We start from the raw sequence: 85,304 nt of genomic DNA, 5'->3' as shown, positions 1-85,304 counted from the left end.
GCTGCGCCGGCGAAACAGCCACGCCTGCCAAGGGCCACAAGCCAGTCGCATGGCCATGACAGCCACGCCTGCCAAGAACCACAAGCCGGTCGTATGGCGATGACTACCGATACTTTGCCGCCCCAATAAACTGCCCAAACCTCTCACACCAGATCACCACTGCCGCATACCGCCCCGGATCCACGCCAGCCGGCAACGCCACAGCGAAATTGCCAAAGGTCTTCAACTCGCTCACCTGCAGCGACCGATCCTTGATCTGAAGGAAGGCTTCCTTGTTGTCGACAAACTCCGGCGCCAGGTAAATCCGATAGTCCGGCCCCGGCGCAACGCTGCCTTCAAAGGCAAGCGCCTGCGGCGAAACATGGAGCCGGCCGCTGACCCAGTGCAGCGCGTCGCTGCCCGCCAAGTCCTTGCGGAAGGTGCCGGTGTAGCGCGACTGTTGTGACACAGCCTGCACTTGCTCGGCACTGGCACCAGCCTGTTCTGTCAGGATCGGCAAGACATAGATGCCCGCAACAAAACCCACGGCCAGCGCGGCAAGGTGGGTCAGCACAAGGATGGCGGGCTTGCGGAGCGGGTTGGCCGGCATGTTTTTCTCCCGAAGGCATGAGGATGCGGGTAAGTCGGCGCCGGGGCCGGATCCTGACAGATCTGTGGTGCCTTAGCACATTCGCAACGGTTTCACCAATCCAACACACGGAAGTGGTTATGATTTGGTAGTCGCCTTGTCGAGAAGCTGCCTATGACCCTCCACGTCACGATCCGCACCATCCGTACCGGCACGCTGCAATCCGCCCGCTATCAGGCGCGCGTCTATCTCACCACCGATGCCGAAGCCCTGCCGTTGCTTGCAACGGACTGGAGCGAGCGCGAGGCCGAGGCCTTCCGTACCGCGCAGTTCTGGGCGCAGCGCCACGCCTATGTGGTGTCTAATCCACGCGCCGGGACTTTCTACGGAGTTTCGTGCCGGCGCTGACGCCGGCCCGCGGTTGGCGCGGTGCCCCTGCGTTGTTGCTGGCGGCCATCCTGGCCCTGGCTGGCTGCACCGCCGAAAACGTCGTCGGCGTCCTGTCGGGCGGCCGCGATGGCTTGTGGCGCAACGTGCAGCAGCGCTGCCTTGGCAATACTGCGGCGGCGCATCCCGATTGCGCGCAAGTGGACCGGTCCCAGGGACTGGTGCTCTACAAGGACGCGATCGGCAAGTCGCATTACCTGGTGATCCCGGCACGGACGGTGACCGGCATTGACGACGCCAAAGCCTGGGACGGCGCAGGCGCCAATCCCTGGGCCTTCGGCTGGGCCGCGCGCGGCATCGTTGGCCGCTCGCTTGGCAAGGCCGTGCCTGACGACATGCTGGGCCTGGCGATCAATTCCCGCGCCTCGCGCAGCCAGGACCAGCTGCATATCCATCTCGATTGCATCAGCGCGGCCGCGCGCGCCGTGGTCAATGGCGCGGCCGGGCCGATCGGCACCGGCTGGACCACGCTGCGGCTCGAGGACAAGCCGGTGCGCGCGATCTTTGTGCCGGCCAGCGCGCCGGTGCTGGCGGTCGACCCTTTCCGGCTCGTGCGTGACGGCACCAAGGGGAGCGCCGCAGCGCCGCCGGACCGCGGCATCTTTGTCACCTATGTGCAGGAACGGCAGGGCGGGGCAGGCTTTGTCGTGATCGACCAGCCCGTCGACACGGCGGCTGGCAGCAACGGCCACGCCAGCGATTTCCTGGACCGGCGCTGCCGGCTGGCTGAAGGCTTGTCGAGCGCGGCGGGCTGATCGGCGGACAGCCCGCCGGGCCTCACTGCGCACGGGCGCCCGAGGCTGCAGGCGTTGCAACGGGCTTCGCGGGCGTTTCAACGGGCTTGGCGGGCGTCCCGCCGGGTGCCGCGAGCGCGTCCAGCGCCTTGGCCGCCGCCAGGTGCTGCGGGATCATCAGCCCTTCGCGCGCCGTTGCCACGGCGATCTGCGCGCCCTGGGCGCTGCCGCGGGCGACAAAGTCGCGCCCGTGGCGGTAGACCAGCCGCGTCAGCTCGGCCACTTCGGTATCGGACAGGTCCGGCCCGGTCACCAGGATCGCCGCCGTGGCGATGGTGCGCACCGGTGCGTGCAGCCCGGGATAGGTGCCCGGCGCGATGGTGGCGCGGAAATAGCCCGCCTTCTGCCCGACCATCGCGGTGATGACCCGTTCGTCCAGCGGCAGCAGCCGCAGCGGCATTTCGCCGAGCGCATCGCGGATGCTGTCGGCCGGCACGCCAATCACCTGGATCACCGCGTCGACCTGGTTCTGGCGCAGCGCCACCAGCCCGGTGCCCAGCCCCACTTCCTCGGCCTTGAAGTCCTTGTCCGTCAGGCCGTGCGCAGCCAGCACGCGCAGCGCGGTCACGCGCGAGGCTGAGCCGCGCTCGCCCACGGCGATGCGCTTGCCGCGCAGCTCTGACACCGAACGGGCGGGATCGGCGTCGCGCACCAGCACGTGCACGGGCTCGGGGTAGAGGCTGCCGATGGCGCGCAGCGAGGCTTGCGGGCCGTCGGCGGCAAACACGCCCTTGCCCTCGTAGGCTTCCAGCGCCGCATCGCCCTGCGCCAGCGCCACCGAGACCTTGCCGGCGCGCAGCAGCCGCAGGTTCTCTTCTCCGCCGTGCGTGACCAGCGGGATCGCGCGCACGCGCGCCCCATCCACCAGCGCCTTCGCAAAGCGCAGGTACTGGCCATGTTCGGCGCCGGCGGCAATGGCATAGCCCTCGTTGACCCGTGCCAGCCGCGCGCGGATGTTGGCGTGCGCGGTGGTCAGCTCCTGTTCGATCACGGCGCGCTGTGCCGGCGAGGCATCCTTCTGCACGGACTCGATCACCTTGCGCATCGCGTCCAGGATCGCCGCCGGGCCCCTTTGCGCATCTGTGGCGACGGTTGGGGCTTCAGCGGGGCGGTAGCCGGCCGGCAGCACGCCGACCCAGCGCTCGCCGTCGCGCCGGTACAGCGCCGTGCCATGCGCGCGGATGATGTCGCCGGCCTTGTTGCCGCCGCTGGTGATGCCGGTGATGCCGCGCGGGCCCGCGCCCAGCGCCGACACCAGCCCGGCCACGCCGGGCGAGTCCCACGCGCCGAAGTCGTAGTCGCGCAGCAGTTTCAGTTCCGCATCGAAATACACCACACGGCGGGTTTCGCCGGCCGGTGCCTTGGTGTCGGCCTGCGAGCCACGCCGGTCCAGACCGGCCAGTTCCACCGTGCCCGGCGGCAGCGCCTGCGCCAGCCGCTCGTTGATGCCGCTGCGGATGCCGTCGGCGGGCGGGCCGCCGCCGCAGCCTGCCAGCCAGGCGCTGGCCAGCAAGGCAAAGAGAAGGGTGAGGAGGGCGCGGCGCATGTCAGCCTCCGATCAGCGGCAACGCCAGCAGCATGGTCAGCACGAAGGCGTTCATCAGGTCGACGAAGAACGCGCCGGCCAGCGGCGTGATCAGGTAGCTGGTGGGTGCCGGCCCGTAGCGGGACGTGATGGCGCGCATATTGGCCATGGCGGTGGCGGTCGACCCCATGTTGAAGCCGATAAAGGCGGCCGAGGTGACCGCGGCCTCGTAGTCGCGCCCCATGAAGCGGAAGCAAACCAGCACCACGTAGAGAATGATGAAGACCACCTGCATCGCGATGATCAGCAGGAACGGGCCGGCGGACAGCGCCACCTCGGCCAGGTCCAGCGCCATCATCGTCATCACCAGGAACAGCGACAGGCAGATATTGGTGATCAGGTCGGTGGCGCGGTCGTCAAAGCGCACGCCGGCAAAGGGCAGCAGGTTGCGGATGGCGATGCCGAGCATCATGCACCACAGGAAGCCGGGGATGGTGATGGCGCCGGTGGGCATCTGCGCGGCAATCCAGCGCCCGCCGATCACCGCGGCCAGGATGCCGGCCAGCGAGGCCAGCGCGCCCACGGTGGTGATGGGCGAAGCGGCGGCGGCTTCTTCCTCGGTGTCGCCGGCCTCGCGCGCGGTCGAGCGCAGCTTGTAGCGCGAGATCAGGTACTGCGCCACCGGGCCGCCGATGATGCCGCCCACGATCAGGCCGATGGTGGCCACCGTCATCGACAGGTCCATCACCGCCTGCAGGTTGTTGACCTCGGCAAAGCGCTCGGCATAGGCGGCGCCGGTGCCGTGGCCGCCCACCAGCGTGATCGACCCGCTCACCAGCCCGAAGATGGGGTGCAGGTCCAGCGTCCTGGCCATGGCCACGCCCACCACGTTCTGCACCAGGATATAGGGCAGCAGGATGATCAGGAAGATCACCAGCGCCTTGCCGCCGCGCTTGAGCATGCGCAGGTCGGCGCAGAGCCCGACGCCGCCGAAGAACATCAGCAGCAGCACCGGCTTCATGCCGGGATCGATCACCACGCGGAAGTTCGCTGCCGCCGCCGCCACCGAGGCGATGATCGCGAACAGCAGCCCGCCGGTGACAGGGTCGGGAATGTTGTAGCGCGACAGCACGCCGACGCTGCGGTTGACCAGCGTGCCGATCAGCAGCACCACGACGGCAGTCAGCAGCGAGCCCAGCAGGTCGAGGTTCATCGGGGGCGTCCTGGCGGATAGGGTTGCGGGTAATGCCATCGGGCGCCGCTGGCCGTGCCGGGGGTGCACTGGCCGCCGGCGGTGCCTGACGGGGAGCATGCATCACTACGGGTTGTAGACGCGCGGGTGGAATAAGGCAAGGAAAGGATGGGGCGGGGGCCGCGACTACTGGCTCTTGAATGCCGATGCCGTGCTCCCCTCTCCCGCTTGCGGGAGAGGGGAGCAAACCGGCAGGGAAGCGACTCACTCAGCGCGCCCGCAACGCGTCCACGATATTCATCCGCGCCGCCCGCACCGCCGGCAGGAAGCCGCCTGCCAGCCCCATCACCATCGCGAACGCCAGCGTTTGCAGCGTGATGGCCGGGGTCAGAATGAAGCGGAACGAGAGGTCCGCGAAGGTCTGGAAGTTGGTGGTCGAGAACGACGCGAACTGCATCAGCGCGGCGCATGCCAGCCCCGCGATGCCGCCCACCAGCCCCAGCAGCGCGGCTTCGATCAGGAATGCGGCCAGCACGTTGACGCGCTTGAAACCGAGCGCGCGCAGCGTGCCGATCTCCGCCACGCGGTTGGCCACCGAGGCGTACATGGTGATCATGGCGCCGATCATCGCCGCGACCGAAAAGATGGTGGACAGCGTGAAGCCCAGGATATTGATAAAGCTGGACAGCGCCTTGGACTGGTCGCTGTAGAAGGTCTGCTCGCGCTTGGCTTCGTCGGCCAGCCGCGGGTCGACGTCGATATCGGCGCGAAAGCGGTCGAACTGCGCCGTATCCGCCAGCCGCACCACCATCGACGAATACGCATTGCGCCGGAACGACTGCATCAGCTGGTCCACGTCGCCCCAGATCTCGGAGTCGAAGCCGCTGCCGCCGGCGTCGAAGTGGCCGACCACGGTCCAGTCGCGCTGGGCAAAGCGCAGGTGCTCGCCGATCTGCACCCCGGCGAAGCCGCCGGCGATGCTGCTGCCGACGATGATCTCGGACGAGCCCGGCCGGAACATGCGCCCCGCCGCCAGCCGCACCTGCGGGCGCAGGTCCATGCCCGGCGGCGAGATGCCGCGGATCACCACGTTGGACGGCTGCCCGGTGCTGGTCTTGGTGAGCGAGATCAGCACCACCGCCTCGCGCGAGGCCAGCGGCCGGCCCGCGCCGCTCATGGCCACGGCCGGGTGCATCTCCATGATGCTGGCCTGGTCGCGGTTGACCGAGCTCTGGATCTCGGTCTCGGCGCCCTTGCGGATCAGCACCACGTTGTTCTGCTCGCCGGTGGTGACCAGGGTCTTCTTCAGGCCGGCGTCAAGCATCAGCATGGTGGCAAAGACGAACACCACCAGCGCCAGCCCGCCCGCGGTCAGCGCGGTGGTCAGGCGCCTGGCCCACAGGTTGCGCGCGATATAGGTCAGCGGAATCGCCACGTCAGTCTCCGTGCGCTAGCCGATGGCCCGCAGGCCCTCGACGATGCGCACGCGCGCAGCCTGCACCGCCGGCACGATGCCGGCAAAGACGCCCACCGCCAGCGCGCAGGCCGCCTGCAGCTGCATGGTCTGGGGCGACACGGTGAAGACCGGGAACACGCCGCCCACTGCCTGCTTGAAGGCACTTGCCACCGGCGGTGTCGCCAGCATGCCGAGCGTGCCGCCGGCCACGCAGATCGCCAGCGACTCGCCGAATACCAGCAGCGCCAGGAAGCCGGGGCCGAAGCCCAGCGCCTTGAGCGTGGCGTATTCCACGGTGCGCTCGCGTGCGCTCATCGCCATGGCGTTGGCCATCACCGCCATGATGATCACGATCACCACATAGGACACCACGCGGATCGCCGCGATGATCTGGTTGGACATCGCGACAAAGCCCAGCTGAAAGGCCTGCTCGGTCTCGGTCAGCGTCTCCGCCAGTGAATTGCGGAACACCGCATCGACATTGCGCGAGATCGCGGCGGTGTTGTCGGGGTTGTCCACGCCCAGCACAAAGACGCCGACCTGGTCGGCCTGGCGCGGGGTGCGCTTGCGCACGGTCTCGTTCAGGTATTCCCAGTGGAACACCATCTGGCGCGTGATGGTGCTCTCGTCGCGGCCCTCCATGATGCCGCGCACCACGAACTCCCAGGTGCCGGGGTAGATGGTGCCCTTGATCGGGACCACGTCGCCGAGCTTGAAGCCGAACTGGTCGGCCAGCTGGCGCCCGACCAAGGCGCCCTTGCGGTCGCGCTGGTAGTCGGCGCGCTGCTGGTCGGGCACGATGAATTCCGGGTAGAGGTCGAGGTAGTTGTCGGATACCGCGAACTGCGCGAAGAAGTTCTTGGGATCACGATAGACGCCGCCGAACCAGTTGGAGCGCGCCACCGAGGTCACGCCGTCGACGCCCTTGATGCGGCTTTCGTAGCTCAGCGGCAGCGGAAACACCAGCGAGATCGCATTGCGCGTGACCAGGCGCGCGCTGGATGCTGCAGACGCGCCCGCATACCAGGCGTCGATCACCGTCTGCAGCAAGCCGAACGCTAGTACCGCGATCACCAGCCCGAACACCGTCAGCGCGGTGCGCAGCTTGTGGCGCAGCGCGTTGCGGGTGATCAGCTTGAGCGCGTACATAAGGGGTCAGGCAACCTCGCCACGGATCAACTCTCCCTTTTCCAGGTGCACCAGCGATCCGGCCGCGGCCGCTGCGTGCGCATCGTGCGTGACCATGATGATGGTCTTGCCGGCATCGGCATTGAGCCGCTGCATCATCGCCAGGATCTCGGCGGCGGAGGTGCGGTCGAGGTCGCCGGTGGGCTCGTCGGCGACGATCAGCGCGGGGTCGGTGATCAGCGCGCGCGCGATCGCCACGCGCTGCTGCTGGCCGCCCGACAGCTCCGACGGGTAGTGGCTCATGCGGTCGGCCAGGTTGACCATGTCCAGCACCAGCTCCACGCGCGCGCGCCGCTCCGCGCGCGGCAGGCTGGTCAGCATCAGCGGCAGCTCCACGTTCTCGAACGCGGTCAGCACCGGCATCAGGTTGTAGAACTGGAAGATAAAGCCGACGTTGGCGGCGCGCCAGTCGGCCAGCTCGGCTTCCGGCAGGCGCGTGATGTCCAGCCCCGCCACGTGCAGCGTGCCGCTGTCGGGCCGGTCGATACCGGCGATCAGGTTCAGCAGTGTGCTCTTGCCCGAGCCGGACGGCCCCATCAGCGCGACGAAATCGCCTGCGCCGATATCGAGCGAGATATCGGTCAGCACCGGCACGGTCTGCACGCCGCGCCGGTAGGATTTGGCGACGTGGCTGATCTGCACCAGCGGTGCTGCGCTCATGCTGTCCTCTCTACGGCTTGGCCACGGTGATGCGGTCGCCGTCGCTGAGATCGTCGCCGGGCGACAGCACCAGCACGTCGCCGGGCTTGACGCCCTGCACGGCCACCAGTTCGCCCAGCTTTTCGCCGCGCTTGACCTGCACCTCATGCGCACGGCCGTCCTTCACCACATAGGCCAGCTCCCGGCCCTGGCGCGTGACCACGGCGGCGGGCTGCACCGCCACCACCGGCTGGCGGTCCTGCGCCGAGGCGGCGCGCGACAGGAAGGCGATCTTGGCGCTCATGTCCGGCAGCACGCGCGCATCGCGGTCGACAAAGCGCACCTTGACCAGCACGGTGGCCTTGGAACGGTCCACCGTCGGCACGATGCGCGACACCTGCCCCGCCAGCCGCAATCCCGGCAGCGCATCCAGCAGCAGCTCGCACGGCTGGGCGGCGCGGATCTTGCCGATATTGGCTTCGGCGACATCGGCTTCCACCTCCAGCGTCTCCATGTCGGCGATGGTCACGATCGCGCCCTTGGTGTCGGCGGCGGCCGAGAAGGGGGTGATGTTGTCGCCCACGTTGGCATGCTTGACCAGCACCACGCCATCGAAGGGCGCGCGCACCACGGTCTGCTCCACCGCGACCTCGGCCGCGCGGGCATTGGCCTGGGCCGAGGCGATCGACGCACGCGAACTGTTGACCGAGGCCCGCGCCTTGTCAAAGCGCGCCACGTCGGCGTCGTACTGGGTGCGCGAGATGGCGTTCGGCACGATCAGGATCTTCGAGCGGCGCAGGTTCACCTCGGCGTCCTTCAGCTCGGCCTGCTGCAGCGCCAGGTTGGCATGCGCCACCTGGACCTGTGCCTGGGCCTGCGCGAACGAGGCGGCGACGTCCTTGCTCTCCAGCCGCGCGATGATCTCGTCCTTCTTCACGTGCGAGCCCTCCAGCACGCCCAGCCATTCCAGCCGGCCCTGCGCCTTGGACGCGACCGCCGCCTTGCGCTGCGGCACGACATAGCCGGTGGCATTGAGCACGGTGAAATTCTGCGTGGGATAGGCGGAGGTGACGGTGGCGGTCTGCACCGCCTGCGGCCCGGCCAGCTTCATGGCGATGCCGACCAGGGCCAGCACGGCCAGCGCGATCACTGCGTAGCGCAGCCACCTGCGCCGGGGGCGGATGCTGGCGCCGGCCGCGGCGGCGCCGCGGTCGATTTTCAGCCTGGACAGGTCGTGGTCAGCCACTGCGCGCTTCCTCTCGCTGTGATGGGCGGGGCTCCCAGTATAGCGGCGAGTGAAAGGGTGTCCATTGCCCGCGAGCAAGGGTGAAAACCGCCTTGGGGGGCTAGTGACTGGTCTCCACCGCCAGCTTCAGCTTCGCCAGCGCGAAATCCCATTGCCGCCCGATCGCTTCCAGCGACCGGCGCGCGGCTTCGACCTGGCCGGGCTCGAACTGCCACAGGCGCTCGCGGCCGGCGCGGCTGTCGCGAACCAGCCCGGCCTGCGCCAGCACCTGCAGGTGCTTGGTGACCGCCTGGCGCGTCATGGCGCTGCCCGCGGTCAGCTGCGCGATCGACATCGCGCCGCCCGCGCACAGCGCTGCCACCAGCCGCAGCCGGGTTTCGTCGCCAAGCGCGGCGAAGACGGTCGCCGCATCGCGCAGTTCCAGCGCGGGGGAGGTTTCAGGCTGCGCCGCTGACATGCTTCCGGATGTTTTCCATCTGCCCGTCCCAGCCGCCGCTGTTCATGCGGAAGGCCTCCGTGCGGCGTTCGGGCGGGATCTGGTCGAAGCCGGATTCGACCACGGTCAGCCGCGTGCCGCCTTCGGCTTCCTTCAGCTCGAACACCACCAGCGTGGGCGGCTCGGCCGAATAGTCGCGGCCGCGCTCCATTGGCGCCGGATGCCAGCGCCAGGACAGCAGCCTCGGTGGTTCCATGCGCTCGACCTCTACGTCGAACTTCAGGTATTCATAGCCGGGATAGGTGATGCTGCCCACGGCCCGCTGGCCGGGCGCGAAGGTCACGCCGTCGAATTTCACGCCAAACCAGCTGCCGAAGGTGTCGGCGTCGGCCAGCGCGTGCCAGATGCGTTCGATGGGGGCGGCCAGCAGGATGCTGCGTTCGATGCGGTCGGTGGATGATGCCATGTCCGGTCTCCTTGTTCAGGCTTGAATAGGCAACGTTGTGGTTGCATGTTAGGAGGCCGGACGGGGAAACGCAACCAAAAGGTTGCGAATGATCACGGTGTGGTCAGAGATCCAGCACCAGCCGCTGGCCCTTGCAGCGCGACACGCACAGCATCATCGTCTTCTGCGCGGCCTTTTCGGCATCGGACAGGTACTGGTCGCGGTGATCGGCCTGCCCCTCCAGGATGGCGGTCTCGCAGGAGCCGCAGATGCCTTCGCGGCACATGCAGTCCACCTTGATGCCCGCCTTCTCGATGGCGCGCAGCAGCGGCTCGTCGGCGCCGACCTGCAGCGTCAGCCCGCTTTTCTGCAGCACGGCCTCGAAGGCGCCGCCGGTGGCATCGACCTCGTTGCGGAACTGCTCGAAGTGGATGCGGCCCGCGTCCCAGCCCGCGGCGCGCGCGGCGTTGACCACGGCGTCGTTCAGCGGCGCCGGGCCGCAGACATAGACGTGCGTGTCGGCAGGCTGCGCGGCGATCAGCGCGGCGATGTCGAGCATGGTGCCGCTGTCGCTCTCGTACAGGTGAAGCTGGCCGGGCTGCAGCGTGGCGGGCAGCACGTCCAGGAAGGCGGCGGACTGGGTGTTGCGGAAACAGTAGTGCAGTTCGAACGCCGCGCCGCGCGCGGCCAGCGCCTGGATATGCGTCATGAAGGGCGTGATGCCGATGCCGCCGGCGATCAGCAGGTGGCGGCCGGCGCCGTGGTCCAGGCTGAACAGGTTGCCGGGCGCGCCGATATGCAGTTCGTCGCCTTCGCTGACCTGCTCGTGCATATAGCGCGAGCCGCCGCGCGAAGCCTCTTCCAGCCGCACCGCGATCTGGTAGTGGCCGGGCTCGCCCAGCGTGCTGGTCAGCGAATAGGCGTTGCGCAGCCGGCCGCCGTCCATATGGACGACCACGTGGCTGCCGCTGTCGAAGGCGGGCAGCGCGCCGCCGTCGCAGGGTTGCAGGGTGAAGCGCTTGATGCCGGCGGCCAGCGGCTCGACGCGGCCGACGCGCACGCGGAGCGTGTCAGTCATGGCGGTACCTCGGAATTCAGGGAAAGCAGGGAAATCGGGAAGGGGGGCGGGCCGGCACCGGGCCGGCCCGCCGGAGCCGTCAGGTGATCACAGTCAGCCTGGCAGCGATCCACACCACCAGCCCGCCGACGACCAGCGCCACGTAGGGCAGCACGCCGGCGCGCGCATTGGGCAGCTCCATGTCGCGGCGCATCGACTCGGGGAAGCGGCCCTTGTCCTGGATGTAGTGGCGGTACACGAACACCGGCACGATCAGCAGCGCGGCGATCAGGCCGTTGCGCAGCGTGTGCTCGCCCTGGAAGTTGGCGCCGGCGCCGACGAAGGCCAGGTCGAAGAAGCCGAAGAACGCGCCCAGGGCCAGCAGCCAGTTCTTGCACTTGTAGGGCCGGGCCCAGTCCGGGCGGTCCATGCGGTGGATCCAGCCCGACTGCAGGTTCAGGAACACGAAGATCATGTAGCAGACGTTGCTGATCGACAGCACCGCCATGTAGTTCGACATCAGCAGCAGGAACAGGTTGAACACCAGGTCCGTCCACATCGCGCGCGTGGGCGAGCCGTGCTCGTTCACGTGCGAGAGGTAGCGCGGCAGCCAGCCGTCGAGCGAGGCCTGGTACAGCGTGCGCGACGAACCCATCATCGAGGTCATCACGATCAGCAGGATCGCCAGCACCAGCATCACCACGATCACGTTGAACACCACCGCGCCGCCGCCGACGAACCTGGCCATGGCCGCGCCCACGCCGGAGCCGTCGACGATGGCTGGTTCCAGCATGCCCGACAGGCCCAGCGAGCCCTGGAAGGCGATCGGCACCGCGATGAACATGAACAGGCACAGCACGCCGGACCAGAAGATCGCCTTGAATGTGTCCTTCTGCGGATCCTTGAACTCGCGGGTGTAGCAGACCGCAGTCTCGAAGCCGAAGGTCGACCAGCAGGCCAGGAACATCGCGCCCATGGCGGTGCTGATGCCGGCGGCGTTCCAGCCGCCCAGCACCGGGGCGCCGGCCGCGTCATGGGTCAGCGGCAGCAGCGGCAGGAAGCTGGTGGACGGCATGTCGCCGGTGAACATCGGCACCAGCGCGATCAGCACCAGCGGCGTCAGCGAGGCAATGCCCAGGATGCGCTGCGTGGTGGCCGCGGCGGAGGCGCCGCTGTGCTGCAGCTTGAAGGTGACCAGCAGGAAGGCGGTGGCCAGGATGAAGGTGGAGTTCACCCGCAGCGTCAGGCCCTTGCTGACAAAGCCCAGGTCCACCAGCGTCAGCTGCCAGGTGTTGATGACCGAATCGGGCGGGAACAGCGCGCTCAGCATATAGCCGGCGGCGAGGCTGGTGCCCAGCGCCAGCATCGGCGACCAGGCCACCCAGTTGCACCACACCGAGACCGGTGCGACGAACTTGCTGTAGCGCACCCAGCCCAGCGCGCCGTACACCGAGGCGCCGCCGGACTTGTGCGGATACAGGCCCGAGATCTCGGCATAGACGAAGCACTGCGCAAAGCCGACCAGGATGGCGAGGATCCAGATCACCCAGGCCGGGTTGCCGATGGTGGCGGACACGCCGCCGATGGTGAAGAGCACGCCCGCGGGCACGCCGCTGGTGACCCAGAAGGCATCCTTCCAGGTCAGGGTGCGCTGCAGTTCATGCGATTGGGTTTGCTGCTGCGGTTGAGCGGGGGCGAGCGGCGCCTGCGCGCCGATCGACAGCACGTCTTTCTGTGAATACACGATGTCTCCTTGCTTCCCGGGTTGCCGTTTATCTGGAGCTGCGCTCCGTCACGGTCTGCCGTCTGCGGTCTGGGTGGGTACGTTGCGGTACTGCCTGCCGGGGTTATGACGGTCGGGAATGTCTGGCGGGGATTCTGGGGGCGTTTCTCATCCTTGTCTCCTGTTGTCATCCCGGGTTGCCATGCGGCCCGTTACGGGGTCTCAGGCTTTCGGGGTTCTTATCGATTCACCGCAAGTGAATTACGTTACCAATGGTGTTTCGAGGTGAGTATAGAAACGGCTGGGTGCCAAGGCAACGGAAGATTTGTATCGCGTTGCAAAGCGTCCCGGCCGCCTCTCCGTTACTGCTGCGCAGGCTGTCCCGGGCGCGGCCCGCCCAGCGTTTCCACCACCGCATGCCCTGCCCGCCGGTTGCGCCACCAGCCCACCAGCGTCAGCCCCAGCCAGAAGCACTGGGTCAGGAACGAGGCCAGGTTGAAGGCGCCGGTCAGCGAGACCAGGATGCAGCTCGGCCCGATCACGTTGAGGACGACGGCCAGCCTGCCGGTCGGGGATTTGTGCAGGACCTGCACGGCAAAATGCGCGGCAACGTAGGCGGCAACGCCTACAAGTCCGGTCGCGTCGGTAAGACCCAGGGAGGCCATGGTGGTAGGAAGCGGTAAAACAGCGGTTGAAGATTGCCGTCAGAACGTCTTGGTCACCGAGACCAGGAACGTGCTTTTCAGCGGGTTGGAAACGGACGGGTTGCCGGACGAATCCAGCGCCCCGGTGGTGTACTTGTCGTAGACGTCGGTGCGCCCCCAGCCGCGGGTATAGGCGCCGGTCACGGTCCAGCCGCCCTCGAAGGCCTTGGACAGCGCCACGCGCACGTCGCGGAAGTTATAGGCGGCAAAGTTGCGCACGCGCTCCTGGCCGTAATGCAGCAGCAGCGTGACGCCGTGGCCCAGGTCGAAGGTGCCGTTGATGTCCAGGTAGCCCGAGCCGCGGCTGTGCAGGTCATTGCCGGCGAGCAGCGAGGCGCTGTTGTAGCCGAAGTAGTCGGGCGTATAGGTCAGCCAGTACTTGACGTTGAACCACTTGTACGTCAGCGACGCGACGGCCTCGCCGTAGTTGTACTTGGTCTGCGCGTACTGCAGTTTCGCGCCCGGGTACAGGTAGTAGTAGACCTGCCCGGCATAGGTGAAATCGCCGACGGTGCCGGTGTAGCCGGCATACAGATCCCATTCGACGGTGCCGCCCTCGATGAACTTGTCGCTGATGCTCGACATCCACGTACCCGCGGAGAAGCCGCTCGGGTGGGCGTAGTCGATGCCGCCCTGCACCGCAGGCTTGCCCCAGGTCTGGCGGAAGCCGCGCGATACATATTGCGATGTCAGCGTCAGGTTGGCGCTCAGCGGCGCGGGCGATGCGGCCTCGGCCGGCGGCACGGTCGCCGTGACCTGCGGCACCGGCGCCACGGCCAGCGTGGTTTCGGCCTCGGCACTGGTCTGCGCCTGCGCGCTCAGCGCCTGGCACAGCAGCAGGGGCACGGCGCCTTGCAGGGCGCGTTTTGAAGCAAAGCATTTGCGCAGCATGGAAGTCTCCTCCTTGCAGCCGGTCTGGGTTTGTTCTGGGTAGCCGGCTTTGTGGTGTGGGTGCGCGGCGCGCCGACCGGACGCACGCTGCCCGCCGGGGACCGAAGTCCCGGCAGCACATGCGTCGGTCAGGGGTTCTGGCGGGAAGCCCGCGCGCCGCGCCGCCTGGTCAGGCGGGCATCGGCATCGGCATTCGCGCAGTGGCTGGCGGATGCCGCACCGCGTCTGCCTGCGGCCCGCCGCGCGCGGTGGCGGCCTTGTAGTAAGGCGCCGTCGAGCGCTGCAGCGGCGCGCGGCCGCGGATCACGTCGGCCAGCTTCTCGGCCATCATGATGGTGGGCGCGTTCAGGTTGCCGGTGATGATCTTCGGCATGATCGAGGCATCGACCACGCGCAGGCCCGACAGCCCGTGCACGCGGCCCTGGTTGTCGACCACCGCCATCGGGTCGGAGGCGTCGCCCATCTTGCAGGTGCAGGACGGGTGCAGCGCGGTCTCGGCATGCTCGCGCACGAAGGCGTCGATCTCGGCATCGCTCTGGATCATCATGCCGGGCTTGATCTCGCGGCCGCGGAACTCGTCCATCGCCTGCTGGCCGATGATTTCGCGCGTCAGGCGCACCGCGGAGCGGAACTCGCGCCAGTCGACGTCATGCGCCATGTAGTTGAACAGCAGCCGCGGCTTCACGCGCGGGTCGCGGCTGGCCAGCTTGACAAAGCCGGTGCTGGGCGAGCGCATCGAGCCCACATGGCACTGGAAGCCGTGCGACTGCACCGGGTTGCTGCCGTCGTAGTTCATCGCCAGCGGGATGAAGTGGTACTGCAGGTTGGGCCAGGCAAAGTCATCGCTGCTGCGGATAAAGCCGCCCGCCTCGAAGTGGTTGGATGCCGCGGTGCCGGTGCCGCGCAGGTACCATTCGATGCCGATCGCGGGCTTGTTCCACCACTTCAGCGCCGGGTACAGCGATACGGGCTTGGTGCATTCGTATTGCAGGTACATCTCGAGGTGGTCCTGCAGGTTCTCGCCGACGCCCTTCAGGTCTGCCACCGACTCGATGCCAAGTGCGCGCAGCTCGTCCGCATTGCCCACGCCGGAGCGCAGCAGCAGTTGCGGCGAGGCGATCGCGCCATTGCTGACGATCACTTCGCGGCGTGCGCGGGCTTCGCGCACATGGTCGCCCTGCATGTACGAGACGCCGATGGCGCGCTGACCCGAGAACAGGATGCGGTCCGCCAGCGCGCGCGTATGCACGGTCAGGTTGGGCCGGTCCTTGGCCTGGTCGAGATAGGCCAGCGAGGTGCTGCAGCGGCGCCCGCGCGCGGTGGTGGTGCGGTCCATCGGGCCGAAACCTTCCTGGCGATAGCCGTTCAGGTCCTCGGTCTGGCCATAGCCGGCCTGCTCGCCGGCCTTGATGAAGGCGTCGAACAGCGGGCTGATGTTGGCCTTGGGCGTGGTCACGTGCAGCGGGCCGTTGCCGCCGTGATAGTCGTTGGCGCCCTTGTCATAGGTTTCGGCCTTGCGGAAGTAGGGCAGGCAGTCGGCGTAGCTCCAGTTCTCCAGCGACCGGTTTTCGGCCCAGCCGTCGTAGTCCATCGCGTTGCCGCGGATATAGACCATGCCGTTGATCAGCGACGAACCGCCCAGCCCCTTGCCGCGGCCCTGCGTCATGCGCCGGTTGTTCATATGCGGCTCGGGCTCGGTCACATAGGCCCAGTTATAGGTCGTGCCCTGCAGCGGATACGCCAGCGCCGCCGGCATCTGCGTGCGCCAGTCCAGGCGCCAGTCGGGGCCGCCGGCTTCCAGCAGCAGCACCGAGACATCGGCATCCTCGGTCAGCCGCGCGGCCAGCACGCAGCCGGCCGAGCCAGCGCCGACGATGATGTAGTCGTACTCATGGATTGCCTGCATGGTGCAATCTCCTTGTTTGCGTGACGCCGGGCGTGGCGGCCCGGGGGCGGGCAGCAGGATTCCACTCGGCGCACGCGATTGCGAAGTCAGCTGCGCTCAGGCGCCAAACCAGCCCATCGCCTTGGGGGCCAGGTTGATATAGCTGTGCTTGAGTTCGGTGTACTCGTCCAGGCCGACGCGGGCCAGCTCGCGGCCGATGCCGCTCGCCTTGTAGCCGCCCCACGGCGCTTCCGGGAAGTACGGGTGGTAGTCGTTGACCCACACCGTGCCGAAGCGCAGCCCGCGCGACATCCGGTTGGCCTTGTCCAGGTCGCGGGTCCAGACCGCGCCGGCCAGGCCGTACGGGGTGTCGTTGGCGGCACGCAGCACCTCTTCCTCGGATCGGAAGCGCTCGGCCGTGATCACCGGCCCGAAAATCTCCTCCTTCGCAATCTTCATGTCGGCCGTCACGTCCGCCAGCAGCGTCGGTTCCAGCCAGTAGCCCTTCTTGAAGACATCGCCAGCCGGCCGCTTGCCGCCGTGGACCAGGCGCGCACCCTCGGCGATGCCGGCCTGCACCATGCCCAGGATCTTCTCGTGCTGTTGCGCCGACTGCACCGGGCCCATCTGGGTCTCGCCGTGGAAGCCATTGCCGATCACGATGCGCGGCAGGCGCTCGGCCAGCCGGCTGATGAATGCATCATAGATGCTGTCCTCGATCATCAGGCGCGAGCCGGCGGAGCAGACCTGCCCGGCGTGGAAAAACGCGGCGTTGAGCGCGTAATCCACCGCTGCGTCCAGGTCGGCATCGGCAAAGACGATGTTCGGGTTCTTGCCGCCCAGCTCCAGGCCGATGCGCTTGAAGTTGCCGGTGGCGGCCTTCATGATGCTTTCGCCGGCATAGGCGCCGCCGGTGAACGAGACCAGGTCCACGTCCAGGCTTTCGGCCAGCTCGGCGCCGACTTCGGCGCCGCCGGTCACCAGGTTGAACACACCGGGCGGCAGGTCCAGCTCGGCCACCAGTTGCGTGAAGTGGTGCGTGGTCAGCGGCGTCAGGTTGCTGGGCTTGATCACCACGGTATTGCCGGCGCCCAGCGCGGGCGCGATCTTCCACGCGGCCTGCAGCAGCGGGTAGTTCCACGGCGTGATCAGGCCGCACACGCCGACCGGCTCGCGCAGGGTGCGGCTGATCACATGGTGCGGCGCTTCGTTGACCGCGCCCGACTCGGATGCAACCAGCCCCGCGAAGTAGCGGAAGGTGGCGGCGATATCGCCCATGTCGGTGCGGCTCTCGGTCAGCGTCTTGCCGGTGTTGAGCGACTCCAGGTGGGCGAGCTTCTCGGCATCGCGGTCGATCAGTTCGGCGATCTTGTTCAGCAGCCTGGCGCGGTCACGGATCGTCGTCTGGCGCCACGGGCCGTCGAAGGCCTTGCGCGCAGCGGCGATGGCCAGGCGCGCGTCGGCGCGGGTGGCTTCGGCGGCCTGGGCGATCACGGACTCGTCGGCCGGGCTCAGGATGGCGCGCGTGCCTTGGTCGATGGGCGACTGCCACTGGCCGTCGATATAGAGCTGGGTCTGGATCATTGCTGCGGTTCCGGTTCGGTGGTTCGTTTCAGGCGGCCAGGGCGTCGAGCACCATCTGCTGGAAGTGCTGCACGCCGTGCTCGCCAATGGCGGAGGTCTTGTCGTCGGTGACCAGCAGCGGCCCCTGCCCGTTGCGGTAGCCGCGCGACTTCAGGCCGCGCTGCACCGATTCGACGATGCTCAGGTCTTCGGGCTTGAGCACGTTCTTGTAGTACTCGATCAGCTGCTCCTGCTCGGCCGTGGGCGTGCTGTCGCGGAAGTAGAACTCGAAGTGCTGGATGGTGGTGTCGGCATCCACCGGGAACATGTAGAACACGCCGTAGTTGCCATCGCCCGGCAGCACGTTCAGCGTCACGTTGGGCCACAGCCAGTAGGCGGCGAAGTCGGTGTTGGGGGCGTCGCTGTCATAGGTGAAGGCGTCGCTGCCCGAGCGCGTCTGGCCGACCTGGCTGGTGTAGAGGCCGCGCACTTCGTGCTTGTAGGTCTCCATCTTGATCGACTCCACCAGCGCCGGGTGCGCGGTCTGGCAGTGCAGGCATTCCAGGTAGTTGTCGACCACCACCTTCCAGTTGGCCTTCATCTCGTAGCTGAGCTTGTGCGCCGGCACCAGCTTGTCGACATCCGGGCAGCGCGCGCGGATCTCGTCGTTGAGGCTGCCTGCCAGCTCGGCCAGCGGCTTCGCGTCCATGTCCAGGTTGACGAAGACCAGGCCGCAGAACTCTTCCACGCGCACCGGCGTCAGGCCCGCGTTGTCCTTGCAGAAGCCCGGCACGTTCTCGGCGTTGCGCACGTGGATCAGCTTGCCGTCCAGGCCGAACGACCAGGCGTGGTACGGGCAGGTGATCACGTTCTTGGCCTTGCCCGCGCCATCCGCAAACAGCTCGTGGGCGCGGTGCGGGCAGACGTTGTAGAACGCGCGCAGCACGCCGTCGCGGCCGCGCACCACGAACACGTTCTCGCCGGCCACCTTCACCGTGGCGTACTGGTTGTTCTCGGCCACCTGGCTCTTGTGCATCACGCACACCCAGCTGCGCGCGAAGATGGTCTTCTTCTCCTGCTCGAAGACTTCCTGCGAGGTGTAGTAGTGGGCCGGCAGCGTGTAGGCCAGCGGCGGGGTGGTGCCGCAGACGGGGGCGGTGGTCTCTTGCATGGGGTTGTCTCCTCGTTGGTCTCGGTGCTTTGTCTATTCACTAACAGTTAATTAAATTACTATTGGTGATGTGAGATGAAGTCTAGTGAGGAGCGCAGGGGTGCTGCAATTCAAAAAGTAGATTGATTTTACTAATTCGATTGGCTGTGACTATCAATTCGCGCGATTTGCGGTGATGGTGTAAGGTTCGAGTTACTCAATTCACCATCGGTTGAAAAAAAGCGGAGGGGATGCCCATGACGGAAGACACTTTTGCCACGCGCCTGAAGGGGGTGCTGGAAGGCAAAAGGATCATGCTCAAGCAGGTGGCAGAGGCGCTGTCGGTGTCGCCGTCGGCGGTGCACAAGTGGACCCGCGGCGGCGAGATCGAATACGAGCGGCTGCTCGCGCTGGCGCGCTTCCTGGGCGTCAACTGGCTGTGGCTGCGCTACGGCGAGCAGGCTATCGCCGATCTGGAGGCCAGCACTGCCTCTGACCCGCACATCAAGGAACTGCGCCAGAAGCACCTGGCGGAGATCATGGAGAGCGAGGCGCGCATGAAGTTCGCGCAGGAGGTCTCGGGCATCGTCACCTGGGAATGGAACGTGCTGACCGATGGCCTGACCTACTCGTCCAACGACGTCACGCTGTTCGGCCGCCACATCCGCAACATGGACGACTTCTGGGCCTGCGTGCATCCGGCCGACGTTGCGCGCCTGCGCGAGGTGCTGGCGCGCACGCTGGGCGCGCAGGAGATGCATGAGTGGGAGTTCCGCGTCGTGCACGGCGACACCACGCGCTGGATCTCGTCGCGGGCCACGCTGGTGCGCGACTTCGACCAGCGCCCGGTCAAGATGATCGGCGTCAGCCTGGACATCACCGAGCGGCGCCGCGCCGAGGCCGCGCTGCGCCAGAACGAGGCGCTGCTGGCCAAGGCGCAGGAGATTGCCCACCTGGGCGGCTGGTACTGGAATATCCAGACCGACGACTGCGCCTGGACCGACGAGGCCTACCGCATCTTCGGCTGGGCCCCGCAGGCGTTCAAGGTGACCATGGAGCGCTACCTGGCGTCGATCGTCGAGGAGGACCGCGCGCGCGTGCAGGCCGCCATCCGCGCGGCCATCGTCGACAAGGCGCCGTACAGTGTCAACTACCGCATCCAGCTGCCCGACGGCAGCCATCGCGACATCCATGAGGAAGGCGAGGTCACGCTGGACGAGCACGGCAACGCCCTGACCATGGTCGGCGCCTCGCAGGATGTCACCGCGCCGGCAGCTCCGCCGGCAAGCGGCGGCGGCAAGACCCCGCGCAAGCGTGCGGCGGACAAGCCACGCGCACCAGCCTGACAGCGCCACAGGGCGGCATGCATTGCCGCCCTTTTTCATTGAGGCGGGCTTTCTGCGTCACGTGAAGGAATAAAACCGTTTGTTTCAGCGTAAACCTTAGTGGAACGTTTGTTTCATGTTCCGCTATGATGGCATCTCCATGGCGTCGGACCCCGCGCGCCTGTACAAGGAGGAGATCCATCATGTCCCTGGCCAAGCCAGCCATCCCGCAGTCCCCGGGCCACGCCGCCGTGTTGCCGGACGCCGCCGCCACCGCGTTCGCCAAGGTCACGCGCCGCATCGTGCCGTTTATCGTGCTGTGCTACTTCTTCAGCTACCTGGACCGGGTCAACGTGGGCTTCGCCAAGCTGCAGATGCAGCAGGCGCTGGGGCTGAGCGACGTGGTCTATGGCCTGGGCGCGGGCATCTTCTTCTGGGGCTACATGCTGTGCCAGGTGCCCAGCAGCCTGCTGATCTACCGCCTCGGCATGCGCCGCAGCATGGCGGCCATCATGATCCTGTGGGGGCTGGTATCCGCCGCGACCATGTTCGTGACCACGCCGATGGAGTTCTACGCCGCGCGCTTCCTGCTGGGCGTGACCGAGGCCGGCTTCTTCCCGGCGGCGGTGATGTACCTGAACAAGTGGTACCCCGCCGACCGGCAGTCGCGCATCATGTCGATCCTGTTCCTGGCGATGCCGCTGGGCATGGTGCTGGGCGGCCCGATCTCCGGCGCGCTGATGTCGGCCACGCATGACCTGCATGGGCTGCAAGGCTGGCAGTGGATGTTCCTGATCGAGGCGCTGCCGGCCATCTTGCTGGGCCTGCTGCTGTTGCGCATGCTGCCCGAGTCGCCGGAGGCCGCGCCATGGCTCACGCCGGCCGAAGCGGGCGCCATCACGCGCACGCTGACCACCGAGAACGCGAAGAAGAACACCCGCTTTATCTCCGCGCTCAAGTCGCCGGTGCTGTGGATGCTGATGGCGATCTGCCTGCTGTTCAATATCGGCAATTACGGCCTGGTGTTCTGGCTGCCCACCATCATCCAGTCGACCGGGATGTCGTCGCCGCTTGAGATCGCCATGCTGACGGCGATCCCGTATGCGGTCGCCTGCGTGGCGATGAACGTCAATGCCGCGCACGCCGAGCGCACCGGCGAGCGCCGCCTGCACTCCGCGCTGCCGCTGCTGGTGGCAGCCGTCGGCATGTGGGCGAGCACGCTGTTCCCGCACAACACGGTGATGGCGATGGTGTTCCTGACCATCGGCATTTCCGGCCTGATGGCCACGCTGTCGATGTTCTGGGGCCTGCCGGGCCGCGTACTGGCCGGAACCGCCGCGGCTGGCGGCATTGCCATGATCAACAGCGCGGCCAGCCTGGCCGGCCTGATCGGCCCGGTGCTGATGGGCGGCATCAAGCAGAGCACCGGCAGCATCTCGCTGGGCGTGCTGGCGCTGGCCGGGCTGATGCTGGCCGCGGCCGTGCTGATCCTGGCGATTCCGCGCCAGCTGATGCAATCGCGGAGCTGAGGGATGGCGCAAGCAACCATGGCGCAAGCAAGCGACGACGATCCCGCCGGCCTGGTGGCGCAAGCCGCCGCGAGCCTGCAGGTGCCGGTGGCGCAGCAGGATTGCGAGCAGGCCGCCGCCCTGCTGGCCGGCATGGCGGCCATGGTGGCGGGCCTGCGCCAGGCGTTGGCGCAAGCGGAGGGGCAGCATGGCTGCTGACACGCTGACGGCCGCCGCCATGGCGGCGCAAGTGCGCAGCGGCGAGCGGCTTGCCCTCGATCTGGTGCAAGACGCCCTGCGGCGCGCCGAAGCCGCCGCGCCGCTCAATGCCTGCTCGGCGCTGCTGGCGGACAGCGCACTGGCGCAGGCCGCCGCGCTGGACCGGCTGCGTGCGCAGGGCCGGCCGCTGCCGCCGCTGGCGGGCGTGCCGTTCGTGGTGAAGAACCTGCTGGACGTGCGCGGCCACGCCACGCTGGCCGGCGCCGCGCCACGCGCGCAGGAGCCGCCGGCACTGCGCCACGCCGATACGGTCGAGGCGCTGGTCGCCGCGGGCGCGGTGCCCGTTGCGCTGGCGGCGATGGACGAATACGCGTGCGGCGCCACCGGCGAGAACGTGATCGGCGGTCCGGTGCGCAATCCGCTCGATCCGTCGCGCATCACCGGCGGCTCGTCGGCCGGCACCGCGGCGCTGGTGGCTGCCGGGGTGGTGCCGTTCGGGCTGGGATCGGATACCAATGGGTCGATCCGCGCCCCGGCTGCGTTCTGCGGCATCTGGGGGCTGCGCCCGACGACAGGGCGGTTGCCCCTGAGGGGATGCGTGCCGTATGCGCAGAGCCTGGATACGGTCGGCCCGATGGCCGGCAGCGCCGGTGACCTCGCGCTGGCTTATGCGGCCATGCTCGGCATGGACGCGCCTGCTGATCCGCAAGGCCGTGGTGTCGCGACGCTGCGCGTCGGCGTGCTCGGCCGCGGCTTCTCTGATTTTGCCGAGCCCTGGGTGCAGGCGGCAGTGCTGCGCGTGGCTTCGGCCTTTGGCGCGGTGCGCACTATCGACCTGCCCGACGCCGATTCGGCGCGCGACGCCGCCTCAGTGATCTCCGCTTACGAAGTCGGGCGCAACCACCAGGCCATGGGGTTCTCCGAGCGCCACGGCGGCCACAGCGCCTTCGTGCGCCAGCGCATCCTGGCCGGGCTCGCGATGCCGCGCGGCTGGTATGACACCGCGCGCCAGTACCAGTCGGCGTGGCGGCAGCGGCTGCTGGCGCTGTTCGATGACGTCGACCTGCTGCTGGCCCCTTCGACGCCCTATGCGGCCACGCCGATCGGTGCCGACACCGTCAACGGCGCCGGCCGCATCTACCGCCCGCGTGCCGATGCCGGGCACCTGACGCGCCCGTTGTCGCTGGCGGGCCTGCCAGTGGTGGCCGCGCCTTGTGCGGGCGAGGGCTTGCCCGCAGGCATCCAGATCGTGGCGGCGCCCTGGCTGGAGAGCCAGGCACTGGCGGCGGCGCGCTTCCTTGAGGCGCAGGGGCTGTGCCGCAGCGCGGCGCCCCGATGGCTGTAACGACTGTTTCATGGAGTTCGGGCCGTTACGGCAAGGGCTGTCGTGCCGGCGCCGCATCACGCTTGTTTCATTTTTGCTTAATAAGAAACAAATGTTGCATTGACTCGGGCCATGCCCCTATACTGCAAACGCGTAGTCGGGTCCAACCCAGGTACTGAACGGGATATCGAGATGCAAGAGCAAAGGCAGCAGCAAAAGCGACGGTTCATGGCCACCCTGTTGTGGCTGGGCGCGGCGGGCCTGGCTGGCCCGGCTATGGCCGACAGCTATCCGTCGCGCCCGATCCGCCTGGTGGTGCCGTCAGCCGCCGGCGGCAGTCCTGACGTGCTGATGCGCGCATTGGGCGCCGAAGTCGGCAAGTCGCTGGGCCAGTCGTTCGTGATCGACAACAAGCCCGGCGCCTCGGGCGTGATCGGCATCTCCGAACTGGAGCGCGCCGCGCCTGACGGCTACACGCTGGGCTATGCCAACAACGTGACGCTGTCGATCAACAAGAGCACCTTCCGCAAGCTGCCGTACCGGCCCGATGCCTTCGTGCCGGTGGTGCTGCTGTTCAAGGTGCCGAACGTGATCGCGGTCAAGCCGGAGATGCTGGTGAAGACCTTTGCCGAGCTGGTGGCCTACGTCAAGGCCAACCCGGACAAGGTCACCTATGCCTCGCCGGGGCAAGGCACGTCCGGCCACCTGACCGGCCAGCTGCTCGCGGACAAGGCGGGGCTGGCCTGGACGCACGTCGGCTACAAGGGCAGCCCGCAGGCCGCCACCGATGTGATGGGCGGCCAGGTCAATGTGCTGATCGACAACATGCCGACCATCCTGCCGCTGATCAAGGCCGGCAAGCTCAAGCCGCTGGCGGTGACCAGCCTGGCGCGCTCGCCGCTGCTGCCGGCGCTGCCCACCATCGCGGAGTCCGGCGTGCCGGGTTTCGAAGGGGTGGCCTGGGGTGGCCTGGTCGCGCCGCAAGGCACGCCCGCCGGGGTGGTGGGCAAGCTCAACGGCGCCTTCAACCGCGCGCTGGCGGATCCGGCCATCAAGGACAAGTTCGCCGCGCTGGGCGCCGAGACGGTCGGCGGCACGCCGCAGGCACTGGCCGGCTATGCCGCGCGTGAAACCGACAAATGGGCGGCCGTGGTCAGGCAGGCCGGCATCACGCCGCAGTAAGGCCCGCCAACGAGACAAGGATTGACGATGGCATCGCAACCAGCCGCGCCCAGGCGCGCCGACCTGATCTTCCGCAACGCCACGGTCGTGGACGGCACGGGCGCAGCCCGCCGCGTGGCCGATGTGGCCGTCGCGGGCGACCGCATCGTCGCCGTAGGCGACTGCGCTGACATGACCGCGGAACATACCGTGGACGCAGCCGGCCGCGTGCTGGCACCGGGCTTTATCGACGCCCACACGCACGACGACGGCTACCTGCTGGTGCATCGGGACATGACGCCCAAGGTGTCGCAGGGCATCACCACCGTAGTCACCGGCAACTGCGGCATCAGCGTGGCCCCGCTGGTCAGCAGCGCGCCGCCGCAGCCGCTGGACCTGCTGGGGCCGCCAGCGCTGTTCCGCTTCGATACCTTCGCGCAGTGGCTCGACGCGCTGCGCGCGACGCCGGCCAATGTCAACGTGGTGCCGCTGCTCGGGCATTCGACGTTGCGCGTACGCGCGATGCCGGAGCTAAACCGGGCCGCCAATGCAGAAGAAATCGCTGCGATGCGCGACGAGGTCAGGCTGGCGATGGAGGCGGGCGCCTTCGGTGTCTCGACCGGCACGTTCTATCCGCCCGCGGCAGCCGCCACCGAAGCCGAGATCATCGCCGTGTGCGAGCCGGTCCGCACCCACGGCGGCGTCTATTCCACCCACCTGCGCGACGAGACAGACGACATCGTGCCGTCGATCGAAGAAGCGCTGCGCATCGGCCGCGCGCTCGACTGCCCGGTGGTGTTCTCCCACCACAAGGTCGCGGGCAAGCGCAACCACGGGCGTTCGGTCGAAACCCTCGGGCTGCTGGCTGAAGCCGCACGCTTGCAGCCGCTGTGCCTGGACTGCCATCCCTATCCCGCGACCTCGACCATGCTGCGGCTGGACCGCGTGCGCCAGTCCACGCGCACCATGATCACCTGGTCCACCGGCTACCCGGCCGCGGGCGGCCGCGACTTCCACGAGCTGATGCAGGAGCTTGGCCTGGACGAGGACGCGCTCTTGGCAAAGCTGCGCCCCGCGGCGGCGATCTACTTCATCATGGATGAGCGCGATGTCGAGCGCATTGCGCAGTTTCCGCTGACCATCTTCGGCTCCGACGGCCTGCCGTTCGACCCGCGCCCGCATCCGCGCCAGTGGGGCACCTTCCCGCGCATCCTGGCGCGCATGGTGCGCGAAGACCAGCTGATGACGCTGGAAACCGCGATCCACAAGATGTCCGGCTTGGCTGCGCAGCAATACGGGCTGGCGGACCGCGGCCGGATCGTGCCGGGCGCGTTTGCCGACCTGGTGCTGTTCGATGCGGACCTCGTGCAGGACCGTGCCACCTTTGAAGACCCGCTGCAACTAAGCACCGGCATCCACGGCGTCTGGGTCAACGGCGCCAGGGTCTGGGAACAGTCCACGCAGGCGGACAGCGAAGGCAGCGCACTGCCCGCGTTTTCCGGCCGCGTGCTGGAGCGCCGCCCGACCGACACCAATTCCGCTCTGCGCCGCTGACGCGCGGCACCACCACCACACCATCATGACCCACGTATTCCATCGCAATCCGCGCCAGAAGCTGTCCGTTGCCGTTGCCGGGCAGGGCATCGAACTGATCGACAGCGAAGGCCGGCGCTATCTCGACGCCTCCGGCGGCGCCGCCGTGTCATGCCTGGGGCACGGCCATCCGCGCGTGATCGAGGCGATCAAATCGCAGCTCGACACCATCGCCTACGCGCATACCTCGTTCTTCACCACCGAGGTGTCGGAGACCCTGGCTGACACGCTCGTGCAAGCGGCGCCGGGCGACCTGGACCATGTCTACTTCGTCTCGGGCGGCTCCGAAGCGGTGGAGTCGGCGCTGAAGCTGGCGCGCCAGTATTTCGTGGAAGTAGGGCAGCCCAGCCGCCGCCACTTCATCGCGCGCCGCCAGAGCTACCACGGCAACACCCTGGGCGCGCTGGCCATCGGCGGCAACGCCTGGCGGCGCGAGCCCTTCCTGCCGCTGCTGGTGCCGGCGCACCACGTGTCGCCGTGCTATGCCTACCGCGACCAGCAGGCCGGCGAGACCGACGCGCAGTACGCACAGCGCCTGGCCGACGAGCTGGAAGCGAAGATCCTGGAACTCGGCCCGGACACCGTGGCCGCCTTCGTCGCCGAAACCGTGGTGGGCGCCACCGCCGGCGCGGTGCCGCCGGTGGGCGACTACCTGAAGCGCATCCGCGCCGTGTGCGACAAGTACGGCGTGCTGCTGATCCTGGATGAAGTGATGTCAGGCATGGGCCGCACCGGCTACCTGTTCGCGTGCGAAGAGGATGGCGTGGTGCCCGATATCGTCACCATCGCCAAGGGCCTGGGCGCCGGCTACCAGCCGATCGGCGCGATGCTGTCGACGCGGCGGATCTACGACGCCATCGTCGGCGGCAGCGGCTTCTTCCAGCATGGCCACACCTATATCGGCCATGCGACTGCCTGCGCCGCGGCACTGGCGGTACAGCGGACCATTGCCGAAGACAAGCTGCTGGCCAACGTGCTGGCCCGCGGCGAGCAACTGCGCGCACAGCTGCGCGAGGCGCTGGGTGACCATCCCAACCTGGGTGATGTCCGTGGACGCGGCTTGTTCGTTGGCGTGGAGTTCGTGGCCGACCGCGACAGCAAGGCCACGCTCGATCCGGCGCTGAAGACGCATGCGCGGTTGAAATCCGCCGCGATGCAGAATGGCTTGCTGGTCTATCCGATGGGGGGCACGGTCGACGGCGTGCGCGGCGACCACGTGCTGTTCGCACCGCCGTTTATTTGCACGCCGCAGGATATTGACCGCATCGTCGAGCGCTTTGCGGCGGCGGTGCAGGCGGTGCTGCCGGCTTGCGTGACGGCTTGAATTGCTGAAGGCTCCTGCCTCCCGCGGGTTTGCTCCCCTCTCCCGCTTGCGGGAGAGGGGGGCACACAAGCGGTCAGCGGGCCATGGCCGCAGCTGCAGCGCTGCCCACATCAGCCGAACGCGGCAACCTGCCTGAATGCGCCATGCCCCGGCGCTTGTGCTGACGCCGGTTCCGCATCCAGCTTGAACTCGCCCACCACGCGCTGCAGCTCAGTGGCCTGGCCCGCCAGTTCGTGCGACGCACTGGCCGCCTGCTCCACCAGCGCCGCATTCTGCTGCGTCACGGTGTCCATCTGCGCCACCGCCTCGTTGACCTGCGCAATCCCGGCACTCTGCTGTTCAGAGGCCGCAGTGATCTCGCCCAGCAGCCCGGTCACGCTGGCCACTGCCTGAACGATCTCCTGCATGGTCTCGCCGGCCTGGCCCACTAGTGCCGAGCCGCTGTCCACCTGCTGCACCGAATCGTCGATCAGCTGCTTGATCTCCCGCGCCGCCGACGCACTGCGTTGCGCCAGCGTGCGCACCTCGCCCGCCACCACGGCGAAGCCGCGGCCCTGCTCGCCCGCGCGCGCGGCTTCCACCGCGGCGTTCAGCGCCAGGATATTGGTCTGGAAGGCAATGCCTTCGATCACTTCGATGATGTCCGTGACCTTGCGCGAGCTGGCGCTGATCGCCGACATGGTCTGCACCACGTTGCCCACCACTTCGCCACCGCGCGCGGCGATGCCCGATGCGGTTGCCGCCAGCCCGTTAGCGGCGCGCGCGCGTTCGGTGTTCTGCTGCACCATCGAGGTCAGCTCGCCCATGCTCGATGCGGTCTCTTCCAGCGCCGCCGCCTGTTCTTCCGTGCGCTGCGACAGGTCGGTATTGCCCGCGGCAATCTGGTGCGAAGCGGCGGTGATCGAATCGGTGGAGGCGCGGATGCGTGTCACCAGGTCGGTGAGCATGTCTTCCATCTCGCCCAGGCCCCCCAGCAGCCGCCCAAACTCGCCGCCCCGCTCGGTGTCGAACTCCTGGCTGAGGTCGCCTGCCGCCACGGTTTCGGCAATGTAGACGGCCTCGGACAACGGCGCCTCGATGCTGCGCGCCAGCGCCCAGACCGCGCCCACCGCCAGGCATATTCCACCCACGCCCAACGCGATCAGCAGTTGCCGCGCATCGGCCGCATCCTGCATCCGCGGCAAGGCCACCGCGATCCCGATCGCCATCAGCGACCACATGGCGCCAAACGCCGCGCCCAGGCGTACGCGAATCCCCAGGTTCTGCATGTCTCTCTCCCGTTTCCACCCCAGAAGTGCAGGCACCGGCGTGCCGGCTGCCTGTCTTGCCAATGTCTTCGCTGGCCAACTCTTACTTAACGGCGGGGACGCCGCAGTCTTTAGCGGCTTGCCGGACAGGCAAACCAACACCGCCGCTGGCGGTGCCGGGCGGCAGCAATATGTCGCGGCATCGACTTACAATTGCAATTGAGTTGCGTTAATATGGCGCCGGTCGACACAGCCAGCGCCTCCGTCAATGCGTAAGCATGCGAACATCGTTCGTCTCATCTGGGCCGTGCTCCTGCTCTTGTTAGTGCAGGCGTGGGCCGCGGTGACGCACGTGCATGCGGTACCGGGAACGCGGTTGGAGGCTGTCATGGCGAACACAACCGCAGGCGCAATCCCCGAGACGGCCGCCACGCCGGACACGTCCGACACGGACCGCGTGCCTGCCGATGGCACGACGGAATGCGATTGCCTGTGGTGCTCGCCCCGGTTGCATCTCTTCATCAGCGCCGCCATCGCGGCGCAATTGCTCTGCGTCTTCCTGCGCCTGCTGTCACGGGTACGGCAGGTCGATATCGCCGCGCCGACATGGCGTATCCGCTTCCTCTCTCCCCCTGCCTTGCGCGCGCCACCGGCGCTGGCCCGCGCCGCCGGCTAACCCCCGGCCGCATCCCTTCCCTTTACATCTGATTGCGCGCCCGCTGCGTCATGCCAGGCGGGTGGCATCCTCACGTCTGAATTTTGTACGGCAAGCCCGGTGCCCGTAGCGGATACCGCCGGGCTGCCGCGAGCTTTCATGAACAAGAACGAAAACACGGGTGCCGCGCGCCCGCTGGCGTGGACACTGCTCTCGCTCTCGTCGGGCGTCTTCAGCCAAGCCGCATTTGCCGAACGCCAGCATACGGTGCTGCCGGAAGTCAGCGTGGTGGCGACGCAGGACACCAGCCTGCAAGGCAAACGCAAGCTGGTGACCACGGACAGCACCGGCCTGCCGGCCGCGGTCTCGGTCGTCACCGCCGATGAATTGGGCACCATCAATATCGGCCGGGACATCTCCAACATGTTCCGTCGCGTACCTGGGGTGGTGGCCAACAACATCGACCAGGGCGACACGGGCAACGGCTTCCGCATGCGCGGCTTCTCCACCCAGGGCACGCACGGCGCCGACACCGCCGTTTATGTGGACGGGGTGCCGCAGAACATGCCGTCCAGCCAGGCCGGTGCCGGGCATGGGCCGGCGTTCCTGGAATGGCTGACCCCGGACATGATCGGCCAGATCGACGTCATCAAGGGGCCGGTGTCCGCCTTGTATGGCGACCAGAACCGGGCGGGTGCCGTGCCGATCAGCACGCAGTCGGGCGACGTGCCCTCCAGCATCGGCATCGGCTTCGACCGGTACAACGGCAAGCGCGCAACACTGGTCCTGTCAGGCAGCCATGCGATGCGGCCCGGGTCCGAGCCGATCCGGTCGCTGTTCGTGGCCGATATCTACCGCACCCATAGCTACCGGTACGACGGCAGCACCGACCGCGACAACTTCTTCTGGAAGCTGTCGGCCAGGATCGGCGATGGCGTCTACAGCCTGCGGCTCAACCACTATCGCTCCGAATCGACAGTCGCCGGCTACCTGCTGCTGGGCGACCTGCAATCCGGCAAGGTGGACCCGCGCTCCACGCAATACGGCCTGCCAGGCTTCGGCAGCGGCAAGCGTTCGATGTTCGCGCTGAATCGCGCCCCGGCGCATGGCGAGGACGGCTGGTATGCGACGTTGTACGGGGAAGCCTTCGAGCGCGAGCGTGGCATTGCCACCAGCAGCGTGCAGCACACCGTCGGGTCGGATGACCGGAATATCTTCGGTGGCCGGCTGGCCAACAACTTCACGTTCGGAGACCGGGCCGCGCTCATGGTCGGCGCGGAAGTGCGCCGCGACCGCGGCGACGCGCAGCGCCAGATCTGGGTGCGTGGCGTTCCCACTGCGAACTATATCAACGCGCAGCAGCTCGACCTGCTCACCTACGGCGTGTTCGTGCAGGGGCAGTTCAAGCCCGTCGAAGCGGTCAAGCTGACCGCGGGCCTGCGGCGCGACTGGTTCGACTACGACATCGTCAACCGCAAGCTGTCGGCAGCGAGCACCGACTACTTCTCGGGCGTCACCACGCCCAAGCTCGGCGCGGTCTGGTCGGTGCTGCCCCGGCTCGACCTGTTCGCCAACGTCGCGCAGGGTTTCCGTTCGCCCGCCGCGGAGCAGATCAGCAGCAGCGGGGCCACGGGCCCGCTGGGCGCGCCCGGCGGCACGATCTATGACGTGTCGCCGTCGAAGGTGAAATCCTACGACGTGGGCTTTACCGCGACGCCGGCCAACAACCTGACCGTGACCGCCGTAGCCTATTACACGCTGAATGAGGACGAGATCGTGGGGCAGCCGGACGGATCATTCAAGTCGGTCGGCGACACGACGCGCAAGGGATATGAGCTGGAGGCCCGCTGGCGGCCCATCCGCCCGGTGTCGGTCTACGCCAGCTACGGGCAGATCATCCAGGCCGAAGCGAACAACCCGCTGCCCAACACGGGGGCCAGGCTGTCGGTTCCCCGGCACCAGCTCAAGCTGGGCGCCGAGTACCGCCAGCGGCTGCAGGGCGCGCAACTGACGGTCAATGCCGATGCTTACCTGACTACCGGTATTCCCTATTACATGGGAACGCCGCAGACCCAGTTGCGCTTCATGCCAGCCTACACGCGCTTTGACCTGCGTGCGGTGCTCGACTGGAAGCAATACCAGTTGTCGCTGTTCGCGGTGCTGCAGCCGCACCGGTTCTCGACCGAGGCCGCGTATGGGTCCGCAGCGGGGCTGCTGGTAGCGCCGCAGCCGAAATGGCAAGCCGGCATGGCGGCACGCTATTTCTTCTGACGTATTCGACGGAGACACGACATGCTTGAAATTCGTGACCTGGTTGTCCATCGCGACGGGCGTCGCGTTGTGGACGGCCTGAATATTACCGTGCCGAAGGGCTGCGTCTACGCCTTGCTGGGCGGCAACGGCGCGGGCAAGACCACCACCATTGATGTGACGCTGGGGTTTCTCCCGCCGGCCGGTGGCACGGTGCTGGTCGACGAACTGTCGCCCGTTGCCGATCCGGCTGCGGTCAGGCGGCGCGTCGCCTACCTGCCTGAGAACGTCGCGCTGTATCCCTACTTGTCCGGCGCGGAAAACCTGGACTACTTCTGCTCGATTGCCGGCATCGGCCTGTCGCGTGCCGGGGCCACGGCGCTGCTGGACGGCGCGGGGCTGGCCCGCGACGCGCACGGCCGGCGCGTAGCGAAATACTCGAAGGGCATGCGCCAGAAGGTGGGCCTGGCCATTGCCCAGGCCAAATCCGCGTCATTGCTGTTGCTTGACGAGCCGACTTCGGGGCTGGATCCGGCCGCGGCCGATGACATGGCACGCCGTGTCCGGCAAGCGGCCGACGCGGGCATGGCGGTGCTGATGGCCACGCATGACCTGTTCAACGCCAGGCAGCTCGCCGACCGCATCGGCATCCTGCGTGCCGGCGTGCTGGTGGCCGAGTTCGACGCGGCCACCGTCGGCCACGAGGCACTGGCCTCAACCTACCTGGCCCATGCGCGCGCGCAGGGCGTTGCGCCATGATCAGGACCGTGGTTGTGAAGGAACTCAGGGCGATGGCCAGGGAGGGGCGCTTCGCAGCACTGCTTGTGATCGGCGCCGCGGTATTGGCCGTCGCCTTCCTGGCCTCGCTGCAGCGGCATGCCGCCGTCGCCAGCGAGGTGGCGCAGGTTGCCGCCGCGACGCGGCAGCAGTGGGACGACCAGGGTGACAAGCATCCGCATCGCGGCGCGCACTTCGGCCTGTACGTGTTCCGGCCGGCCTCCGCGCTGACGGTGATCGAGCCGGGGCTGGGCGACTATTTTGGCCAAGCGCTGTGGCTGGAGCCGCACCGGCGCAATGTGGCGCGCTTCGAGCCCGCGCAGGATGCGCTGCCATCCACCCGCTTCGGCGACCTGAGCGCCGGTTTCGTGTTCGCGGTGCTGTTGCCGCTGCTGGTGATCGCCGTCACTTTCGATGCCGTCAGCGGCGAGCGGCAGCGCGGCACACTGCGCATGATGCACGGTGCCGGCGTGGCGCCGGCCAGGCTCGTGGCCGGCAAATTCCTGGCGCTGGGCGCGGGTTTTGCCGTGTTTGCGCTGGCCGTGGCGCTGGCCCCGGTCATCGCGGCCAGCGCCGGCGGCACGCTGGATGGTGCGGTCTGGTGGCGGGCAGCGGGCCTCGGTGCCGGCTATCTGCTATACGCCGCGATCCTGGTGGGACTGGGCCTGGCGGTGTCGGCCTGGGTGGCCGACGACAGGAGCGCGTTGTTCGTGCTGGTGGGCCTGTGGCTGGCCTTTGTCTTCGTGATCCCGGGCATGGGCGCGGCGGTTGCGCGGCATGCCGTCCCGCTGCCGTCGGCGCAAGCGTTCTGGGCGGCAATCCAGCGCGACTACACCGAGGGACTGCCGGGCGACGGCAACCTGGCGGCCCGCACCGAACGCCATGACGCGGCGCTGCTGGCACGCTACGGCGTCACGCGCCTGGCGGACCTGCCGGTGGGCGCGGCGCCGCTGCGGCGGCTGGAGCGCGACGCCTACGCGGACCGGGTCCATGCGCTGCATTTCGATGCGCTGTGGCAGCGCTATGCGGCGCAGGAGAACGTGATGCGCGCCGCCGCGCTGCTGAGCCCCACGCTGGCGATCCGCAACTTCGCCATGAAGATGGCGGGAACGGATCTCTCGCACCAGCGCGACTACGAGGCCGCCGCGGAGCGCTATCGGCGCAGCGTCAACACGGCCATCGATGAATGGGATGCCAGCCATACGCGCGGCATGACTTCGTTCGATGCCAGGTACGCCGGCGCTGCGCTTTGGCGCGCGATCCGGCCCTTTGCCTACGCCATGCCGCCGGCGCGCTTCGCGCTGCGGGCAGCGTTGCCGGAGATCGCGATCATGTTCTGGTGGTGCGGGCTGGCCGCGGCCGGCCTGTTCTTCTCTCTTCGCAGGATACAGCCATGAACTCCATAAGACAGACCAGGCAGGCGCTTGCCGCGCAATGCCGCCGCTTCTGCGCGGCAGGCAGTGCCCGTTGGGCGCTGCTGCTGTTCGCTGCCGCCCTGTGCGCGTGCGCGCTGGCATCGGGTCTCGTTGCGCGCGCATGGCATGAAAAGCTGCAGCAACTGGAAGCAAACGGGCAGGCGGCGTTGCGCCTTGCCCAGGCCAAGGCATTGCCGGCATCGCCGGAGCAGGCCGCCATGGCGGCATTCCGGTTCGCCAGGTCGGAAGCCCCGGTGGCGCAGCTGCGGCCAGGTGGCGGGTTGGCGCTGGCGAGCAGCGTGCTGGACCTGCTGCCGCCGTCGATTCGCGTCACTGTCGAGAGCCGCCACACCGACGCGCGCAACGAGGAGCGGCTGGCCAACCCGCTGTTGCAGCGCTACGGCACCTTCGACCTGGCGACGGCGATCGCGCTGCTGGCGCCGCTCATGCTGGTGTGCCTGTGCGCAGGCATTGTCCAGGGTGAGCGCGAACATGGCACGTGGCGGATGTCGATGGCGCAGGGTGCGGCCGGCGGGCGTGTGCTGTTCGCCGTCATCGCGGTCCGGGCGGGCGCGGTTTGGCTGATTGCAGTGCTCGCTTCCACGCTGGCATTCCTGCTGGACCCCGCAGCAACGCTGTCGGCGTATCTCGCATGGCTGTTTTGCGTGACGGCGTTCATCGCGTTCTGGAGTGCGGCCAGCGGTGCGCTCAACCTGCTGCCCGGTTCCGGCGCCACGGCGGTGCTGGCCGGGCTTGGCCTGTGGGCCATCGCCACCTTCGGCACGCCTGCGATGGTCGCGGCGCTGGCGGATTGCACGATGCCGATGCCGTCACGGCTGGCGGCAATCGTCCAGGTTCGCGCGGCGCAGCAGAGCGCCGAAGCCAGGATGTCGGACCTGGTGGACGAGTGGTATCAGGCCAATCCGCAGTGGGCCCCGGCCACGGCACGACAGCACGCATGGCCGGTCAGCTTCATGCCGCGCTACCTCGACCAGGCAGCACGTATTCGGCCGGTCGTGTCCGCGTTCGACCAGGCGCGCGCGCTGCGTTTCGAGCAGGCGGAACGATGGGGCTGGCTGTCGCCGCCACTGTCGCTGCTGCTTGCTGCCGACCGGCTGGCAGGTAGCGACGCGCCGCGCTACGCCAGCTTCATGGCACGGGTAGACCGCTTCGAAGCGCAGTGGCGCGCCTTCTTCGTCCCACGCATCATGGGCTATCGTGGTGTGGCGATGGATGAATACCGGGATGCGCCGCGGTTCGAATGGGTTGAAGGAGAGCGCGGGGCGGTGGGGATTGGCGGGCTGCAGCAACTCGGACTGGCAGCGGCAATGCTGGGCTTGCTCTTTGTGTTCCGGGCGCGGTTGGCGCGCCCTTGAACGCATGGCGCCCGAGACCCGGCGGATGAGCCCAATCAGTCGCTTTGTACTTAAAGTTCATGGGGCAACAAGGAAGACGCCACACTGGCGGCCTGCCTTGCCCCGGACGAACGCCCCGGCCGTGGTATGTTCTGCCCGTCGCGCGGCCGACGAGGCCGCATCCCGCCCACCGGACCGCATGAACCAACCCATCGACACCGCCGACGACGATTTCGTCGACAACTACACCCCGGCCCTGCTGGCCCAGGCCAGCCAGCTGATCTCGGGGGAATTCCACGTGATCGTGCAAGCCAATGGTTTCACCATCTCAGACTGGCGCGTCCTGTCCACGCTGTCCGGCGGCAAGCCGATCAGCATCGGGGAGCTGGCGCAGATCTCGGTGACCAAGCAGCCCACCGTGACGCGCCTGCTCGACCGCATGGAGGCGCAGGGTTACGTCAAACGCATCCCGCACGAGACCGACCGGCGCATCACGCTGGTGCGCATCACGGCGCGCGGGCAGAAGCTGACCTCCACCCTGATCGCACAGGCCCGGGCCCACGAGGACCATGTGCTGGCGCCGCTCGGCAAGAAGAAGGCCGACGAGCTGCGCGCCACGCTGAAGCTGCTGATCCACCTGCACCGCCCTGCCAACTGAGGGCAGGGCCGCGCCTCAGGCCGGCCGGCGCATCTGGAACAGCGTCGATTTGCTGACCTCGTAGTAGTCGGCCGGACCGCCGCCGCGCAGGATGGGGCGGGCGGCGGCGGTGTCGTAGACCCCGTCGGGCAGGAAGGCCCGGTCGATATGCACGCCGACCACCTCGCCCAGCACCATCCAGGTATCGAGCATGGCGCCGTCGGCCCGGTTCAGTTGCATGACTTTGGTTGCGCGGCACTCGAACGATACCGGGCTCTCCTGCACGCGCGGCGCCGACACCAGCCGCGACGGCACCGGCGTCAGGCCAGCCAGGCCAAACTCATCGACTTCCGACGCCACGCCCGCGCTGGTGGCGTTCATGCGCTCGGCCAGCGGGCGCGTCACCAGGTTCCAGACAAAGTCGCCGGTGTCCTCGACGTTGCGCACTGTGTCCTTGTAGCCGACGCTGGAAAACGCCACCACCGGCGGCGTGTAGTTGAAGACGTTGAAGAATGCGTAGGGCGCGAGGTTGGCGCGCCCGGCCTGGTCCACCGTCGAGATCCAGCCGATCGGGCGCGGACCGACAATGGCGGCCAGCGGATCGTGCCGCAGCCCGTGGCCGCGCGTGGGCTCGTAGAAGTGAATGTCGTTCATGTGCGTGGGCGAAACGTCGTCCCTGCACGGGCAGGGACGACCAAAGCGTGGGATGGCGCTCAGTATTTGCCGCTCAGCAGCTCACCGCAGCCGGCGACCTCGGCGCGCAGGTTCAGCTTGCGCAGCATCTGCCAGGTGGTGGCCACCGCCGCCGACACCGTCGGGATGCCCGATTCGTCCTGCACCTTCTGGATCGACGGCAGCGACTGCATCTGCACGCAGGCCGACAGCACGATGGCGTCGACGCCGGTGGTGTCGATGCGTTTGTAGATCTCCAGCAGGTTGGCCGGGTCCTGCGCGGCGACCTGCAGGTTGTCGGGGATCTCCAGCGCGGTGTAGTCCTTGACCTCGATGCCTTCGCTCTCGATGTAGTCGACCACCATCTTCGTCAGCGGCTTCATGTACGGGCACACCACCGAGACGCGCTTTGCGCCCATGGCGTGCAGGCCGTCGACCAGCGCGCCGGCGCTGGTCACCACCGGCGCGGGGTTGCCGTTGTCGACGGTGCGCTGCGTCAGGCGTGCCTCGGAGACGCGGTGATAGCCCTTGCCCATGCTCATGATGGCCACCAGGCAGGCGTAGCCCAGCACATCAACGCGCGCGTCGGACAGTTCGATGGCACAGCGGTCGCTGTCGCGGTCCATGGCCGCCAGCTCTTCCTTCACCACCTTCTTCATGCGCATGCGGCTGGAGTGGAAGGTGAAGCGCTCGGCGAAGTCCTTCTCGCGCTCGCGCAACATGGCGGGGATTTCCGTCTCCATGGTGGTATTGGAGGACGGCACGATCTGCCCGATGCGCAGCGGCTTCTGGGGCGTCAACAGGAAAGACATTTACTTGCTCTCGGAAAGGTCGAATGCGTTGAGTTCCGCTTCCTCGGCGTCGAGGTCGAAGGCCTGGCTGGCGCCGTCCAGGAACTGGGCGGGCTGCAGCGGTCGGCGGTCGACGCGCAGGTCGAAGATGTCGAAGCGGTTGTAGTGGCCGGTGATGTCGTGCATCTGGCGCGGCTGGATGCAGCGCGACAGATCGATGTCGGCGTAGACGATGCCTTCCGCGTCGATCAACGGCTCGCCGATCACGCGGCCGTCCGGCCCCAGGAAGCCGGAGAAGGCGCTGTTGCGGCGCGACAGCAGTTCGCGCGCCTTGGGGTTCAGCGGGCTCATGGCCTCGATGATTTCCTCCGACACGGTCGAGCACGACACCGCGGTGAACACCTTGCCCTCGAAGCAGTGGGCGGCGGCGCGCACCTTGATGGCCTCGGCCATGTCGTAGTCGGCCGGGGCCACCGGCAGCGCGATATAGCTGGCCACGTGCATCAGCTCGCCCTGCGACAGCAGCGAGAAGCGCGCCAGCGTGTTGGTGTTCTCGCCGCAGGCCAGCGAGCCGAGCGGGCCGACGCTGGTCTGGTGCACGCGCAGTGCCGAGGCGTCGCCATTGGCCCAGGTCAGCTTCTCGGCCCAGGTCGGCACCAGCTTGCGGTGGCGGCCCAGGATGCGGCCTTCGTCGCTGATGGTCACCAGCGTATTGAACAGGGTGCCGACGCCGGTGCGGCTGCGTTCGTTCACGCCGACGATCACGTTGATATGGTTGGCCTGCGCGGCCTGCGCGATCTTGCGGATCTCCGGGCCGGGGATCTCGATCGATGCCTTGACCAGCTTCTCGAACCAGGGGCTGGCGTCGACCGGGTTGGTCAGCCAGCTCCAGTACGGGTAGCCGGCCACGAACACTTCCGGAAAGGCGACCAGCTTCGCACCGTTGTCGGCGGCCTCCTTGATCAGGCGGCAGACCTTGTCGACCGTGGCGTCGGCATCGAGGAAGACGGGAGCCGCCTGGACGGCCGCAGCCTTGAACTTGGGCAGATTGAGCATATGTGTGCCTCGCTTGCAGCGGTCATCCCCGCTTGCGCGGGGATGACGGGATTTAGACAGCTACCACCGGGTGGCGCAGCTCGCCGATGCCTTCCGCCGTGGCTACCACGGTGTCGCCCGGCCACAGCCATTCCTGCGGGGTGCGGCCCGCGCCCACGCCGTCGGGCGTGCCGGTGGCGATGATGTCGCCGGGTTCCAGCGCCATGCCCTTGCTGATGTCCGCGATCAGCGCCGGCACCTTGAACAGCATGTGGCGGGTGTTGGAGCTCTGCTTGGTCACGCCGTTGACGGTCAGCGACAGGTCCAGCGTGTGCGGGTCGGGGATTTCGTCGGCGGTGACGATGACCGGGCCGAACGGGGCATAGGTGTCCTGGCCCTTGGAGTAGATCCACTGGCCGGCGCGGCGGCAGTCGCGCGCCGAGATGTCGATCATCACGCTGTAGCCGAACACGTAGTTGAGCGCGTCGGCTTCCTTCACGCCCTTGCCGCGCGTGCCGATGATGACGGCCAGCTCGACTTCCCAGTCCATCTGCTGGGTGATTTCCTTGTTGTGCTCGATGGCATCGCCCGGGCCGATCACGGTGGTGGGCGGCTTGGAGAAGATCACCGGCTCCTTCGGCAGCTCCTTCGAGGTGTCCAGGCTGCGGCTGGATTCGGCCACGTGCTCGACGTAGTTCAGGCCGATGCCCCAGATGTTCTTGCGCGGGCGCGGGATCGGCGCCAGCAGCTTGACGTTGGAAGCCGGCACGGCCACGCCGAACGGGAGCTTGCCGCGGTATTCGTTCAGCAGCGCGCTGGTCGAGCGGACTGCCTCGGGGCCCAGGTCGATGAACTCGAGCATGGTGGCGGGAATGCTCACGCCGACGGCGGCGCCGAAGCGGGCGAGGTCAACGACATTGCCGTCGACGATGGCGCCCAGGCGGGCGGCGGCAGCGACTTCAGCGCGATAGGTTACGAGACGCATGGTTTGATAACTCCGGGAAAGGCCGCATCCGGTGCGGCTGCAGAATATAAAAAAAGAAACGTACTGGCGGCGTTCAGAGGACCACCTGATGCCCGCCGTTCTCCGCCAGCGCCTGCTCGCGGTACAGCCCGAGCGAATGCATCACCGGCAGGTCGTTGAAGCAGAACAGCACGGCGTCATCGCTGGCCGACGCATTCGCGTGCTCATGGAAGGCCCACGACGGCACGCAGAATATGTCGCGCTCGGTCCAGTCGAAGCGCTGGCCGTTGATGACCGAGTAGCCACTGCCCTTGGCTACCTGGTAGATGAAGCTGCCGGTGTGGCGGTGGGCCCTGGTGGCTTCGCCCGGACGCAGCAGCTGCATGCTGGCGCCGATGGTCGGCATCACCGGGCCGCCGGTGACCGGATTGACGTAGTGCATCAGCACGCCATCGAACGGGCTGCCGTCGGTGACCTTGCTGTGGCGCACCAGCGCTTCGTAGGTCGGGGCCCATTCGTACTTGTAGAGCGGCGAATACGGCTTGGTCCAGTTGCCTTCGTGCGGGCGCAGGCCCTTGCCGCCCCAGATCGCCGGCATGTCGTCGACCGGGTGAGTCACAGCTTGCTGCAGGTCCGGGTGCACTGCGTAGAAGCCGGCCTCCATGGCGTTGACCAGCGGAATGTCCAGGCCATCCTGCCAGATGCAGGTGGTGCCTTCGGCCGCCACGCCATGCTCGTGCCAGGTGCCGTTGGGCGTGAGCACGAAGTCGTTGGCGTTCAGCGTCATCTTGTGGCCGTCGACAATGGTGTAGGCGCCGCTGCCTTCCATGATGAAGCGCAGCGCCGACGACGAGTGCGCGTGTGCCGAGGCGGCCTCGCCGGGATGCATCACCTGCAGGCCAGAATAGAGCCAGCCCACCGCTGCCGATACGTCCTGGCGGCCCGGGTTGTTCAGGTAGATCACGCGTCGGCCGGCCTTCTCCGGCGTCACCAGGTCGACCGAGCGCAGCACGTGATCACGCAGGTCGCGGTAGCGCCACAGCACCGGCACCGATTCTGACTTCGGCTGCCACGGCTCGATCTTGTTGGCCACGGTCCAGAGCGCACCCGTCTTGAGCGCATCGAGCTCCTTGTAGTAGGCGACCAGCTCGGGCGTGTCTTCCACGTCGGCGCGGCCGGCTACGTTCTCGCGGTAGGTGTCATACGAGGTATTCGACATCGTCTTCCTCTTTGGTCTGGTTTCTCCCTCTCCCGTGGACGAGAGAGGGGTGAGCCATCGTCAGGCCGCCGCGCGCTTGATGCTGCGCTCCAGCTGATCCTTGGCGAACAGGTACTGCTTGGGCCATTCCATGCGGCGGTAGCCCAGTTGCGCGGTCTCGCGCAGCAGCCAGGCCGGATCGGCCAGGTACGGGCGCGACAGCGCGCACAGGTCGGCGCGGCCCGAGGCGATGATCCCGTTGACGTGGTCGGCTTCGGTGATCGCGCCCACGGCGATGGTCGGCACGCCTGCCTCGTTGCGCACGCGGTCGGCGAACGGGGTCTGGAACATGCGGCCGTAGACCGGCTTCTGCGCCGGCGTGACTTCGCCGGAAGAGCAGTCGATCATGTCGGCACCGGCTTCCTTGAACAGGCGCGCCATGGCCACCGCGTCGTCGGCGCTGTTGCCGCCCTCGACCCAGTCAGTGGCGGAGATGCGCACCGACACCGGCTTGTCCTGCGGCCATGCCGCGCGCACCGCGCGCAGCACTTCCAGCGGGTAGGCCATGCGGTTTTCCAGCGAGCCGCCGTACTCGTCGCTGCGCTGGTTGGTCACGGGCGAGAGGAAGTTCGACAGCAGGTAGCCGTGGCCGGCCTGCAGCTCCAGCCAGTCAAAGCCGGCGGCGGCGGCACGCCGGGTGGCGGCGACGAAGTCATCGCGCACGCGGTCCATGTCTGCGCGGGTCATGGCGCGCGGCGTCTGCGAAACGCCAGGCAGGTACGGCAGCGCGGAAGCCGAGATCAGCGGCCAGTTGCCCTCGGCCAGCGGGTGGTCCATCTGCTCCCAGCCCAGCTGGGTCGAGCCGCGGCGGCCGGCGTGGCCGATCTGCACGCCGATGCGCGCGCTGGTGTGCTCATGCACGAAGCCGACGATGCCGGCGAATGCCGCCGCCTGCTGGTCATTCCACAGGCCCGGGCAACCCTCAGTGATGCGGCCGTCCGGCGACACCGCCGTCATTTCCACCATCACCAGGCCGGCACCGCCCAGTGCGCGGCTGCCCAGGTGCACCATGTGGAAATTGCCCGGCACGCCCATCTGGCACGAGTACATGGCGGTGGGCGACACCACCACGCGGTTCTTCAGTTCCACGCCGCGCACAGTGTACGGCGTCAGCATCGGCGGCACGGCGGCGGCATCCGTGCCGGCGCGTTCGGCCAGCCACGACTCGTAGCCTTCCAGCCAGGCCTTGTCGCGCACACGCAGGTTCTCGTGCGAAATGCGCTGCGAGCGGGTCAGCAGCGAGTAGGCGAACTGCTCGGGCTCCAGGTCTTCATAGCGCTTGACGTTCTCGAACCATTCGGTCGAATTGCGCGCGGCGTTCTGGATCTTGAGCACTTCCACCGAGCGCACGGCTTCGTAGTGCTTCAGCGCATCTTCCAGCGGGCCGTCGGTGTTGCGGAGGGTGCGCGCCAGCTCGATGGCATCTTCCAGCGCCAGCTTGGTGCCGGAGCCGATCGAGAAGTGCGCGGTGTGGGCGGCATCGCCCATCAGCACCACGGGCACCTTCTTCTCCAGGCCGCTGTCGTCGGCCAGGTTGTTCCAGTGCACCCACTTCTCGCAGATCACGCGCGGGAACTGGATCCAGATCGCCGAGCCGCGCAGGTGACCGGCGTTGCTGATCAGCGGATTGCCGTCCAGGTACGGGGCGAACAGCTTCTCGCAGTAGGCGATGCCCTCTTCCTGGCTCATCTGGTCGATGCCGGCGGCCTTCCAGGTTTCTTCCGGGGTCTCGACGATGAAGGTCGAGGTGCCGTCCTCGAAACGGTAGGCATGCGCCTGGAACCAGCCATGCTCGGTCGGCACGAAGATGAAGTTGAAGGCGTCGAACACCTTCTTCGTGCCCAGCCAGACAAAGCGGCAGTTGCGCGTGTCGATGTCGGGGCGGAAGGTGTCGGCATAGCGCTTGCGCACCACGCTGTTGAGGCCGTCGGACGCCAGCACCAGGTCGGCGTTGTACTTGCGCGCGATGGCCTGGTCGTCCTCGACGTAGTTCTCGAACACCAGTTCCACACCGACTTCCTCGCAGCGCGCCTGCAGGATGTTCAGCAGCTTCTTGCGGCCGATGCCGATAAAGCCGTGGCCGCCGCTGCGCACCGCGCGGCCCTTGAAGTGGACTTCGACATCGTCCCAGCGGTTGAACGCATCGCCGATGGTCTCGGCCGAGACCGGGTCGGCCTCGCGCAGGTTGTCCATGGTGGCGTCGGAGAACACCACGCCCCAGCCGAAGGTGTCATAGGGACGGTTGCGCTCCACCACCACGACCTTGTTGGCGGGGTCCTGGAGTTTCATCAACAGGCCGAAATACAGGCCGGCGGGGCCACCGCCGATACATACAATGCTCATGGCTGCTTCCAATCAGGTTACTACCGGAGGCTTTGGCACCCGCGCTGCGGGCACGTCGGCATTCAGGCGGTGATTTCGGGAAAAGGCCGGTCTGCGGGGGCAGGGCCGTGTTCGATGGCGGCGCGCAGGTCATCGGGCACCGGGATCGCCAGGTGCGTGTCCAGCGAAGTCATCACGATGGTCTGCGTGGCCGCCATGCGCAGATCGCCGTCTGCGCCGGTGCAGCGCCAGGCCAGCGTGATCGACTTGCCCCCCAGGCGCACCACATCCAACTCCAGCCAGACCTGGTCGCCAAAGCGGCTGATCGCCTTGAAGTCCACCTCCAGGTGCACGGTCGGCATGCCCAGCCGGCGCGCGCCGATCACGCCGTGGTAGCCGTCCGGCAACAGGGTGTCGACCCAGCGTTCGATGAGGTCGTTGAACAGCACGAAGTACTGCGGGTAGAAGACGATGCCGGCCGGATCGCATTCCGAGAAATGGATCTTGTGCTGGCGCCGGAAGGTGTGCGTAGTGCTCATGGTCTGCGGTTCCTGCTATGGGGGTGGCACGTGAAGGTCACGCCAGCGCGTGGCGGGCCAGGGCTTCCTTCAGCTTCTTGCCGTGCTCGTCGGCCAGCGCGGCTTCGCGCAACTCGCGCAGCGTGGCCGGGGCCAGGCGGGCACCCGCCCGCATCACGGCGTTCATCAGGGTCTGGTAGTTGGTCAGGCCGCGCACATGGGTGTCGCTGTAGCCTTTTACCAGCCGCTGGCACTGCACCACTTCCAGCGCCAGCGCGGGATTGAGGCGGGCGGCGGCCAGCACCTGGGCCAGCCAGCCTTCGATACGCTCGGTTTCCAGCGCATAGCGCAGCGTGCTGCGGCGGATGCCACGCAGGCGCGACACCGCCCACAGCATCAGGTAGCCGCGCAGTGAACTGGTGGTGACCACGCGGCCGGAGGTGGTGAAGCGGCGCACGAGACGGTGCACGAAATGCGGTTTCATCAGCCAGCGGCCGAGTCCGGCCGGCAGCGTCTCGCAGATCTCTTCCAGGCGCGGGTGCATGAACTCGTTGATCGCCAGCAGCTGTTTGTCGCCGGCGTGCACCTCGCCCCGCACGCGCGCGAAGCGCGAGTCGCGGGTCTTGAGGTCTGCCACGCGAATGGTGTCTTCGTACGACATCCACAGCGCCAGGTGGCGCGCGGTTTCGCGCAGCAGGGCGCTGTCGTCGTTGCCGACGGCCTGGCGCACTGCGGCCAGCCGATCCAGATACAGGCCGGCATAGGCCACGTCCTGGTAGTCGATCATGCGGCGCACGCCTTCGACCACGACTGGCCAGTTTTCGGCCGGTTGTTCGGCGCGTGCGCGCTGCAGCAACTGCGCAACCCTGGGATCCTGCGGCTTGAGTTCGCCCGGCGGCTTTGCGGCTTCCGCGGCGGGCGTCTCGGCGGCATCGGCTGTGGCGAACGCCGCGCCAAAAGCGCGCAGGCTGGGCTTCACGCCCACGCCGCCGCGCTCGATGGTGGCTTCGAACTGCGCGCGGCTGAACGGCAGTACGCCGGTGCCCGCCAGCGCGCCGAACAGCACGGCGCTGATGACGCTGCCGCTGGCTTCGGCGGCCTGTGCCATGTCAAAGCGTACAAAGCGTTTGGCGGCCTTGCCGGCATGGGCGATCAGCTCGTTGCTGTCGACCCGCCCGTCGCCCATCGCGGATTTCTCTGCGATGGAATACACGCGGTGGGTGGAAGACACCAGCGTGGTGCGCTCCGGCGTCACCAGTCCGCGCTGCACGGCGCGGCCGGCTTCCATCAGTTCGGAGGCAAGGACCACATCGACATCGCCGGGGGTGGGCATCAGCGCCAGCACCGGCTGGCGGCCGGCCTGCTCGGCCAGGTCGCGCGGGAACAGCTCGACGTAATAGATGGTGGCGCCGGTGCGCTGCGCCACGCCGGGCACCGACGTGGTCTGCGCGATATAGCCGTTGTGCTCGCCCAGATCCACGATCCAGTCGGCCAGCACGCCGCCGCCCTCGCCGCCCATGGCGAGGATGGCGACCTTGATCGGCTTGGCGCTGAGGTTATTGGGTGCGTTCACGATTGAACCTCTCGAAACTTGGTGTTCAGAATGCAAGGCGGGTGCGGCGCGCGGCATCGCGGCGCTGCAGGAAGCCGATCACGCCGTCGCGCAGGCGCTGGCGCAGCTTGTCGATGCGGGTCGGATTGGTGACGATCTGCGCGCGATAGAACGACGGGCACAGCACCGCTGCGTGCGAAACCTCGCCGCACAGGCCGCAGCCCACGCAGCTGTCCAGCACGGAGGCGACCGGATCGGTGCGCAGCGGGTCCGGGTTGGGCTTGATCGTCAGCGAAGGGCAGCCGGACAGCCGGATGCACGAGTGATCGCCGGTGCAGGTGTCCGAATCCACGCCAAAGCGCTCGCGCACCACGCGCTGGCCGTCGGCGATCGCCTTGCGGGTCTTCGGCTTCTCGCGGCGCTGCTTGTTCAGCATGCATTCGCTCTGCGCGATCAGCACCTTGGGGCCCTTGGCGCCGGTGGTCAGCGCTTCCTTGAGGGTGGCCTTCATCGCCTTGAGGTCATAGGTGCGGCGGATGGTGCGCACCCACTTGACGCCCACGCCCTTGACCGCGTCCTCGATGGCGTGGCCGGTGCTGCGGGTGTCGTTCAACGCGGTCGAGGACAGGATGTCCTGCCCGCCTGTCGCTGACGTGTAGCTGTTGTCGACCACGATGGTCAGGTTGTCGCTCTTGTTGAAGACCGCGTTGGCAATGCCGCTGGTCAGGCCGTTGTGCCAGAAGCCGCCGTCGCCCATCACGGAGATGGCGCGCTTGCCGCCGGGCGCGTTCAGCGCCGCGGCGCTGGCGCTGCCCAGGCCGTAGCCCATGGTGGTATTGCCCAGGTTGAACGGCGGCAGGATCGAGAACAGGTGGCAGCCGATGTCGGCGCTCACGTGGTGCTCGCCGATCTCGCGCTCGACCAGCTTCATCGCGGTGAAGATCGGGCGCTCCGGGCAGCCGGTGCAGAAGCCGGGCGGGCGCGCATGCACGCTTTCGTCGACCAGCTTCTGCGGTTCCAGCATCTCGGCGGCCACGGCATCCACCGTTGCGGCCGGGGCTTGCACAAGCGGGATCACCTTGCGGGCGGGCTTCGGTTCCGGCAGCGGTTCGATCTTGCCGTACTGCTCCAGGAAGGCGCGCAGGCCCTTGAGCACGGTCGCAGTGTTGTACTCGCCAGCCAGCGGCAGCAGGTCCTTGCCATGCAACGCCGCGGTGGCGCCGGCCATGCGCAGGATGTTGGCGGCGTTCTGCTCGATAAAGTTGGGCTGGCCTTCTTCCAGCACCAGCACTGCGCGCTTGCCCGCGCAGAAGCGTTCCCACTCCGAATCGATCAGCGGGTAGGCCACGTTCATCACGTACAGCGGGATCTTCGACTCGCCGAACACGTCGGCCAGGCCGAGCTGCTCCAGTGCGCGGATCAGCGTGTTGTAGCTGCCGCCCTGCACGGCGATACCGATGTCGTCCATCTCGCCCTGGAAGAACTCATTGAGCTGGCGTTCCTCGATGAACTTCACGGCGGCGGGCCAGCGCTGCTTGATCTTCTCGTGCTCGTGCACGAAGCTCGCCGGGGGCAGCACGATGCGGCTGAGGTCGCGCGTGGGGTTCTCGAGCGCGTCCTGGATGGAGAACTTCGAGCGGCGGTTGTCGGAGGCCACGAACTGGCCATGTACGTGGCACGAGCGCACGCGCAGCTGCAGCATCACCGGAGTATTTGACGCCTCGGACAAGTCGAAGCCGTCCTTCACCGCCTGTACGATGCACGGCAGGTTGGGGCGCGGATCGAGCAGCCACATCTGCGACTTCATCGCAAACGCGTGGCTGCGCTCCTGCATGATCGAGGAACCTTCGCCGTAGTCTTCGCCGACGATGATCAGCGCGCCGCCGGTGACGCCGCCCGAAGCCAGGTTGGCCAGCGCATCCGATGCCACGTTGGTGCCCACGGTAGCCTTGAACGTGACCGCGCCGCGCAGCGGGTAGTTGACCGAGGCGGCCAGCGACGCGGCCGCGGTGGCTTCGCTCGCGCTGTTCTCGAAGCGGATGCCATGCTCGGCAAGGATGTCCTGCGCATCGGCCAGCACGTCCATCAGGTGCGAGATCGGCGAGCCCTGGTAGCCGGCCACGTAGGAGACGCCGGATTCCAGCAGCGCCTTGGTGACCGCGAGGATGCCCTCGCCGCTGAATAACTCGCCGGAACCCAGGCGCAATTTCTTGACTTCTTCGGCAAAGGAACGCTCAGCCATGGCTTTTCTTCCTGACGCTCACGTTGGGGTGAGACGAATATAGTTTAGACAGCAACATTTCCATAATCATATATATGCACGGAGCTCAAGGTCACGGGGACGGCTTCCGTGGAAGCCGAAGTCCTTCCTCAGGCGATCTATGCGTTGCTTTGCTGGCCGACGCGGGCCACGACGACTGGTTGCCGTGCCGATGGCAGCAGCGCCACAGCCAGCGCAGCGGCAAGGCCGGCAATGGAGAACGTGATGAAGTTCCAGCCGAAACTCAGGCCTGAGCCGGCCACGTAACCGCCGACGAGCGGGCCGCTCATGGCGCCGATTCGCGCGAAGCTCAGGGCCCATCCTGTTGCCGCTGCCCGTGCGTGTGCCGGGTAGTAGCCGGCCAGATGGCCTGTAAGGATCAGGGATGCCGAGACGCTGCCCACGCCTGCCAGCGCGACCAGAAGGTAGTTGACGACAACGGAGTTGCGGAACATCAGCGCGCCGATGGCGAGAGCGCCGATCAGGTAAAAAACCGCGACGGTGCCACGTGCGCCTATCCTGTCGGCCGCGCTGCCCAGGAAAAGGCCGCCTACCGCGGAAGCAAGGCTGAAGATAACCAGGAAGGAAAGGCTGGAGCCGAGGTCGTAGCCATTCTTGCGCATGATGGTCGGCAACCACGTATTGAGGCCATAGACCAGCAGCAAGCCGAAGAACAGTGCGATCCAGAAGCACGCCGTCGCGCGCAGCTGCTTGCGGGCGAACATGCTCGACATCACGTCGCGCCAGGTGGCGCGGGTGGCGCCGTTGGCGGGCCGGGCCTCTGACGGCAGCCGGCCATGGCCAGTGCGATTGGCCAATGCCTGCGCTTCATCGATTCGCCCTTGCCCCACCAGGTACTCCAGCGACTCGGGGAGCAGCCACGCCATCACCGGTATCAACACCATGGGCACGGCACCCAGGCCAATCACGCCACGCCAGCCAAGGCTGGGCAACAGCCACATCGCAATGAGCGCGGCGCAAAGGATGCCCACCGAATACCCCGAGTACATCAGCCCATAGTTGAAGCTGCGGCGGTGCGGCGGCGAGTACTCGATGGTCAAGGCGGCGGCGACGGGAATGACGCCACCGAGGCCGAGCCCGCCGATGAAGCGCAAGACGCCGAAGATGGCCGGCGTCTGCGCATAGGACGCGCCCAGCATGGTCAGCGAGAACAGGGAAACACAGAGCAGCAGCATGCGGCGGCGCCCGATCATCTCGCTCAGCGTGCCGATCAGGAAGGCGCCAAAGAACATGCCGACCAGGGCATAGCTGCTGAGGGCACCGAGTTCCAGCGGCGTCAGGTTCCAGTTGCGGTCGTCGGCGAGTGCGGGCAATACCGCTCCCATGACGCCGACGTCATAGCCTTCAAAAAGAATCGCAAGGAAGCATACAAAAAGTACGGTATAGGTCGCGCGAGAATCGGGGCGCCAGGGCTGGGAGCTGCCAGCTGGGGTCATTGTCTGTCTCCTGATTGGTGGCGGATAGGGAACCGGAGAAGCCGCCAGGGAACCTGTTTCGCGCGATCGTCGCCACGCGTTCGTTGTCGTTCCACATAGTTTAGGCATAAACATATGATTGTGGAAATATTTTTTTTCGAGGCGACGAAGGTGGTCTTGCAGGCGCCTCGACGGGAGACGCCGAGGCCGCAACTAGAACTTGTGGCGCAGGCCCAGGCCGAAGGTGTTGCCCGGATTCAGGTCGGTCACCTTGTCATAGCGCCAGGCGGCGTAAAGGTCGGTGCGCTTGGAGAACGGGTAGTCGTAGGCCAGCGTGGTGGTGTCGCGGCGGGCCGAGCCCAGCGTCTCGTTGCCGCCCTGCCAGGTACGCACCCACGTTGCCATCAGCGAGCCCGGCCCCAGCGGGGCGCTCGCGCCCACCTGCATGGTGCGGTTGCGTTGCCGGCTCAGCGTGCTGAAGCTGTTGTCCGACTGCGCGTACTGGCCGAACAGCTTGACCACCTTGAAGTCGTAGGACACGCCCGCCAGGTAGGCCATCTGGTAGCTGGCGCCGCTGGCCGCGAATTCCGGCGCATTGACCCCCACGCGCTGCACCGCCAGCGTGGCGCCAAAGTTGCCGTTGAAGTAGGTGGCATTGCCGCCGTAGTTCTGCTTGCCCTGGTGTCCGGTGCTCTCGCCGGTCGAGTAGATCGCATTGAAGCGCAGCCCGCCGAAACCGGGGCTCTGGTACAGCACCGAGTTGTCCCAGGCGGTGTCGCCTGCGACCGAGTTGCCGACCGGCGAACCCGGCGGCGTGGTGTAGGCATGCAGGAACATCGGCGAGAACACGGCCGAATCCGCCAGCGGGTTGAACAGCAACATCGACACGAACCACGGCGTGGTGTTGCGGCCGAGCTTGATCGCGCCGAAACCTCCGTTCAGGCCAACATAGGCATTGCGCCCGAACATGACGTCGCCGTCGAAGCGGCCGACCTTGCCATTGTCGGTACGGAAAAAGCTCTCCAGCGTGAACTCGGCGTTCAGGCCGTTGCCCAGCGCTTCCTGCCCGCCAATGCCCCAGTAGGAGGTGGTCAGGCCGGAACTGTCGACGACCGCGGTGCTGTGGGCATCGCCACTGGCACGCACGGAGCCGGCAAAGGCGTCAATCGTGCCATAGAGCTGCACGGCGCTCTGGGCCTGCGCGGCGCCTGAGGCGAGGCTGCCGGCAGCCGCCACGGCGGCCAGCAGGATCCTGCGTTGGTGTTTCATTGTCTCCCTTCCTTTCTCATTTCTTGTGGACGTCTGCGGCTCTGTCAGGTGGCCGCGATCGCCAGTACCCGCAACGGACTGCCCGACCCGTTCTGGATCTTCAGCGGTGCCGCCACGATCAGCGTGCCGGTAGGCGGAAGCTGGTCCAGGTTCTTCAGGCATTGCAGGCCGTACTTGTTGGCGCCGTGCATCAGCGTGTGGCACGGGTAGGGCAGCGGCCAGGCGTAGGACTGGCCGGCATCGGTGTTGATGGTTTCGACGCCGAAGCCGTGGACGTTGCGTTCATGGATCAGCCACTCGACCGCTTTTTGCGTTGGCCCAGGCGTGTGAGCGCCGTCGTCGCGCAGCCCCAGGAACTCCGCCGGATCCGTCTTCTTGCTCCAATCGGTGCGCAGCAGCACCCAGGCGCCGGCGGGAATGCGGCCGTGTTCGGCTTCCCAACGCTGCAGGTGCGCAACCGTCAGAACCCAGTCGGGGTTCTCCGCCACTTCGGCGCTGGCATCGACCACTACCGCGGGGGCGATGAAGTTGGCCGGGTCGATGGTGTCCACGGTGTTGTTGGCGTGGTCCTTGCCCGAGATCCAGTGCACCGGCGCGTCGAAATGCGTGCCGGTATGCTCGCCGCAGGAGAAGTTGTTCCAGTACCAGCCCGGTCCCTTGTCGTCGTACTGGCTGATGCGTTCCATCTTGAACGCCCACACCTGCCCGAATTCGGGGGGCAGCACCAGCGCGGGGAAATCCGGCGACAGGGTCTGCGTCAGGTCGATGATCCTTGCCTTGCCGCCGGAAAGGTCCGCGGCAAGCTGTTGCACGGTGTTGCTCATGGGGTCTCCTTGTTGTGTACGCCGTATCAGGCCGACGCGTGCGCCAGCCGCGTGTACCGTCCCTGCCAGTAGAGCAGCGGCGCCGGGGCCTGTTCGGCCACGTGTACTGCCCGCACCCGGCCGATGATCAGGATGTGCCCGTGGCGCTCCAGCAGTTCCTCCGCCTCGCAATCCATGGCCACTACGGCATCGGCCAGCACCGGGGCGCCGTCGCGGGTGAGCTGGGTCCAGGCGTCGCTGCCGTAGCGCGCGGCGCCGGCCTCGCCGCCAAAGCCGGTGAAGCGCTGCGCGATCGCCTGCTGCTCCACGCGCAGCAGGTTCACGCCGAAGCGCCGCGTGCTCTGCAGCAGCCCGGCCGAAGAACTCGTCGCCTTCATCGACGCCACCACCATCGGCGGCTCGGCCGAGAACGACGACACCGAGGTTGCGGTGAAGCCGCTGCGTTCCTCGCCTTCGGCCACCGTCACCACGGTCACCGCGCCGGCGAAGCCGCGCATTGCCTGCTTGAACTGTTGCTGCAGCGCCGCCAACGGGTCGTGCTTACTGGCCGCCATTTTTCGACCCTCCGGGCTGGCGCAGGCCGCGTGCTTCCAGGATCGGCAGCACCGTGTCGCGGAAGTACGGGAACTCCTTCACGTAGTCGACGAACGACAGCGTGGTGCCCTTGAAGCCGGCTTCGGCCAGCGCGCAGATGCCATCGGCCACCTGCTCGGGCGTGCCCACCAGCGGGAAGCCGCCGTGGCCCGCCGCCATGCGGTCGCGGATCAGCGCCAGCAGGTCGTGCGGGAACGACTGCGCGTTGGCGAACTGCAGCGCCACCAGGTTGTCCACCGCGGCCCAGTCGGCGTTGTCCTGCGCAAAGTGGCGCAGGTAGTCGCGCGCTTCCTGCTCGGTCGGGCGGCACACCACGTGCGAGAAGGTCAGCACCTGCACCGGCTTGTCTGCCGCACGGGCCTTGGCTTTCAGCTCGCTCACTTCCACCTTGGAACGCGCCAGGTCGATCGCCGGCGTGAACAGGAAGTTGGCGTTCTGGATGGCGAAGTCGCGGCCTTCGCCGGAACCCGCGGCGTTCAGGATCGGCGGGCGCTCGCCGTGCCACGGCTTGGGCAGGCCGTAGATGCCCTTCAGGTGGAAGTTCTCGCCGTCATAGTTGAAGGCGCCGTCGCGCTCCCAGATCTGCTTGATGACGTCGAACCACTCCTGCGCATAGCTGTAGCGCTTGTCGTGGCCGGCGGCCAGCGGCAGGCCCAGGGCTTCGTACTCGGGGCGGTTCCAGCCCGCCACGATGTTCAGGCCCGCGCGCCCCTGGCCGATCTGGTCCAGCGTCGCGATCTGCTTGGCCACCACCGCCGGGTGGTTGGCCGCGGTGTGGATGGTGGCGAATACCGTCAGGTTCTTGGTCTGCGCCAGCAACCCGGCAGCCCACGTGATCGTTTCCAGCACCGAGCCATGGAAGTCGGTCTCGCCGCCGTAGCCGATCCAGCGCGCGATCGGCAGCATGAAGTCGATGCCGGCGTCGTCCAGCATCCGGGCCAGCTTCGCGTTGTTTTCCCACGAGTTGTCCCAGCGCTCGCCGATCTTGGTCACCGACATGCCACCCGAGCAATTGGTCGCAAACGTGCCCAGTACAAAGTCCTTCGTGTTCAGAATTTTTCTCATGCGTATCTCCCAGCCAAGTAGAATCCCTGAAGCAGGCGCCGCCTGCGGATAATGCGGCGCCCGTACTGCCCTGATAAACCCACGCACGCAACGTGCGTCGAGCTGACAATGCCCAAGACCCCGAGTAACTCCACGCCATCCGCGAAAATCGACCGCACTGCCGAGCAACATCGCTGGCACCTGGCGACGGATGATTTCAGCGTCGAGATCACCGACCTCGAATACGCCGTGATGCGGGCTTATCAGTCGTTCCTGCGGTGGCAGTCCGAATGCCTGGCGGCCGTGACCGGGATTACGCTGAGCGGGCAGGAAAATACCCTGCTGCACATCATCCGGATGCACGAGCGGCCCAAGACCATCAAGGACCTGCTGCACATGACCAATCGCCAGGACGTGCCCAACATGCAATATGAGTTGCGCAAGCTGCTCAAGGCCGAACTGGTCGACAAATACGGCAGCGCACGCACGGGCATTTACTACTTCGCCACGGACGAAGGCATAAGGGTGTGCGACGAATTTGCCCGCTTGCGGCGCGAGACACTGCTCGAGACCGCGCAAGGCGAATTCGGCCCTAAATCCGGCACCCTGAAGGCTGCCGGACAGCTGGAACAACTGGAAAAGGTCTACGAGATCGCTACGCGTGAAATCGCGACCTATCACCGCCGTCGCTAGAAGGAGTGGTTTTGGAAACTCATCGGGGGGCGCTGTCTCCTGATGGCGCGTGACGTGTCGCGCGCATCGAATAAATAATCAAATAAAAGATTTATTTGATGCAAATGTAGCGCACTGCCGCGGGCTTCGCCAAGGCTTTTTGCGTTAGGGGAAACACCAAGAGGGATGGCCCTGACGGCTCGCCGTCGTGGGGCTGTCTGGCCCGACGATTAGCCGAAGGCAGGAACTACCTGTTGAGGAAAGCTGCTGGAGGGGTCTTGTCGCAGTAATTTCGCGACCGGCGGAGCTGGAGCTGGCGGCGCTCGTTGCCCGATAGGGTGGGGGTGTGCGGGAGTGGCGGCATGCCCGCTGGCGTGCCGCCTGGTGCCCGTTTGCGCTCAGTCCACCTGCGCGCCCGATGCCTTCACGATGCGGGCCCACTTGTCCATGTCGGACGCCAGCATCTTGCCGAACTGCTGCGGCGTGCCCGTCAGGACTTCGGCGCCCTGTGCCGCCAGCTTGTCGCGCAGGGTCTTGTCCGCCAGGATTTCCTGCATGGCCTGGCCGAGCTTTTGGGTCACGTCCTTCGGCGTGCCCTTGACCGCGAACAGGCCGACCCAGAGGTCGCCGCTATAGCCGGGCACGGTTTCGCTGATCGCGGGAATGTCCGGCGCGAACGGCGAGCGCTTGGCGGAGCTGACGCCGAGCGCGCGCACCTTGCCCGCCTTGATATGGGCCAGCACCGACGGCAGGCTGGCGAAGGCCAGCGGCACCTGGTTGCCCAGCACATCGTTCAGCGCCGGCGCGACGCCCTTGTAGGGCACGTGTTCGAGCTTGATGCCGGCCATGCTGTTGAGCATCTCGCCCAGCAGGTGGTTCAGCGTGCCATTGCCGGCGGAGGCATAGCGGTAGTAGTCCGGCTTGGCCTTGGCCATCGCGATCAGCTCGGGCAGCGACTTGGCGGGGAAGGCGGGGTTGGCCACCAGCACATTCGGCACGCTCGCCACCGGGGCGATCGGCTCGAAATCCTTGACCGGGTCGAACGGGATGCTGCGGTACAGCGACGGATTGATGGCCTGCGTGCTGCTGATGGTCATCAGCAGCGTGTAGCCGTCCGGGGTGGCGCGGGCCGCTGCCTGGGTGCCGATATTGCCGCCGGCGCCCGGGCGGTTTTCCACCACCACCTGCTGGCCGAGCCGTTGCGACAGGGTCGCGGCGACCAGGCGCGCGACGATGTCATTGGTGCCGCCCGGCGCCTGCGGCACGATCATCTGGATGGGCTTGGACGGATAGGGATCGGCGGCGAGGGCCCTGGCGCTGAACAGCGGCAGGCAGGCGGCCAGGGCAGCGGCGGCTGCCAGGGCGCGGCGGGTGCGTTGCATGGTGTCTCCTGGAGTTGCGGGGCCGTGAATGCCGGCCCAGGCTGGTGGCAACTCTAGCCGACTGCCGCGCCGGCGTGAAATTCAATCGCCGACTATGGGCATAAGTTTTATTGATCGGCTGCAGGCGGCGGAATCAGCGGCTTGAGCGACCCGCCTGCCGCAATGCGCTCGGCCACCAGTTCACGCAGCACCTCCGCCACGGCCTCGGCCGCGCTGGTGCGCGGCAGCGCGCGTGGCCAGCACAGCGACAGCGTGCGGCGCAGTTCCGGCACGATCAGGCGTCGCGGCACTTCGCTGTCCGCGTCGGAAAGCGACGACGCGGGCAGGATGGTGCAGGCCAGGCCCTCGCGCGCGGTCGCCAGCAGGAAGGGCAGCGAATCCAGGTCGGCCACCACGTTCAGCGGCACGCCGGCCTGCGCGAAGGCAAGCTCGACCACTTCGCGCAGGCCCTGCGAGCCGCTTGGCAGCACGAGTGGCAGCTCGCCCAGTGCCTTGATCGCGACCGTAGCGCCTTCCGCACCGGCCTGCGCCCGAGGCTTCGCTTGCGCCTTTGCGCGCCCGCGCGTCACCGGAGGCGTCCCGACCAGGTATAGCGATTCGCTCGCCAGACGCTCCAGTTCCACCGCGCGCGACGGCACATCGCGGAACAGGATGGCGAAGTCCAGCCGGTTGTGGTCCAGCAGCTCCGAGATATAACCGCTCATGCTCTCGAACAGCTGCAGCCGGATTTGCGGATAGCGGGCGCGCACAGCGCGGATCAGCGGCATGCCGAATGCCGCTGCCGCCGTGGTGGGCAGGCCGATGGCAACCATGCCGGTAACATCCGTGCCGGCCACCCGGGCCTCGGCGCCTGCGATCTCCACCTGCCGCAGGATATTGCGGGCGTGGCGATAGAGCGTGCGGCCGGCTTCCGTGGGTTTGACGCCTTTGGCGCCGCGGTGGACCAGCGGCACGCCCAGCTCTTTTTCCAGTGCCGCCAACTGCTGGCTGAGTGCGGGCTGCGCCACGCAGACCACTTCGGCTGCCCGCGTCAGGCTGCCCTGGTCGACGATGGCGATGAAATAGCGCATGGCGCGCAGGTCCATGGCAGGCTCCGGGAGAATTCCAAAGTATTCATTTTACTTATGATCCCCCTCGGCAATCGGTATTTCCAAGGCGCGGCCCGGTCCGGTAGATTGCCGTCAGGACATTGCGCAAAACCGGATACCACCATGCCCCATCCCCTCGAAGGCATCACCGTCGTTTCCCTGGAGCAGGCGATCGCGGCCCCGTTCTGCACCCGCCAGCTGGCGGACCTGGGCGCGCGCATCATCAAGATCGAGCGGCCTGGCAGCGGCGACTTTGCCCGCGCCTACGACACGCGCGTGCGCGGCTTGTCTTCGCACTTCGTCTGGACCAACCGTTCCAAGGAGAGCCTGACGCTCGACGTCAAGCACGCAGCGGCCGGCCCCGTGCTGGCCGGACTGCTCGAACGCGCGGACGTGCTGGTGCAGAACCTCGCGCCCGGCGCGGCCACGCGCCTGGGCCTGGACTTCGACAGCCTGAGCGAAAAGTACCCGCGCCTGATCGTGTGCGATATCTCGGGCTATGGCAGCGACGGCCCGTGCCGCGACAAGAAGGCCTACGACCTGCTGGTCCAGAGCGAGTCCGGCTTTGTCTCCGTGACCGGCACGCCGGACGACGGCGTCAAGGCCGGTGCCTCGGTGGCCGATATTGCGGCCGGCATGTATGCCTATACCAATATCCTGGCCGCGCTGCTGGAACGCGGCAAGACCGGGCGCGGCAAGCGCATCGATATCTCGATGCTGGAATCGATGGTGGAGTGGATGGGCTTCCCGCTCTACTACGCCTTCGATGGCGCCGAGCCGCCGCCGCGCGCGGGCGCGGCACATGCCACCATCTATCCCTATGGCCCGTTTCCGACCGGCGATGGCAAGACCGTGATGCTGGGACTGCAGAACGAGCGCGAGTGGGTCGTGTTCTGCGAGGCGGTGCTGGGCGAACCCGATCTCGCCACGCATCCCGACTTTGCCAGCAACAGCCTGCGCAACCAGAACCGCGCGGCGCTGCGCGCGCGCATCGTCGACAGCTTCTCGGGCCTGACCGCGACGGAAGCGGTCGACCGGCTGGAGGCCGCCAGGATTGCCAATGCGCGGGTCAATACCATCGCTGACGTTTGGGACCACCCGCAACTGGCGGCGCGCCAGCGCTGGCGCCAGGTCGACACGCCGGTGGGTCCCGTGCCGGCGTTGCTGCCGCCGGGCATGACCGAGGCACGCATGGACCCGATTCCGTCGCTCGGCGCGAGCACCGATGCCATCCTGGCCGAGCTGGGCCAGACCGAGGCGCAGATTGCCGCGTTGCGCTCGGCCGGCGCAGTCTGAAAGGAGCCGCCATGCCGATCGCCAATCCGCGCAGCTACCTGTTTGTCCCGGCCTCGCGTCCGGAGCGCATCGCCAAGGCGATCGGCTCCGGTGCCGATGCCGTCATCGTCGATTTCGAGGATGCGGTCGCGCCCGCCGACAAGGGGCACGCACGCGACGGGCTTGGCGCCCCATGGGCGGGGCTTGGCGCGCAGGCAGCGGCGGCTGGCGTCGCCATGCTGGTGCGCATCAACGGCGCCGATACCGCGTACTACGAAGACGATCTCGCGTGGTGCCGCGCACAGGGTGTCGCCGACATCGTGCTGCCGAAGGCCGATCCGGCCGGCGTCCATGCGCTGGCTGCGGCATTGCCCGGTGTGCGCTGTTTCCCGCTGGTCGAGAACGCCGCCGGCTTTGCCGGTTTGCGCGAGCTGGCCCGTGCCGGCGGCGTGGTCCGGCTGCTGTTCGGCAGCATCGACCTGATGTTCGATCTCGACGTGCAGGACGACGGTGAAGCGTTGCACTACTTTCGCAGCCGGCTGGTGCTTCATTCCCGCGCGGCGGGTTTGCCCGCGCCCGTGGATGGCGTTTGCACCGCAATCGGCGATGACGCTGCACTTGCCGCGGAGACGCGCCGCGCCCGGGCCTTCGGCTTTGGCGCCAAGCTGCTGATCCACCCGGGCCAGGTCCGCGGCGTGCACGACGGCCTGGCGCCGTCGGCCGATGAACGGCACTGGGCCGGGCGCGTCATGGCCGCGGCCGCCGCTGCCGATGGCGCCGCGGTGGCGGTGGACGGCAAGATGGTGGACCGCCCAGTGCTGGAGCGCGCGCGCCAGATCTTGTCCGGCGCCTAGCCCACCTCCGTCAATCCAGCCGCTTGCCCGCAGTCTCCGGCATCATCGCCAGCCCGACCAGCGAAATCAGCCCGCAGCCGATCACATACAGCGCGGGCGCGCTGGCATTGCCGGTCAGTTCGATCAGCCAGGTGGCGATCAGCTGCGCGAAGCCGCCGAACACCAGCACGCCGATGCAATAGACCACCGACAGCCCGCTCGCGCGGATGCGGCGCGGGAACAGCTCGGTGATCAGCACCACGGACGGCACCACGTTCAGCACCAGCGGCAGGGCCAGCATCGCGACCACCGCCAGCAGCGTGCCGAGCGACGGCCGTGCGTTGAGCAGCAGGAAGGCGGGGTAGACCAGCACCAGCATCGCCACGCGCGACCACAGGATGGCGGGCTTGCGGCCGATGCGGTCGGACAGCCTGCCGGCATACGCGGACAGCGCTACCTGCACCAGTGCGGCGACGCAGCCGGCGGCCATGCTCAGCCCGAGCGGGATCTTCAGCACCGTCACCGCGTAGCTGGTCATGTAGTGCAGCACGATATAGGTGGCGGAGGTGCCGCCGATGGTCACCAGCACGCCGGCCACCACCACGCGGCCATGTCCGCGGAAGATTTCAGACAGGCCGGTGCGTTCATGGCCCGGCGCGCCGGAGGCCGGCGCTTCGGCGGTTTCTTCCAGGTGGCGGCGGATATAGAGGCCGAGCGGGATCACCAGGATGCCGATGGCGAACGGCACGCGCCAGCCCCAGCTTTGCAGGGCGTCAGGCGACAGCCCGTTGGTCAGCGACAGCCCGACCACCGCCCCCAGCAGCACGCTCACGCCCTGGCTGAACAGCTGCCAGCTGCCGTAGTAGCCGCGGGAATGGTCGTCGGCGTACTCCATCAGCAGCGCCGTGGAGGCCCCGACCTCGCCGCCCAGCGCAAAGCCCTGCAGCAGCCGCGCCAGCACGATCAGCAGCGGCGCGGCCAGGCCGGCCTGCGCATAGGTGGGCGTGACCACGAACAGCAGCGAGCCCAGCCCCATCAGCCACAGCGTCAGCGCCATGGCCGGCTTGCGCCCCACGCGGTCGGCATAGAGCCCGATCAGCAGGCCGCCAAGCGGGCGCGCGACAAAGCCCACGCCAAACGTGGCCAGCGACAGCATCAGCTGGCCGAAGCTGCCGGTCACGGGAAAGAACAGCTTGCCGATCAGCACCGCGAAGAAGCTGTAGACGGTGAAATCGTAGAACTCCAGGCCGTTGCCGATGGTGATGGCTGCGATCACGCGACGGCGCGGCGCGACGCGGCTGGCCGGGGGCGCGGCATAAGCGCCGTCCAGCGGCTGCGCGGGCAGGGAAGTGGACATTCGGTGTCTCCGTGGGTGGGGTGGCGCCGGCCTCGGGGCCGGTCATTGTCGATGGCGGGGCGTGGCTCAGCGCAGGTAGCGCTCGACCAGCTTGACCCAGTAGGTGGCCGCAAGCGGCAGGCAGGCGTCGTTGAAGTCGTAGCCCGGGTTGTGCACCATGCAGCCGCCCTCGCCATCGCCATTGCCGACGATCAGGTAGCAGCCCGGGCATGCCTCGAGCATGAAAGAGAAGTCCTCGCTGCCGGTCAGCGGCACCATGTTGCCGATCAGGCCGTCCTCGCCCAGCCATTCACGCGCGACCTCGCGCGCCATCCCGGTGGTGGCCGGGTCGTTGACCAGCACCGGGTAGCGGCGGTCGTAGTGGACCTCGGCGCTGGCGCCAAAGCTCTCGGCCTGAGCATGCGCCAGCGCGGTGATGCGCGCCTGCAGCAGGTCGCGCACCTCGGCCTTCAGTGCGCGCACCGACAGGCGCAGCTCGGCGCTCTCGGGGATCACGTTGGACGCCTTGCCGGCCTCGATCGCGCCGACGGTCACGATGGCCATGTCGAGCGGGTTCACGTTGCGTGCCACCACCGACTGCAAGGCCATCACCATCGACGCGCAGGCCACCACCGGATCGACCGCCCGGTGCGGCACCGCGCCATGGCCACCGCGCCCAGTGACGCGGATCGTGACGGTATCGGACGAGGCCATGAACGGCCCGCCCAGGAAGCCGAACTTGCCGGTCGGGTGGCCGGGCATGTTGTGCAGCGCGAACACCGCATCGCAGGGGAACAGGCGGAACAGGCCGTCCCGGATCATCTCGCGCGCGCCGCCCATGCCTTCCTCGGCCGGCTGGAAGATGACGTGCAGCGTGCCGCGGAAAGGCTTGTGTTCGGCCAGGTAGCGCGCCGCGGCCAGCAGCGTGGCGGTGTGGCCGTCATGGCCGCACGCATGCATCTTGCCGTCGATCTTGCTGGCATACGGCAGGCCCGTGGCTTCGCGGATCGGCAGCGCATCCATGTCGGCGCGCAGGCCGATGGCGCAGCCTTCGCCGTGACGCAGCGTGCCCACCACGCCGGTGCCGCCCAGGCCGCGATGCACGGCATAGCCCCAGGCCTGCAGGCACTCCGCCACCAGGTCGCTGGTGGCGAATTCCTCGAAGCCTAGCTCGGGATGGGCGTGGATGCGGTGGCGCAGGTCCACCATCTCGGCTTCGATGGCGCGGATGCCGGGCAGGACGGGATCGGGATGCATGGGGTCTCCGGAGGCTTTGTCGGGGATTGCGTGGACCGATCTTAGGCAGGGCCCGCGCGTGCCGATAGCCGCAATACTGTTATCCTGACAACCACTGGTTGTCACCATCCCGAACCGCCATGACGATGAAACTCCACCAGATCCAGGCGCTGGTCGCCGTTGCCGATGCCGGCAGCATCCGCGCCGCGGCCCGGCTGGTCGGGCTGTCGCAGGCGGCGGTCACCAAGGCGCTGCGCGAGCTGGAAAGCGAGGCGCGGCTGCCCTTGCTGTCGCGTACCGCCAGCGGCGTGGCGCTGACCGAGGCGGGGCAGCGCATGCTGGGCCACGCGCGGCTGGTGGTCGGGCAGCTCGCCCGCGCCAGTGAAGAACTGGCCACGCTGCGCGGCGAAGGGGTGGGGCGGCTGAGCATCAGCGTCACGCCCTGGGTCATGCTGACCTTCCTGCCGCGCGTGCTGCTGCGCTTTCGCGAACGCATGCCGGGCGTGCAGGTGGAGATCTTTGAAGGCCTGACCGCGGTGGCCTTGCCCCGCTTGCGCGAAGGCACGCTGGACTTCGCCGTGGGGCCGTTCACGGCGGCGATGTCCACGCAGGAATTCGAGTGCGAGCCGCTGCTTGCCTACACCTCGTGCGTGATCGCGCGGCGCGGGCACCCGTGCGCGGATGCGCGGTCGCTGCACGGACTGCTGGAGCAGGACTGGGTCGTCAACTACACCGCGGCCAGCTACGAGTCCTTTATGCGCAACCTGTTCTGGCAGCATGAAGCGCGTATCGACCCGGCGCGACTGCATTGCGCGCATTCCACCGCGCTGCTGCTGGAGCTGATCCGCAATGCAGGCATGATCAGCTATTGCCCGCGGCCGCTGCTGCTGACCGAGCCGATGCGCGGCTGGGTCCACGCCTTTGCGCTGGCCGAGCAGTTCGAGACCAGCCGGCTCGGCATCATCACGCGCCACAACGCGGTAGGCAGCCCCGCGGCGCAGTGCTTCACCGACTGCCTGCTGCAGGAAATCCGGCGCCGCGCGCGCTCGGCGGCGCAGAAGGACAGCGAGTTGTTCGACGAGCTGGAAGTCTTGTACTGACCGCCCAGGCTCGCGACTGTCTCCGGTAAAGCAAATCGGCCCCCATTGGGGCCGATCAGTCAGAGTGCGACGGGATCAGGCAGCTTCTTTCAGCTCCGCCAGCGAGCGCCGGCCGGCGACCAGTTGCTGCGCCACTTCGGCCACGCGGGCGCCCAGGTGCTCGGCGGTGCGCAGATCGGCCAGCGGCGGCGCCACCTCGGCGCTCACATCCGCATCGGACTGCGCGGCGGCGCCCAGGAAGAAGCCGTGGCGGTTCAGCGAGTCCTCGGTCGACTTGGAGTTGTTGTGGCCCGGGGGCAGGCCCAGGTTGACCCAGTGCATGCCGTGCTGCGCCGCGAAGATCGCGATCTGCTGCAGCGTGGCCAGCTTGTCGCCAGAGCGCGAGGCCGCGTTGGTGAAGCCGGCTGCGACCTTGTTGGCCCACTTGCCGCCCTTGGCAAAGACATTGCGCGAGGTGGCGTCCATAAAGCCCTTGAACTGAGCCGAGGCGCTGCCCATGTGGGTCGGCGCGCCGAAGATGATGGCGTCCACCTGCTCCAGCGTGTCCCAGTGCTGGTCGATGTCCTCGACCGGGATCAGCAGGCTTTCAGTGCCTGCGACATTGCCGGCGCCGCGCGCAACGGCCTGGGCCTGCTTGGCGGTGTGGCCGTAGCCGCTGTGGTAGACGATGGCGACGCGGGTTTGTGCGGTGGTCATGATGGCGGATCCCTTGGTAGTTGCGAAAATCTGAATACCGTTATGCTGCATCGCGTGATGGACTGGTGCGGTGCGGCGGGTGGTGAAAGCAGTGTAGGGAGCCGTAGGGTTGGTTGTGTGAGCGTCCATGCAATAAGTTGTTGAATTTTTCTGAACATCTGGAATTCGGTGCCGGCACCGTCTCCTCCGCGGGTTTTCCCCGCAGCCCTGCGCGTGGCAATAGTGCTGTGGACACGATAAAGTTGCGACACATTCACCTGTGCCCGGCGCCTCCACTCTCCGCGCCAGAACCCGCAACCGCTTCCGATCCCCATGAAACCAGGCGGCAGGCAGATTTTGGCGGTCCGGCAGCAGCGCCGTTCCGGTATCCCCCGCATCCCGTTCGCGAACCGCTCCGCGCTGGCGTTGGCCGCGCTGGTCCTGGCCAGCGCCGGCGCGCGTGCCGCCGACCCGCCCGGCACCGCAGTGGCCGCCGCCACCGCTGAAACCCTGCCCGACGTGGTGGTCAGCGCCACCCGCAGCGAACAGCGCCGCTTTGACGCACCGGCGGCGGTGGACAGCGTGCCGGTCGATCCGCTGCGCAGCGCCACGCCGCTGGTGAACCTGTCCGAGGTGCTGGCCGGCGTGCCGGGCGTGGCGGTGCGCGACCGGCAGAACTACTCGCAGGACCTGCAACTGGCGGTGCGTGGCTTTGGCACGCGCTCTACCTTCGGCGTGCGCGGCGTGCGCCTGTATGTCGACGGCATCCCGGCCACCATGCCGGACGGGCAGGGCCAGGCTTCCACTGCCGACCTTGCCAACGCCAGCCGCGTCGAGGTGCTGCGCGGCCCGTTTGCGCAGATGTATGGCAATGCGTCGGGCGGCGTGGTGCAGGTGTTCACCCCCGATCCGCCCAACGATGGCTTCAGCGGGCGCGCGTCGACGGGCTTCGGCTCGGATGGCCAGTGGCAGGCGGGCATCGCGCTGGCCGGCGGCAACGACCGGCTCGGCGGCTCGCTCGATGCCTGGACCTACCAGACCGACGGCTACCGCGACCACAGCGCGGCGCGCCGCTACCAGCTCAATGCCAAGGTGGTGGCGCAGCCGGCCAGCGGCACGCGCGTGACTGGCCAGTTCAACTATTTCAACCAGCCGCTGGCGCAGGACCCGCTGGGGCTCACGCGCGCGCAGGCCGATGCCAACCCGCGCCAGGCGGTGCCCGCCGCGACCCAGTTCGATACCGGCAAGAATGTCGAGCAGACCCAGGCCGGCGTGGTGGTGGACCACCAGCTGACCGGGACCGACAGCTTGTCGGCACGCCTGTACGGCGGCACGCGCAACCTGTACCAGCGTCTGGGCTTCAGCGGTGCCGCGCCGAATTCGGCCGGCGGCATCGTCGATGTGGACCGCAGCTACGGCGGCGCCGCGCTGTCATGGAGCCGGCGCACCACCACCGCCGCCGGACTGCCGCTGCTGTGGAGCGCCGGGCTGGAAGCCAACGGCATGCGCGACGGCCGCAACGGCTACGTCAACCAGAACGGCACGCAGGGCGCGCTGCGCCGCGACGAGACCAATACCGCGACCGACCTCGGCGCCTTTGCGCAGTTCGACTGGAGCTTCCACCCGGCCTGGCAACTGGTGGGCGGCGTGCGCGCCAGCCGGGTGCGGCTTGGCATTGACGACCACTTCATCAATGCGGCCAGCCCCGATGACAGTGGCAACGCGACCTACAGCAACGTCAGCCCCGTGCTTGGCGTGGTCTGGCACGCGCTCGATTCCCTCAACGTCTACGCCAACCTCGGCCGCGGCTTCGAGACACCGACGCTGACCGAAGTTGCCTACGGCCCCGGCGGCGTCGGCAGCAACCTGGGGCTGCAGGCCGCCACCAGCCGCCAGGGCGAGATCGGCATCAAGTGGCAGGCGGCGGGGCAGCGGCTGGAGGCGGCGCTGTTCGATGCCGACAGCCACGACGAAGTGGTGCCCCAATCGAACAACGCCGGGCGCACCGTCTACCAGAATGTCAGCGGCGTGCACCGGCGCGGCTTCGAACTGGGCTGGCGCGGCGGCTTCCGCGGTGAGGTGGGCACGCCGGGCAAGGGCGGCGGCAGCCGTATCGAGGCAGGACTGGCCTACACCTGGCTCGATGCTTACTTCGGCGACAGCTTCGTCAACGCGCAGGGCCAGACCGTGGCAGCCGGCAACCGCCTGCCCGGCACCGCGCGCCACAGCCTGGGCGCGGACCTGTCATGGCGGCCGGCAGCGCCGCTGACGCTGGGGGCCGAGATGCGCGTGGACAGCCGCGTCTACGCCGACGACCTCAATATGCAGGCCGCGCCAGGCTATGCGGTGTTCAACCTGCGCGCCGGCTATGAGTTCCGCATCGGCCCGACCCGGCTCTACGTCTTCGGCCGCATCGACAATCTCACCGACCGGCGCTATATCGGCTCGGTGATCGTCAACGAGGCCAACGGGCGGTATTTCGAACCCGCGCCCGGGCGGCGCTTCTTCCTGGGGCTGCGCGCTGCCCTTTGAGATGCGCCGGGTGGCGGTCAACCTGCGGATCAGGACACTATGCCGTCAGGCTGGCAAAGCTGTCCTGTATCCCTCAGAGCGGGCTAATGCCACTGGTTCCGGCACACCGTTGGTGTGCTCCCTCTCCCGCCCGCGCTCTCACCACCATCGACAACTCGTTCGCCAGCGACGCCCAGTACGACGCGGGGGCGCTGGCGGCACGCACTGACCGCGTAACTCCCATTGCAAGAGATCGTCAGGGGATCGCGGGAGACTCGCGCGCGCCGGCATGTCCGCTCATACCAGCCAACGAAAATCCCGCCTGAAAACTCAGATTTTTTAATTCTGATTTAAATGGATTGCATGCATTTTTAGGAAACGTCCGATATCCGGCTGGACTCCACTTCCATATAAAAGCGTATTGATGCGCATCAAGTGCGGGCGCAGCGATCGCCCCGCAAAATAGCTAGCCATTGGCTGCCTGTGGCAGTCACCAATCCATTCTCACGGAGCGTGTTTGCATGGGCAGCCGATCGCTTTCCTCTCGCACCGTCACCGTCAAGGGCAATGGCCTGCCTCAATTGATGGGCCAGCCCGCGTTGGTGTTCTCCAAGCTGTCTGGCACCGAGCGCCTGTGCGAACTGTTCGAATACGAGTTGGAACTGAAGACGCCGGACGACCGTCACGCGCTGTTCGGCCCGGCGGCGGACCTCGATACGACGGCGCTGCGCGGGCAGGAGCTGACCGTCACGATTCAGCTCGACGGCATGGGCACCGGAATGGCGGGCGGTGTCGGCGCGGGCACGCGAGAAATCACGGGCATGGTCACCGATGTGCGCGGCCCCATTGCAGTCGGTCACCAGATTGTCTACCGCCTCACCCTGCGCCCCTGGCTGTGGCTGGCGACACTGACCAAGGACTTCCGCATTTTCCAGCAGCAAAGCGCCGTCGAAATCCTCGACACGCTGCTCTCGGACTACACCTTCCCGGTCGAGCGGCGCCTGGACGTGGCGCGCTACCCCAAACGCGAATACCAGGTCCAGTACGGCGAGAGCGATTTCGAGTTCTTCCAGCGCCTCACCCAGGAGTGGGGAATATCGTGGCACGTCGAACATAACAAGGGCAAGCATCGGCTGGTGCTCACCGACGGCAATGGCGCCTTTGCCCCGTTTGCCAGCCCCGCCTACCACTCGATCCGCTGGGCACGCTCGTCCGACCGGATCGACGAGGAACACCTCCACGAGTTCGAGCTGCACGACCGGCTGGTGTCTGGCCGGTGGACCAGTTCCGACTACGATTTCGTCAAGACGCGGGCCGACTTGACGGTACGCGCTGCTGATCCACTCGACACCGCGCACGCCGGCCAGGAAATCTACGAGTTCCCCGGCGACCACAGCCAGCCGTCCACCGGCAACGACCCGTGGAAGGAAGGCGACCAGGTGGCCCGCCAGCGCATGGAAGCGCTGCGCCAGCATGGCAGCCGCGCCAGCGGGCGCGGGAACGTGCGCGCCATGGTGCCCGGCTGCACCTTCACGCTGGCGAACTTCATCCAGCCCAAGGCCAACCGCGAATACATCATCCTCGGCACGCACCTGCTGATCGAGGACGTACCGGAAGCGTCGGGCGGCAGCCAGCCGTGGCGCTGCGAGGTGGCCTTCACCGCCCAGCCGTCCAACGAACTGTTCCGCCCCGAGCGCACCCAGCCCAAGCCGCACACCCACGGCCCGCAGACCGCCACCGTGGTCGGTCCAGAGGGCCAGGAAACGTGGACCGATGAGTACGGGCGCATCCGTATTCAGCTGCACTGGGACCGGCAAGGCAAGCGCGACGCCAATAGCTCATGCTGGGTGCGGGTGGCTTCATCGTGGCAGGGCGAGCGCTTTGGCGGGGTGCACGTGCCGCGTATCGGCCAGGAAGTGGTGGTCGATCACCTGTATGGGGACCCGGATTGCCCTTTGGTCACCGGGAGCGTGCCCAACCAGTTGAACATGCCGCAGTGGCCGCTGCCCGAGTTCCACGCGCTGTCGGGCTTCGTCAGCAAGGAGGTGCGCGGCGAGCGGGCCAACACCTTCGTGCAGGACGCCAGCGAGGGCCAGATCCAGACCCAGCTGCAGAGCGACCACCAGACCTCGTGGCTGGGGCTGGGCTTTCTGACCCGCATCATTCGTGGCTCAGGCCGCAAGGACAAGCGTGGCGAGGGCTTCGAGCTACGCACCGAGGCCCAGGGGGTTGTCCGTGCCAACGGCATGCTGCTCACCACCGAGGCCCGCGCCAACGCCAGCGCCCACCACAAGGACATGGGCGAGACGGTGCAGCGCCTCACGGTGGCGCGCGACCAGCAGGAGACGCTGGCGGAACTGGCGCAGGAACACGACGCGCAAGAGAGCACCGACCAAGCCGAGGTCGCGAAGGTCATCAAGGCACAGAACGACGACATCCGGGGCAGCGGCGCCGCCAACCCCGAGGCTGGCAGCTTTCCCGAACTGGCCGCGCCGCACCTGGTGTTGGCGGGCCCTGCAGGAATCGAGGCCAGTACGGCGCGCTCGACGCACTTCGCCTCGGGCGAGCACCTGGCGCTCACCAGCGGCGGTCACACCAGCCTCGCCATCGGGCAGCGCCTGCTGGCGAGCGTGAGCCGGGGCGTGCGCATCTTCATCCAGAGCATGGGCTGGCGGCTGGTCGCCGCCGGTGGCGACATCGACCTGCGCGCGCTGCAGGACAGCATCAACCTGCTGGCGAAGCTGAACGTCACGGCCACGGCCAACCGCATCACGCTGTCGGCCAAGGAGGAACTGGTGGTGGCGGGCGGTGGCAGCGCCACCATCTACAACGCGGGCGGCATCACCCACAAGACGAGCGGCGCGTACACCATCCACGCGGCCAGCTATACCTTCACCAGTGCGCAGAAGTATGTCGCGCAGTTCCCCGAGCCGCCCAAGCCCGGCAAGGGCAACCTCGAACTGTTCAATCACTACGCCAACCGCTTGGGTATCGATGGTGGCGACTTCAGGGTCGAGGACGCGCTGGGCAAGGTCACCACCGGCAAGCTCGACACCAAGGGCTTCGCGGCGGTTAGCGGCATCGCACCGGGCCCGGCAAAGGTCAGCTTCGGCAAGGACCCTGCTGACACTTGGGCCGAGGGCAGCTACGTTGACAAGCCAACCTGGCCCAAAGTTGGCCCTGCGGACGCTGCAGCGGGATTGGCGTCCGTTGCCGGGGCCGTTGCAGGTCAGCTGCTGGCAGCCGTCGGGCAGTCTTCCCAGACGCTGCAGATGGCGCAGCAGTTCGCGAGCGCGGTCAAAGCCGGACCGGCTGGCCTGTGCGCTCTCGCCTTGTCCAGTGGATCCGCGTTGCTCGGCAAGGCCCTGCCGGCAGGGACACCGACACTGGCTTCCGCCGCACCCCATGGCACGCCCGCCTCGGTGCGCACGCCTGGCTTCGCCTGAGCGCCCCGACACAAGAACCATCTCTCCCCGGACCTGATCCCATGACTGGACCGACATCCGAAGCAAAGCGGCGCGAGCCGCAAACTGCCGTCGCGCCCCTGAACACCATCGCCATCGAGGACATCGGCAAGGGCGCCGCCAGGTTCGACGCCTGGCTGCAAGGCGCCAGCGGCGGGCTGGTGACGCTGGAGCGCATCAAGACGGTCGCCGGCAGCCTGCCGGTCGTGGGCAACATCATCGCCCTGGTCGATGCCTTGGGCGACGTGATCACGCTGGTACGCACCAAGTCGCAGGATTTCCTGGACTGGGTGAGCCTGGGCATCAACCTGATCGGCGTGCTGCCAATGCCGCCGAGCATGGCGGCGGCGCGCATGAGCCTGCGACCGACGCTGGCGTTGGTGCGCCAGGAACTGCGGCAGGCCGCCAAGGCAGCGCTGGGCGACGGCCTGATCGAGGTGCTGGTCGGCCATCTGAACGCCACCATCATCGGCGAGATCGATGACTTCGTGCAGAAAGCCGAGACCAAGCTCTCCACCATCCTGAATGATGCCGGCGAACTGGGCGAGAAAATGGTGCTGGAGGTCGCCGGCGGCCTGGAGAAGGTGGCGCTGGGCAATCTCAACGCTGCCGGCAATGCGCAAACAGCGGTCAGCCAGGCACGAGAAGGTGCCAGCCAACTCCTGCATGATCCCAAGAAGGCCATTGGCAACTTCTTGAGTGCCACCTGGAACGCCTACAAGGCAGCAGGCAAGGCGGTGGCGAACACCGCCGTGAAGCTTGGCATGCCAGAGGAGCTCCGGCAGCAGGTTGCGGCCAACGTGGGACAGCTGCGACGGATAGGGCCGGTATTGCGCGCGCAGATGACCAAGCTCGCCGGCCCCGCAGCGGCGCACAGTATCGGCTGGCTGCTGTCGATGCTGGCTCAGGCCGTGGCGCGCTGGCGCAAGAAGAAGGGCACGGGGCAGGCCGCCAACGTGAAACCGAAGCAGACCAGCGAGGCGCGCAAGACCGGGCAGCATGGGCAACTGGAGGCCACTAATCACCAAGTACCTGCCAAGGCCAGTGCTGGTCGCAAGAACTGTCCCGCGCCGGCAGGCAGCAAGCGCAGTATCAGCTTTGCGACCGGCGACGAGACACTCTCGCATACCGACTTTAGCCTGCCGGGACTGTTTCCAATCGAATGGGCGCGCACGTACCGCTCCAGCCTCGGTGCCTATGACGGCGGTGAACAGGGCGCGCGCTGGATCACGCCGTACACGACGCGCTTTGACGTGCTACGCAAGGACGGCCAGGAATCGCTGTGCTACCACGCCGCCGACGGACGCAGCCACGACTACCCGCTGCCGGCGGTGGGCAAGTTCCACCGCGACCCCATCGAGAACGTCACGCTGGTGCGGGTGTCCGAGCACGCGTTGACTTTGGCACGCGGCTTCGAGAGCCAGGAAGCCTACCAGCGCCATGGCCCGCACTTCCGCCTGATCGGCATTACGCTCAGAAGCGGCGCAGGTGTCGCGCTGCACTACGACCACCGCATTGACGGCGACACCGTGCTGTCGGACGTGATCGCTTATCAGGGCGAGACCGTGACGGCGCATGTCCGCATCCGTCTGGACGAGCATGGCCGCATTGCCGAGCTGTGGCAGATTGCCGAAGGCAACCTGGTACGCCAACTCAGCCGCTACCACTATGACGAGGCCGGCAACCTCGTGATGGCGCAAGACGAAAACGCCGTGCATTGGGACTACGCCTACCGCCGCCACCTGGTGACGCGCTATACCGACCGCACCGGGCGCGGCATGAACCTGCAATGGGACGGCGACGGCCCCAACGCCAGGGCTGTGCGCGAATGGGCCGACGACGGCAGTTTCGACACCCGCCTCGAATGGGACGAGAACATCCGCCTGACCTATGTGACGGATGCCCACGGCCACGAGACCTGGCACTACTACGACATCCTCGGCTACACCTACCGCATCAAGCACCCGGATGGCTTGTCGGAGTGGTTCTTCCGCGATGACGCCAAGAACGTGGTCAAGCATGTGCACACCGATGGCGCGGTCGATCGCTATGCCTACGACGAGCGCGGCAATCTGGTCGAACACATCCGCCCCGACGACAGCGTGGTGCACTACGCATGGGATGATAAGGACCAGCGCATCAAGATCCGCGACGCCGAGGGCGGGCTGTGGCTGCGCGATTACGATATCAAGGGCAACCTGACCGAGGAAATCGATCCGCTCGGGCACAAGACAGCATACGCCTACAACAAGTCGGGCTTGCCGGTGGAGATCACCGATGCCAAGGGCGGCAAGAAGCAGCTCGCCTACAACGCCACCGGACAGCTGGCCAGCTACACCGACTGCTCGGGCAAGACCAGCGCCTGGAAGTACGGCGAGCGCGGGGAACTGGTCAAGTTCACCGATGCGGCGGGCAATGCCACCCAGTACCACTACGAGGCCGGGCAGCTCGCCAGCGTTACCCATCCCGACCAGCGGGTGGAGCGCTTCGAGCGCGACGCCGAGGGGCGGCTGCTGGTGCACACCGATGCGCTGCACCGCCGCACCGCCTGGCGCTATAACGAGGTCGGCCTGATTGCCGAGCGCACCGACGCCGCCGGCCAGACGCTCGGCTACCGGTGGGACCGGCTGGGACGGCTGGCCACGCTCACCAACGAGAACAGCGCCAGCACCGAATTCCAGTACGATCCGGTGGGGCGCCTGCTGCGCGAGACCGGTTTCGACGGCAAGACGACTGAGTATAACTACGACCCGGCAACCGGCTTGCTGGATTGGACGGTGGACTCGGGCCAATTGATGACGGATTTCGTCTTTGACGCCATGGGTCGCCTCACGCGACGCCGTGCGGGGCTGATCGACGCCGACAACCGCGTGCCGCGTGTACTGACGGAGGCCTTCACCTATAACGGCAACGGGCGCCTGGTCCTGGCCGAAAACGCCGACAGCCGCCTGCAATGGTTCCACGAGGGTGGACCCACTCGGCCTGGTAGATATTAATTTGTTCCCCAGTAACGAGGCCATTCGAGGTTACGCGGATAAAGTTCCATCCAATCCAAGTACCTTTCAGGTCGGTGCACATGGGAATCCCGGCCTGATTGTTGATGAGCAAGGCAAAGTTGTCAGCGCCAAAGAGCTTGCCGCGATGATAAATAGGTCACCAAGCTATCAGGCCGGGAAAATCGTGGAGCTATTATCGTGTAATACCGGGAAAGGTAATTTTCCCTACGCTCAAGCGCTTGCAGATGAGCTAGGGGCAGATGTGCATGCGCCGGACCAATACATGTGGTACTACTCTGATGGCAGGACGGTTCCGATGGGAATGACCGCAGATGGAAAAATGGACCATGGGCAGCTTGGGACAGTCAGAATATTCAAGCCCGCGAAGAAATGAAGCTACTATTTCGTTTGTATTTTTTTTCGCTCTCATAAATCCTTCGAATGGAGCATGCATGACTGATGCTGGTAACGTACCGCCGGTTTCTGGCGGATCGACATATTTTCTCTCCGAAGAGCAGATCGCAACTCTTTCTGCGCAGGCAAGCGCAGGCGATTCGGCTTCAGCGTTTAGGCTTTATAAATTTTATATCTTCTCAAATTTCGATTCGAAAAAGGCAAATAGTTGGCTGGAAATTGCGGCAAGAAATGGAAATGCCGTTGCTCAGTACAATCTCGCAAAGATTTTGCAGCAGGAGAATAAATATGCCGAGGCCCTGTGCTGGGCTCACGCAGCAGATTCGAATGGGGAGTCCGGTGCCAGTCAACTTGCGGACGAACTTGAACGGCAAATAAAAGCAACTAATAGTAATGGCAGATGATTCAGGCAGAACCTTTCTGGGAGTGTGCCGGATGACAGATCTTTGCGGAGTGCGCTGACTTTGTCAGGGAGAAAGATGCTAGATGGAATCACTTGTGTAGGTGACATGACCGACCACGGCGGCGTGGTGCTGGAGGGCTTCGCCGGCACCGACCTGAATGGCAGGCAGATTGCCGGGCGCGGCCACATGGTCTCGTGCCCGACGTGCCAGGGTGTGTTTCCGATCATCGAGGGCAACGCTGCGTATACCATCAGCGGCGTGCCGGTGGCACAGCACGGCATGAAGACCGCCTGCGGGTCGACCCTCATTGCTGGCAATCCGCAGGCCAGGATAACGCGATAGCGCGACAGTACCAGACGCACCTGTTCTACATGCCCTTGCCAGACGGCCAAGTTCCGCTTTAGCCCGTCGATGGCGGGCGGGTGACCGCCGTGCTGTCCCCGCGCATCTGGTTCCTGGGCGTCCCCGTTCTGTTGGGGCTGTTCCTGGCACGCCCAGCCCAATATTGAGCCTGGTCGCGGTGCTTGCCGTACCTCATTTACCGCAGGCATGACGCTACGACCCGACGGCGCCGGAGAACAAAGGCTACTACACGTTCACTTCCGAGGCACGGCTTACCAATGTGTTGTTCTACGTTGGCTTGGTCGCGTTCCTGGCAGTCATGACTCAATGATTTACATGGGGTGATCGATAGCGCCCGTGTTGCTGGGGGCGGGCTGGGGCAAAGACGGCACAAGCCCGTTACTGTTACGGTCACTGCGGCATTGGCGCGCAAGCCACCGAGGTAAAATCGCCCCGGCCGCACAATCCGGCGAGACGCCGGTTGCCCTGCGATCTTGTAGACAGACTCCAGCAATTCCCAGTCAACCGCGCCAGCTAGAGGCATTGGTTTGCGAGGGGAAGCAAACCGCCAGCAGGCCAGTTTTCTCAGCGATCAGAGGACACTAGCTCCTGACCAGCAGCACCGGGCAGTGCGCGTGCGCAAGCACCCGCCTGGCCACCGAGCCGATGATGGCATCCAGGAATCCGCCGCGGCCGTGCGAACCCATCACGATCAGGCTGGCGCCGATGCTACCCGCATACTCGACGATGCGGGCCGGCGCGAAGCCGACGAAGCCATGGCACTCGAAAGCGATACCGGCCTCGCCCAGGATGCTGGCCACGGACTGCATCGCCTTGTCGTTCTGTTCGCGATGCCAGGCATCGAGAGTGGACCGGTCGATGAAGGTCTTGATGTCGCCAGCCACATCCGGCTCGCAGTGCATCACGTGCACCACGAAATCGCGGCTGAACAGGGGATTCTGTACCAGGTAGCGGGCGGCCGCGTCGCTATAGGCCGACCCGTCAGTCGCAAGCAGGATCTTGTTCATGCATCGCTCCTTAGAACCCGTTTCTCATGTGCGCCGGTTGCCCGCCCTGCGCTCGCGCGACGCGCAGTGGCTACCCAGCTCGTCGCCGGCGTGCGCAAGTGTGCGCCGGGCCCTGGCCTGGCTGACCAGGACCGACACCAGCAACGTCATGGCGACGGCGCCGAGAGACCAGTGCACCGGCACATGGAACCACGGCTCGGCCAGCATCTTGGCGCCGATAAAGGCCAGCACGATAGCCAGGCCGTACTTCAGGTAATGGAAATGCTGCGCCAGGTTGGCCAGCAGGAAATACAGCGCCCGCAGCCCCATGATGGCGAAGATGTTCGAAGTGAAGACGATGAAGGGATCGGTGGTGACGGCGAAGATGGCCGGAATGCTGTCGACGGCAAACACCAGGTCGGTCGCTTCGACCAGCAGAACCACCAGGAACATCGGCGTCGCATGGCGCAGGCCGTCGATGCGCACGAAGAAGTGCTCGCCGTGATAGTCCGCGGTGATCCGCATATGCGCGCACAGGAAGCGAACGATGGGATTGCGCGAGAGATCGGGGGCACGCCTGGAGACGAACAGCATCTTGATGCCGGTGAACAGCAGGAACACGCCGAATACGTAAAGGATCCACGAGAATTCGCTGATCAGCCAAACGCCGAGCAGGATCATGACGGCGCGCATCACGATGGCGCCGACCACGCCGAACAGCAGCACCCTGCGCTGCAATTCCGGGGGCACCGCGAAATAGCCGAAGATCATCGCGAACACGAACATATTGTCGACCGACAGCGACAGCTCGATCAGGTAGCCGGTATAGAACTCCAGCACCTTGCGGTCTGCGGCCTCGCGTCCGGCGCTTCCGGCCAGCAGCCACCACAGCGCGATGCCGAAGAGCACCGCCAGCGTCGACCAGGCCAGGGTCCAGCCCAGCGCCTCGCGCGTCGAAACGCGGTGCGCGTGCCGGCCGCCAAGGACGAACACGTCCACCACCAGCGTCCCCAGCACCAGGACTAGGAAGCCGGCCCACATCGGGGCGGTGGCAAAGGTATCCATGCCGCTAGTGTCCTGCTCCGTCGGCAGATGTCATGGCAAGTTCCTCGCGGCGCGGGGCACTAGGCCCGCCTCGCATCCCGGTGCGTGGTGCGCCGCGCATCCGGTTCGCCGCAGTAATGGAGGATCTCGGCGCGGGCGGTGTTGCGCAGGCGCATGGCGGCGGGCCAGTCTGCGCCGTCCGGCCAGAGCGGGCTGCCGATGACCACGCCGATCGGCCCGCGGCGCGGCAGCCACTGGCCGTCGCGCAGCACCGAACGGGTGCCGCGGATGGCGACGGGCACCACTGGCGCGCCGGCCCGCGCGGCCGCCAGGAAAGCGCCCGAGCGGAAGGCCTGCAGCCCCGGCGCGCGCCCGAAGGTGCCTTCGGGGAAGAACAGCGCCGAATGCCCGGCGCGCACCGCCGCCACCACGCGCTCCACGTCCTCATGCTCGCGCACGGTGTCGAAGCGATCGATGAAATCGGCGCCGATGCTGGCCAGGTAGGTGCCGGGAATGCGCTGGCCCTGCAGTTCGCGCTTGGCGACCATGCATACCGGCGTGGGCAGCGCCGCCACCAGCACGATGCCGTCCAGGTAGCTGGCGTGGTTCGAGACCAGGATGCAGGGCCGGTCGCGCGGCAGGTGCTCAAGCCCTTGCACGAACCAGGGCACCGCCCCCAGCCTGAGAAACAGCCGGGCGGCGTGGTGGCTGAGCGTCCAGCCCAGTGCAGGCCGGTGCAGCGCAACTGATGCCAGCCAGGTCGCCGGCGCCAGCGTTGCGAACAGGAGCCAGGTGTAGAGGGCGTAGGACAGGCCCGCGGCGGTCTGCCGGCCGCGCCGCAGCTCCGGCCGCAGCGCCCGCCAGCCAAAGCGCGCGATCTGCAGCCAGGGCGCTTCCACGCCGCGGCCGGGGCGTCCGTGCTCGAAGCGCTCGCGGCAGGCGGCGCGCCGGATCTTGCCGCTCGATGTCTTCAGGATGCTGTGCGGCGGCACCAGCGCGATATGGTCGGGCGGCATGCCCAGCACGTCGAGGGCGGTCTTCAGCGCCTGCCGGTGCAGCGCGCGGCGCGCCTGCACATCCTTCTCCGCGGTTTCCGCCATCACCACGATGCGCTCGGTGCCGCTATCCGGGTCGGGACTGCCGAACACGGCCACGCAGCCCTTGCGTATGCCCGGGATGGCGCCGACCGCCTGCTCCAGTTCATAGGGATAGATATTGCGGCCGCCGCGCACGATGGTTTCCTTGGCGCGCCCGGTGATATAGATCTCATCGGCGGCGATATAGGCATAGTCGCCGGTGTTCAGCCAGCCGCGGTCGAACAGCTGACGGGTCTGCACGGGATTGCGGAAATAGCCAGTGGTGGCCGAAGGGCCGCGGAACTGCAGCAGTCCCTCATGCCGCTCGCCCAGTTCGCGCCCGGTGGCGTCGACGATGCGGACTTCGTGGCCGTCCAGCGGCCGGCCGCAGGACGGGAATTCCAGGGTCTCGCGCTCTCCAGTAGGCCCGCGTTCGCCGGCGGGCACGGCCACGGCGGTGCGCGTGAATTCGGCGCGGTCGATGCGGTCGGCAGCCAGCCCGCGGCCCAGCGGCGGAAAGGTCAGGCCCAGCGACGCCTCCGCCAGCCCGTACACCGGTGCGGCAGCCTGCGGGCGCAGGCCGTAGCGGGCAAAGTGCTCCATGAAGGCGCGCATGGTCTGCAGGCTCACCGGCTCCGCGCCATTGAAGACGAAGCGCCAGCTGGACAGGTCCAGCCCGGCCAGGTCGGCATTGGCCAGCTTGCGCAGGCACAGCTCGAAGGCGAAGTTGGGCCCGCCCGAGAGCGTGCCGCGGTACTTGTGGATCGCCCAGAGCCAGCGCTCGGGCCGTGCCAGGAAGGCGAGCGGCGACATCACCACCAGCGGGTAGGCGTAGTACAGGCTGCCCAGCCAGGCGCCGATCAGGCCCATGTCGTGATAGAGCGGCAGCCAGCTGACAAAGACGTCCTGCGAGCCGACGGCCAGGGTCTTGCCCATGGCGCGCAGGTTGGCCAGCAGGTTGGCATGGCTGAGCACGACCCCCTTGGGCGAGCCGGTGCTGCCCGAGGTGTATTGCAGGAGGGCGATGTCGTGCGTGCGCAGCATCGGATGGACCGGCGCGCCGCCGCCGTCCGCCAGCTCCTGCGGTGTGAGCACGCTATGCAGCGTTCCCGTGCTGGCCTTGAGCAGGGCCGCCAGCGGCCGCGCCTGGGCCACCGTGATCAGGATCGGCGCCTGCGCGTTGGCCAGGATGCCGGCGTGGCGCTGCAGATGGTCGCCGATCTGCGCCAGCCGCGCCGGCGGGTAGAGCGGTACCGGAATCCCGCCCGCCAGCAGCACGCCGCAGAAGCTGTAGAAGTAGTCGGGGCTGGTAGGCAGCATGATGGCCACCGCCGTGCCCGCGCTCACGCCGCGGGACACCAGCCCGGCGGCGATGGCCGCGGCGCCGCGGTGCAGCTGAGCAAAGCTGATCTGCGTGTCTGCGCCGTCGCCGTCCTGCAGGATGATGTGGGTGCGCTCCGGATGGCTGCGCAAGTGCCAGCGCAGCACGTCCGGCAAGGTGGCGGCACCGTCGGGCGCCTGTGCCGCCGGGGCAGGGCGAGCCTGGCGCAGGTGCGTGCCGCTTGCGCCGGGCGGCAGGTCCTGGGCGGCGAGCAAGGCGCGCAGCAGCGCGCGCGGGGTGTCGGCCTGGGCCAGCACCTGCTCCGGCAGGCTGACGCCGAAGCGGTGTTCAAGGCGGGTCAGCAGCTCGGCGCGCGTCAGGCTGTCGAAGCCCAGTTCGCCTTCGAGCGTGCTGTCCAGCGCGACCGTCACTTCAGACTCGGCCGGCGGGCGCATGGCCGAAGACATCTCCCGCACGATGCCGAGCAGGGCATCTTCGTAGTTCTGCCTCGGGGGAGAATCCGCTTTCATGCGCGTACGGCCTCTGTCCATGCGACACCGCGGCCGCCGCCGAATTCTGGCTGGCACGGCGGCCCTTGCCGATGGCGCCTGGACTGACACCCTAAAGATAGCCCGCGTGCGGAAATTGTCGAGGCAGGTGCCGAACCGGGCACAGGCGCGAAAGCCCCCGACTGCACGCCGATCCGGCAGCATCGTGCACATGACAAAGAAATCCGTGCTCGCGTGCGGGCTGCCTCTCTATGCTGGAAGGTAGAGCGCGGACGCGCATTCACGAGGATGGCAAAGCGATGAGCGACGATGCAGCCCTGGCCGGCCGGATCCTGGAGGTCGCCCTGATGCTGGGCGAGCGCAGCGGCTGGGACGCCCTGCACCTGCATGACATCGCCGGCGACATGGGCATCGGCCTGGACCAGATCCATCGGCATTACCGGCAGAAAGACGACCTGGCCGAGGCCTGGTTCGAACGGGCCGACCTTGCGCTCGTGCGTGCTTCCACGCGTGAAGGCTGGGCCGCCCTGTCCCACCGCGAACGCCTGGAGCAGGCCATCCTCGCCTGGCTCGAGGCGCTGGCCCCGCACCGGCAGCTCACCGCCCAGATGCTGCGCTACAAGCTGCAGCCGGAGCACGTGCATCTGCAGGTGCAGGGCCTGCTGCATATCAGCCGCACCGTGCAGTGGCTGCGGGAATCGGCCCGCCTGCCCGAATCCGGCTGGCGCCGCGAAGTGGGGGAGGTCGTGCTGACCGGCATCTTCCTCTCCACCTTCGGCTGTTGGCTGCGCGACCGTTCGCCGGATGCCGGCCGCACGCAAGCGTGGCTCGGACGGCAACTGCGCTGCGCCGAGCGCCTGGCCTGGCGCCGCCCTGGCGACAAGGGAGCCCGGTCCGGATGGACACGATCACCCATGCCTTGATGGGAGCGCAGGCCGCGCTTGCCATCCCCATGGCCGAGGTCCCCGGCCGGCGACTCAGCACGCGCGAACGCCTGCTGCTGGGCGCTGCCGCCGGTGCCTTTCCGGATATTGATTTCCTGGGCTTCCTGATCCATCCGCTGCGCTTCCTGTCGCAGTGGCACCAGGGGCCGACCCATTCGCTGCTGCTGCTCCCTGCCTGGGGCGCGCTGCTTGCCGGCCTGTTCTGCCTGGTGGCGCGCCGGCGCGAGGCGTGGAGAGAAGCGCTGGCGGTCAGTTGCCTCGGCGTGGCCAGCCATATCGCGCTGGACCTGATCACCGTCTATGGCACCCGCATCTTCTATCCCGGCTCCGAACGGCGCTTCAGCCTTGGCACCAGCTTCCTGGTCGATCCGCTGCTGAGCGGCATCGTCGTGTCCGGCCTGGTCCTGGCACTGTTCCTGGCGCTGCAGTGGCGCGGTCGGGCGGCACTGGCGGGCATGGCGCTGCTGTGCGCCTATGTCGGCGTCCAGGCTGTGCTCAGGCAACGGGCGCTGGAACTGGGCAACGAATCCTTGCGTGCCGCCGGCATCCACGCGCAGCGCGTGGATGCGCTGCCCCAGCCGTTCTCTCCGTTCAACTGGAAACTGATTGCCCGCGCGGAGACGGACTACCGCGTCGCCCACGTCAACCTGGCCGGGCATCCGGCCTGGGTGCCGCAATGGCAGGTGCTGGGCCGCCTGCCGGCCATGGCCAGGGCCTACGAGCCGCCCGGGCGCATGGTCTGGACCCAGCGGCCGCGGCTGCCGGAGGCGCCGGCTGAGCAGGCGCTGGCATGGCAGCTCTGGGTGCGGCCGGACTTTGCCGATTTCAGGCAGTTCGCGGTCTATCCGGCCTTGTCCGCCATCACGGCGATGCGGGCAACGCCATCGGTGCCGCCGGGCGAAGCGGTCGCCTGCGTCTGGTTCACCGACCTGCGCTACGACCTGCCCGCGCTGGAAGACACCTTCCGCTATGGCTTTTGCCGCGACAGTGCGCAGGCACCGTGGCGGCTGTACCGGCTTGCCTATTTCAGCCAGGACCAGCGCCAGCGCCTCGACTAGCAAGGCAGCGAAGCTTCTGTCGGAAAGCGGTCATTGACGCTGACTTACCGTGACCGGGACGATTTTTTCCAGTTGGTCCAGCAAAAGCTCCTTTTGCTGGGGGGGCAGCTTGACCAGGCTGGGATACATGTTAATCAACGCCAGCCGTTGCGAAGACGACTTGGAGGGCAGCAGCATGAGCAACCCCGCCTTCTCACGGTCGGACAGCGATGACAGCTGCGGTAGCGCGCTGAGTTGCACCATACCGGTGGATCCAACCGAAGGTACGGCAGCTTCGTCCGTCACGGCCGACGGTGCCGATCTTGCCCCTCCTGGCGACGTGCTTTGCGCGGCCAATGGGCCCGGGCCCGACGAAGCTTGCTGCGGGGCTGGCATTGATGCAGGGGCGGAATCCCCTCCGCCGCATCCGGCAAGCAGCAGACTGAACAGCAGCATCCACCGAGCATGCAAGAAATGGCGCGGTGCATGCCAGCCGTGGCAATTAAGGTGAACGTCTTGTTGCATGGTCAAGCATCCGGTGATTCAGGAAAAAGTGGGCGTGGCACCGCATGAAATGCTGGTACCAGCCGCGACCGATTGCAGACGTGCCAGCGGATGCTGGCACGCCCGTCCCTATGGCTCAGGACGCCCTCGCGTATCAGTCGAATGTGCCGAAGCCTGTGCTAAGTCAATCAAGGACCCACGATGCTGATATAAGGCTGCGTGAAGCCCGCGAAGGTGACCGTATACACGAAACCCGTAAGGGTTGGGCCCGCGATCAGCTGCTTGGTCCAGTTCCCGTTGGGGCAGGTGGCCGCGCTCAGTAACTCCTGGGTGGTCGGCGCCGTCGCACTGAGCGGTGGCACTACCAGCTGCCCGTTCCTGGAAGGTCTCAGGGTTCCCGACGAAGTAGCGTCCGTGGACTTGGTCTTCACCTCGACGATCTGGCCGCCATGGTTTGTGCACTGCACGGTGCCTGAGTAAGTCGCTGACAGAATCGCGGTCGCATTAGTTTTGCCGACCCCCCCGATGGTGGTCCCGGTACAGCTGACATCCTGGCTGGAATCTACGGTGCATTGCGGCTCGGCAGAGCCGTTAGCATAGTGTGCTCCGCTGGGCCCATTGGCGGCAATGGTTTCCGCCCAAGCTGCGGGAGCGACCAGCACCGCAGCCAACGTAACTAAAGCTAGATTCCTCATATTTTTCTCCAAGGATCCATTGAGCCCCCGGATGAGAAAAATTGGCTTGCTGTTTACTTTTTTCTTCGCTCCGCAGTATTCAGCAGATCCTTAAAGCTACGATGGTTACCTCCTCGCTTCGTATTAAGAATATGCGTATGTAATAACTTTCTCGAAATTATAGTTAAAGTGAGGCGGCGAACTGGAAATTTATTTTTGTTATGTGGCAGTTGCGCGCTTTATTTTGGTGCGCAATGCCTCCCCAGCCGACCTATACTTACCCCTTTCCACCGCGCTGCAGATCCACAAAGTTGTCATCGGCCGCATCAGGCAGCAACGTGCGCTGATACGGCCCATCGAGGCTGGCTGCCAGATAGGCATGGACAAGTGCGGTTCTCAATTCTTATTAATAGAAAACCTGCAAGCGTCCTGCGATTTAAGCGTGCGCTCCAGACTCGTCGAAGCGGCGAATAAGTCTGCCTTTGAATTGCACGTAATACACGCTATGCCGACAATGCAGCCGAAGAGGTGGCGTCTAACTCAAGGATCCGGAGATGATCCGATACTAGCCATTGTCGCCAAGACGCGTCGGATGGCTGCTTCGGAGCGGCGAGAGACTGCGAGCAGGCATGCACGGCCCCGGGCCGGCTCGCTGGATCAGGATGAGCAGCGCTCACCCGAATGGATGAAGATCAAACGTCCCGGTCCGCCGCAGAGACTCACCCGGTAATCACGTCCCAATAGGAAAGTAATTGCCCTATTCGCCGTTGAAACACACTTAATGGCGCAATGGTCTAGATACTCTGGCGGATGCCGATTCAACGACCATCGTTCAGCATGGAATGTGCGGGACAGCTGTTTTTCCTCGCATTTAAGGCCCTCGGGGAAGCCCCCGGTCCCCCGGGGGCTATTTTTTTTCATTAGATGGGCGACATCACTGAATGATGCATTAGCATATTCTGTTTCCGCCAGGTTTCAAGCGAAAGAGTGTCGAAGTCACGCGCTGATGCTCGCGCTGGCTGTGGGTAGTCGCAAAGCGCGCGGGGGGCAGTCTACCTGCCCGTCCAGCTTGAGTTATCGTCGGAATACTCAAGGGTCCACGAAGTCCATAGCTCACCGAGGAAAGACGAATCATCGTTCCGGCCGTAATTCGCGTACTCGACAATATCGGCGGTGCTGGACAGCTGATATCCAATAGGGCTAAGCAGCGGTGCTGCTACTAATCGCCCGCGTGCTGTCGTTGCCGTCGAACGCGTTAGAGCTCGGGAAACTGCCCTGATAGGGGTTTCACCCTCGCTGATCCGCATCTCGGTTTTCCGCGCCCCAATCGCGCGCGGCCTTCTCGCTGTCGAAAGCAGCGCTGATGCGCTGTCCCTTCATACGAACCAGAGCACGAACGGTATGCCCCCGTTGTTCGAAATTAGCCATTTTGGTGCATCGCTATATGTGTGATTTTTGGGGCGGATATACTAGCTCCGCAGTGCCCCAAAGCGTCGGTTTGGGGCACATTCGTTTTCCACCCACACTGAAACCCCATGTTTCCCAGCCGTTTTCGTACTGATAACCGAGATTCCAATATCATGCTGTGGGTGGTGGCGGTCGGCTTCTTCATGCAGACGCTGGACTCGACCATCGTCAACACCGCGCTGCCATCGATGGCGCACAGCCTGGGCGAGAGCCCGCTGCGGATGCAGTCGGTGGTGATTGCCTACTCGCTGACCATGGCGGTGATCATCCCGGCCTCGGGCTGGCTGGCTGACCGTTTCGGCACCCGCACCATCTTCCAGACTGCCATCGGGCTGTTCGTGGTGGGCTCGCTGCTGTGCGCCTACGCGCCGACGCTGAACTTCCTGATCGGCGCGCGCGTGGTGCAGGGCGTGGGCGGGGCCATGCTGCTGCCGGTGGGGCGGCTCTCGGTGCTGCGCACCTTCCCGCGCGAGCAGTACCTGCAGGCGCTGAGCTTCGTCGCCATCCCCGGCATGATCGGTCCGCTGATCGGGCCGACGCTGGGCGGCTGGCTGACGCAGGTGCTGTCGTGGCACTGGATCTTCCTGATCAACGTGCCGGTCGGGCTGCTGGGCGCACTGGCCACGGTGCGCTACATGCCCAACGCGCGGCTGGCGGGCATCGGGCCCTTTGACATCGCCGGCTATCTGCTGCTGGCCATCGCCATGCTGGCGCTGTCGTTCTCGCTCGACGGGCTGGCCGGGCTGGGCTTCCAGCACGCCACCGTGCTGATGCTGCTGATCGCCAGCATGGCCGCGCTGACTGCCTACGGGCTGCACGCCAACCGGCGCAAGCAGCCGCTGTTCCCGCTGCGGCTGTTCCGCATCCACAGCTTCAGCGTGGGGCTGCTGGGCAACCTGTTCGCACGGATCGGCAATGGCTCGATGCCGTTCCTGATTCCGCTGACGCTGCAGATCAGCCTGGGCTATTCGCCGTTCGATGCTGGGCTGATGATGTTGCCCGTCACCGCGGCCGGCATGGCCTCCAAGCGCCTGGCCACGCGCCTGATCCAGCGCCACGGCTACCGCCGCGTGCTGGTGGCCAATACCTTCGTGGTGGGGCTGGTGATGGCAGCCTTTGCGCTGATCACGCCGCAGTTGCCGCTGTGGCTGCTGGTTCCGCTGCTGGCGCTGTTCGGCATGGTCAATTCGATCCAGTTCACGGCCATGAACACGGTCACGCTGAAGGACCTGAGCGGGGCCGGCGCCAGCAGCGGCAACAGCATCTTGTCGATGGTGCAGATGCTGTCGATGAGCCTGGCGGTGACGTCGGCGGGCGCCTTGCTGGCGACCTTCCAGCACCGCTTCGGCGGCGATACCGCGGCGGTGCTGCCGGCGTTTCATGCCACCTTTGTCTGCATGGGGCTGATCACGTGCGCGTCGGCCTGGATCTTCATGCAGCTGGGGGTGCGGGAAGCTGCGCCGGCGATACCGGTGCAGCATGGCGAGAAGGAGGTATGAACGCCTGGGTGACATATGGGCCGCTTTAGAACCCATTTCATAATGAAGAAGGGGACGCGTTCAAGCCAGGCGCGGCGCAGGCTAGGCGCGGGCCGCCGGCCTTGGTCATTCCAAGGTCAAGGCCCGTAACGACGCATGCGCCGCGCCTGGCTTGAACCCGAAGGGAAGGCTGCTGCCGGGCCGCATGGCGTTGTTGCAGCCTCCTTGCGTGGAATGACCACGCCGCGTCGGCCACGCCTAGCCCTGCGGCCCGGCAGCAGCCTTCGCGCCCCTTCTTCATTATGAAATGGGTTCTTAGGGGGCGGCCGCGAACTTACCCGGCACTTCCTGGCTCCTATCCACATGAGCCGGCAGCGCCCGGTGCAAGGAGGCGTCCATGCAGCCGACAGGCAAGGCCGAACCCGCCATCCCGCTGTCGCCAGGCGCCACTGCCGGCGGCAGCACGGTGCCGCGCACGGCCCCGGCCACCCCTGACGGCGCCGGCGCGGTGCCGGGGCCATCGGCGGCGCCCGGCAAGGTCCATGCGGCGGCGCAGCCAGCGCTGGTCACGCACCGGGACTGCCCGCCGCCGCACACGCTGCCCGGCTGCGCCTGCGCCGACATGCTGTCGCCCGCGGCGCGCTACTGCGAGCTGTTCGTCGATGTCCAGCACAGCGGCCTGTTTGCCGACAGCAAGACCTTCCCTGACTGCATTCCCAACTGCGACCCGGACCTGATCGTGGCGCGCTACCGCGAAACGCGCGACACGCCAGGATTCTGTCTGGCAGATTTCGTGCAGGCGCATTTCACCCGCGCCACCGTTCCGGAGAGCCACTACGTGTCAGACCCGGCCAGCACCCTGCGCGAACATATCGATGGCCTGTGGCCGGTGCTGACGCGCGAACCCGTGGCCCATCCGCCGCTGTCGTCGCTGTTGCCGCTGCCGCACCGCTACGTGGTGCCGGGCGGGCGCTTCGGCGAGCTGTATTACTGGGATTCCTACTTCACCATGGAGGGGCTGGCCGGCAGCGGGCGCGGCGAACTGATGGTGGAGATGGCGCGGAACTTCGCCTACTTGATCGACACCTATGGCCTGGTGCCGAACGGCACGCGCAACTACTACCTGAGCCGCTCGCAGCCGCCGGTGTTTGCGCTGATGGTGGATCTGCTCGAGCGCGAGCAGTTGGCCAGCGCCATCGACTTCCTGCCGCAGCTGCGCCGGGAATACGCCTTCTGGATGGACGGTGCCGACTGCGTGCGGCCTGGCCACGCGCACCGGCGGGTGGTGTGCCTGCCCGACGGCGCGGTGCTGAACCGCTACTGGGACGACCGCCCGTGGCCGCGCGAGGAAGCCTTCCTGGAAGACATGGAGACCGCGATGCGCAGCGGGCGGCCGCATCATCTGGTGTTCCGCGACCTGCGCGCCGCGGCGGAATCGGGCTGGGACTTCAGCTCGCGCTGGCTCGATTCGCCATCCACGCCCACCGGCCAGCCCGCGGACCTTGCCACCATCCGGACCACGGCGATGTTGCCGGTCGACCTCAACGCATTGCTCTGGCACCTGGAAACGCGCCTCGCCGCGCTGTGCGAGCAGGCGGGCGATGCCGCGGCAGAGGCTTACCGCGTGGCGGCGCAGCGGCGCGAGGCAGCCATCCTGCAATACATGTGGGACGATCCCGCGGGCGCCTTTGTCGACTACGACTGGTGCCGCGGCGCGCCGCGGCTGTGCCTGACCGCGGCAACGGTGATGCCGCTCTATCTCGGTCTTGCGCTGCCGCCGCAGGCGCAAGCCGTGGCGCAGGCGGTGAAGGACCGGCTGCTGGTTGACGGTGGGCTGGCCACCACGGAATGCACCTCTGGCCAGCAATGGGACCATCCCAATGGCTGGGCGCCGTTGCAATGGCTGGCCGTGCGCGGGCTGGTGCGCTATGGCCACGACGACCTGGCGCGCGAGATCGCGCAGCGCTGGCTGGCGACCGTGGCCAGTCTCTACACCCATGAATGCAAGCTGGTGGAGAAATATCGCATCCGGCATATCGAAGGGGCGGCCCGGGGCGGGGGTGGGGGCGAGTATCCGTTGCAGGATGGCTTTGGCTGGACCAATGCGGTTGCGGGGGCGTTGATGGCTCTCTATGGGGAAGTGCCGGCAACGTGCCGGGGGGATGATGTGGTGACCTGAGGTGGGCACACTGCGGTCGGATCGCGTTGGGGGATTTGGCATTGCTGCTCAATGCGGTCGGTTTTCGCTCTTGACTAGCGTGGGCTGTTTCGCCCGCG

At 67.0% G+C, this 85,304-nt stretch carries 69 protein-coding genes and 1 pseudogene; 30 read left to right on the top strand and 40 right to left on the bottom strand.

Annotation, left to right across the window (positions count from 1 at the left end):
- Window positions 1–103: 103 nt before the first annotated feature.
- Window positions 104–589 (bottom strand): DM13 domain-containing protein, encoded by a 486-nt coding sequence (locus tag CF68_RS28305; protein WP_035825478.1) that lies wholly within the window; start codon window positions 587–589, stop codon window positions 104–106.
- A 153-nt stretch (window positions 590–742) separates the two neighbouring features.
- On the opposite strand from CF68_RS28305, the gene CF68_RS28300 reads away from it, so the two are divergent.
- On the top strand, window positions 743–976 hold the full coding sequence (locus CF68_RS28300) for a hypothetical protein (RefSeq protein ID WP_010810991.1): 234 nt from the start codon (window positions 743–745) through the stop codon (window positions 974–976).
- A complete protein-coding gene (locus tag CF68_RS28295) occupies window positions 964–1,770 on the top strand; it encodes a CDP-diacylglycerol diphosphatase (RefSeq protein WP_035825475.1) in 807 nt (268 codons plus the stop codon). The genes CF68_RS28300 and CF68_RS28295 overlap by 13 nt, the downstream gene beginning before the upstream one ends.
- Before the next feature lie 22 nt (window positions 1,771–1,792).
- Here the strand turns inward: CF68_RS28295 and CF68_RS28290 are convergent, their stop codons facing one another.
- The 15 genes from CF68_RS28290 to CF68_RS28220 all read right to left on the bottom strand — a co-directional run bounded on the left by CF68_RS28290 (window position 1,793) and on the right by CF68_RS28220 (window position 18,930).
- Entirely contained in the window at window positions 1,793–3,355 is a 1,563-nt protein-coding gene (locus CF68_RS28290) for a TAXI family TRAP transporter solute-binding subunit (RefSeq protein ID WP_035825473.1), read from the bottom strand.
- Between the two features lies 1 nt (window position 3,356).
- On the bottom strand, window positions 3,357–4,547 hold the full coding sequence (gltS, locus tag CF68_RS28285; protein WP_035825471.1) for a sodium/glutamate symporter: 1,191 nt from the start codon (window positions 4,545–4,547) through the stop codon (window positions 3,357–3,359).
- 247 nt (window positions 4,548–4,794) lie between these two features.
- Window positions 4,795–5,961 carry an ABC transporter permease gene (locus CF68_RS28280; protein ID WP_035825468.1) on the bottom strand — a complete coding sequence of 389 codons (1,167 nt, stop codon included), beginning with the start codon at window positions 5,959–5,961 and terminating at the stop codon, window positions 4,795–4,797.
- A 15-nt stretch (window positions 5,962–5,976) separates the two neighbouring features.
- On the bottom strand, window positions 5,977–7,131 hold the full coding sequence (locus tag CF68_RS28275) for an ABC transporter permease (protein WP_035825465.1): 1,155 nt from the start codon (window positions 7,129–7,131) through the stop codon (window positions 5,977–5,979).
- A 6-nt stretch (window positions 7,132–7,137) separates the two neighbouring features.
- The gene (locus CF68_RS28270) at window positions 7,138–7,830 is read right to left on the bottom strand and encodes an ABC transporter ATP-binding protein (RefSeq protein ID WP_035825462.1); all 693 of its coding nucleotides are present in this window, start codon (window positions 7,828–7,830) and stop codon (window positions 7,138–7,140) included.
- Between the two features lie 10 nt (window positions 7,831–7,840).
- Entirely contained in the window at window positions 7,841–9,055 is a 1,215-nt protein-coding gene (locus CF68_RS28265) for an efflux RND transporter periplasmic adaptor subunit (RefSeq protein ID WP_035825459.1), read from the bottom strand.
- 100 nt (window positions 9,056–9,155) lie between these two features.
- On the bottom strand, window positions 9,156–9,512 hold the full coding sequence (locus CF68_RS28260) for a helix-turn-helix transcriptional regulator (RefSeq protein ID WP_035825457.1): 357 nt from the start codon (window positions 9,510–9,512) through the stop codon (window positions 9,156–9,158).
- Window positions 9,493–9,957: an SRPBCC family protein gene (locus CF68_RS28255; RefSeq protein WP_035825454.1), complete on the bottom strand. Its 465-nt coding sequence runs from the start codon at window positions 9,955–9,957 to the stop codon at window positions 9,493–9,495. The genes CF68_RS28260 and CF68_RS28255 overlap by 20 nt, the downstream gene beginning before the upstream one ends.
- Before the next feature lie 103 nt (window positions 9,958–10,060).
- Window positions 10,061–11,014 carry a PDR/VanB family oxidoreductase gene (locus tag CF68_RS28250; RefSeq protein WP_035825452.1) on the bottom strand — a complete coding sequence of 318 codons (954 nt, stop codon included), beginning with the start codon at window positions 11,012–11,014 and terminating at the stop codon, window positions 10,061–10,063.
- A 79-nt stretch (window positions 11,015–11,093) separates the two neighbouring features.
- Window positions 11,094–12,716: an APC family permease gene (locus tag CF68_RS28245; protein ID WP_063832593.1), complete on the bottom strand. Its 1,623-nt coding sequence runs from the start codon at window positions 12,714–12,716 to the stop codon at window positions 11,094–11,096.
- A 362-nt stretch (window positions 12,717–13,078) separates the two neighbouring features.
- Complete coding sequence (locus tag CF68_RS28240) at window positions 13,079–13,381, bottom strand: hypothetical protein (protein WP_013953723.1); 303 nt, start codon at window positions 13,379–13,381, stop codon at window positions 13,079–13,081.
- 39 nt (window positions 13,382–13,420) lie between these two features.
- A complete protein-coding gene (locus CF68_RS28235) occupies window positions 13,421–14,311 on the bottom strand; it encodes a TorF family putative porin (protein WP_035825447.1) in 891 nt (296 codons plus the stop codon).
- A 169-nt stretch (window positions 14,312–14,480) separates the two neighbouring features.
- Window positions 14,481–16,217 carry a choline dehydrogenase gene (betA, locus tag CF68_RS28230; protein ID WP_035825444.1) on the bottom strand — a complete coding sequence of 579 codons (1,737 nt, stop codon included), beginning with the start codon at window positions 16,215–16,217 and terminating at the stop codon, window positions 14,481–14,483.
- Between the two features lie 96 nt (window positions 16,218–16,313).
- Window positions 16,314–17,780: an aldehyde dehydrogenase family protein gene (locus CF68_RS28225; protein ID WP_035825443.1), complete on the bottom strand. Its 1,467-nt coding sequence runs from the start codon at window positions 17,778–17,780 to the stop codon at window positions 16,314–16,316.
- 28 nt (window positions 17,781–17,808) lie between these two features.
- The gene (locus CF68_RS28220) at window positions 17,809–18,930 is read right to left on the bottom strand and encodes an aromatic ring-hydroxylating dioxygenase subunit alpha (protein ID WP_035825440.1); all 1,122 of its coding nucleotides are present in this window, start codon (window positions 18,928–18,930) and stop codon (window positions 17,809–17,811) included.
- A gap of 236 nt (window positions 18,931–19,166) precedes the next feature.
- Between CF68_RS28220 and CF68_RS28215 the strand changes: the two genes are divergently transcribed.
- From CF68_RS28215 to CF68_RS28185, 7 genes are all read left to right on the top strand, one after another.
- Window positions 19,167–20,255 (top strand): helix-turn-helix transcriptional regulator, encoded by a 1,089-nt coding sequence (locus tag CF68_RS28215; protein WP_035825488.1) that lies wholly within the window; start codon window positions 19,167–19,169, stop codon window positions 20,253–20,255.
- 182 nt (window positions 20,256–20,437) lie between these two features.
- Window positions 20,438–21,763 carry an MFS transporter gene (locus tag CF68_RS28210; protein WP_035825437.1) on the top strand — a complete coding sequence of 442 codons (1,326 nt, stop codon included), beginning with the start codon at window positions 20,438–20,440 and terminating at the stop codon, window positions 21,761–21,763.
- A gap of 3 nt (window positions 21,764–21,766) precedes the next feature.
- Window positions 21,767–21,961 (top strand): hypothetical protein, encoded by a 195-nt coding sequence (locus CF68_RS28205; protein ID WP_035825434.1) that lies wholly within the window; start codon window positions 21,767–21,769, stop codon window positions 21,959–21,961.
- A complete protein-coding gene (locus tag CF68_RS28200; protein WP_035825432.1) occupies window positions 21,951–23,306 on the top strand; it encodes an AtzE family amidohydrolase in 1,356 nt (451 codons plus the stop codon). Before CF68_RS28205 ends, CF68_RS28200 begins: the two co-directional genes overlap by 11 nt.
- A 207-nt stretch (window positions 23,307–23,513) precedes the next feature.
- Window positions 23,514–24,467 (top strand): tripartite tricarboxylate transporter substrate binding protein, encoded by a 954-nt coding sequence (locus tag CF68_RS28195; RefSeq protein WP_235205912.1) that lies wholly within the window; start codon window positions 23,514–23,516, stop codon window positions 24,465–24,467.
- Window positions 24,468–24,494: 27 nt separating this feature from the next.
- The gene (locus CF68_RS28190) at window positions 24,495–26,000 is read left to right on the top strand and encodes an amidohydrolase family protein (RefSeq protein ID WP_035825428.1); all 1,506 of its coding nucleotides are present in this window, start codon (window positions 24,495–24,497) and stop codon (window positions 25,998–26,000) included.
- A gap of 25 nt (window positions 26,001–26,025) precedes the next feature.
- A complete protein-coding gene (locus CF68_RS28185) occupies window positions 26,026–27,363 on the top strand; it encodes an aspartate aminotransferase family protein (RefSeq protein WP_035825425.1) in 1,338 nt (445 codons plus the stop codon).
- 110 nt (window positions 27,364–27,473) lie between these two features.
- On the opposite strand, the gene CF68_RS28180 is transcribed toward CF68_RS28185, so the two are convergent.
- The gene (locus tag CF68_RS28180) at window positions 27,474–28,631 is read right to left on the bottom strand and encodes a methyl-accepting chemotaxis protein (RefSeq protein ID WP_035825423.1); all 1,158 of its coding nucleotides are present in this window, start codon (window positions 28,629–28,631) and stop codon (window positions 27,474–27,476) included.
- Between the two features lie 247 nt (window positions 28,632–28,878).
- Between CF68_RS28180 and CF68_RS28175 the strand changes: the two genes are divergently transcribed.
- From CF68_RS28175 to CF68_RS28150, 6 genes are all read left to right on the top strand, one after another.
- Window positions 28,879–29,286, top strand: a complete 408-nt coding sequence (locus tag CF68_RS28175; RefSeq protein WP_035825421.1) for a DUF2946 family protein — start codon at window positions 28,879–28,881, stop codon at window positions 29,284–29,286.
- A 138-nt stretch (window positions 29,287–29,424) separates the two neighbouring features.
- Window positions 29,425–31,536, top strand: a complete 2,112-nt coding sequence (locus tag CF68_RS28170; protein ID WP_035825419.1) for a TonB-dependent receptor — start codon at window positions 29,425–29,427, stop codon at window positions 31,534–31,536.
- A 21-nt stretch (window positions 31,537–31,557) separates the two neighbouring features.
- Window positions 31,558–32,274 (top strand): ABC transporter ATP-binding protein, encoded by a 717-nt coding sequence (locus tag CF68_RS28165; RefSeq protein WP_035825417.1) that lies wholly within the window; start codon window positions 31,558–31,560, stop codon window positions 32,272–32,274.
- Window positions 32,271–33,689 carry a DUF3526 domain-containing protein gene (locus tag CF68_RS28160; RefSeq protein ID WP_035825415.1) on the top strand — a complete coding sequence of 473 codons (1,419 nt, stop codon included), beginning with the start codon at window positions 32,271–32,273 and terminating at the stop codon, window positions 33,687–33,689. Before CF68_RS28165 ends, CF68_RS28160 begins: the two co-directional genes overlap by 4 nt.
- Entirely contained in the window at window positions 33,686–35,083 is a 1,398-nt protein-coding gene (locus CF68_RS28155) for a DUF3526 domain-containing protein (RefSeq protein ID WP_051591726.1), read from the top strand. Before CF68_RS28160 ends, CF68_RS28155 begins: the two co-directional genes overlap by 4 nt.
- A gap of 178 nt (window positions 35,084–35,261) precedes the next feature.
- The gene (locus tag CF68_RS28150; protein ID WP_035825413.1) at window positions 35,262–35,720 is read left to right on the top strand and encodes a MarR family winged helix-turn-helix transcriptional regulator; all 459 of its coding nucleotides are present in this window, start codon (window positions 35,262–35,264) and stop codon (window positions 35,718–35,720) included.
- 15 nt (window positions 35,721–35,735) lie between these two features.
- Here the strand turns inward: CF68_RS28150 and CF68_RS28145 are convergent, their stop codons facing one another.
- The 14 genes from CF68_RS28145 to CF68_RS28080 form a co-directional block, all read right to left on the bottom strand.
- The gene (locus CF68_RS28145; RefSeq protein WP_035825410.1) at window positions 35,736–36,353 is read right to left on the bottom strand and encodes a flavin reductase family protein; all 618 of its coding nucleotides are present in this window, start codon (window positions 36,351–36,353) and stop codon (window positions 35,736–35,738) included.
- Between the two features lie 59 nt (window positions 36,354–36,412).
- Window positions 36,413–37,171, bottom strand: a complete 759-nt coding sequence (locus CF68_RS28140) for an Asp/Glu racemase (RefSeq protein WP_369798916.1) — start codon at window positions 37,169–37,171, stop codon at window positions 36,413–36,415.
- A 12-nt stretch (window positions 37,172–37,183) separates the two neighbouring features.
- Window positions 37,184–38,218 (bottom strand): carbon-nitrogen hydrolase family protein, encoded by a 1,035-nt coding sequence (locus tag CF68_RS28135; RefSeq protein ID WP_035825404.1) that lies wholly within the window; start codon window positions 38,216–38,218, stop codon window positions 37,184–37,186.
- 52 nt (window positions 38,219–38,270) lie between these two features.
- Window positions 38,271–39,182 (bottom strand): fumarylacetoacetate hydrolase family protein, encoded by a 912-nt coding sequence (locus tag CF68_RS28130; protein ID WP_035825401.1) that lies wholly within the window; start codon window positions 39,180–39,182, stop codon window positions 38,271–38,273.
- 73 nt (window positions 39,183–39,255) lie between these two features.
- Window positions 39,256–40,380 carry a cupin domain-containing protein gene (locus CF68_RS28125; protein ID WP_035825399.1) on the bottom strand — a complete coding sequence of 375 codons (1,125 nt, stop codon included), beginning with the start codon at window positions 40,378–40,380 and terminating at the stop codon, window positions 39,256–39,258.
- Window positions 40,381–40,440: 60 nt separating this feature from the next.
- On the bottom strand, window positions 40,441–42,762 hold the full coding sequence (locus CF68_RS28120) for a bifunctional salicylyl-CoA 5-hydroxylase/oxidoreductase (protein WP_035825397.1): 2,322 nt from the start codon (window positions 42,760–42,762) through the stop codon (window positions 40,441–40,443).
- Between the two features lie 62 nt (window positions 42,763–42,824).
- Window positions 42,825–43,280, bottom strand: a complete 456-nt coding sequence (locus tag CF68_RS28115; protein ID WP_035825395.1) for a thioesterase family protein — start codon at window positions 43,278–43,280, stop codon at window positions 42,825–42,827.
- Window positions 43,281–43,317: 37 nt separating this feature from the next.
- Window positions 43,318–44,778, bottom strand: a complete 1,461-nt coding sequence (locus tag CF68_RS28110; RefSeq protein ID WP_051591727.1) for an indolepyruvate oxidoreductase subunit beta family protein — start codon at window positions 44,776–44,778, stop codon at window positions 43,318–43,320.
- Between the two features lie 79 nt (window positions 44,779–44,857).
- Window positions 44,858–47,053: an indolepyruvate ferredoxin oxidoreductase subunit alpha gene (locus CF68_RS28105; protein ID WP_035825390.1), complete on the bottom strand. Its 2,196-nt coding sequence runs from the start codon at window positions 47,051–47,053 to the stop codon at window positions 44,858–44,860.
- 137 nt (window positions 47,054–47,190) lie between these two features.
- Entirely contained in the window at window positions 47,191–48,528 is a 1,338-nt protein-coding gene (locus CF68_RS28100) for an MFS transporter (protein ID WP_035825388.1), read from the bottom strand.
- Window positions 48,529–48,720: 192 nt separating this feature from the next.
- Window positions 48,721–49,776 carry a porin gene (locus CF68_RS28095; protein ID WP_035825386.1) on the bottom strand — a complete coding sequence of 352 codons (1,056 nt, stop codon included), beginning with the start codon at window positions 49,774–49,776 and terminating at the stop codon, window positions 48,721–48,723.
- 44 nt (window positions 49,777–49,820) lie between these two features.
- Window positions 49,821–50,600 carry a cyclase family protein gene (locus CF68_RS28090; protein ID WP_035825385.1) on the bottom strand — a complete coding sequence of 260 codons (780 nt, stop codon included), beginning with the start codon at window positions 50,598–50,600 and terminating at the stop codon, window positions 49,821–49,823.
- A 26-nt stretch (window positions 50,601–50,626) separates the two neighbouring features.
- Window positions 50,627–51,154 carry a flavin reductase family protein gene (locus CF68_RS28085; RefSeq protein ID WP_051591725.1) on the bottom strand — a complete coding sequence of 176 codons (528 nt, stop codon included), beginning with the start codon at window positions 51,152–51,154 and terminating at the stop codon, window positions 50,627–50,629.
- Window positions 51,141–52,259 carry an LLM class flavin-dependent oxidoreductase gene (locus CF68_RS28080; RefSeq protein WP_035825383.1) on the bottom strand — a complete coding sequence of 373 codons (1,119 nt, stop codon included), beginning with the start codon at window positions 52,257–52,259 and terminating at the stop codon, window positions 51,141–51,143. Before CF68_RS28080 ends, CF68_RS28085 begins: the two co-directional genes overlap by 14 nt.
- Window positions 52,260–52,367: 108 nt before the next feature.
- On the opposite strand from CF68_RS28080, the gene CF68_RS28075 reads away from it, so the two are divergent.
- Window positions 52,368–52,931, top strand: a complete 564-nt coding sequence (locus CF68_RS28075) for a winged helix DNA-binding protein (protein ID WP_235205911.1) — start codon at window positions 52,368–52,370, stop codon at window positions 52,929–52,931.
- A gap of 377 nt (window positions 52,932–53,308) precedes the next feature.
- On the opposite strand, the gene CF68_RS28070 is transcribed toward CF68_RS28075, so the two are convergent.
- Both CF68_RS28070 and CF68_RS28065 read right to left on the bottom strand, forming a co-directional pair.
- Window positions 53,309–54,292, bottom strand: coding sequence for a tripartite tricarboxylate transporter substrate binding protein (locus tag CF68_RS28070; protein ID WP_035825379.1), 984 nt, complete (start codon window positions 54,290–54,292; stop codon window positions 53,309–53,311).
- Between the two features lie 107 nt (window positions 54,293–54,399).
- On the bottom strand, window positions 54,400–55,377 hold the full coding sequence (locus CF68_RS28065; RefSeq protein ID WP_035825376.1) for a LysR substrate-binding domain-containing protein: 978 nt from the start codon (window positions 55,375–55,377) through the stop codon (window positions 54,400–54,402).
- A gap of 126 nt (window positions 55,378–55,503) precedes the next feature.
- Here CF68_RS28065 and CF68_RS28060 point away from each other — a divergent pair, with 126 nt between their 5' ends.
- Together CF68_RS28060 and CF68_RS28055 are read left to right on the top strand one after the other, a co-directional pair.
- Window positions 55,504–56,676: a CaiB/BaiF CoA-transferase family protein gene (locus tag CF68_RS28060; protein WP_035825373.1), complete on the top strand. Its 1,173-nt coding sequence runs from the start codon at window positions 55,504–55,506 to the stop codon at window positions 56,674–56,676.
- 11 nt (window positions 56,677–56,687) lie between these two features.
- Window positions 56,688–57,509 (top strand): CoA ester lyase, encoded by an 822-nt coding sequence (locus CF68_RS28055; RefSeq protein WP_035825371.1) that lies wholly within the window; start codon window positions 56,688–56,690, stop codon window positions 57,507–57,509.
- 10 nt (window positions 57,510–57,519) lie between these two features.
- Here the strand turns inward: CF68_RS28055 and CF68_RS28050 are convergent, their stop codons facing one another.
- Both CF68_RS28050 and CF68_RS28045 read right to left on the bottom strand, forming a co-directional pair.
- On the bottom strand, window positions 57,520–58,845 hold the full coding sequence (locus tag CF68_RS28050; RefSeq protein WP_035825369.1) for an MFS transporter: 1,326 nt from the start codon (window positions 58,843–58,845) through the stop codon (window positions 57,520–57,522).
- Window positions 58,846–58,911: 66 nt separating this feature from the next.
- Window positions 58,912–60,081 (bottom strand): M20 aminoacylase family protein, encoded by a 1,170-nt coding sequence (locus tag CF68_RS28045; protein ID WP_035825367.1) that lies wholly within the window; start codon window positions 60,079–60,081, stop codon window positions 58,912–58,914.
- Between the two features lie 119 nt (window positions 60,082–60,200).
- Between CF68_RS28045 and CF68_RS28040 the strand changes: the two genes are divergently transcribed.
- On the top strand, window positions 60,201–61,160 hold the full coding sequence (locus CF68_RS28040; RefSeq protein ID WP_200872602.1) for a LysR family transcriptional regulator: 960 nt from the start codon (window positions 60,201–60,203) through the stop codon (window positions 61,158–61,160).
- A 75-nt stretch (window positions 61,161–61,235) separates the two neighbouring features.
- On the opposite strand, the gene CF68_RS28035 is transcribed toward CF68_RS28040, so the two are convergent.
- Window positions 61,236–61,856, bottom strand: a complete 621-nt coding sequence (locus CF68_RS28035) for a flavodoxin family protein (protein WP_035825363.1) — start codon at window positions 61,854–61,856, stop codon at window positions 61,236–61,238.
- Window positions 61,857–62,168: 312 nt separating this feature from the next.
- Here CF68_RS28035 and CF68_RS28030 point away from each other — a divergent pair, with 312 nt between their 5' ends.
- The 7 genes and pseudogenes from CF68_RS28030 to CF68_RS39075 all read left to right on the top strand — a co-directional run.
- Complete coding sequence (locus CF68_RS28030) at window positions 62,169–64,367, top strand: TonB-dependent receptor (protein WP_035825361.1); 2,199 nt, start codon at window positions 62,169–62,171, stop codon at window positions 64,365–64,367.
- A 500-nt stretch (window positions 64,368–64,867) separates the two neighbouring features.
- Window positions 64,868–67,792, top strand: coding sequence for a type VI secretion system Vgr family protein (locus CF68_RS28025; protein ID WP_051591724.1), 2,925 nt, complete (start codon window positions 64,868–64,870; stop codon window positions 67,790–67,792).
- A 41-nt stretch (window positions 67,793–67,833) separates the two neighbouring features.
- Window positions 67,834–70,806 (top strand): DUF6531 domain-containing protein, encoded by a 2,973-nt coding sequence (locus CF68_RS28020; protein ID WP_235205910.1) that lies wholly within the window; start codon window positions 67,834–67,836, stop codon window positions 70,804–70,806.
- Window positions 70,778–71,200, top strand: a complete 423-nt coding sequence (locus CF68_RS37275; RefSeq protein ID WP_152548562.1) for a hypothetical protein — start codon at window positions 70,778–70,780, stop codon at window positions 71,198–71,200. Before CF68_RS28020 ends, CF68_RS37275 begins: the two co-directional genes overlap by 29 nt.
- Before the next feature lie 58 nt (window positions 71,201–71,258).
- Window positions 71,259–71,624 (top strand): sel1 repeat family protein, encoded by a 366-nt coding sequence (locus CF68_RS37270; RefSeq protein ID WP_152548561.1) that lies wholly within the window; start codon window positions 71,259–71,261, stop codon window positions 71,622–71,624.
- 105 nt (window positions 71,625–71,729) lie between these two features.
- Window positions 71,730–71,966: a PAAR domain-containing protein gene (locus CF68_RS28015; RefSeq protein WP_235205909.1), complete on the top strand. Its 237-nt coding sequence runs from the start codon at window positions 71,730–71,732 to the stop codon at window positions 71,964–71,966.
- Window positions 71,967–72,028: 62 nt separating this feature from the next.
- Window positions 72,029–72,291 (top strand): annotated as a pseudogene (locus CF68_RS39075) (site-2 protease family protein); the annotation flags it as partial.
- 277 nt (window positions 72,292–72,568) lie between these two features.
- Here CF68_RS39075 and CF68_RS28010 read toward each other — a convergent pair.
- From CF68_RS28010 to CF68_RS28000, 3 genes are read right to left on the bottom strand one after another with little or no spacing between them, the layout of a single operon-like run.
- The gene (locus CF68_RS28010; protein ID WP_035825356.1) at window positions 72,569–72,994 is read right to left on the bottom strand and encodes a universal stress protein; all 426 of its coding nucleotides are present in this window, start codon (window positions 72,992–72,994) and stop codon (window positions 72,569–72,571) included.
- Between the two features lie 24 nt (window positions 72,995–73,018).
- Window positions 73,019–74,038 (bottom strand): TerC family protein, encoded by a 1,020-nt coding sequence (locus tag CF68_RS28005; protein ID WP_035825353.1) that lies wholly within the window; start codon window positions 74,036–74,038, stop codon window positions 73,019–73,021.
- 59 nt (window positions 74,039–74,097) lie between these two features.
- Window positions 74,098–76,944 (bottom strand): AMP-binding protein, encoded by a 2,847-nt coding sequence (locus tag CF68_RS28000; RefSeq protein ID WP_035825351.1) that lies wholly within the window; start codon window positions 76,942–76,944, stop codon window positions 74,098–74,100.
- Between the two features lie 278 nt (window positions 76,945–77,222).
- Here CF68_RS28000 and CF68_RS27995 point away from each other — a divergent pair, with 278 nt between their 5' ends.
- Window positions 77,223–77,846, top strand: coding sequence for a hypothetical protein (locus tag CF68_RS27995; RefSeq protein ID WP_035825349.1), 624 nt, complete (start codon window positions 77,223–77,225; stop codon window positions 77,844–77,846).
- Complete coding sequence (locus CF68_RS27990; protein WP_035825348.1) at window positions 77,822–78,925, top strand: metal-dependent hydrolase; 1,104 nt, start codon at window positions 77,822–77,824, stop codon at window positions 78,923–78,925. The genes CF68_RS27995 and CF68_RS27990 overlap by 25 nt, the downstream gene beginning before the upstream one ends.
- Before the next feature lie 30 nt (window positions 78,926–78,955).
- On the opposite strand, the gene CF68_RS27985 is transcribed toward CF68_RS27990, so the two are convergent.
- Window positions 78,956–79,168: a hypothetical protein gene (locus CF68_RS27985; RefSeq protein ID WP_035825347.1), complete on the bottom strand. Its 213-nt coding sequence runs from the start codon at window positions 79,166–79,168 to the stop codon at window positions 78,956–78,958.
- Between the two features lie 2,494 nt (window positions 79,169–81,662).
- Here CF68_RS27985 and mdtD point away from each other — a divergent pair.
- Window positions 81,663–83,048, top strand: coding sequence for a multidrug transporter subunit MdtD (gene mdtD, locus CF68_RS27975; RefSeq protein WP_200872601.1), 1,386 nt, complete (start codon window positions 81,663–81,665; stop codon window positions 83,046–83,048).
- A gap of 376 nt (window positions 83,049–83,424) precedes the next feature.
- Window positions 83,425–85,206: an alpha,alpha-trehalase TreF gene (gene treF / locus CF68_RS27970; protein WP_035825343.1), complete on the top strand. Its 1,782-nt coding sequence runs from the start codon at window positions 83,425–83,427 to the stop codon at window positions 85,204–85,206.
- Window positions 85,207–85,304 lie beyond the last annotated feature (98 nt).

Source organism: Cupriavidus sp. SK-4 (genome assembly GCF_000611125.1).
GTDB classification, from domain to species: Bacteria; Pseudomonadota; Gammaproteobacteria; order Burkholderiales; family Burkholderiaceae; genus Cupriavidus; species Cupriavidus necator.
The sequence above is the reverse complement of the archived record's forward strand: the minus strand, read 5'-3'. Positions and strand labels throughout refer to the sequence as shown.

Coding starts and splice junctions, on each gene's coding strand:
- CF68_RS28305 (WP_035825478.1), bottom strand. CDS start 589: ATGCCGGCCAACCCGCTCCGCAAGCCCGCCATCCTTGTGCTGACCCAC.
- CF68_RS28300 (WP_010810991.1), top strand. CDS start 743: ATGACCCTCCACGTCACGATCCGCACCATCCGTACCGGCACGCTGCAA.
- CF68_RS28290 (WP_035825473.1), bottom strand. CDS start 3,355: ATGCGCCGCGCCCTCCTCACCCTTCTCTTTGCCTTGCTGGCCAGCGCC.
- gltS (WP_035825471.1), bottom strand. CDS start 4,547: ATGAACCTCGACCTGCTGGGCTCGCTGCTGACTGCCGTCGTGGTGCTG.
- CF68_RS28275 (WP_035825465.1), bottom strand. CDS start 7,131: ATGTACGCGCTCAAGCTGATCACCCGCAACGCGCTGCGCCACAAGCTG.
- CF68_RS28270 (WP_035825462.1), bottom strand. CDS start 7,830: ATGAGCGCAGCACCGCTGGTGCAGATCAGCCACGTCGCCAAATCCTAC.
- CF68_RS28260 (WP_035825457.1), bottom strand. CDS start 9,512: ATGTCAGCGGCGCAGCCTGAAACCTCCCCCGCGCTGGAACTGCGCGAT.
- CF68_RS28255 (WP_035825454.1), bottom strand. CDS start 9,957: ATGGCATCATCCACCGACCGCATCGAACGCAGCATCCTGCTGGCCGCC.
- CF68_RS28250 (WP_035825452.1), bottom strand. CDS start 11,014: ATGACTGACACGCTCCGCGTGCGCGTCGGCCGCGTCGAGCCGCTGGCC.
- CF68_RS28240 (WP_013953723.1), bottom strand. CDS start 13,381: ATGGCCTCCCTGGGTCTTACCGACGCGACCGGACTTGTAGGCGTTGCC.
- CF68_RS28235 (WP_035825447.1), bottom strand. CDS start 14,311: ATGCTGCGCAAATGCTTTGCTTCAAAACGCGCCCTGCAAGGCGCCGTG.
- betA (WP_035825444.1), bottom strand. CDS start 16,217: ATGCAGGCAATCCATGAGTACGACTACATCATCGTCGGCGCTGGCTCG.
- CF68_RS28225 (WP_035825443.1), bottom strand. CDS start 17,780: ATGATCCAGACCCAGCTCTATATCGACGGCCAGTGGCAGTCGCCCATC.
- CF68_RS28220 (WP_035825440.1), bottom strand. CDS start 18,930: ATGCAAGAGACCACCGCCCCCGTCTGCGGCACCACCCCGCCGCTGGCC.
- CF68_RS28215 (WP_035825488.1), top strand. CDS start 19,167: ATGACGGAAGACACTTTTGCCACGCGCCTGAAGGGGGTGCTGGAAGGC.
- CF68_RS28210 (WP_035825437.1), top strand. CDS start 20,438: ATGTCCCTGGCCAAGCCAGCCATCCCGCAGTCCCCGGGCCACGCCGCC.
- CF68_RS28205 (WP_035825434.1), top strand. CDS start 21,767: ATGGCGCAAGCAACCATGGCGCAAGCAAGCGACGACGATCCCGCCGGC.
- CF68_RS28200 (WP_035825432.1), top strand. CDS start 21,951: ATGGCTGCTGACACGCTGACGGCCGCCGCCATGGCGGCGCAAGTGCGC.
- CF68_RS28195 (WP_235205912.1), top strand. CDS start 23,514: ATGGCCACCCTGTTGTGGCTGGGCGCGGCGGGCCTGGCTGGCCCGGCT.
- CF68_RS28190 (WP_035825428.1), top strand. CDS start 24,495: ATGGCATCGCAACCAGCCGCGCCCAGGCGCGCCGACCTGATCTTCCGC.
- CF68_RS28185 (WP_035825425.1), top strand. CDS start 26,026: ATGACCCACGTATTCCATCGCAATCCGCGCCAGAAGCTGTCCGTTGCC.
- CF68_RS28180 (WP_035825423.1), bottom strand. CDS start 28,631: ATGCAGAACCTGGGGATTCGCGTACGCCTGGGCGCGGCGTTTGGCGCC.
- CF68_RS28175 (WP_035825421.1), top strand. CDS start 28,879: ATGCGTAAGCATGCGAACATCGTTCGTCTCATCTGGGCCGTGCTCCTG.
- CF68_RS28170 (WP_035825419.1), top strand. CDS start 29,425: ATGAACAAGAACGAAAACACGGGTGCCGCGCGCCCGCTGGCGTGGACA.
- CF68_RS28165 (WP_035825417.1), top strand. CDS start 31,558: ATGCTTGAAATTCGTGACCTGGTTGTCCATCGCGACGGGCGTCGCGTT.
- CF68_RS28160 (WP_035825415.1), top strand. CDS start 32,271: ATGATCAGGACCGTGGTTGTGAAGGAACTCAGGGCGATGGCCAGGGAG.
- CF68_RS28155 (WP_051591726.1), top strand. CDS start 33,686: ATGAACTCCATAAGACAGACCAGGCAGGCGCTTGCCGCGCAATGCCGC.
- CF68_RS28150 (WP_035825413.1), top strand. CDS start 35,262: ATGAACCAACCCATCGACACCGCCGACGACGATTTCGTCGACAACTAC.
- CF68_RS28145 (WP_035825410.1), bottom strand. CDS start 36,353: ATGAACGACATTCACTTCTACGAGCCCACGCGCGGCCACGGGCTGCGG.
- CF68_RS28135 (WP_035825404.1), bottom strand. CDS start 38,218: ATGCTCAATCTGCCCAAGTTCAAGGCTGCGGCCGTCCAGGCGGCTCCC.
- CF68_RS28130 (WP_035825401.1), bottom strand. CDS start 39,182: ATGCGTCTCGTAACCTATCGCGCTGAAGTCGCTGCCGCCGCCCGCCTG.
- CF68_RS28125 (WP_035825399.1), bottom strand. CDS start 40,380: ATGTCGAATACCTCGTATGACACCTACCGCGAGAACGTAGCCGGCCGC.
- CF68_RS28120 (WP_035825397.1), bottom strand. CDS start 42,762: ATGAGCATTGTATGTATCGGCGGTGGCCCCGCCGGCCTGTATTTCGGC.
- CF68_RS28115 (WP_035825395.1), bottom strand. CDS start 43,280: ATGAGCACTACGCACACCTTCCGGCGCCAGCACAAGATCCATTTCTCG.
- CF68_RS28110 (WP_051591727.1), bottom strand. CDS start 44,778: ATGGGCGGCGAGGGCGGCGGCGTGCTGGCCGACTGGATCGTGGATCTG.
- CF68_RS28105 (WP_035825390.1), bottom strand. CDS start 47,053: ATGGCTGAGCGTTCCTTTGCCGAAGAAGTCAAGAAATTGCGCCTGGGT.
- CF68_RS28100 (WP_035825388.1), bottom strand. CDS start 48,528: ATGACCCCAGCTGGCAGCTCCCAGCCCTGGCGCCCCGATTCTCGCGCG.
- CF68_RS28095 (WP_035825386.1), bottom strand. CDS start 49,776: ATGAAACACCAACGCAGGATCCTGCTGGCCGCCGTGGCGGCTGCCGGC.
- CF68_RS28090 (WP_035825385.1), bottom strand. CDS start 50,600: ATGAGCAACACCGTGCAACAGCTTGCCGCGGACCTTTCCGGCGGCAAG.
- CF68_RS28085 (WP_051591725.1), bottom strand. CDS start 51,154: ATGGCGGCCAGTAAGCACGACCCGTTGGCGGCGCTGCAGCAACAGTTC.
- CF68_RS28080 (WP_035825383.1), bottom strand. CDS start 52,259: ATGAGAAAAATTCTGAACACGAAGGACTTTGTACTGGGCACGTTTGCG.
- CF68_RS28075 (WP_235205911.1), top strand. CDS start 52,368: ATGCCCAAGACCCCGAGTAACTCCACGCCATCCGCGAAAATCGACCGC.
- CF68_RS28070 (WP_035825379.1), bottom strand. CDS start 54,292: ATGCAACGCACCCGCCGCGCCCTGGCAGCCGCCGCTGCCCTGGCCGCC.
- CF68_RS28065 (WP_035825376.1), bottom strand. CDS start 55,377: ATGGACCTGCGCGCCATGCGCTATTTCATCGCCATCGTCGACCAGGGC.
- CF68_RS28060 (WP_035825373.1), top strand. CDS start 55,504: ATGCCCCATCCCCTCGAAGGCATCACCGTCGTTTCCCTGGAGCAGGCG.
- CF68_RS28055 (WP_035825371.1), top strand. CDS start 56,688: ATGCCGATCGCCAATCCGCGCAGCTACCTGTTTGTCCCGGCCTCGCGT.
- CF68_RS28050 (WP_035825369.1), bottom strand. CDS start 58,845: ATGTCCACTTCCCTGCCCGCGCAGCCGCTGGACGGCGCTTATGCCGCG.
- CF68_RS28045 (WP_035825367.1), bottom strand. CDS start 60,081: ATGCATCCCGATCCCGTCCTGCCCGGCATCCGCGCCATCGAAGCCGAG.
- CF68_RS28040 (WP_200872602.1), top strand. CDS start 60,201: ATGACGATGAAACTCCACCAGATCCAGGCGCTGGTCGCCGTTGCCGAT.
- CF68_RS28035 (WP_035825363.1), bottom strand. CDS start 61,856: ATGACCACCGCACAAACCCGCGTCGCCATCGTCTACCACAGCGGCTAC.
- CF68_RS28030 (WP_035825361.1), top strand. CDS start 62,169: ATGAAACCAGGCGGCAGGCAGATTTTGGCGGTCCGGCAGCAGCGCCGT.
- CF68_RS28025 (WP_051591724.1), top strand. CDS start 64,868: ATGGGCAGCCGATCGCTTTCCTCTCGCACCGTCACCGTCAAGGGCAAT.
- CF68_RS28020 (WP_235205910.1), top strand. CDS start 67,834: ATGACTGGACCGACATCCGAAGCAAAGCGGCGCGAGCCGCAAACTGCC.
- CF68_RS37270 (WP_152548561.1), top strand. CDS start 71,259: ATGACTGATGCTGGTAACGTACCGCCGGTTTCTGGCGGATCGACATAT.
- CF68_RS28015 (WP_235205909.1), top strand. CDS start 71,730: ATGACCGACCACGGCGGCGTGGTGCTGGAGGGCTTCGCCGGCACCGAC.
- CF68_RS28010 (WP_035825356.1), bottom strand. CDS start 72,994: ATGAACAAGATCCTGCTTGCGACTGACGGGTCGGCCTATAGCGACGCG.
- CF68_RS28005 (WP_035825353.1), bottom strand. CDS start 74,038: ATGGATACCTTTGCCACCGCCCCGATGTGGGCCGGCTTCCTAGTCCTG.
- CF68_RS28000 (WP_035825351.1), bottom strand. CDS start 76,944: ATGAAAGCGGATTCTCCCCCGAGGCAGAACTACGAAGATGCCCTGCTC.
- CF68_RS27995 (WP_035825349.1), top strand. CDS start 77,223: ATGAGCGACGATGCAGCCCTGGCCGGCCGGATCCTGGAGGTCGCCCTG.
- CF68_RS27990 (WP_035825348.1), top strand. CDS start 77,822: ATGGACACGATCACCCATGCCTTGATGGGAGCGCAGGCCGCGCTTGCC.
- CF68_RS27985 (WP_035825347.1), bottom strand. CDS start 79,168: ATGGTGCAACTCAGCGCGCTACCGCAGCTGTCATCGCTGTCCGACCGT.
- mdtD (WP_200872601.1), top strand. CDS start 81,663: ATGCTGTGGGTGGTGGCGGTCGGCTTCTTCATGCAGACGCTGGACTCG.
- treF (WP_035825343.1), top strand. CDS start 83,425: ATGCAGCCGACAGGCAAGGCCGAACCCGCCATCCCGCTGTCGCCAGGC.